Raw genomic sequence first — 112908 nt, 5'->3', positions numbered from 1 at the left:
TCGGGCTCGCGGATCTTGTGCGCGAACCGCGCCGCCGTGACGGCCAGGATTCGCGTGGCGGCGAAGCGCGCGCACCGCTCGGTGGCGCGGGCAAGGCGGGCACGGCAGTGGCCAAACCCGCGGCTAAACCTGTGGCCAAACCCGCGGTGCCGCACGTGAGCGGCGGCGTCGGCACGAGCAAGCCGGGGCAGGCGCCTGGCGCAGGACTCAAGCGTCCGGTGAGCAGCAAGCCAGCTGCGCTGGCACGCCCAAGCGATGTGCGCGGCAGCGATGCCGCGCCGCGCGCCGTACCAACGCGTTCCAATGCCGTGCAGCGCACCCATGGCACACACGGCGCACCCGGCACCCCCGCCACGCCGGCATCCGGCGCGCCAGGTGTGCCGCTCAACGGTGCGGTTGCCTTGACGTCGGAACGGGTTCGCGAGCGCATGGTCGAAAGGCTGCGTGCGAACGGCATCGTCGATGCGCGCGTGCTTCAGGCGCTTGCGGGCGTGCCGCGCCACATGTTCGTCGATCCTGGTCTTGCGACCCAGGCCTACGAAGATGCGGCGTTGCCGATCGGTCATCAGCAGACGATCTCGAAGCCCTCGGTCGTCGCGCGCATGCTCGAACTCGCGGGCGCGGGGCGTGCGCTCGATCGTGTGCTCGAGATCGGCACGGGCTGTGGTTATCAAGCGGCGGTGCTGAGCTGCATCGCACGCGATGTTTATTCGATTGAACGCATCAAGCCGTTGTACGAGCGCGCGAAGACGAATCTTCGTCCGCTGCGCATCCCCAACATTCGCCTGCACTACGGCGACGGACGGCTCGGCATGCCGTCGGCGGCGCCGTTCGACGCGATCGTGATCGCGGCCGCCGGCTTCGAGGTGCCGCAGGCGCTGCTCGAGCAGCTCGCCATCGGCGGGCGGCTCGTGGCGCCTGTCGCATCGCCCGCAGGAGCCGGTGGCGAGGCGACCCAGGTGCTGACGCTCGTCGAGCGTACGGGCCCGGCGCAGTGGCGGGAATCGCGGCTTGATCGCGTTTTCTTTGTCCCTTTAAAATCCGGAGTGATCTGAAACCGATGAGTATGTTGCGCGCGATGCAAAGAAACCGTCTGAAGATCGATCTGACCGTAGCCCAGCGCGGCGCAGCAGCCGTCGCGCTCTGCGTGTTGACAGCCTGTGCGACGCGGTTCGATCAGGCACCTGTGGTCGACCGCACTGCGCCGCTCGGCGCAGCCGCCGCCCAGCCCGCCGTGCCGCTTGGGCCGCCGCCTCCTGGCTACTATCGGGTGAAGCCGGGCGATACCCTCTACAGGATCGCGCTCGAAAACGGCCAGAATTACCGCGACATCGCCGCGTGGAACAATCTCACTAACCCGAACCAGATCGAAGTCGACCAGTTGTTGCGCGTCGTGCCGCCGGGTGCGAATGCCGCCGCAATGACGCCGGGTGTCATCACGGCGCCTGTGCCGGGCGGCAGCGCGCAGAACGTGCCGCCGGTCTACGGTGCGGGCGCGAACGCCGCGCCGGCTCCCGCTGCGCCGATGGGCAGCGCGAACGACGCCGCCATGCCGTCAGCCAGCATCGCGCTGGGCTGGCCGGTGCGCGGGCCGCTGCTCAATGGCTTCGATGACGCGAAGAACAAAGGCATCAATATCGGCGGCGCATCGGGCGATGCGGTCAAGGCCGCCGCCGACGGAAGGGTGGTATATGCCGGAAATGGGCTGCGCGGTTACGGCAATCTCATTATCATCAAGCATGACGCCACCTTTTTGACGGCGTATGCACACAACCGCGCTTTGATGGTAAAAGAGGGAGATGCAGTCACCAAAGGTCAGAAGATCGCCGAAATGGGAAATAGTGATTCGGACCGCGTGATGCTGCATTTCGAAGTCCGCCGTCAGGGCAAACCCGTCGACCCACTGAAGTACTTGCCGCCGCAATAAAGCGAGCCGACCATGCCGAAACCGAAGCGCCGTCTGCAGCAAACCGAGTCTGACAGCCAAGCCGCCCCGGTTTCGGTTGAGGACAGCGCTGCGCCTGGCGACGACGAGGCGCAGTCCGAACTCGAACAGTCGCACGATTTCGACGAGCGCGAAGGTTCCTCCGATGAGGAGGGCAACAACCGCGAGACCGCCGAGCCCGCGGCCGACGCCGACGACTTTCGCGCGCTCCTGCAGGCCGAACTCACGGCCGACACCATCCAGCATTATCTGAACCGGATCAGCGTGAAGCCGCTGCTCACCGTCGAGGAGGAGCAGCGCTACTCGCGTCTTGCGAAGGCCGGCGAGTTCGAGGCGCGCCAGGTCATGATCGAGCGGAATCTGCGGCTCGTGGTCAGCATTGCAAAAGGTTATCTGAATCGCGGCGTGCCGCTGCTCGATCTGATCGAGGAGGGCAACCTGGGCCTCATGCACGCGATAGAAAAATTCGATCCGGCGCGCGGCTTTCGCTTCTCGACGTATGCAACGTGGTGGATCCGCCAGAGCATCGAGCGCGCGATCATGAATCAGGCGCGTACGGTCCGCTTGCCGGTGCATGTGATCCGCGAACTGAACCAGGTGCTGCGCGCGAAGCGCCATCTGGAGAAGAATTCGCTGAATGCCAATACCGCGTCCGAGCGGCGCGACGCGAGCATCGACGACATCGCGTACCTCACAGGCAAGACCACCGAGGAAGTCACCGATATCCTCGCGCTCAACGAACACACGGCGTCGCTCGACGCGCCCCTCGATCTCGATCCTGCGAGCAGCCTGCTCGATCTGCTCTCCGACGATCAGAGCCAGTCGCCCGATGCGGAAGTGCAGCATCGCGAACTGGAAACGCTGACGCGCGCGTGGCTCGGGCGGCTCTCGGACAAGCATCGGCACGTGATCGAGCGCCGCTTCGGACTGAACCATATCGAGCCCGCGACGCTCGAAGAACTCGCCGACGAAATGGGCCTGACCCGTGAGCGCGTGCGGCAGATCCAGCAGGAAGCGCTGGTGCGCCTCAAGCGCTTTTTTGCCTCCAACGGCGTGCGTAAGGACGCCGTCCTGTAAATTCCGCCGTTCAACCCGCCGTTTGACTGAATGACACCTGTTCTTGTATTCGACATCGAGACGATTCCCGATGTCGACGGCATTCGCCGTCTCGACGATCTTCCCGCAACGCTCACCGACGCCGAAGTGGCCGAGCATGCGTTCGCCGCGCGCCGCGAGAAAACCGGCAGCGATTTTCTCCCGCACCATCTGCAACGCATCGCGGCGATTTCCTGCGTGTTCCGTGATGGCCAGGGTTTTCGCGTACGCTCGCTCGGCACGCCCGAGGACGGCGAAGCCGCGCTGATCCAGTCGTTCTACCGGACTATCGAGAAGTACACGCCGCAGCTCGTCTCGTGGAACGGCGGCGGGTTCGATCTGCCCGTGCTGCACTATCGCGCGCTCGTGCACGGCATTCGCGCGTCGCGCTACTGGGACCTCGGCGAAGACGACCGCGACTTCAAGTGGAACAACTACATCAGCCGCTATCACTCGCGTCACACCGATCTGATGGACGTGCTCGCGATGTATCAGGCGCGCGCGAACGCGCCGCTCGACGCGCTCGCGAAGCTCTGCGGCTTTCCGGGCAAGCTCGGGATGGACGGCAGCCAGGTGTGGACGGCGTTCCGCGACGGGCGCATCGAGGAAATCCGCAACTACTGCGAAACGGACGTGGTCAACACGTATCTGCTCTTTTGCCGTTTCCAGTTGATGCGCGGCGGCTTTAGCGAGCGCGAATACGAAGACGAAATCACGCACGTCAAGAATGCGCTCGCCATGGAGCCCGCGCCGCACTGGGCGGAGTATCTCGCGGCGTTCGGCGCCTGAGCGGCGCTCAGGCGTGTTTCAGTTTCAGTCGAATTCCAGCACGATCGGCTGATGGTCCGACGCTTGCGTCGCGCTGTCGATCTCGCAGTGCCGCAGCCGCCCGAGCAGGTTCTCCGTCACGAAAACGAAATCGCACGCAAGCGGACCGGACGACCATTGCACGGTGTCGTAGACACCCGCGGTCGGCGGCGGTGCCGCGCCCGGATGCAGCGCAATCCACGCATCGACGAAGGCAGGGCTGTCGGCGATCGGCTCCAGCATGCGTGCGTACGCTTCGCTGGACCACGCGCTGTTGAAATCGCCGCAGAGGATGGCGCTCGCGGGCCGCGCCGTCGGCGCGAACGGGCCGGTGTCGTTTTCGGCGGGCGCAGGGTGCGCTGCGTGTTGGGCAGCTTCCTGCTGCAGGCGGCGCAATTCGTCCACCTGGGCGAGCCGCTGGCGCAGCGAGTAGTACTCCAGATGCGTGACCAGCACGCGTAGCGCGCCGCCCGGCGTGTCGAGCACCGCTTCGAGCGCAACGCGCTGCATCGAAGGTGCAGCCGGATCGGCGGGCCAGGGCAGCAAGTGGCGAAACACTTGTGCGACAGGCAAGCGCGTTGCGATGGCGTTGCCGAACTGGCGGCGCGGCGCGCGCGGCGTGTCGTGCGGGGCAGGAAGATCGGCGCCGATTCCCTCGATGATCGTAAACCCGGGCAGCAACGCCCCGAGTTCGGCGAATTGATCGCTTCCCGGGTTGCCCGGCAGTGCGCCAAAACCGCGTGTGATTTCCTGCAGGCACAGCACGTCGAAATCGGCGAGCCGCCGCGCTTCGCGCACGGTGCGCGCGAGGTCGACGACGCCCGCTGCGTCACGGCCCCACTGTACGTTCCAGCTGAGCAGTTTCATCGGCTATCCAGTGGTGGACCGATACTGCTTCACTGTAGCCGAACGGCAGGCTTCATCAAGCCCGCCACATCGACTGTTATCCGCGGTTAGCAACTGTTAGCGCAGGCGTCCCCGGCAATTGGCGCGTTCGGTTCTGGCGACGCGTTGCTGGTCGTCGAAATAGACCGCGAGCGGTACGTTATTGTCCTCGCCGATCGCATACTGGAAGCAGGCATGGCCGTTGTCGTCGTATTGGCTGTCGGGCGGCCCGATGCGAGTCATGAGCTCGGTCTGCGTGAGGCCCGGCTTGACAGTGGCGATAACTTTCTCGGGTTTGACGCCCGTGCACGCGGCGAGGGCGAGAAGCGCGGCCATCGCGGCGGCACTGGAAAAATGCTTGCTCAATTCGACTCCAGTAAAAAGAGTGGGGCCTCAAGGATTTGATTCGCTCGCGCCATCGTCCATTGGATTACGCTAAAACGCAGTGCCGCACGATCGCCTGGCCGGTGAGCGCGAGCGACGCCGGCTCAATTGAAATTCAGGGAAAACCAGGTGCGCGGCGATTCGCGGTGCGCTCAAGCACGAAGGACGCCATTGCAGGCGCGAAATAGCGGTCGCTATGGTAATTGATCTTCGGTGCGATTCGGTGTTGTTGTATCGCAAGATCGTGCGAAATGTTCGCCTTCGCCACCGTCGATGAAACGTCTTTCAACCGCGCACGCGGCGTGACAGCACAGCGCGCGGGTTTCGGAGCGGCCTGTCGAAGGCGTCGGCCTGGACTTCGTCTACAATTTCGCCTTCGCCCCTATCTTACCCACTGTCAGTCAGGAATCCGCTGGTGTCTCAAGCTGCCCCCGATCCTCAAACCGAATCCCTCCACGCCGCAGCCGCACCGGAAACCGTTGCTGCCCCCACGACCCCCGCAAAGCGCTCGAAGCGCGAGCGCCGGGCCGAACGGCGTGCCGCCACGGAAGCCTCGGTGCTTCATGCCCCGATTCTGGAGATCGTGTCGCTCGACATGGAGGCGCGCGGTGTGGGCCGCACTGTCACCGAGACCGGCGAACCGGGCAAGGTGATTTTCGTCGAGGGCGCGCTGCCCGGCGAGCGTGTGACCTATTCGAGCTACCGCAAAAAGCCGAGCTTCGAGCAGGCGACGGTGGTGGACGTGCTTCGCGAGAGCGCGATCCGCACGAAGCCGCAATGCCAGTTCTTCGGCACCTGCGGCGGCTGCTCGATGCAGCATCTCGACGTGCGCGCGCAGATCGCGGTCAAGCAGCGCGTGCTCGAAGACAACCTCGCGCACCTCTCGAAGGTGCGCGCCGAATCGATGTTCCGGCCGATTCACGGCCCGTCGTGGGGCTACCGCTACCGCGCGCGTCTCACCGTGCGCAACGTGCCGAAGAAGGGTGGCGTGCTGGTCGGTTTCCACGAGAAGAAGAGCAGCTACGTCGCCGACATGACGAGCTGCGAGGTGCTGCCGCCGAACGTCTCGGCCATGCTGGTGCCGCTGCGCGCGCTGGTCGAAGGGCTGTCGATCCGCGATCGTTTGCCGCAGATCGAACTGGCGGTCGGTCAGAGCGTGACGGCGCTCGTGCTGCGCATCCTGGAGCCGCTCACGGCCGCCGACGAAGCGCTGCTGCGCACCTTCGCCGACGCGCACAACGTGCAGTTCTGGCTGCAGCCGAAGGGCCCCGACACGGTCTTCCCGTTCTATCCCCTCGACGCCCAGCTCGACTACACGCTGCCCGAATTCGATATCCGGATGCCGTTCAAGCCGACGGACTTCACGCAGGTCAATCACCAGATCAACCGCGTGCTGGTCGGCCGTGCGTTGCGTCTGCTCGCGCCGGAGCCGGGCGATCGCGTGCTCGATCTGTTCTGCGGCATCGGCAACTTCACGCTGCCGCTCGCGCGGCTCGCGCGCGAAGTCGTGGGGATCGAAGGCAGCGAAACGCTGACCGCACGCGCGCTCGATAACGCACGCGCGAACGGCGTGGACGGTCACACGTCGTTTGCATGCCGCAATCTGTTCGAAGTGACCGCCGACGACATGCGCGCGCTTGGCGCGTTCGACAAATTCCTCGTCGATCCGCCGCGCGAGGGCGCGCTGGCCGTGTCGAGGGCGCTTGCGGACATGGCGCAGAGCGGCGAAGGCGTGCTGCCGAAGCGCATCGTCTACGTGTCGTGCAACCCGGCGACGCTCGCGCGCGACGCGGGCCTGCTCGTGCACGAAGCCGGTTACCGGCTCAAGGGCGCGGGCGTGGTGAACATGTTCCCGCACACGTCGCACGTCGAGTCGATTGCGTTGTTCGAGCGGGACTGAGTACAGGAACTTGCGCTGCTGCGGCCCTGCCCAGCGGCGTAAGGCGAAAAAAATCCCGCACATGTGCGGGATTTTTTTGACCGGATCGCTTACCAGATCTGCCACCAGGACTTGGTTTCCGTACCGGGCCGGGCGTGACCGGTGATGTACGGGCTGTCCGGGAAGGTCGCGGCGAGCACGCGGCGCGTGTCGTCGGCGAGTTGCTGCTGACCGAGCTTCTGGTACGAGAGGATCATGATGTGCAGCGCGTCCTCGATGGCCGGCGCACTCTTGTAATCCTTGATCGCGAGCTGCGCGCGGTTGATCGCAGCCACATAGGCGCCGCGGCGATAGTAGTAGTCGGCGGCGTGGACTTCGTGCGACGCAAGCGAATTCACGATGTAGCGCATGCGCTGCGCGGCGTCCGGGGCGTACTTGCTCTGCGGGTATTTGTCGACGACGACCTTGAACGCGTCATAGGACTCGCGCAGCGACTTCGGATCGCGCTCGCTCATGTCCTGACCCGAGAACCGGCCGAACAGGCCCAGGTCGTCGTTGAAGTGGATCATGCCCTTGAGGTAGTACGCGTAGGCGACGTCCGGGTGCTGCGGGTGCAGCTTGATGAAGCGATCGATCGCCTGGTCGGCGGCGTCGTTCTCGTTATCCTTCCAGTTGCAGTAGGCCACGTTGATCTGAGCCTGCTGGGCGAAATGTCCGAACGGGTCGCGACCCTGCAGCGACTCGAAGTACTTTGCGCACTTGCCCCAGTCGCCGCTATTAAGCGAGTCCTGGGCCTCCGTATATAATTTGTTGTTGTTCCACCTTGCCGTTTCGTCGGTCTTTTCCGGCAGGCCGTGGCAGGCTGCCACCACGGCGAGCGCGGCGCCACAGGCGGCGATGCGAAGGATGTTGCCGATCTTGCGGATCGTCGTCATCGTCGTTTCGTCCGATTCCTGTGCCGCCGCGTTACGGATGTTACGGGCGTTACGGGCCATCGCATGTTGGGCCAGTTTCGTAATCGTGTTCAAGGCTCGCATTTTCCAGTTCAGCTTCAGGTCCCAGGTGACCCAGACTCAATGACCCGTTCAGTTCTTCCGGGAGGCGGCGCCCCCGGCGCCCCAAACAGCATCGACCATTATAGCCTGGGCGAAGTGCCCAATGACGCAGCGCCGGGCGACGCTTTCGACGACGATTTCGGCGCGGACGAATCCGCGTCCGGCGTCGCAGATCCGTCCGCCCGCACGAGCGCCAAAGCACGCGCCGAGGAGCCGCCGCGCCGCGCGCAGGTGCCCGACGAGCTCGCGGGCGAGCGGCTCGACAAGGTGCTCGCCAAGGTTTTCCCCGAGTTTTCGCGCAGCCGCCTGCAGGGCTGGATCGAGGCGCAGCGCGTGCGCGTGGATGGCGCGCCCGCGAAGGTGCGCCAGCCGGTCCCGCTCGGCGCGACGATCGAGCTCGTGCCCGACCTGCTGCCCGAGCAGCTTGCATTCACTCCTGAGCCCGTGCCGCTCGACGTCGTCTACGAGGACGACGCGCTTGTCGTCATCAACAAACCGGCCGGGATCGTCGTGCATCCGGCGGCGGGCAACTGGAGCGGGACGATCCTCAACGGCCTGCTGTATCGCTACGGCGACCGGGCTGCCGGCCTGCCGCGCGCGGGCATCGTGCACCGGCTCGACAAGGAGACCTCGGGGCTCATGGTGGTCGCGCGCACGCTCGAAGCGCAAACCGATCTCGTGCGCCAGCTCCAGGCGCGCACGGTCAAGCGCCGCTATCTGGCGCTCGTGTGGGGCAACGTGCCGGACAAGGGCACGATCGATGCCCCGATCGGCCGCGATCCTCGCGAGCGCACGCGCATGGCGGTAGTCGCGGGCTCTAATGGCAAGCCGGCCCGCACGCATTTCCGGCGCGTCGACGCAACGCTTTGGCACGGCCAGCCGGTCAGCGCGATCCACTGCGATCTGGAGACGGGCCGCACGCACCAGATTCGCGTGCATTGCGCGGCTATCGGCCACCCGCTGCTCGGCGACCCGGTCTATGGGCGTGCGCGCGGCCGCCGCTCCGTGGCCGCGCTACCCGACGGCTTTGCGCGCCAGGCGCTGCATGCGTGGCGCCTGGGGCTCATTCATCCGGTCACGGGCCGCGCGATGCAGTGGCGCGCGGACGTGCCCGACGACATGGATGCGCTGATCGCCGCGTTGGGCTTCGGTGAGGAGAGCGAGGAACACGGCTTCGACGACGAAGTCTTCGACAGCGCGTACACCGACGAAGGCTACGTCATCGGCAGCGACGAGGATGACTACGAAGACGATGGCGACGAGGGTGACGATGAAGATCACGACGACGGCGAGGACGCACACGCATGACGATCGCGCCTGAACTGAGTCAAGCGGATCTGGTGCATCCCGGTTGGGCTGCACCGTCGAACGTGCGCGCGTTCGTGACGACGCGCGACGGCGGCGTGAGCGAGCCGCCTTTCGGCCGCTGGATGGCCGGTGGCGCAAGCGGCGAAGGACGCGAGCTGCCGGGCGGGCTGAATCTGGGCCGGCTCTCGGGCGACGAGCCCGATCGCGTCGAGGCGAACCGTTCTCGTCTACTGGCGTATGCGGGCGTCCCTGTGGCGTGGCTGAAGCAGGTGCATGGCGCGGGGGTGGTCGACGCCGTCGACGCGCTGGCCGCCGCGCGCGCAGGCGAACCGTTGAGTGCCGACGCCTGCGTGACGGATCGCCCGGGCATCGCCTGCACGGTGATGGTCGCCGACTGCATGCCGGTGCTGCTGTGTGACGGCGCGGGTCGCGCGGTCGGTGCGGCGCACGCGGGCTGGCGCGGGCTCGCTGCGGGCGTCATCGAAAAGACCGCGGAGCGTGTCGCAGCGCTCGCGGGCTGCGCGACGTACGATCTGCACGCGTATCTCGGGCCGGCGATTGGGCCGGCTGCCTTCGAGGTGGGGGCAGACGTGCGTGACGCGTTCATGAATCACCCGGTCGCCGTTGGCGCCCAGCAACGCGACGCGACTGCCGCCGCGTTCGTTGCACGGCCCGAGGCGCCGGGCAAATTCTTCGCCAATCTCAACGCACTCGCGCGCCTGCGGCTCGCCACGCTGGGCGTCGAGCGGATTAGCGGCGGCGATCTGTGCACATACACACAGCGCGAGCGTTTTTATTCGTATCGCCGCGAGCGTGTCACGGGCCGCATGGCCGCGCTCGTGTGGCTGACGCCCTGAGGTGTCTTTCGCGGTTACATCGAGTAACGTTTTTGCTGCGCTGCATCGAATATGAAGCGATGCAGCGCAGCAGTTGTAACGGATGATGCAGCAGCGGGGCCGATTACACTGCAAGCGCTTGGGCGCACTGGGCTTTTTTTTGCACGCGCATCGGCGTGCGCTGGATCGAATCAATTAAGCGTCTGGCTACATCGGGAAAACGATAATTAAAAAAATATCGCGGTGCGGCAAAATCGGGCTCAAGCATTGACATGCTTTGCCGTGGGGAGCAAGAATGTCCCACACCTACGGGACAGGACGTGACGTGGTGCGACGCGATCGCGCCCGTGTGCGGACCGCCTGCCTCTCAACCAGTCCTCCGGGACACATCGGTCAAAAGCAGGTATGACGGCATCTCAACGTTCCACGAATTCCCCCGGCGCCAGCGCCTCTACGAGCGGTGCACAGCAATTCACTCCGGATGCCGCCGGAATGCAGCAGATACTCGACGCGTGGACTTCAGCCTGGCGCAACGCCATGAATGCCGCGCAGCAAGCGCAGGGCAAGGTCGCGGGCGCGCCGCTGCAAAACGGCTGGTGGCCGCAGGCGGGCAATGGCGCCGCTGCGCCCGCTGGACCTTTCGAGCCGCCCAGATTCCCCAGTGCATCCATCGAACCCGTGCGCCTGCAACAGCTGCAGGCCGACTACTCGCGCGACGCGCTCGAACTGTTGCGCCAGGCCGCGGATACCGAACCGAAAGCGCCGGAACTCAAGGACCGCCGCTTTAGCTCCGATGCCTGGAAAGCGACGCCCGCCTATGCATTCACGGCAGCCTGGTATCTGTTGAATGCGCGCTATCTGCACGAACTCGTCGACGCCATCGACACCGATCCGAAAACGCGCGAGCGCATTCGTTTCGCGGTCCAGCAGTGGACGGCGGCGACCTCGCCGAGCAATTTCTTCGCACTCAATCCGGACGCGCAGAGCGCCTTGCTCGAATCGCACGGAGAAAGCCTGCGCCAGGGCGTAATGAACCTGCTTGGCGACCTCACGCGCGGCAAAATATCGCAGACCGACGAGTCGCGATTCGTCGTGGGCCGCAATCTCGCGACGACCGAAGGCGCGGTCGTGTTCGAAAACGAACTGTTCCAGTTGATCCAGTACAAACCGCGCACGGCGAGCGTGCGCGAGCGGCCGCTCCTGATCGTGCCGCCGTGTATCAACAAGTTCTACATCCTCGATCTGCAGCCCGAGAATTCATTGGTTGCGTACGCACTCGAACAGGGCCAGCAGGTGTTCCTGATCTCCTGGCACAACGGCGACGCATCGATTGCCCACAAGACGTGGGACGACTACATCGAAGACGGCGTGCTCAAGGCGATCGATACGGTGCGCAGCATCAGCGGCCGCGAGCAGATCAACACGCTCGGCTTTTGCGTCGGCGGCACGATGCTGGCCACCGCGCTCGCCGTCGAGGCCGCGCGCGGAGAGCACCCGGCCGCGTCGATGACGCTGCTCACCGCGATGCTGGATTTCGCCGATACGGGCGTGCTCGACGTGTTCGTCGACGAATCGCACGTGCAGATGCGCGAGCAGACCATCGGCGGCAAGAACGGCGGGACGCCCGGTGTGATGCGCGGCGTCGACTTCGCCAACACGTTCTCGTTCCTACGCCCGAACGATCTGGTCTGGAACTACGTCGTCGACAACTATCTCAAGGGCCGCACGCCCGCGCCGTTCGATCTGCTGTACTGGAACAGCGACTCGACGAGCCTGCCCGGCCCGATGTACGCGTGGTATCTGCGCAATACGTATCTCGAGAACAAATTGCGCGAGCCCGGCGCGCTCACGGTGTGCGGCGAACAGGTGGACCTCTCGCGCATCGACGTGCCGACGTTCATCTACGGTTCGCGCGAAGATCACATCGTGCCGTGGCGCACGGCTTACGCATCGGTGCCGCTGCTTTCGGGACCGCTGCGCTTCGTGCTGGGTGCGTCGGGGCATATTGCAGGCGTGATCAATCCGGCTTCGAAAAACAAGCGCAGCTTCTGGAGTGTCGAGACCGATGCGAAGCATCTGCCGACCGACGCTGACGCATGGTTGGGCGAAGCCGAGGAGAAACCCGGTAGCTGGTGGCCGACGTGGGCGCAATGGCTCGATCAGTACGGCGGCAAGAAGGTGAAGCCGCGCGCCCAGGCCGGATCGGCGGAATTTCCGGAAATCGAACCGGCTCCGGGCCGTTACGTGCAGCAGCGCGACTGACGCGTCTTGCTGCGGAATGGGTTTTTAACTTGACTAACTTGACGGGGTGGCGCTTCCTGTGACGTCGCGCCGCCCGAAGGAACTCAAAATGACCGACATCGTGATCGTATCGGCCGCGCGTACCGCGGTGGGCAAATTCGGCGGCACGCTTGCGAAAATCGCGGCCCCCGATCTGGGCGCCGTGGTAATCAAGGCGGCGCTGGAGCGTGCGGGCATCAAGCCCGAGCAGGTGAGCGAAGTGATCATGGGCCAGGTGCTGACGGCCGCTTCGGGCCAGAACGTCGCGCGCCAGGCTTCGATCAAGGCGGGCTTGCCCTCGGCTATTCCCGCCATGACGATCAACAAGGTCTGCGGCTCGGGCCTGAAGGCCGTGATGCTGGCCGCCAACGCGATCATCGCGGGCGAGGCGGAAATCATCGTCGCAGGCGGCCAGGAAAACATGAGCGCCGCGCCGCACGTGCTGCCGGGTTCGCGCGACGGCTTCCGCATGGGCGATGCGAAGCTGATCGACAGCATGATCGTCGACGGCCTGTGGGACGTGTACAACCAGTACCACATGGGCGTGACGGCGGAAAACGTCGCACGCGAATACGGCATCACGCGCGAAGAGCAGGACGCGTTCGCGGCGCTGTCGCAGAACAAGGCCGAGGCCGCGCAAAAAGCGGGTCGCTTCGACGCCGAAATCGTGCCGGTCGAGATCCCCCAACGCAAGGGCGAGCCGCTTCTCTTCAAGACCGACGAATTCGTGCGCCATGGCGTCACGGCCGAAGCGCTCGCGGGCCTGAAGCCGGCGTTCCAGAAGGAAGGCACGGTAACGGCTGCGAATGCGTCGGGCCTCAACGACGGCGCGGCGGCAGTGATCGTGATGTCGGCGAAGAAGGCCGAGGCGCTGGGTCTGAAACCGCTCGCGCGCATCAAGGCGTACTCGAACGCGGGCGTCGATCCGAAGGTCATGGGCATGGGCCCGGTGCCCGCCTCGAAGCGCTGCCTCGAGCGTGCAGGCTGGACGCCGCAGGACCTCGATCTCATGGAGATCAACGAAGCGTTCGCCGCGCAGGCGCTGGCCGTGAACAAGCAGATGGGCTGGGACACGTCGAAGATCAACGTGAACGGCGGCGCCATCGCGATCGGTCACCCGATCGGCGCTTCGGGCTGCCGTATCCTCGTCACGCTGCTGCATGAAATGCAGCGCCGCGATGCGAAGCGCGGCCTGGCTTCGCTGTGTATCGGCGGCGGCATGGGTGTGGCGCTCGCGGTCGAGCGTCCGTAACGTCTGGTCTGTAATGGAGTTGCGCGGCGGGCCGGTGTCGGCTCGCTCGCGCGCCGCGATTGCGCAGTGAAGCGTGAGCAATGAAGCGAGCAATCGCGGCGGTAGTGAAAGCAATGTCGTGCGGATTGGTGCAGATGTAGTGTGCTGAGGGCGGTGTGCCGTACAACCAGGTACAACCAGGTATAACCAGGTGGAAACTGGTAAATACGCGGTAACCGAAGCTGCAGCACGGGCGGGACGAAGTAAGGAGCGAGACCTGAGCGGTCGTGTAACGCTCTGGAAAACGATAATGGAGTTTGGCTTATGTCACAGCGAATTGCGTATGTAACCGGCGGAATGGGCGGTATTGGCACGGGTATCTGCCAGCGCCTCGCCAAGCAGGGCTTCACGGTGGTCGCCGGGTGTGGTCCGAACTCACCTCGTCGCGTGAAATGGATCGAGGACCAGAAGGCCGCGGGTTACGAATTCATCGCTTCGGAAGGCAATGTCGGCGACTGGGATTCCACGCGCCAGGCGTTCGACAAAGTCAAGGCCGAAGTCGGCGAGATCGACGTGCTGGTCAACAACGCGGGCATCACGCGCGACGTCGTGTTCCGCAAGATGACGCGCGAAGACTGGACTGCCGTCATCGATACGAACCTCACGAGCCTCTTCAACGTCACCAAGCAGGTCATCGACGGCATGGTCGAGCGCGGCTGGGGCCGCATCATCAATATTTCGTCGGTGAACGGGCAAAAAGGCCAGTTCGGCCAAACCAACTATTCGACGGCGAAGGCCGGCATTCACGGTTTCACGATGGCCCTCGCGCAGGAAGTGGCGACGAAGGGCGTGACCGTCAACACGGTTTCGCCGGGTTATATCGGCACGGACATGGTGAAGTCGATCCGTCCCGACGTGCTGGAGAAGATTGTTGCGACGATTCCCGTGCGCCGCCTCGGCGCGCCGGAGGAAATCGCATCGATCGTCGCGTGGCTCGCCTCCGACGAGTCGGGCTTCGCAACCGGTGCAGACTTCTCGCTGAACGGCGGGTTGCACATGGGCTGATCCGGCGTGCCGCATCAGCCTTTCGGGGCGCGGGGCAGCGCATGGATCCACAACGGCAGCGTGTCTGTTGTCACACCGGGACAGACGCCGCTGCCGAACAAGGCTCGCACGCGAGGGGCGTGCCGGGCGAACAAGGGCGACATATGACGACTACAAAGAAGACCGCCGAACGACTCATCAAGAAATATCCGAACCGTCGGCTCTACGACACGGAAACGAGCACCTACATCACGTTGAGCGACGTGAAGCAACTCGTGCTCGATCAGGAGGAGTTCAAGGTCATCGATGCGAAGACCAACGAGGATCTCACGCGCAGCATCCTGCTGCAGATCATCCTCGAAGAGGAGAGCGGCGGCCTGCCGATGTTCTCGTCGTCGATGCTGTCGCAGATCATCCGCTTCTATGGTCATGCCATGCAGGGCATGATGGGCACATACCTGGAAAAGAATATTCAGGCGTTCATCGATATTCAGAACAAGCTCGCGGATCAGTCGAAGAGCCTCTACGAAGGCAACGCGATGAACCCCGAAGTGTGGTCGCAGTTCATGAACATGCAGGCGCCCATGATGCAGGGCATGATGACGAGCTATATCGAGCAATCGAAGAACATGTTCGTGCAGATGCAGGAGCAGATGCAGAACCAGGCGAAGAACATGTTCAGCAGCTTCCCGTTCAAGCCCGCGGCGCCTGGGCAGACTGCGCCGGAGCGCAGCGAGGACGAGAAGAAGTAACGTTTCGGGGGCATCGTCGCGTTCGCGCCATGCTTAGGCAAGCGCGCGGATTCGACGCGGTTTCGAACGTAGCGCGGTTGGCGCATCGGCTGGCCGCGCAGCAGCGTCTGCGCGGGGCTGGCATTGCCCGCCTTGCAGCGTGCGCGTGCGCCTCTGCCGTGAGCTTCGCGCGTGCGACGGGCGCCATGCGTAGCCCTTTCATCTTTCATCTGTCCCACCGGCTCGGGCAGGTCCGTTTTTCCATCCCACCGCTTTCCGGCCAAAACCAACATTCCTCCAGCGCACCTTGCCCGGCCGGCCGATGTTGTAAAAGCGCGTCCGTAATCCGGCCCGACTTTCCATGCAGTTACCCGGCGAAGCAGCGGCGCTCGCTATGACATACAGGTAAAATACGCGATTCGCCTGATCTCGCACCGCGCTTTCCCGCCGTGCGCCCCACATCCGGATGTACACGTGAAAAATCCAGTTGAATCAACGACCTCCAGTAATCCTGCGCCGCGAGTCGGGATGGTTTCCCTCGGCTGCCCGAAGGCGCTCGTGGACTCCGAGCAGATCATCACCCAGTTGCGCGCAGAGGGTTATGAAATCTCGGGCACCTACGACGGCGCCGACCTGGTCGTGGTCAACACCTGCGGCTTCATCGACGAAGCCGTGCAGGAAAGCCTCGACGCCATTGGCGAAGCGCTCCACGAAAACGGCAAGGTGATCGTCACGGGGTGTCTCGGCGCGAAGCAGAGCGCGAGCGGCACCAACCTCATCGAGGACGTGCATCCGAAGGTGCTCGCCGTCACCGGGCCGCAGGCCGCCAGCGAAGTCATGCAGGCCGTGCACATCCATCTGCCCAAGCCCCACGACCCGTTCGTCGATCTCGTGCCGCCCGCGGGCGTGAAGCTCACGCCGCGCCATTATGCGTACCTGAAGATCTCCGAAGGCTGCAACCATCGCTGCTCGTTCTGCATCATTCCGTCGATGCGCGGCGATCTCGTGTCGCGCCCGGTCGCCGACGTGATGCTCGAAGCCGAGAACCTCTTCAAGTCGGGTGTGAAAGAGTTGCTCGTCATCTCGCAGGACACGAGCGCCTACGGCGCCGACGTCAAGTTCCGCACCGGCTTCTGGGACGGCCGTCCGCTCAAGACGCGCATGACCGAACTCGTCGGCGCGCTCGGCGAGCTGGCCGCGCGCCACGGCGCATGGGTGCGTCTGCATTACGTGTATCCGTATCCGAGCGTCGACGAAATCATTCCGATGATGGCCGAAGGCCCGTACAAGGGCCACGTTCTGCCGTATCTCGACGTGCCGTTCCAGCACGCGCATCCCGAAGTGCTCAAGCGCATGAAGCGTCCCGCGAATGCGGAGAAGGTGCTCGAGCGCGTGAAGGGCTGGCGTGCGATCTGCCCGGATCTGACGATCCGCAGCACGTTTATCGCGGGCTTTCCGGGCGAAACGGAAGAACAGTTCGAGACGCTGCTCGATTTCATCCGCGAGGCTGAACTCGATCGCGTGGGGTGCTTCGCCTACTCGCCCGTCGAAGGTGCGACCGCCAACGAACTCGACGGCGCATTGCCCGACGAAGTGCGCGAGGAACGCCGCGCGCGCTTCATGGAAGTGGCGGAACAGGTCTCGGCCAAGCGCATGCAGCGCAAGGTCGGCAAGACACTGAAGGTGCTGATCGACGAGATCAACCCTGATGGCGGCATCGGCCGTACGTCTGCCGACGCACCCGAGATCGATGGCGTCGTCTACGTCGCGCCTTCAGTGAAGGCATCGAAGCGCTACAAGGTCGGCGACTTCGTGTCGGTGAAGATCACCGGCGCGGACGGCCACGATCTGTGGGGCGAGGTCTGACGCGCATGGATGCAGGCGCCGCGCAGGTGCTCGCGTTTGGCGAGGCGATGGTGGAGTTCAACCAGGCGTCGGAGGGCAAGCCGGACTATCTGCAAGGCTTCGGCGGCGATACCTCCAACTTCTGCGTTGCCGCTGCGCGCCAGGGCGTGCGCACGGGCTTCGTCTCCGCGCTCGGGGACGACCGGTTCGGGCGGCTGCTGCGCGATCTGTGGTTGAGTGAAGGTGTCGATACGGCCAACGTCCGTGTCGATGCGGATGCGCCCACAGGCGTCTATTTCGTCTCGCACGGGCCGTCCGGCCATGCGTTCGACTATCTGCGCGCGGGGTCGGCGGCGAGCCGCTATGCGCCGCGCGATCTGCCGCTCGACGCGCTTGCCGCCGCGCGCGTACTGCATCTCTCGGGCATCAGCCTCGCGATCGGCACGAGTGCGTGCGACGCCGCGTTCGCAGCCATCGACCACGTCCACGCACATGGCGGCGAGATCAGCTTCGACACGAACCTGCGCCTGAAACTCTGGCCGCTCGCGCGGGCGCGCGCAGTGATGACGGAAGCGCTGCGCGTCACCGATATCTGCCTGCCGAGCTGGGATGACGTCACGCTGCTCACAGGTCTCGCGGATCGTGATGCGATCGTCGACTGGCTGCTGGCGCGCGGGCCGCGCGTCGTCGCGCTGAAGCTCGGCAAGGACGGCGCCTATGTGGCGACGGCCAGCGAGCGCCGCGTGGTGCCTGGCTGCGCCGTCGCCGCGGTCGATGCGACGGGGGCCGGCGATTGCTTCGGCGGCGCGTTTATCGCGCGTATCGTGTCGGGCGACGATCCGTTTGCGGCGGCCCGTTACGCGAATGCGGCGGCCGCGCTGTCGACGCAAGGCTATGGCGCCATCGCGCCGATTCCGCACCGCGAGGCGGTCGAAAGGCTGCTGTCCACCTGAGCGCCAACTGAGGGCGAGCCGAGTGCCCGGTGCCGCACTGCATACAGAACATCAACTTTCCACGCAGACAGACGAGGAGCAAGCGATGCAACGAGAAGTGGTGGTGGTGAGCGGTGTGCGCACCGCAATCGGCGACTTCGGCGGCGGCCTGAAGGACTTCGCCCCGACGGATCTCGGCGCGCGCGTCGTGCGCGAGGTGCTCTCGCGCGCGAACGTGGCGGGTGACGACGTCGGTCATGTGGTGTTCGGCAATGTCGTGCATACCGAACCGAAGGACATGTATCTCGCGCGCGTCGCCGCGCTCAACGGCGGCGTCGCGCAGCATGCGCCCGCGCTGACCGTGAACCGTCTGTGCGGCTCGGGTCTGCAGGCGATCGTCTCGGCGGCGCAGAGCATTCTGCTCGGCGATGCGGACATCGCCATCGGCGGCGGCGCCGAAAGCATGAGCCGTGCGCCCTATACCGTTCCGGCCGCGCGTTTTGGCCAGCGCATGGGCGATGCACCGCTCATCGACATGATGCTCGGCGCGCTCCACGATCCGTTCCAGTCGATTCACATGGGCGTGACAGCGGAAAACGTCGCGCAGAAATTCGGCATCACGCGCGAGGCGCAGGACGCGCTCGCGCTCGAATCGCATCGCCGTGCAGCGAGGGCGATTGCAGAGGGCCGTTTCAAGGATCAGATCCTGCCGATTGCGATCAAGTCGAAGAAGGGCGAGGTCGTCTTCGACACCGATGAACACGTTCGCACCGACGCCGTGCTGGAAGATTTCTCGAAGCTCAGGCCGGTATTCGTGAAGGAAAACGGCACGGTGACCGCGGGCAACGCGTCGGGCATCAACGATGCCGCCGCTGCCGTCCTGCTGATGAGCAGCGAAGCGGCCCGCGCGCGCGGCGCGAAGCCGCTGGCGCGCCTCGTCTCGTACGCGCACGCGGGCGTCGATCCGGCGTACATGGGCATCGGCCCGGTGCCGGCCACGCAGCGGGCACTCGAACGCGCGGGCATCACGGCCGCCGACCTCGACGTGATCGAGGCGAACGAGGCGTTCGCCGCACAGGCCTGCGCCGTGTCGCAGGAACTCGGGCTTGACCCGGCGAAAGTGAATCCGAACGGCTCGGGCATTTCGCTTGGCCACCCCATCGGCGCGACCGGCGCGCTGATCACCGTGAAGGCGCTTTACGAACTGCATCGGATCGGCGGGCGCTATGCGCTCGTGACGATGTGTATCGGCGGCGGGCAGGGCATTGCCGCCGTGTTCGAGCGCATCTGACGCGTTCGCACGGCTGACTGCTGCGCGGCGCACTCGAAGGAAGGAGCCAGATGGAAGTATCGACCTCAACACAACGGGTCGCCGCGACGCGCGGCGTGATGCGGGCGGCGTGCGCGCTGACAGCACTCGCGCTCGCGTTGCCGCTCGGCGCACACGCGCAGCAAGCCGCTGATGCGGCAAAGGCAACTGCCACGCCGTCCGCGGCCTCTCAGCCACTTAAGCCGCTCAAGCCGCTCAAGCCGCTCAAGCCGAACCCCGACTTCGCGCACTTCCCGCGCTACGCCGGCATGCTCGGCAAGCGCCAGATCGTGATGCGGCTCGGTCCGCAAACCGACGACCCGACCGGCGTCCACGGCGAATACCAGTTCACCGATACGGGTGCAGTGATCCTGATCGCGGGCGACCACGAAGGCACGACGCTCGAAGCCGAGGAGTCGAACGACGGCACGCAAATCACGGGCAACTGGGTTGGCACGTTTGCCGCCGACGGCTCGCTTTCGGGCGCGCGCATGGAAGTGGACGATTCGAACCCGGTGGCTTTCGAACTGAAGCCGCTGACGGCCGGGCAACCCGTGCCGCCTCCGTCCGCCGAGCCTGCAGCGGAGTTACATGACGAACCCGCAGAGCCCGCATTCTCAAGCGGCCAGGCCGTGAACGGCGTCAGCAATCTCAAGACCGGCGAGTAATCCCATGAAGAAAAACGACACCAACCGCGCGTTGCAGACGCGCATCGTCCATCCCGAAGACCAAATCACGCCGGGATTCGAATCGTTCGCCGCGCCGGTTACGCGCGCTTCGACCGTGGTGTTTCCCGATCTCGCGACGCTACGCGCGCTCGACTGGCGCAACGACTCGCAGTGGCGCTACGGCCTGCATGCAACACCGACCTCGGCCATGCTGACCCAGCGCCTCGCGCAAATCGAAGGCGGCGACTACGCGCTCTTGCAGCCGTCTGGGTTGTCGGCGATCTCGAACGTCTACTTCGGGCTCGTGAAAGCAGGCGACGACGTGCTGATTCCCGATAACGTCTACTCGCCGAACCGCGAGCATGGCGACTGGCTCGCGCGCGACTTCGGCATCACGGTGCGCTACTACGATCCGCTGATCGGCGCGGGCATCGCCGAACTGATCCTGCCCGCCACGAAGCTGATCTGGCTGGAGGCGCCGGGCTCGGTGACGATGGAAGTGCCGGACGTGCGCGCGATCACGGCCGCGGCCCGCGCGCGCAACGTGGTGACGGCAATCGACAACACGTATTCGGCCGGGCTCGCGTTCAAGCCGTTCGAACACGGCATCGACATTTCCGTGCAGGCGCTCACGAAGTATCAGTCGGGCGGCAGCGACGTGCTGATGGGCGCGACGATCACGAAGGACCACGCGCTGCATCTGAAGCTCAAGCAGGCGCGCATGCGGCTTGGCATCGGCGTGTCGTCGGACGACTGTGCGCTCGTGCTGCGCGCGCTGCCCAGCATGAAGGCGCGCTTCGAAGCGCACGAAAAGAGCGCGTTCGCGCTCGCAAGCTGGCTCAAGACGCGCGGCGAGATTGCGGCGATGCTGCATCCGGCGTTTGAGGACTGTCCGGGCCACGCATCGTTCGTGCGCGATTTCACCGGCGCGGGCGGGCTCTTTTCAGTGGTGTTCGACGAACGCTATACGCCCGCGCAGATCGACACGTTCTGTGAGGCGCTCGAACTGTTTGCGATCGGATGGAGTTGGGGCGGGTCGCACAGCCTCGTGATGCCGTATCACGTCACGTCGATGCGAACGGCCGCGAACTGGCCGCATCGCGGTACGCTGGTGCGTTTTTACGTGGGTCTCGAAGACGAAGCCGATTTGCGTGCCGATATCGAGCAGGCGCTGGCTACGCTCGCCTGAGCGCAGCCACGCGGCAGCACCATGAAAACAGCCGCTGTGCCTTGCGGGCGCAGCGGCCGTTTTATTGGCGGCGCGGCAATCAGAACAGCCGCAACAACCCGTCGAGCCCGACGAAATTGAACGCGACGCTCGCCGCTTCGCGCACCACGGGTTTCGCGCGGAATGCCACCGAAAGGCCCGCTTCGGCCATCATCTTCAGATCGTTCGAGCCGTCGCCCATCGCGATGGCGCGGCGCGGTTCGATCCCGAGTCGCGCGCAGGTTTCGACGAGCGTGCGCGCCTTCACATCGGCGTTGACGATCTCTCCGGTCACGCGGCCCGTCAGCTTTCCGTCGACGATCTCCAGCGTGTTCGCGCGCGTGTAGTCGAGTCCGAGCCGCTCCTTGAGCCGCTCCGTGAAGAACGTGAAGCCGCCGGAAACGAGCAGCGTTTTCAGCCCCGCTGCCTTCGCCCCGGCGAGCATCTGCGTCGCGCCCGGCGACAGTTGCAGCCGCTCCTCGTAGACGCGTTCCAGCGCGCTCGCGTCGAGCCCCTTCAGCAGCGCCACGCGCCGGGTCAGGCTCTCGTTGAAGTCCTTGATCTCGCCGCGCATCGACGCTTCGGTGATCGCCGCGACCTCGGCCTTCAGCCCGCAGAAGTCGGCGATTTCGTCGATGCACTCGATGGTGATCAACGTCGAGTCCATGTCCATGGCGACGAGACCGAAGTCGGCGAGCCCGCGTCCCGCTTCGATGAATGCGTAATCCAGTTGGTGCGTGCCGCAATAGACGTCGAGATCGCCGCGTTGCGCGGGGACGGCGCCTTCGATGCGGATCGCGAATTCGTCGATTGGCGCGAGGCGGCTGCCGCGCGCGAGCGCCAGAAGCGGCTTGTGGTGAACGGCGGGCAGCGAGGCAGGACTCTGGATGACGAGATTCATGACGTGGATGGATAGCGGGCTGTAAAGCGGGCTGTGAACCAGGACGGGCGCGGCAAATCGCAATATTGTAACTGCTCGCCGATCCGGCCCGGCGCGCCCGGCAATCCATCCGCGCGGAGCCGCCTGCGCCCGCTGACATGCAGCGCACGCCAGCGGCCATCTCACGTCAACAACGAGACAGAACCCGCCGGGTCATGTCCCGTTGTACGCTTGCTGCGAAACCTGTTTCAGAATCTGGTTCGCCGCCCCGTAACTCTTGTTCATGTAGATCTTCGAGAACGAATGCCCCATCACATCGGACAGCGGATGCCATCCCATCGAGAAGTTCTCCGGCAGCACCGTCTGTACCAATCTCAGGGCGCCGATTACGCCATCGGAACTTGACGTCAGATAGCTTGATCCAGGCAACTGGTAGCCCGTCGCGCTGCCGACGTTCACCGCACTGATTGCGCCCTGCGCCTTGTCGGGTCCTGTCACGAGCAAGTTGATTTCGAAGTTCGCGTACAGCGAGCCCTGCGAATGGCCAATCAGGACGACCTTGCGCTTGTCTTTCAGATACCCGCGATACTTGCGCAGATGATCAGGCAATTCCGGAACGTCGCTCTTGGCCAGGATGGCGATGTACTTCTTCTGCAGTTCCGCATTCATGCCGCTGGCTGGCACGGAACCCCCGTCGATGGCACGCCAGAAATCGGCCGGACTCGATCCCTCCCTGGCCTTTTGCTTGAATACCGACTTGACGTCGGTGAAGAATCCCTGGGTTGCGTTGTATGCATTGCCGTATACGTAGGCATTGTTCTTGTCGCGCGCATTGAGCTGCTTCTTCACGATCTGCAGATTGGCCACTGCATCGTCGAATGTGTTGTTGATGCCGTTGACGAACACGATTGCCGAACCGGGCGGTGTCGCGGATATCGCACTCAACGGGGTGAGCAATGCGCTCGCGAGCAGGACTGTGACGGGTGACTTCATGCGGAAATCTCCTTGGGTTTGCACTCAGTTGAGAAGAACGGATGGATCGAAGCGGCACGGCCTGGCTTGAGGATCGTCGAAGAACTGACCACCGGCCAACGACTGGAAACGCAGATAGGCAACCGTGTCGCTTTCGTCATCGAGCATGACCGCACGCGCGGCCTTGATTCGGTCGAGCATCTCCTGTTGATCGAGATTGACCTTGGCGAGTACATCCTCGCCTAGCGCGCAAGCGATGCCTTGCGCGATTTCATCGCCGGCACGTTTGGCATCCTGCGGATCTCGCACGTTATTGACCGCCTGGCTCCAGCCCTGGGCGATTTGCGTGAGCACCTGACGTGTCACGGCGGAGTTGGCGTATTCCTGCGCAAGATAGTCGTTGAACCGCTGCGGCAGCGGGCGCGCGGGTGGTGAAGACTGCGTCATGCGATCCGTCGGCCCGGGATCGATGCCGCTGCGTTTGATCGCTGGCAGGACCGGCACAGGTGTCGCGGAAGGCCCGGGTTTGTGCGCGATATCGGTGTCGGTATCGGCAGAAACGACCCATCGTGCTCCGAGAACAATCAACACTGCGATCGTCGCGCCGACGCCAGCTTTGAACTGCCACATATCAACTCCCGCGCAATGAGATTGCGTGTGACCGGCATTAGGGCATCGTCTACGACACTGCCAATCGCGCTCGCAATAAATGTTGGCACTGCTATATGACAAGTGCGGCCGGGGCTACTGTAAATGTTTGTCATATCTTTGGAGTAGCGGCCCTGTATTCACCTTTTTGCAGTGGATCGGTACGTGTAGTGCATAGCACTGCAAATTTGTTTGCTGGAAGGCGAATGCGTGGTGGTTCTCAGGCGGTGCGATGGACCGGGACGGTTTCTATCGCATTTAGCGGGGGCGAAGAAAAGGTATGTCGCCCCGGTCCGTGGGCTTGCGGCCACTGCGGTCTCGCTCGAACCATTTGTGGCCCGCCTTGCCGCCCCTTTCGTCGAGTGCACCCATGCCGGTCTGACCCTTCGCGCGCCTTGCTGGATTGAAAGCTCGCTTTAGTTGCACAATGAATATTCGCGCGGCGGCCCGACCGGGGCGGCCGTCGCGTGCCGTCAACCGTTCGCTGCGCGGCCCGTATCTTGCGATGCCGGATGCGTGATCCGCGCGCCAATGCGCGCAAGGGGAACCGGTATGCAGGACGCTCACAAGAACCAACACACCACGCCCGCCCGAACGCCGCGCGGCGCGCGTTCCGAGGCTTCTGGCACGGCTGCGCCGGTTTCGCGCGCCGTGTCCGGACGCCGCGCACCGCGCGTCGCCCACCGCGTTCCCGACACGCCGGCCGACGCCGACATCGCGGGTATTCCGATCACGAGCGCAAGACGCGTCATCGACGCTTCGAGCGGCCTGCGCAAGATCGATGTCATTCGCTATTACGCGCGCGCGTCGCGCTGGCTGCTGCCGCATCTGCGCGAACGCCCGGTTTCGCTCGTACGCGCGCCGCGCGGTCTCGAAGGCGAGCTGTTCTTCCAGCGCCACAGCGCGCGCGCGCCGATCCCCGAGCTCACGCAGCACGAGGGGCTCGACCCCGGCCATCCACCGCTCTTGACGATCGAATCGCTGGAGGCGCTCATCGGCGCCGCGCAGATGGACGCGATCGAACTGCACACGTGGAATGCGCGCGTAACGGACATCGAGCGGCCCGACCGCGTGGTGTTCGACCTCGATCCGGATCCGGCGCTCGGCTGGGATTGCATGATCGAAGCCGCCGACATGACCCGTGCGCTGTTGCAGGCGCTCGGTCTCGAATCGTTCTGCAAGACGAGCGGCGGCAAAGGGCTGCATATCGTCGTGCCGCTCGCGCCCGAGACGGGTTGGGAAGACGTGAAGGCGTTCGCGCGCGCGGTCGCGCAGCATCTGGCCGCGGACGCGCCGACGCGGATCACCGCGACGATGGGCCCCGAGCATCGCAGGAAGAAGATTTTCGTCGACTACCTGCGCAACGCGCGCGGTGCGAGCACGGCGGTCGCGTATGGCGTGCGGGCGCGGCCCGGGATGGGCGTGTCGGTGCCGATTGCGTGGGACGAGCTTGCGCAGACGAGCGGCGGCGCGCAGTGGACGCTGCACAACATCGACGAGCGCCTGGCCACGCTCGACCGCGCCGATCCGTGGGCCGCGTATGCGGGCGTGAAGCAGCAGGTCACCGCGGAGCTGACGATCGGGCTCGAAGAGAGCGGCAGATAGCGCGCGCGGCGGTGCACGTCATGCGGCTGCCGCGTTATTCGACCGCCGCATCCCAGTACGGCGGGTCGCCGAAATGCGCGGCGAGAAAGTCGATGAAAGAGGACGTTTTCGGCGGCACGAACGCGCGGCTCGGATACACGGCCCAGATGGCGGACGGTTGCGCGAGCGGGTAGCGCTCAAGCACGCTGACGAGCGCACCGCTTTGCAGATACGGCGCGACGTCCCAGGTCGATTTCAGCGCGATGCCGAAGCCTGCCAGCACGGCGTCGCGGATCGCTTCACCGTTGTCGGTCACGAGCCGCCCGTCCACGCGCACGGTGAGCGGGCCGGCTGGCGTGACGAATGCCCAGTCGCGCTGACCGCCGAGGATCACGCATTCGTGGTGCGCAAGATCGGCCGGATGATGCGGCGTGCCGTGCGCCGCGAGGTAGGCGGGCGCACAGCAGATGACGCGCCGGTTGACGGCGAGCCGCCGCGCGACGAGCGAAGAATCCTTGAGCGCGCCGATCCGGATGGCGACATCGACGCCCGCGTCGACGAGATCGACCACGTGATCGGTCAGTTGCAACTCGAGGCTCACGCCCGGATAGCGGCGCAGGAAGGCGGCGATGACGGGCGAGACGTGCTGCCGCCCGAACGACGACGGCATCGAGACGCGCAGCCGCCCCTGCGGCCCGTCCTGCGCACGGCCGACCGAGGCGCGCGCCGCTTCGGCTGCGTCGAGCAGCACGTCGGCGCGCGTCATGAAAATTTCCCCGTCCTGGGTCAGATTGATGCGGCGTGTGGTCCGATGCAGCAGGCGCGTGCCCAGCCTGCGTTCGAGGTTCGCGAGCCGGGCGCTCGCCACGGCGGCCGAAAGACCGAATTCGCGCCCTGCGGCGGAGACGTTCGCGAGCTGCGCGGCACGCACGAAGAGTGCGACGTCGAGTAGATCGAGTCGCTCGCGAGGCGTGGGCTTGACGGGGAGATCGTCGGGATCGGCGAAACTGACGGGATCGGCCATTATCAATTTTTTCAGCAAAATGTTTTAGCCATTATGCGGCTTTTCACGGCATGCGGAGTCGGACAAAATCGGCTTCCTGCGGCGCTGCTCGATCCGCTGTCCGGTCCGCAGTTCGAACCGCAGTTCGTCTGCTCCGCGGCCATCTTGAAGCCGCCGTCCCGAACCTATCCGAACAGGAGTCTGAAATGAAAGCCGTCGGCCTTTACCGTTATCTCCCCATCAACGATCCGGCTTCGCTGCAAGACGTCGAGCTGCCGCAACCGGTCGCAACGGGCCGCGATCTGCTCGTGAAGGTTGAAGCGGTATCGGTGAACCCCGTCGATACGAAAGTGCGCGCGCCGAAGGACGCCGTAGAGAGCGCGCCGCGCGTGCTTGGCTGGGACGCCGCAGGAACGGTGGCGGCAGTCGGCTCCGACGTGACGCTGTTCAAGGTCGGCGATCCCGTCTTCTACGCGGGCAGCATCACGCGCCCCGGCTCGAACAGCGAATACCAGCTCGTCGACGAACGCATCGTCGGGCGCAAACCGGCATCGCTCGATTTCGCGCATGCGGCTGCGCTGCCGCTCACGGCGATCACCGCCTGGGAGGCGCTCTTCGACCGCCTGCGCGTGTCGCCGCAGGGCGCGGACGCCGGCAAGTCGGTGTTGATCCTCGGCGGGGCGGGCGGCGTCGGCTCGATCGGCATCCAGCTCGCGAAGCAGCTCGGCAAGCTCACCGTGATCGCCACCGCGTCGCGGCCCGAATCGGCGCAGTGGGCGCAATCGCTCGGTGCGGACCACATCGTCAACCACTTCGGCGATATCCCGGCGCAACTGTCGGCGCTCGGCATCCCCGCAGTCGACTACGTGCTGATCTTCAACGACACCGACGCCAACTTCCCGGCCGCCGCCGAAGTGATCAAGCCGCAGGGCGGCATCGCGACGATCGTCGAAAACAGGGAGCCGGTGCCGGTCGAACTGCTCAAGGCGAAGAGCGCCGCGCTGCACTGGGAGTTCATGTTCACGCGCTCGATGTTCGGCACGCCCGACATGATCGAGCAGCACAAGCTCCTCACGGAGATCGCTCGCCTCGTCGATGCGGGGACGCTGCGCACAACGGTCGGCGAAGTGCTCGGACCGATCAACGCTGCAAACCTGCGGCGCGCGCACGCGATGCTGGAAGCGGGCCGTGCGATTGGCAAGCTCGTGCTGAGCGGGTTCTGAGGCGGGCGGTCCGGGCGGCGCCGCGCAGGGCAGGTCCGCCTGCCCGGCTTGCTCCACTCGCTCCGCTTGCTCCGCTCGTTGCGCGCGCTTCGATTGGTCTGATAATTGCGCTCCTAAAATCTGGAGCGTGGCAAGCGGGATAACACCTGGTCTGTAAAGTGCTTGCACTCGAAGCACGCGCCTGCGCGGCGCGCTAGACTAAAGGAACGGATCATCCGCTCACTAATTATTCGCTTCATACTGGCGCGCTTCCTTGAACGGCGGCGCGCGGCAGCACCCGTCAGGAGATTACGCATGCTACGCCGTCGCTCAAGCCGCGCTCACGCGGCACTCGCCTGTTTTGCCTTCGCCGCGTCGTGCACATTCGCGTTGCCGGCGTTCGCGACCACACCCATCACGGTCACGTCCAAAGCGGCCACGGACGGGCCGATTCGCTACACGGTGAAGGTCACGTCGAAGCAATTCGGCAACTCATCGGAAACGCGCACGCTGCGCTCGGGCGACACCGACGACTTCACCTGGCGCACGACGCCGCCCGGCGGCGCAGTGGCCGCGCCGAAAGGCTGCCCCGATCTCGCGATGCTCCCGCTCGACGCGAACGGCGCCGTGGTGCGGCAGACGCAGCTGCGCCTCTCGCCGATCGTCGACGCGCACGGCACCGCGAACGTCCAGGTGAGCTTCCGCGCGCAGGCGCCGCACGGCACGCGCAGCGTGTCGAGCGGCGGGGCGACGCTCGCGTGCCCCGACGTCAAATCGTTTAGCCAGATCGTTCACTTCACGATGTCGACCAACGGCACGCCGAAGACGATCACGCTGACTGACGGCACCCAGGTCACGATTTCCGCCCAGCGCTGAACGCGCCGCTGTCGGCGCGCGTTCATTGCGTTTTTGTTGCTATGCAGCCCGCTTTTTCGCGCTCGCAGGACGCTCGACGAGCCGCGATGCGAGAAAGCGGTGCTCGGGCGAGAAGACGCGCCGGTACGCGAGCAGCACGGCGCCAACGGTGCCGAGCGCCGATGCCGCGGCGATCAGAAACATGATCACGATCTGGTAGCGCACGGCCTGCAGCGGCGACTGCCCCGCGAGCACCTGGCCCGTCATCATGCCGGGCAGGCTGACCACGCCGACGACGGCCATCTGGTTGAGCGTCGGGATCATGCCCGCGCGCACCGCCTCGCGCGCGGGAGCCTGTGCGGCTTCCCAGCGCGTTGCGCCGAGCGCGAGCGCGCTGTCCACGCGGTCGCGCCGCGCCGTGAGTTCCTGCGTCATGCGCTCGACGCCGAGCGACACACCCGTGAGCGTATTGCCGAGAATCATGCCGAGGATCGGGATCGCATACTGCGGCTCGTACCAGGGGCGGATACGGATCACGGCGAACAGGCCCACCGCTGCGACGAGCCACGCACTGACCCAGATCGACGCGACGCTATCGGCGCGCTGGCCCGCATAGGTGCGCGCGCCGCGCTGCGAGCCGGCGATGCCGGCGATCAGCGTCATCAGCGCCATGAGCGGCAGCACGACGTACCAGCGGGCGTACGAGAAAACCCAGCCCAGCACGTAGCCGATCGCGAGCAACTGGACCACCGTGCGCACCGCTGCCCATGCGAGCTTGCGTTCGAGGTCGAGCTTGAGCAGGACCGACACCGCGCCGTTGACGAGCACGAGCAGCGCCGCGATGGCGACGTCGCCGAGGCCGAGGTTCTGGAGGACGGAATTCATCGCGAGGCTCCGGTGGCGGGAGCGGTCTGGACGCCGGGATGCGCGGCATCGGCCGATGTGCGGAGGACGCCGGCGTGCATGCCGAGCCTGCGGTTTGCAACGCGCGCGGCCTGGGCGAGATCGTGCGACACCCACACGGTTGCGCGTTGATGCGGATTACGCTCGAACCAGCCGCCGACGAGCGCTTCGACCGCGCGTGCCGAATCGGGATCGAGCGAGGCGGTGGGCTCATCGAGCAGGAGGACATCGGGATCGAGTTGCAGCACGCGTACGAGCGCGACGATCTGCGACTCGCCACCCGACAGTTCCGATGCGGGCCGCGCGAGAAAATCCGCGCCGCGTCCGGCCGCCGCAAAGAGTTTTTCTACACGCGCCGCGTCGAACTGGACGTCGCGATAGACCGCGAGCGAATACGGATAACGCAGGTTGTCCTCGACCGTGCCGTCGAGCAGTGCGGGCCGCTGCCGCAGATAGGCGATATGCCGGCGAAAACGCGGAATGCTCGTGCGCGCGACCGGCTCGCCGTTCCAGAGCACCGCGCCCGCGTCGAGCGGATCGAGCAGCGCGAGCGCGCGCAGGAACACGCTCTTGCCCGAGCCCGACGGGCCGGTCAGCGCGGCGCGCTCGCCCGCGCACAGTGCGAAATCCGTCGGCTGTAGCAGCGTCAAACCGCGCTGTGGGTCATGTCGTGTAATCTGGCGGGCCTCGACGAGCGGTGTGCGACGGGCGCCGCCGCTTAGGTCCGGCAGGTGGGAACAAATCGGGCTTGTCATCGAATGATTGCAGACAAAACGTATAACGTGACGCAGCACGATGGCGAACGCCGGCGCAGGTGGGCAGGCACGTTCGCTGCTTCAGGAACGGTTGAAGAAAACAGCGGGAAAATCAGGGAGTGTGCATGATGTCACCGCAATCCGGGGCTCGCGGCTTCGGCCGCACGCTCGCCCGGATCTTCGCATGGCTGGTGTTGATTGTCGCGATCCTCGGCGCGGGGCTCGCAGTATTCATCCTCAATTTCGACTGGAATCATGCGAAGCCGTGGGTCAACGAGAAGGTCAGCGAGGCCATCGGGCGGCCGTTCGCGATCCAGGGCGATCTGAAGGTCGGCTGGCGCGCGCCGGTGGGCGAAACGGGCTGGCACGCCTGGGTGCCGTGGCCGCGCTTCTCGGCCACGCAAATCGCGGTCGCCAACCCCGGCTGGGCCCGCGCGCCGCACTTCGCGACGCTCGACGAAATCGATTTTGAGGTCATGGTCCTGCCGCTGCTCGTGCACGACATCGTGATCCCGGCCATCAATCTCGTGAATCCGTCCATCGACGCCGAGCGGCTCGCCGATGGCCGCAACAACTGGACGTTCAATCCGCCACCGTCGAGCGGCCCGTCGACCTGGAAGCTCAATCTGCACAACATCGCGTTCGCGAAGGGCACCGTTGCGCTCGACGATCAGCAGACGAAGACCGATGTGCAGGTCACCATCGATCTGCTCGGGCGCGGGATTCCGCTCGGCGAAGTCATGCAGCAGCAGGAAGCGGCGGCGCGCAGCGAATCGGCGAAGACGATCGGACAGGCGGGGGCGCGGCGGCTTGCGCAGCAGGCGCAAAAGCAGCAGGCGTCCGAAGCTGCGGCGGCGAGTGCGGCTGCGGCCAGTGCAGCCAGCGCTGCCAGTGTGGCCATTGTGGCCAGTACTGCCAGCGGCGCGAGCGTACCAGGCGCTTCGAATGCGGGCAACGCGGGCAAAGCAGGCAACGCGGCTGCGAGTGGCCCCGCTGCGTCCACCGCCGCTGCAGTTTCCGCGGTTTCAGCTGTCCCCGCCGTCCCCGCGAAAGTTGCGGCCGAACCGTTCTACGCCATCGGCTGGACACTCAAGGGCACGTACAAAAATACGCCGATTTCGGGCACCGGCAAGCTCGGCGGCGTGCTCGCGCTGCAGGATGCGAAGCGCCCGTTCCCGTTGCAGGCGGACGTGCGCGCGGGCGACATGCATATCGCGCTCGTCGGCGCGCTCACGGATCCCACGCATCTGGCCGCCGTCGATTTGCGCCTGTGGCTGCGCGGCGAAAGCATGGCGCATCTCTACAACCTCACCGGCGTGACGCTGCCCGAAACGCCGCCTTACGCCACCGAAGGCCGCTTCGTCGGGCAATTCCATCCTGGTGCGAGCGAGTTTCGCTACGAGAACTTCACAGGCCGGGTCGGCGGCAGCGACCTGAACGGCACGCTCACCTACGTGCAGCGCGAGCCGCGTCCGCTGCTGAAGGGCGAGCTGACGTCGAACCTGCTGCAGTTCTCCGATCTCGCACCGATCATCGGTGCGGACAGCAAAGCGAGCAAGGCGAAGCGCGGCGACGTGGTGAAGCAGCCCGCCGATCGCGTGCTGCCGGTCGAACCGTTCCGCACGGACCGCTGGCGCGCCATCGATGCCGACGTTGCGTTCACGGGCAAACGCATCGTCAAACAGGGCAGCCTGCCGATCTCGGAGCTCTACACGCACGTCGTGATGACCGATGGCGTGCTTTCGCTCGACCCGCTGCGCTTCGGCGTGGCGGGCGGCACGCTCGCGACGCGTCTCACGCTCGACGGCAGCGGTACGCCGCTCAAGGCGCGCGGCACGGCGCAGGCGCGGCATCTGAAGCTCAAGCAGCTATTCCCGAACTTCAAGACGATGCAGTCCGCGCTCGGCGAGGTGAACGGCGACGCATCGCTGTCGGCCACGGGCAACTCGCCCGCATCGCTCGCGGCGACTTCGAACGGCGAAGTGAACGGGCTCGTCACGCAGGGCACGATCAGCCGTCTGCTGATGGAAGCGGCGGGCCTGAATGTGGCGAATGTCGTCTACGAGAAGATGTTCGGCAACCGCGACGTGAAGATCAACTGTGCTGCCGCCGATTTCGTCGCGACCAACGGCGTGCTCAACCCGCGCGTATTCGCACTCGACACCGACGATGCCGTGATCGACATCGACGGCCCGATCGACCTGCGCGACGAATCGCTGGATCTGCGCATCCATCCGCATACGAAGGGTTTTCGCGTGTTCTCGCTGCGCTCGCCGCTGTACGTGAAGGGGACGTTCAAGAATCCTCACGTCGGGGTGGATGCCGCGGCGCTCGCGCTACGCGGCGGTGCGATGATCGGGCTTGGCATCCTCAATCCGCTCGCCGCGCTTATTCCGCTCATCGCGCCGAGCAACAATCAGCCGTTGCCGTGCGACGAACTTTTCGCGCAGCTGCGCAAGCGTCCGGTCGCGCCGCCGCCAGGGCAGAAGATGCGCGCGGATGCGGGCAACGCACTGCCGGCGGCGAGCCGCGCAGGTTCAGCCGGGACTGGTGGAAACGGCGGCAAGCGTGGTAACCGCGGCAATGGCGGCAACGCGCAGGGAAATGCCGCGCCGCAGACGGGCTGGTCGAGTCTCTACAAAGGAAGCTGACGCGCCCGTGGCGCGTCAGCGGATTTAGCGCAGCGAGCGCGGCGTGGCGTCGCCGGCCGCGTCCTGGCGGCGTGTCACGCGCCGCGAGACAACGGCCGGGCGTCCTGCGCCGAACTCGGGGAGGATCCGGCTGCGCGCGCGGCTCGCGAACACGAGAAAGCCGAAGCCGTCGGCCTCGTACCAGTAGCCGCCGTTCTCCAGCCCTTCGATGGGCTGTTCGAGTGCATGCGCAATGAACTCGATGCAGCGGCGCCGCAATTCGCTCGTACCGGGATAAGGCGGCTGTGCGCCGCGCACGCTGCAGAGCAGGACATCGAGCCCCGGCAGGACATGCGCATAGAGCACCGGCTCGTCTTGCGCGCGTGCGCGTGCGATTTTGGTGTCGAGTTGACCGAACGGTTTGAAGTGGCTGAGCACGGCGAGAAACGATTCGTCGCCGTCCGCCTTGATGCGTTTACGCCTTTTCGGGAAGGACATAAAAACTCGCCTGAAAAAGGATTGCAAATAGCGCAGCTGTCCCATGCGACCACTCCCGGATTTGCGCGCCGCACGTCGATCCTTTATAGCATAGGGTTCTGCAGGATTCACGAGGATTCGAACTCAGCCGAAACCCTCATTGGTTCCGCAAAAGCCATGCCGGACCGCTTGCCGCGCTCATGTAAGTATCCCGGCGCTCTTTGTTTCGCAGTTTTATTGCCATCTCCGTCTCAATAATAGACCTGCATGCGCGCGCAGTGTGTCGAAATCGCCTTTAAAAAGCGTGCGGTTCCAGACGCTCCCGAAGCTGTGCGGTGTCCGTTGTCATCCAATAATTTCACGCCGATAATGTCCCGGTTCTGGCGCCTGCGGCCATCCCGCGTCGCGGGGCCCGATGCGGGGTCCAATACGGTAAGTGCTGCGCGGTAAGTGCTGCGCGGTAAGTGCCGCGCGGCAATTGCTGCGGCGCGCTGCGCCGTCTGGATCCGGTCATTAGCCAGCCAGAAGCGCGCCACCCACGCCATGAAACTCTTCACGAAAGGGCTGCTGTTGATCGCGATTCCGAGCGTCATCGAACTGGCGCTGCTCGCGGTCGTGTTCAATACGCAGGAGGCCGCATCACTCGCGGCGCGCAGCGCGCAAAGCAGCAAGCAGATTCTCTGGCAGGCATCGAGTCTCGTCGATCCGCTCCTGCGCGAATCGGCGCGCGTGCGAACGGGCATCGTGCTCGGCGATCCGTCTTTCATCGACCGCCATGCGGTCTGGACCGAATTTGCCGACCGCATCGCGTTGCTCTCGCGGATGGTGGCCGACAACCCGGCGCAACTCACGCGCGTCGATCACATGCGTGCGGCTGCCTACGCGTGGCGCGCGCAGGCAGCCGACGTGGCCGATGCGCTGCGTGCGGGCCGCAGCATCGCGTGGGCGCGCTCGGCGGGCGCGGCGATGCCGCCCGAGATCGAGACCGTGCGCAACGAACTGATGGAATTCATCGACGAGGAGACGCGGCTCGATGCGTTGCGCAGCGCCTCGTCGAGCATGACGCGCGCGCGTCAGCAGGCCGCGCTGATTGTCGCGGTGGTGGGCTCGATGCTGATCTGGGCCGTGACGGCCATCGTGTTCGCACGCAACGTGGGCGTGCGGCTCGCTGCGCTTCGCGACAACGCGGAGCGGCTCGGCAACGGCGTGCGGCTCGCACCGGCGCTCTCGGGCAACGACGAAATCGCCGCGCTCGATGCCGTGCTGCATCATACGAGCGCGCGCCTGCGTCTGGCCGATCGCGAGCAGGCCGCGCTCAAACTGCAACTCGAGGCACGCGCCGCCGATCTCGCAGGCGCGAACGAACATCTGCGCCAGGAGACCCAGGACAACGAGATGTTCATCTACAGCGTGTCGCACGATCTGCGCTCGCCGCTCGTGAACCTTCAGGGGTTTTCGAAGGAGCTGCAGGTTTCGTGCGACGAGCTGCGCACGCAGATCGAATCGGCGGGGCTGCCGGAAAAGGAGCAGCGCCCGATGACCGAACTGCTCGACGGCGAGGTCAACGAATCGCTGCAATTCCTGCGCCAGGCGGTGGCGCGTGCGGCGGCGATCATCGACGCGCTGTTGCGCATCTCGCGCGCGGGCCGGCTCGAATACCGCTGGCAGCGCGTGAACATGGGCAGGCTCGTCGAGCGCGCCCGCGCAGCGGCCGGGGCGCTGCCCGACACCGCGCGCATCGACGCGCGGGAGCTGCCGCCCGCCTGGGGCGATCCGGGGGCGCTCGAACAGATCTTCAGCAATCTGATTGGCAACGCGGTGCGCCACCTCGATCCGGCGCGGCCTGGCCGCATCGAGATCGGCGCGCTCGATGCCGCAGTGCAAGCCGATAATGCGCCGCAGGGCGCGCGAGCGCACACACGAACCTACTATGTGCGCGACAATGGCGTGGGCATCCCGTCAGCCTACGTGCCGAAACTCTTTCACGCATTTCAGCGCCTGCACGGCGACGACTCCGGCGGGCAGGGCATCGGCCTCGCGCTCGCGCGCCGCATTGCCGAGCGCCATGGCGGACGGATCTGGGTGGAATCGACGGAAGGCACGGGCTCGACATTTTTCGTCGATTTGCCTGTTCAGCCGCTGCGCGCTGGGTGATAGCGAAGAAGCGGAGCGCACCCGATGTGCGCGATCGAATGCCGGTATCCGCTGGAGGCATGACATGACAGAGGGGGAACGGGTCAGCATCGTGTTGATCGAGGACGACGACGGCCATGCGACGCTCGTCGAGCGCAATCTGCGGCGCTCCGGCGTCGCCAACGGCTTCGTGCGCTTTTCGGACGGTCAGCAGGCGCTCGATTACTTCTTCGGGGCGCCCGGCAGCGAAGCGGGCCAGGCGCCCGGCGCGCCAGGCGTGCCGTCCCGCGACGATCTCGCGAACTTCGTCGTGTTGCTGGACCTGCGCATGCCGCGCGTCGACGGTTTCGAAGTGCTGCGCCGCCTGAAGGCCGATCCGGCCACGGCTTCCGTGCCGGTGATCGTGCTGACCACGACCGACGATCCGCGGGAAATCGAGCGTTGCTACGAACTGGGCTGTAACGTGTACATCACGAAACCGGTCGAATACGACGCCTTTATCGAAGCGGTGCGGCGGCTCGGGTTTTTCCTGCAGGTCGTGAAGCTGCCGGCCGCGCACCGGTCTGCGCGCCCGTGATGTGCGCGCGTGATGTGCATCCGTAAAGCGCGCTAATGAAGCGCATCGCACTCACGCTCCGATCATCCCGCAATGCACACCGTGGCCAGGAGGCACACTTCGCGCATGAATGACGACGGAACCCTGTTGGCAGGCGCGCATGTGCTGGTTGTCGACGACGACGACGGCATCTTGCGGCTTGCCCGCAAATCGCTCGCACGCGCCGGAGCGCGCGTCGACACCTGCACGAGCGTGGGCGAGGCGAGCGCGCTGCTCACCTCGCGCACGCCCGACGTGCTCGTGCTCGATTATCAGCTCGACGGCGCGGAGACCGGACTCGATTTTTTCCGCCGTCTGCGCGCGCAGAACGTGCGTGTGCCGGCGATCCTCGTGACCGGATTCACCGACGAGTCGCGCGTCATCGCAGCACTGCGCGCGGGCGTCTCGGACGTCGTGCCGAAATCCGGCGACTATCTCGACTATCTGCCCGAGGCGGTCGCCCGTGTGCTGGCGCAGGTCGCGCTGCAACGCGCCTCGGACGAATCGCTGCTGCTGCGCGACCGCGAGGAGCACTACCGCACGCTCTCGGAAGCGCTGCCGCACCTCGTGCTGACCTGCCGCGCCGACGGCACCTGCGACTTCCTCTCGAAACAGTGGCTCGAATACACCGGGTTCGATACGCGTCAGTCGCCCGGGCTCGAATGGCTCGACGCCGTCCATCCCGAGGACCGCGAAGAGATCCGCCTCACGTGGCAGAAGGCCGTGGGCAGCGGCGCGACCGACTACCGGCACGAGCTGCGCATTCGCCGTCACGACGGCGCGTATCGCTGGTTCGACGTGCGCATCGTGGCGATGCGCGATCCGCGCGGCGGCGTGAACAAATGGTTCGGCAGTTGCACCGATGTGCACGCGCAGCGCGAATCGGCGGAAGATCGCGAGCGTTTGCTCGCCTCCGAGCAGGCGGCGCGCCAGAACGCGGAGGAGGCGAACCGCGCGAAGGACCGCTTCCTCGCGATGCTCTCGCACGAGCTGCGCACGCCGCTTACGCCGGTGCTGGCCGGCACGCGGCTGCTCGAACAGATCGACGAGTTGCCGGAGACCGCGCGCGCCGGCGTGCTGATGATCCGCCGCAACATCGAACTCGAAGCGCGCCTGATCGACGATCTGCTCGACCTCACCCGCGTGGCGAATGGCAAGCTGAGTCTCGCGCTCGACACGGTCAACGTGCACGAAGTGATCGACGCCGTGCTGGAACTCTTTCACAGCGAAATCCAGGTGAAGCAGCAGGACGTGCACGTCGATCTGCGCGCGCAGCATCACTACGTGCGCGGCGACCGCGCCCGGCTGCAGCAGATGTTCTGGAATCTCGTGCGCAACGCCGCGAAGTTCACGCCGGACGGCGGCCACATCTACGTGCGCACGCGCGACGAGCGCACGCACGTCCAGATCGAAGTGGAGGACACGGGCATCGGCATTGCGGCCGAGCAGATCGGCAAGCTCTTTCATGCGTTCGAGCAGGGCAGCCACAATATGACGCGGCAGTTCGGCGGCCTCGGGCTCGGGCTGGCCGTGACGAAGGCGCTGACCGAGGCGCACGGCGGCACCGTGGCCGCGAGGAGTCCAGGCGCGCATTGCGGGGCGACGTTTACGATCGTGCTGCCGAGCGCGATGCCGGGGCCCGAAGTGGCGACCCCGGCGCGTCAGACGGGGCCGCAACAGGCGGGCGTGCTCAACGTGCTGCTGATCGAAGACCACGAGGACACGGCCGAAGTGATGTCGCAACTGATCCGCGGACTCGGGCACGCGGTGGCCGTGGCGGGGAGCGTGGCCGACGCGCTGGCGTTCGCGGGCCGCACGCGCTTCGATCTCGTGGTGAGCGACATCGGCCTGCCGGACGGCACGGGCGTCGACTTCATTCACGCGTACCGCAAGATTTCAGACGCACCCGCGATTGCGCTCACGGGCTTCGGCACCGACGACGATGTGCGGCGCTGTCTCGATGCGGGTTTTACGGCCCATCTCACGAAGCCGGTCAACTTCGACCAGCTCGAACGCCTGATCGAGCAGACGAATGCGACGCGCTCGATGGCGCCGCCCGAATCCTGAATGCGCCGGTGGTGCGTCGCTTGTGTGCCGCTTTCATGCCGCACCTTGTGGCGAGCGCAACAAAAAACCCGTGCGGCGCGACGCCTGCACGGGTTCTTTTTTGCGGCCGTCGCCGGACGGCTTCAGCGCGGATTGTCCTTGAGGGAATCGCGAATCTCGCGCAGCAGCAGCACGTCCTCGGGCGTGGGCGGCGGCTCGGCGGGCGCGGCTTCTTCCGGCCTGCGCAGCTTGTTGATGAACTTCACCATCAGAAAGATGATGAACGCGAGGATGATGAAGTTGATCAGCACGGTGATGAACGAGCCGAAACCGAAGACGGCCACGCCTGCCGTCTGCAGATCCTTGTACGAATCCGGATTGCCCTTGTAGCTCGCGGGAATGTCGCCGAGCCGGATGAACTTGTTCGAGAAGTCGAGGCCGCCGGTGACCACGCCGATGACCGGCATGATGAGATCCTTCACGACCGAATTGACGATATTCGAGAAGGCGCCGCCGATGATCACGCCGACGGCGAGATCCATGACATTGCCTTTGACGGCAAACTCCTTGAATTCTTTGATGATGCTCATGGGCAGGCTCTCCGGGGAAGGGACGGAACACGGCGATTCAATGCGCAATGATAGCGAACGCTTCCCTGATGCGATAGATATTTGACAATGCCTGACCTTTCGCTGCTTGTGCATCGGACTTATATGCGTTATGCGCGCTTTTTCGTCCGGAGCGCGCCTATGCGTCCCGATTGCACCCGTTCATCACAAGCGTCCTCGATTCGCCTCAATGTGCCCGCGCCAGATGGCCGCTGAGGGTCGCCGGGTCGGTGTTGGTCCCGCACAGCAGGATGCCGACGCGCTTGCCTCGCACGGCGTCGCGCAACGGGCCGAGCAGGCCTGCCGTGGCCGTCGCGCATGCGGGCTCGACCGCGAGCTTCAGCTCGTCGAACAGCACGCGCATCGAGGCGCGCAGATCGTCGTCGGAGACCGTGACGATGCGGTCGACGTGACGGCGGCACAGCTCGTAGCTGTACTGCTCGGTGTGCGGCGCCATCAGCGAGTCCGCGATCGAATGCATGTGGCTGATGTGCACCGTGTGGTTCGCGGCGAAGCTGCGGCTCATCGCGTCGGCGGTTTCGGGCTCGACGCCGTAGATGTGCACGCGCGGATTGGCGAGCCGCAGCGCGAGCGAGACGCCCGCGGCGAGACCGCCGCCGCCGATCGGCAAGATCACGGCGTCGAGATCGGGCGCCTGGGTCGCCCATTCGTAGCCGAGCGTCGCGGTGCCGAGCACCGTGCGGTAGCCGTTGAACGGATGCACGAAATAGCGGCCTTCCTCGGCTTCCACGCGCCGCACGATGTCGAAGGCTTCAGCGCTGCTGTTCGCCACCAGGATTTCGGCGCCGAAGCGCCGGCATTGCGCGATGCGCGCGGCGCTCGCGGTGCGAAAGAGCACGACTTTCGCGCTGATGCCGAGCCGCATCGCCGCATACGACACGGCAATCGCGTGATTGCCGCCCGAGACGCAGGTGACGCCCGCGCTGCGCTGGGTGGCGTCGAGCGCGAGCAGATGCGTGAATGCGCCGCGCACCTTGAAGCTGCCGCTTGCCTGCAGCAGCTCGAACTTGAAGTTGATCAGCGTGCCTTCGAGCAAAAAAAAGTCGTGGCGGTCGAACACCGGCGTGCGCAGCACCCACGGCGTAAGCGTGAAGTGCTGCGAGGCGATGTCGTCGAGTGAGGGGATTGCTTCGCCGTCGATCGTGCGATCGGTGGGTAACGGTATGCCTGTGGACATGGCGCGTGAGGAGTGGTGGGCGCCGCGTTACTGCGGCTGCGTTTCGCAGGACAGGCCGGGCAAGCGCTTGCGCAGGCAGCGTTCGCGTCGGGCGAGTGGGGCGGGCGAGATGGATGAAACAGCGGACAAAGCTGCGGAAGGAGGGGGGTGCTGCGGGGCTTGCGCCGAATCGGCGGCGACAGACATGACGTGACTCCAGCGGGCTGGTGATGTCAATCTTACCTAAAAAGGATCGTTCGGGCCAAAGTTGCGAACGCGCACGGCTCTGTGCTGTGGCAAACAACCGATCGATCCGCGCGAGCGCGTTTGCGCGGCGCACACAAAGTCACCCCCGAGCCACCCGCGAGCCACCCGTGCGCCGCCCGCGCACGCTGCACGGTCAGCGGCGCGCTGCGCCTGCGTCCTGGCGCGCCGCCCGGGCGGGCGCGCCGAGCGCGCGCAGCGTTTCCTTGACCGTTGCCACGCGCACCGCGAGATCCGGGCTGCGCGTTTCGATGCGCAGCTTGTCTTGCCCCGCAAGCTTGATGTGCTTGTGCTTCTGCACCATCTCGATGATCCGCATCGCGTCGATGGGCGGATTCGGCACGAACTGCAGGCCGATCACCGCCTCGCCCGCGTCGATCTTCGTGATGCCGAGCGGCTTCGCGGCGAGCCGCAGCCGGTGCGTTTCGATGAGCGCGTGCGCCTGCGGCGGCATTTTGCCGAAGCGGTCGATCAGTTCTTCCTGGATGCCGTCGATGGAGTCGTCGTGTTCGCAGTTCGCGAGCCGCTTGTAGAGCGACAGGCGCTCCTGCACGTCGCCGCAATAGTCGGCGGGCAGGATGGCGGGCGCGTGCAGGTTGATCTCGGTCGTCGCGGCGAGCGGCGCGGTCAGATCCGGTTCGCGGCCTTCCTTGAGCGCCTTCACCGCGTCGTTGAGCATGTCGGTGTAAAGCTGGAAGCCGATTTCCTGAATCTCGCCCGACTGTTTGTCGCCGAGCACTTCCCCCGTGCCGCGAATTTCGAGGTCGTGCATCGCGAGATAGAAACCCGAGCCGAGTTCCTCCATCTGCTGGATCGCTTCGAGACGTCGCTGCGCCTGCTTCGTGAGGCCCTGCGGATCGTGCACGAGCAGGTACGCATACGCCTGGTGATGCGAGCGGCCCACGCGTCCGCGCAGCTGGTGCAATTGCGCGAGGCCGAACTTGTCGGAGCGGTGGATCAGGATGGTGTTCGAGGTCGGCACGTCGATGCCGGTTTCGATGATCGTCGTGCACAGCAGCACGTTCGCGCGCTGGGCAACGAAGTCGCGCATGACCGCTTCGAGTTCGCGCTCGTGCATCTGGCCGTGCGCGACCGTGATGCGCGCCTCGGGCACGAGTGCTTCGAGCATCGCGCGGCGGTTCTCGATCGTCTCGACTTCGTTGTGCAGGAAGTACACCTGGCCGCCGCGCTTGAGTTCGCGCAGCATGGCTTCGCGAATCACGCTGTCTTCCTCGCGGCGCACGAAGGTCTTGATTGCGAGCCGCTTCTGCGGCGCCGTGGCGATCACCGAAAAATCGCGCAGCCCTTCGAGCGCCATGCCGAGCGTGCGCGGGATCGGCGTCGCGGTCAGCGTGAGCACGTCGACTTCCGCGCGCAGCGCCTTCAGCGCTTCCTTCTGGCGCACGCCGAAGCGGTGTTCCTCGTCGATGATCACGAGCCCGAGGCGCTTGAACTGCACGTCCGACGAAAGCAGCTTGTGCGTGCCGATCACGATGTCGACGCTGCCGTCGTTGATCTGCTGGATCGCCGTGTTCACTTCCTTGCCGGTCTTGAAGCGCGAAAGCTCGGCGATGCGTACGGGCCAGTCGGCGAAGCGGTCGGTGAAGGTTTGCGTGTGCTGCTCGGCGAGCAGCGTGGTCGGTGAGAGGATCGCCACCTGCTTGCCGCCCATCACGGCGATGAAGGCCGCGCGCAGCGCCACCTCGGTCTTGCCGAAGCCCACGTCGCCGCACACGAGGCGGTCCATGGGCTTGCCGCTCGTCATGTCGCCGATCACGGCCGCGATGGCCGCCGCCTGGTCGGGCGTTTCCTCGAAGCCGAAGCTCTCGGCGAACTTCACGTAGTCGCGCGGTTCGAGCTTGAACGCGTGGCCCTCGCGCGCGGCGCGCCGCGCGTAGAGGTTCAGCAGTTCGGCGGCGGTGTCGCGGATCTGCTGCGCAGCCTTGCGGCGTGCCTTTTCCCACTGGCCCGAGCCGAGTGCGTGCAGCGGCGCGGTGTCCGGATCGGCGCCGCTGTAGCGCGAAATCACGTGCAGTTGCGACACGGGCACGTAGAGCTTGCTGCCGCTCGCATATTCGAGGTGCAGGAATTCCGTATCGCCTTCGCCGAGATCCATCGTCACGAGACCGTGATAGCGGCCGATGCCGTGCTGCGCGTGCACGACCGGATCGCCCACCTTCAGCTCGGAGAGGTCGCGCACCATCGAATCGACGTTGCTCGCCTGTTCCTGGCGCCGACGTCCGGCGCGGCGCGCGAGCGGCCCGTACAACTCGGTTTCGGTGACGATGGCGAGCCCTTCGTTCGCCAGCGCGAAGCCGGTCGAAAGCGGCGCGACGCCAAGCACGAAGCGCTCCTCGGAGGTGAGCCAATCCTCGTAGCTGTCCGCCGAGGCGGGCCGAAGATGGTTCTCGGCGAGCAGTTGCGCAATCGTCTCGCGGCGGCCCGCGGATTCCACCGCGAACAGCACGCGGTTTTTCGTCGTGTCGAGATAGCCGCGCAGCGCCGCGAGCGGATCGTTTGTGTGGCGGTCGATCGCGAGGTTCGGCAGCGCGTTCGCCCAGCCGCCGGCACTGGCCGCCGGCAGCGCGAGGCGCGCGAACGGCTTGGCGAGCGTGAAGAAATCGTCCTCGGTGAGGAAGAGGCGCTGCGGCTCCAGAATCGGCCGTTCGCGGTCGTGCGACAGGAAGTTGTAGCGCTGCTTCGTGTCGGCGCAGAAGCGGCGGATCGAAGCGTCCAGATCGCCCGAAAACACGAGTTGCGCGTTGGCGGGCAAGTAGTGGAACAGCGTCGCGGTCTCTTCGAAGAAGAGCGGCAGGTAATACTCGATGCCCGCCGACGGCACGCCGTTGCCCATGTCCTTGTAGATCGTCGCGCGGCTCGGATCGCCTTCGAATACCTCGCGCCAGCGGCTGCGAAATGCGGTGCGCGAGGCCTCGTCGAACGGGAACTCGCGGCCCGGCAACATCCGCACGTCCTTGACCGGATAGAGGCTGCGCTGGTTGTCCGGATCGAATGCGCGGATCGAATCGACCTGGTCGTCGAACAGGTCGAGACGGTACGGCAGCGGCGAGCCCATCGGGAAGAGGTCGATCAGCGAGCCGCGCACGCAGTATTCGCCGGGGCGCACGACCTGGCTCACGTGCTCGTAGCCGGCCAGCGTCAATTGCGATTTGAGCCTGGCCTCGTCGAGCCGCTCGCCCTGCGCGAACGAGAACGTATAGCCCGCGAGGAACGACGCGGGCGGCATGCGGTAGAGCGCGGTCGTGGCCGGGACGAGCAGGATGTCGCAGCGGCCTTCGCCCAGATCGTGCAGCGTTGCAAGCCGTTCGGAGACGAGATCCTGGTGCGGCGAAAACGTGTCGTAAGGCAGCGTTTCCCAGTCGGGCAGGAGGCGTACGCGCGCCTCGGGCGCGAAGAACGGGATTTCCTGGGCGAGCCGCTGCGCGTCGACTGCGCTTGCGCAGATCACGGCGACGAGCGGGGCGCTCGCGCGCGACGCTTCGCGGTACCGGGCGATCAGGAGCGCATCGGACGAACCGTGCGTGCCGTCGAAGGCATAGCGCTGCCCCGGCTTGACGAGTGCGACGGGGGACGGAGACTGCGACGAAGCGGCGATATCGGACATAGGCAACAGGGTAACGTCTACGGCGGCCCGGACGTGAGTGCCGGTGACAGCCTCGGGGCGCGCAACCAGCGACTCCGCCCGGCGGGCGTGAACGTGCGCCAGGCGAGGCATCGAGGACCGCACGGCAGGCCCGGATGGGTGCCTGAACCGTCCTGCGCCATGCCGTTGCAAATGGCTAAGGGGCTGGAACGGCGCGAGGCCGCGCTACTGCGTGCTTGCGCGTGACTTCTCGGGCTTTTGCGGGCTTTTGCGGGCGTTGGCCGTGCGGGCAAAGGACCTATTATAAAATCCGTCCTTTAATTTGACCCACGCCGATTGCACCCACCGTGACCCCACGCCTGTTTGCCCTGATCCCATGCGCCGGTACCGGCAGCCGCTCCGGCTCGGCCATGCCGAAGCAGTATCGAATGGTTGCCGGCCGCGACCTCCTGCACTATACGCTTGCCGCGTTCGACGCCTGTGGCGAATTCGCGCAGACGCTCGTCGTCATCGCGCCCGACGACGGCTACTTCGACGCACGCCGCTTCGGCGGCCTGCGCTTCGCCGTGCGCCGCTGCGGCGGCGCCTCCCGCCAGGCATCGGTCTTCAACGGTCTTGCCGCGCTGACCGAGTTCGGCGCGCGCGACGACGACTGGGTGCTCGTGCACGATGCGGCGCGCCCCGGCATCACGCCCGCGCTGATCCGCTCGCTCGTCGATGCGTTGAAGGACGACGACGTGGGCGGCATCATGGCGCTGCCGGTCGCCGACACGCTCAAGCGCGTGACACCTGGCGGCCCCGCGCCGCGCATCGCCCGCACCGAAGCGCGCGACGGACTCTGGCAGGCGCAAACGCCGCAGATGTTCCGCATCGGCATGCTGCGCTCGGCCATCGAGCGCGCGCAGCAGGACGGCCACGACCTCACCGACGAGGCGAGCGCAATCGAATGGCTCGGCCATTCGCCGCGTCTCGTGCAGGGCAGCCTGCGCAACTTCAAGGTGACGTACCCCGAAGACTTCGCGCTAGCCGAAGCGATTCTCAGCCAGCCGCCGGCGGCCTGAGCGTTGCATCGCGCGCCCGACAACCCAACCCGGAAATTACCCATGGACATCAGAATCGGACAAGGCTACGACGTGCACGCGCTCGTGCCCGGACGCCCGCTCGTTATCGGCGGCGTGACGGTGCCGTACGAGCGCGGGCTGCTCGGCCACTCGGATGCCGACGTGCTCCTGCATGCGATCACCGACGCGCTGTTCGGCGCGGCCGCACTCGGCGACATCGGCCGCCACTTTCCCGACACCGACAAAAACTTTTACGGGGCCAATAGCCGCGTGTTGCTGCGCGAGTGCCTGCGCCGCGTCGAGGAAGCCGGTTTTGCGCTCGTCAATGTCGACAGCACGGTCATTGCGCAGGCGCCGAAGCTCGCGCCGCACATCGAAGCCATGCGCGCGAATATCGCGCAAGACCTGAAGCTGTCGCTCGATCGCGTGAACGTGAAGGCCAAGACCAACGAAAAACTCGGCTATCTGGGCCGGGGCGAGGGCATCGAAGCGCAAGCTGCCGTGCTGCTCACGCGCGCTTGAGGTAGATCAAGCGGTACGTAAAGCAGTTCGTAAAGTAAATTGCGGCCGGTACGGCGCAAGCCGCGTACCTGCAACGATCAACGGGCGATGATTGCATCTGCAATCATCGCCCTTGTTTTTCTTGCCGATAAATTCCCGTTTATTTTTGCCGATACTGGTTTCTTGTCGAGACTCGGGAAGGGCGATGGCGGCGAACGAAAAGCATGTGAAAGGCCTTGACGGCCTGCGGGCGCTTGCAGTGGTGCTCGTGTTTCTCGCGCACAAGGCTCACGTCGAGGCAGTCGACGTGGGCAAGCTCGGCGTGTGGCTGTTCTTTCTGATCAGCGGTTATCTGATCGTCGGCGAACTGCATCGCAACCGTCTGCGCATCGAGCAGCACACGGCGCGCAGAGATGCCGTGCTCTACGTGTTCTTCATCAAGCGCGCGCTGCGTATCGTGCCGGTCTACTATCTGCTGCTGATCGCGCTGACCATTGCACATGCACTGTTTTATCAGCGCGAGGTCGAGCTGGGGCTCGCATGGCATTACGCATTCCTTTCCAATTACTGGATCGGTGTGGTTCACGATAGATGGCCGGGCACCGTTTCGCATTTCTGGAGCCTCGCGGTCGAGCAGCAGTTTTATCTCGCGGCGCCGTTCGCGCTGCTGTTCTCGCGTGCGTCCCGCCATCTCGCGATATGCGCGGCGGCGATTGGCTGCGCCGCGCTGATCCACCTCGCGCTGTATCTGCATGGGGCGAGCGCGCCGCTCGTTTATGCATTCTCACCGTGGAATTTCGCGCTGATTGCGCTCGGCGGCGCGGTGGCGATCGTCGGGGCGCGCGTGCCCTTGGGGAACGGCAGCGTAAGCGCATGGTGGCTTGCGGCCGGTTTTGCGAGTCTCGCCGCATTCGCGGTGGGCCGCGCGGATTGCGCAGCGTGCGTCGCACAGCAGCGTGCCGTGCTGCCGGGGTTGCTCGATATCGGCCTCGCGCTTTCGTTGTGCGCCGTGTTCGTGTGGATCGTGCGCAGCCAGGGCAATGCGCTTGTCGCCGCGCTCGACGCGCGCCCGCTGGCTTATCTCGGCACCATTAGCTACGGCTTCTATCTCTTTCACAATCTTGTGCCGTCGAAACTGGGCGAAGATCCCGCGCTCTACACGAGGCTCGGCTTGCCGCCTGCCGCCGATGCCGTCGTGCCGCTCGTGCTGCAGTTCGCACTGGCGTTCGTGCTTGCGCTGCTGTCGTGGCAACTGCTCGAAAAGCGGGTGCTGGAGAGAAAGCGCGCGCTCGAAGCCGCGATCGACCAGTGGCTGCCGGTGCACGCCGAGGCAGAGTCCGCGCGCTTGCGCGCATAGGGCCTAAAGCGTTGCGCCGCCGATGGGGCGGCCGCTCGGGCATAGCTCGCCGGTTTGCAGGGCGTCGAGCACGCGCAGGATTTCGTCGGGATTGCGTCCGATGTTCAGATGGTCGACGGAGACGTGCTGGATCACGTTGTCGGGATCGACGATGAAGGTGGCGCGCAGCGCCACACCTTGCTCCTGATCGCGCACGCCGAGCTGGTCGATCAACTCACCCTTCACGTCGCCGAACGAATAATGGTTCAGGCGGTCGAGCTCCGCGTTTTCGCGGCGCCACGCGAGCTTCACGTACTCGTTGTCGCAGCTGCCGCCCATCAGTACGGCTTCACGGTCCTCGAACGCTTTTTGCAGCCGCGCGAAGCCGACGATCTCGGTCGGGCAGACGAGCGTGAAGTCCTTCGGATAGAAGTAGATGATTTTCCATTTCGACGAGAAGGTCCGCTCGGTAATGTCGAGGAACGCCGACTCGCCGTTTTCTTCCGGCTGGTTGAATCCGGGCTTCGCCGCAGTGACGGAGAAGGCTTCGAGTTTGTCGCCCACGGTCTTCATGCTGCCGCTCCAGGTGAGAGAGTGATCGGCTTGATCAAGACGATTGTGACAGCCGCAGCGCTCGCGCGGCACGACGATGTGCCGCAGGCGTTGCGCGGGCGAGGGGAAAGCTGCTGATATGACCGGGTGCGGCGAAATGATCTGCGCCGCTCGCTGTACCGCTTGTTGTGCTGCTCGCCGTGCGGCTTATACGCCCTTGGCGAGCGGAAACTCGATCGTCACCTCGAGCCCGGGGCCGGGCAGGCGGTTGCGCAGGCGCAGCGCGCCGCGATAGCGGCCTACGAGCCGCTGCACGATCGCCATGCCGAGGCCGGTGCCGTTGGCCTGCGTGCGGGCGCTGTTGACGCGATAGAACGGGCGCGTCACGAGTGCGATCTGGTCTTCGGGAATGCCAGGCCCTTCATCGACGACCGAGAGTTCCACGCGCGAATGCGAGACGCGCGTTTCGAGCATGATGTGCGGAATGCCATCCGAGTCGCTTGCGCCGTATTTGCGGGCGTTTTCGATCAGGTTGCCGAGGACGCGGCGCATGTCGGTGTCGTCGGCTTCGATCATGGCGGACGGCGCGAGGCGCGTGATGAGACGCACGCCGTCTTCGCTCGCCATGCGCGCGGCCATTTCGCCCGCGATCACCGAGAGGTCGACGCGTTCGGTCATGCGCTGCACCGGACGGGCGTAGTCGAGGAAGCGGCCGATGATCAGGTCCATCTGCTCGATGTCGTCGATCATCGCATCCTTGGTCGCCTGGTCGGACGGACTCATCTCCGTCTCCAGCCGCAGCCGCGCGAGCGGCGTGCGCAGATCGTGCGAGATGCCCGCCAGCATCAGTGCGCGATCCGCTTCCAGCTGTTCGAGATCGCGCACCATCTGGTTGAAGCTTCGGTTGGTTTCAGCGGCCACGCCCATGCCGCTCTCGGGCAGTGGCGCGGGCGACTGACCGGAGCCCACCATGCGTGCCGACATCGCGAGCCGTGCGAACGGGCGGTTCACGAGACTCGTGATGAATGCCGCGCCGAAGAGCGAAAGCGCAAGCGCGGACACGCCCCATCCGACCCATTGCAGGCCGGTGACGTTATCGAGCTGATCGCGGTCGAGCGCGACCCAGTAATCGTCGTCGTCGATCTTGAAGCTGATCCACACGCCCGGAATGTCGTTGACCGACTGGGCGATGACGGTGTCGTCGCCAAGGCGCCCGCGGATGTCGTGCTCGATCAGCCGGTTCAGCGATTCGTCTGGCTGGAGCTTGTATTTGTCCGTCGCTTCACGCGGATAGACGCGCACGCCTTCGTTGCTCTCCAGGTCCTGGAGCAACGCGCGGCGCAGGTCGGGATCGGAATAGAGCAGCGCGGTGCGCGTGAGCTTCACGACCGCGACGAGCTGCAGCGCCACGCGCTGCGCGCGCGGTTCGCGCTCGATCACGCGAAAGCTCTGGAACCACGCTGCAAGACTGACCGCGATCAGGAGTGCGATCAGCAGGAAGGTGCGCCAGAACAGGTCGCCGAACGCAAGCGTCAGCAGACGCCGGTCAATCCGCATGGGACCTTCCTGTCAGACAGAGGAATTGCAGACGCCCAGCCGGTTCAGGCTGCACCGTCCGGAATGAATACGTAGCCAAGGCCCCAGACCGTCTGGATGAAGCGCGGACTGCCCGGATCAGGCTCGATCAGCTTGCGCAGACGCGAAATCTGCACATCGAGACTGCGGTCGAACACTTCGTATTCGCGACCGCGCGCCAGCTCCATGAGCTTTTCGCGCGAGAGCGGTTGACGCGGATGGCGCGCGAAAACCTTCAGCACCGAAAACTCGCCCGTGGTGAGCGGAATTTCCTGGCCGGCTTTGGTCAACGTGCGTGTGGCGAGGTTCAGCGCGAATTCGCCGAATTCGAAGACCTCGGTGGTTTCGGACGGTGCGCCCGGCAATTCCGACGGTGCCTGGCGGCGCAGCACCGCGTGAATGCGCGCGACCAGTTCGCGCGGATTGAACGGCTTCGGCAGATAATCGTCAGCGCCCATTTCCAGGCCGACGATGCGATCGACATCCTCGCCCTTTGCCGTAAGCATGATGATGGGCGTGCGATCGTTGCTGCCGCGCAGACGACGGCAGATCGACAGGCCGTCTTCACCCGGCAGCATGAGGTCGAGCACGAGCAGATCGAAACGCTCGCGCACCCACAGCTTGTTCATGGCGGGTGCGTTTTCAGCAACGTAGACATTGAAACCCTGCTCGCCGAGATAACGCCGCAGCAAATCACGCAGGCGCGGGTCGTCGTCGACAACCAGGATTTTCGAGGGGTTCTTGGTTTCCATGGCAGGCATCTTATCGCGATTGGACTGTAGTGCGAGTTTGCACCAATTAACGGGTTACAGTCAGTTACAAAATTTACCCGTGGTGTGCCACGGCATCAAGGGCTGACAGATAGACTGCTTTACGGAATGCGGCGGTTCGGTAGATACTTCATCCGACTTTAAATTGCCGCTCGCACCGACGCGGGTTTGCACGGATTCAAGGTAGCTGTTTGCCGCGTGACGAAGGGAACAGAATGAAGGGAGGGGTCAGGCCGACAATGCGCCATACCATGATTGCACTGGCGCTAGCCGGTGGCATCGTGGCCGCATTGGATCCGGCCACGGCCGGCGCCGAGCCCTCCATCAACCGGCATGACGGCCCCCACATGTCCTCTCATCCCGTGGGCTACAAGCCGCCTGCGCACCGCTTCCGCAGCGATCCGCCCGATCATCCCGCCTCCGATCTGAACTCGCACACGCCCGGTGTTCCGCCCGACCTCGACCAGCGGCGCCGCGACGGCCACATGACACCTGAAGAGCGCCGCCTCCTGCGCCAGCACATCGAAGACGCGGTGCGCGAGCTTTACAAACGCTGAGTGTATTGCCGCGCGAGACAGCGTCGTTCCCGGTGCACGCTCGATCGATTGCGTAATCGACATCCGTTGCGGATCATTTGCAGGGCCGCGATATTCAAAGCACATGGGTTTTCTCATCGCTTCGTTTGCAACGCGATAAAGCGAATCACGTTTGACGCTGCTCAGGTGCAATCGTTTGCCGGTCAGTCTATTTGTACGATCGAATGTACGCACGCGTGCGCGACGATTGTTTCGATTTCAAGCGGACGGCTTGCACCGTTGGACGCGAACACCGATGATGTGCGCGCACTGGCGCCGCGGGCGCAGACGAAGCGCATCGCGCTGCCGATCGAACCCGCCAATGCGTTCGCGCCCGCGACCCGGGCGAGCGGATCTCGAAGCACTGCTGATGGACCTGAAGCACCAATTGAAATGAACAGTCGAATGAGGGAGCGGGACAGTTCGCGCGGCCGCCACGAGAGGCGGGGCGCCCCATGAAGCGACGCGAGTTTCTGGCGGCGAGCGCTGCGGCGGGAATGTCGCTGTGGCTGCCGGGCGCGGCGCACGCACGAAGCGGCGCGACAGGTCCGTTTGCGGCGGGCTACGACAATCTGTTGATCCTCGTCGAACTCAAGGGCGGTAACGACGGCCTCAACACCGTCGTGCCGTTCGCCGATCCGCTTTACCACCGCTATCGCGCGAACATCGGTGTGCGCCGCGATCAGGCGATCCAGCTTGACGAACGCACGGCGCTGCATCCGGCGCTTGCACCGCTCATGCCGATGTGGCGTGCGAGGCGGCTGGCGATCGTGCAGGGCGTGGGCTACGCGCAGCCGAATCTGTCGCACTTCCGTTCGACCGAAATATGGGACACCGCGTCGCGTCCGGACCAGTATCTGCGCGACGGCTGGCTCGCACGTGCATTCGCGAACGCGCCGGTGCCGACGAGCTTCGCGACGGATGGACTCGTGCTCGGCAGTGCGGAGACAGGCCCGCTCGCGAACGGCGAGCGCGTGATTACACTCGTGAATCCGGCGCGCCTTGCGCTCGCGTCGCGCCTCATTACGCCGACGTCACTGGATGAGCCCGATCCGACACTTGCTCACCTTCTCGACGTCGAGCGCGACATCCGCAAGGTTGCCGACCGGTTGCGTCCGAGGCACTCGCAGCAGTACGCGCTGAAGACCGTGTTTCGGCCGGGGCCGTTCGGCACGTCGATCAAGACGGCCATGCAGGCGCTCGCGTTGAGCGACACGGCACAGGGTGTACCTGTGCCGGGCGACGGCATCGCGGCGATCCGGCTCACGCTGAACGGCTTCGATACGCACGAGAACCAGCCGGGCCGGCATGCAGCCCTGCTGCATCAGTTCGCTACGGGCATGGCGGCGATGCGCGATGCGCTCGTCGAACTTGGGCGCTGGGACCGTACGATGATCGTCACGTACGGGGAGTTTGGCCGCAGCGCGCGTGAAAACGCGAGCCGCGGAACCGACCACGGCACGGCATGCGCGCACTTCGTGGCCGGCGGCCGCGTTGCGGGCGGCCTGTACGGCCAGGCGCCGCAACTGGCGCGGCTCGATGGCGACGGAAATCTGCCGGCGGGCGTCGATTTCCGGCGACTCTATGCGACTGTGCTGGGGCCGTGGTGGGGGCTCGATGCACAGGCCGTGCTGCAGGACCGCTTTCAGGCGCTGCCGATGCTGCGCGTGTGATCGAGCGATAGGTGTTTCAGGCGCGCCGCGCCGCGCGCCACGCGATCCAGAGCTTGCGGATCGGCGTGAGTACGATCTGCTGATGCAGCACCTGAAAGCGCTCGCGCTCCACTTCCTCCAGCAGTGCAAGCGACAGCGCCGCGAGCGAGCGCAGCGTACGCTGACCGCGCCGTTCGGCGGCGGGAATGCCGTCGAGTGCGGCGGCGATCGCTTCGCGTGCACGCGCCGTCTGGAACTTCATGAGTTCGGTGAATTCGTCGCTGTAGCGGCGATTGATCAGATCGGCGGCGGTGACGTTGTAGCGCTGCAGTTCGTCGATCGGAATGTAGACGCGGCCATGGCGCGCATCGTTGCCGATCTCCGGCACGAACTGCGCGAGCATCAGCGCGTTGCCGAGCGGCGCGGCCCATTGCGCGGCGGCGCCCGCATCGCGCGCGCTCACGCGTGCGACGAGCGTGGCGAACGTGCCGCCCACGGCGTCCATGTAGCGCCGAAGGTTGGGGAAGTCGAGATAGCGCGCCTGATCGAAGTCCATCGCGTAACCGGCGAGCAACGCCTGCAGCGCGGGGTACGTCGCCTTGACATCGTCGAGATGGTGCGCAAGCGCCTGCGTCACGGGATGTGCCTGCGCGGTGTTGCCCGCGTCGCTTCCTGCGCCGTTACCCGCGCCGTTGCCGGCAGCAGCCAGCCCGGCCAGTTCCTTTTGCCACCACGCGAGCTTCGTGCGTCCGACAGTGGGATCGCTCGTTTCCTTTGCGGTTTCTTCCAGCTCGCGGCGCAGCGCGAAGAGGGCGGCGAGAAGCGGTTGGCGCGCGGCGCTTGCCTGGCGCAGCGCGTAGTAGGTGCCCGATCCGGGCGGAGCCGCCTTTTGCTGGCAGTAGTCGTCGAAGTTCACGGTGTCTGCGGGGTGGGGATGTGCGCCGCGGCGGCAAACAACGGGCAACGGCCCGGGCTGCGGCGGCAAACTGGCGATTCTAGCATCGTGCACATGCAGACAAGCGCCAGGCAATCGGTTAGAATTTCGCGCCTGCGCATTGGAGGTGTGTGCACGTGGATATCGTGCCCGTCCCGCCCGGCAGTGTCTGCAACGCGAGGTTCACGCGGTTGAATGGCTCACGAGAGCGCGCGAGATCGCAGCGTGCCCTCTCGGCGGCCCTGCGAGCAGACGAAAAGATTCGCGTGAGTGGCGAAATTGGTAGACGCACCAGGTTTAGGTCCTGACGCCCGCAAGGGTGTGCCGGTTCGAGTCCGGCCTCACGCACCAACTCTCTTTTCCCGGTATCGGATACGCGCGCGGCGTGCATCCGGCCTGTATCCAGACAGCAATCATTCAAGGCCGGTTCTGCACCGGCCTTTTTCTTTTCTACTGTCTTCCGTGCGCCGTGTGGCGATGAAACCGGCTAAATCTCGTAGGCCTCGATGATCTTGTTGAGCGCGCGCCCAAGCGTTTCGCGTTCCTTGTCGTCGAGGCAGGAGAACAAGTCCTGATTCCATTTGCGTGCGATCGGCATCACCTTGCGGTAGAGCGCACGTCCTTCTGGTGTGAGCGATACGAGTACGAGGCGGCCATCTTCCTTGCTCGCGTCGCGGCGCATGAGACCGCGGCGCATCAGCGCTTCGGCCGCGCGGCTTGCCTGGCTCTTGTCGAGATTCGCGTGGCGTGCGAGCTCCATCACCGAGAACGGGCCGAATGCGCCTACTGCGCCAATGAGCCGCGCCTCGGGCAGCGTGATGCCGAGCTTCGCCTGGTAGCGTTCGGTGCTGCCCCGTTCGGAGAGCTTGTTCAGGACATGGAGCCGATAAGTCAAATATTGCTCGAGTCCGGCTTTGCTTGCCTTCATGATCGTCCTGGTTGCGTGGGGGAATGCGCAATGCGTGAGGGGTGCGCAAGAGTACTGCGCGTGATGTGATTGTTGCCGCAACCGGCCCGCGGGTCAATGTCGCGTAGTGCGAAATACACGCCACGCAAAAACGTGGCGCGCGCATCTTTTAACCGCTTAACGAGGAAGACAGTTGCGCATCAGCGCATACTAAAACGCAAGCGTGCAAGCTGTTCGGTAACGTTCGTGAGCAGCGTCGCCGCATCGCGGATCGCCGCGTCCAGCGTAATCGGTCCGGGTGCTGGCGAAAAGCAGCCGCTGAAGTGTTCTGACAGGCGAGGTAGCGCGGCGGGATCGACCGCGCCAGAGAGCAGCGTGGCGGGCACGCCCGCGGCCTGCGCATGACGGCAAGCAATGAAAGGTGCCTTGCCATGCAGCGTTTGCACGTCCGAACGGCCTTCGCCCGTGATGAGCCAGTTCGCGCCGTGCAATGCAGTATCGAGGCCGATCTGACGGGCGACGACTTCCGCGCCCGGTTCGATGCTCGCGCCGAGCATGCGCAGCGCGAAGCCGAGTCCGCCCGCCGCGCCCGAACCTGCTTCATTGCGCACACGACGGTTGAGCGCCGCTTCGACGAGATCGGCAAAGTGCGCGAGTGCCGCGTCGATGGGCGCGACCTGTTCCGGCGTCACGCCCTTTTGCGGACCGAACACGGCCGTTGCGCCATGCTCGCCCGTAAGCGGATTGTCGACATCGGACATGGCGACGAACGACGCGTCCGCGAGCCGCGCATCGAGGCCCGATACGTCGACACGCGCCACGCGCACGAGCGCCTCGGGCGTGGGGTCGACGGGCTGGCCCGCTGCGTCGAAGAGCTGTAGCCCGAGACCGACGAGCAGACCCGCACCGGCATCGTTTGTACTGCTGCCGCCGAGCGCGACGTAGAAGCGCCGCACGCCTTCGTCGAGCAGGATGCGAATCGCCTGCCCCATGCCGGTCGTGCTGCGCGCTGCGACCGGAACACCCATGCCCACGGGATCGGTGATGCCGACGATTTCGGCGGTTTCGACAATCGCGCTGCCGTCCTGCAGCAAGCCGACCGCGGCGTCGCGCATCGGCCCGGCTGCGCCGCGCACGCTGATTACATGGCGCTTACCGCCCGCGATCAGCATCGCGTCGAGCGTGCCTTCGCCGCCATCGGCCATCGGGCACAGGCGGATATCCGCGTCCGGTCGCGCGCGGCGGATGCCTTCGGCGATTGCGGCGGCCACGCCGTCCGCACTGAGCGAGCCTTTGAACGAATCCGGAGCAATGACGACGACGGGAGTTTCAGGCGACGGGTTGGGCATGGTGTCTCGATGCTGGCAAGGGTTGGTATAGGTAGGCGTCGGCTGAGGCCGGCGGGGCGGTCGGCCAGAGCGTTAGCTTAACAGCGCTGTCGCGCGGGCTGGATATGCCACATTCGCCAACGTGGATAGGCGGGGCTCAGCGTGAATCGGCGTGAATCGGCGTGGACTAGGGTGGATTGGCAGCCGGCGCGGCGGCCCGGGTTTGCATCGGCGGCGAGCTTGCCCGGTCCGATTTGCGCTTCGACGCTGTGCGGGGAAGTGCCCGGCATGCGGTTTATGGCGGGTTTGCGGCCGATTTGTGCCGGTTGCGTACGCACGAATGCCGTGTTCCGGCGCCATCCCGGGAGGAACCGAGCGGCAAATCCATTTGACGGCGGAAATAGTTTGCTAAAATACTTGGCTCTTTTGACGGAACCGCGTCGCAAATCGCTCATTGCGGTGCAGCAGAGCGCACGCGTGGGCGGGTTCCGGAGCGCGCAGGCGACCTTGGTCGCGCGTGCGTGTGAAAGGCGGCGCGGGGTTGCCAGCGGGGGTTGCCAGCATTAGGCGCACAAGCACCTGCAAGCGGCGCAACGAGGCGCAGGTGCTGTGGGTCGCCTCACCGCGTGCCCGATTGGGCAGGCGGACCGCGGCACAGCAAAGATTACTGATTCGCTCGAATAAATTTTAGGACGATTGAAGCCATGGCTAACGTTGTTGAAAACCTCGGCAAGCTCGAACGCCGCGTGACGATTTCCCTGCCGAAGGATGCCGTGCAGAAAGAAGTGGATTCGCGCATCCGCCAACTCGCAAAGAACGTGCGCATGCCGGGTTTCCGCCCGGGCAAGGTGCCGCTCAAGATGGTCACGCAGCAGTACTCGGGCCAGGTCGAAGCCGAAGTCCTGAGCGACAAGATCGGCAAGGAGTTCTTCGACATCAGCCGCGCCGAGAACCTGCGCGTTGCCGGCCAGCCGAGCTTCGCCCCGAAGACCGAGGCCGCTGAAGGCGCCTACGCGTTCGACGCGACCTTCGAGGTCTACCCCGAAGTCAAGATCGGTGACGTCGCGACCGCCGAAATCGAGCGCACGACCACGTCGATCGCCGATACCGAAATCGATCGCACGCTCGACATCCTGCGCAAGCAGCGCGTGCATTTCCACGCGCGCGGCGACGCGGGCGAGCACGGTGACGGCGGCGCCGACACCGCAGCGAAGAGCGGCGACCGCGTGACGGTCGACTTCGTCGGCAAGATCGACGACGTCGCATTCCCGGGCGGCACCGCAGAAGGCTTCACGTTCGTGCTGGGCGAAGGCCGCATGCTGCCGGAATTCGAAACGGCTGCGCTCGGCCTGAAGCAAGGCGAGTCGCGCGAATTCGACCTGAGCTTCCCGGCGGACTATCACGGCAAGGACGTCGCGGGCAAGACCGCGAAGTTCACGATCACGATGCACAAGATCGAGTGGCCGCATCTGCCGGAAATCGACGCGGAATTCGCGAAGTCGCTCGGCATCGCCGACGGCGACCTCGTCAAGATGCGCGGCGAGATCAAGGACAATCTGGAGCGTGAAGCGAAGCGCCGCACCCAGGCCATCGTCAAGAACCAGGTGATGGACGCGCTCCTGAAGATCTCCGAACTCGACGTGCCGAACGCGCTCGTCGAACAGGACCAGCAGCGCCTCGTCGAAATGGCGCGCGCGGACCTCGTGCAGCGCGGCGTTCCGAACGCCAAGGATGCGCCGATTCCGGCCGAGATGTTCAAGGACCAGGCCGAGCGCCGCGTCAAGCTGGGCCTCGTGCTGGCCGAACTCGTGAAGGCCAACAGCCTTGAGGCGAAGCCGGAGCAGATCCGCGCCGAAGTCGACGAATTCGCGAAAAGTTACGAAGACCCGAAGGAAGTCGTGCGCTGGTATTATTCGAACCAGCAGCGTCTCGCCGAAATGGAAGCCTTCGTCGTCGAATCGAACGTTGTGGATTTCGTGCTCGACAAGGCCAAGGTGACGGACAAGCTCGTGAGCTTCGAAGAACTGGCAAGCGCAACGGCGCAGGCTTAAGGCGACCGCGCAGCGGCGTGCCGGCTGTCGGGGCTTCCGATGGCGAGCACGCCGTTTTTGCGTCCGCGTAATTTTTCCATTCGGCAAGTGTGGTTGAATTACGCGGGGTCCGCCTCCACTCGGGGTAATCAGAAGAGATCTTCCAGACAAGGATGCACCGCATGACCATTCGCGCTCAATCGCTGGATACGTTGACCTCCCACGCATCGCGGGATCTCGAACCGCAGGCGCTCGGGCTCGTGCCGATCGTCGTGGAGACGAGCGGCCGCGGCGAGCGTTCGTACGACATCTACTCGCGCCTGCTCAAGGAGCGTGTGGTGTTCATGGTCGGCGAAGTGAACGACCAGACTGCGAACCTCGTTGTCGCGCAACTGCTGTTTCTCGAAAGCGAGAACCCGGACAAGGACATCAGCCTGTACATCAACAGCCCGGGCGGCTCCGTCTCGGCCGGCATGGCGATCTACGACACGATGCAGTTCATCAAGCCGGACGTTTCGACCCTTTGCATGGGCCTCGCAGCCAGCATGGGCGCGTTCCTGCTCGCGTCGGGTGCGAAGGGCAAGCGCTTCGCGCTGCCGAATTCGCGCGTGATGATCCACCAGCCGCTCGGCGGCGCGCGCGGCCAGGCGTCGGATATCGAAATCCAGGCGCGCGAAATCCTGTATCTGAAGGAACGCCTCAACCAGCTGCTCGCGCACCATACCGGCCAGCCGGTCGAGCGCATCGCACGCGACACCGACCGCGACAACTTCATGTCCGGTGAGGACGCGCAAGCGTACGGGCTCGTCGACCAGGTGCTCCACAAGCGTCCCTGATCCGGCCCGTTCTGGCGCGCCGCCCGCAATCGACGGAGGCTTCGGCCTCCGTGGAAAAAGGGATTGGCGCTGCCGCGCGAACCGTGTGAAATAATCGGAAAACGCGCTCGCAGCCTGCGGCCCACACGCCGTCACAGCAAGCGGTTCATCCGCCTCCCGGTGTGGCCGGGGGAAACGGCGTATCATGTAAAAGAGTGTCCGGAGGCTCATCTATCCATGGCGGACAAGAAAGGTTCCAGCAGCGAGAAGCTGTTGTATTGCTCGTTCTGCGGCAAAAGCCAGCATGAAGTAAAGAAACTGATTGCAGGGCCGTCGGTGTTCATCTGCGATGAATGCATCGACCTGTGCAACGAGATCATTCGCGACGAAGCCGCAGGCGCCGGCGTCGACGCAGCGCTGTCGCGCTCGGACCTGCCGGGTCCGCAGGAAATCCGCGACATCCTCGACCAGTACGTGATCGGCCAGGAACGGGCGAAGAAGATTCTCGCCGTGGCCGTGTACAACCACTACAAGCGTCTGAAGCATCTCGACAAGAAAGACGACGTCGAACTTTCCAAGAGCAACATCCTGCTGATCGGGCCCACGGGCTCCGGCAAGACATTGCTCGCGCAGACGCTCGCGCGCCTTCTGAACGTGCCGTTCGTGATCGCCGACGCCACCACGCTGACCGAAGCCGGCTACGTGGGCGAGGACGTCGAGAACATCATTCAGAAGCTGCTGCAGAACTGCAACTACGAGGTCGACAAGGCGCAGCGCGGCATCGTCTATATCGACGAAATCGACAAGATCAGCCGCAAGTCGGATAACCCGTCGATCACCCGCGACGTGTCGGGCGAGGGCGTGCAGCAGGCGCTCCTCAAGCTAATCGAGGGCACGATGGCCTCGGTTCCGCCGCAGGGCGGCCGCAAGCATCCGAACCAGGACTTCATCCAGGTCGATACGACCAACATCCTGTTCATCTGCGGCGGCGCGTTCGACGGTCTGGAAAAGGTCATCACCGATCGCACCGAAAAGACCGGCATCGGTTTTGGCGCGAGCGTGAAGAGCAAGCAGGAGCGCGACGCGGGCGAGGTGCTGCGCGAAGTTGAGCCGGAAGACCTGATCAAGTTCGGTCTGATTCCCGAGCTGATCGGCCGTCTGCCGGTGGTCGCGACGCTCGGCAAGCTCGACGAAGCCGCGCTGATGAAGATCCTGGTCGAGCCGAAGAACGCGCTCGTCAAGCAGTATCACAAGCTCTTCAACATGGAGCGCGTGGAACTGGAGATTCGCCCGGCCGCGCTGCAATCGGTCGCGCGCAAGGCGATCCGCCGCAAGACCGGCGCACGGGGCCTGCGCTCGATCCTCGAGCAGGCGCTGCTCGACGTGATGTACGATCTACCGGCCATGAAGGGCGTGAGCAAGGTCATCATCGACGACAACGTGATCGACGGCGACGGCAAACCGCTGCTGATCTACGAAGACGCGCCGAAGGTGGCAGGATCGAACTAATGGCGGTGATCGGCTAAAGAGTTCCGGAAAAAAGCCGTTCATACAATGAGATGAACGGCTTTTTCGTTTGTCTGGTTTTGTCTGGTGGTCGATGGCGCACTATTTCTGGAGTCACTGAACTTTTCCCACACGCTCGAGGCTTGCAATCGCTGTCGCAGGCCTTACTTATCGAATGAATTGATTCCACTCATGGGGAAATGAAATGTCAGGAACCCAACTCCTCCCGCCGGAACGCACCACGCTCCCGCTGCTGCCGCTGCGAGACGTCGTAGTTTTCCCGCATATGGTGATTCCCCTCTTCGTGGGCAGGCCGAAATCGATCAAGGCCCTCGAAGCGGCGATGGAAGGCGGCAAGCACATCATGCTTGTCGCGCAAAAAACCGCCGCGAAGGATGAGCCGACCGAAAAAGACATGTACGAAGTGGGATGCGTTGCAAACATCCTGCAGATGCTCAAGCTGCCCGACGGCACGGTAAAAGTGCTCGTCGAGGGGCTGCAGCGCGCGAAGACGCTCTCGATTGAAGAGCAGGAAGCGCAGTTTTCGTGCGAGGTGATGCCGCTCGAACCCGATCATGCCGACGGCGCCGAAACCGAAGCGCTGCGCCGCGCGATCGTGTCGCAATTCGACCAGTACGTAAAGCTGAACAAGAAGATCCCGCCGGAAATCCTGACGTCGCTGTCGGGTATCGACGAAGCGGGTCGTCTCGCCGACACCATCGCGGCACATCTGCCGCTCAAGCTCGACCAGAAGCAGCACATCCTCCAGATGTTCCCGGTCGTGGAGCGTCTCGAGCATCTGCTCGCGCAACTCGAAGCCGAGATCGACATTCTCCAGGTGGAGAAGCGTATCCGCGGCCGCGTGAAGCGCCAGATGGAGAAGAGCCAGCGCGAGTACTACCTGAACGAGCAGGTCAAGGCGATCCAGAAGGAACTGGGCGAAGGCGAAGAGGGCGCGGATCTCGAAGAGCTCGAGAAGCGCATCACCGCTGCGCGCATGCCCAAGGAAGCCAAGAAGAAGGCCGACGCCGAGCTGAAGAAGCTCAAGCTGATGTCGCCGATGTCGGCGGAAGCGACGGTCGTGCGCAACTACATCGACACGCTGATCGGCCTGCCGTGGCGCAAGAAGAGCAAGGTCAACAACGATCTCACGAACGCCGAGACCGTGCTCGACGAAGACCACTTCGGCCTCGAGAAGGTGAAGGAACGCATTCTCGAATATCTCGCGGTGCAGCAACGCGTGGACAAGGTCAAGGCGCCGATCCTGTGCCTCGTCGGGCCTCCGGGCGTCGGCAAGACCTCGCTTGGCCAGTCGATTGCGCGCGCAACGAATCGCAAGTTCGTGCGCATGGCGCTCGGCGGCGTGCGCGACGAGGCCGAGATTCGCGGTCACCGCCGCACGTATATCGGTTCGATGCCCGGCAAGATCCTGCAGAGCCTCACGAAGGTCGGCGTGCGCAATCCGCTCTTCCTGCTCGACGAAGTCGACAAGATGGGCATGGATTTCCGCGGCGATCCGTCGTCGGCGCTGCTCGAAGTGCTCGATCCGGAACAGAACCACACGTTCGCCGATCACTACATCGAAGTCGATTTCGACCTCTCCGATGTGATGTTCGTCGCCACGTCGAATTCGCTGAACATCCCGCCGCCGCTGCTCGACCGGATGGAAGTCATCCGCCTGTCGGGTTACACGGAAGACGAGAAGGTCAGCATCGCGCAGCGTTACCTGCTGCCGAAGCAGAAGAAGAACAACGGCCTGAAGGCCGGCGAGGTCGAGGTCACGGAAGGTGCAATCCGCGACATCATTCGCTATTACACGCGTGAAGCGGGCGTGCGTTCGCTCGAGCGCGAAATATCGAAGATCTGCCGCAAGGTCGTGAAGATGCTTCTGCTGAAGAAGGCGCAGGGCGCGGTGACGGTCGACGGCACGAATCTCGATACGTTCCTCGGCGTGCGCAAGTACGACTTCGGCCTGGCTGCGAAGGAAAACCAGATCGGCCAGGTCACGGGCCTTGCCTGGACCGAAGTCGGCGGCGATCTGCTGACGATCGAAGCGGCGGTCATGCCCGGCAAGGGCAACGTGATCCGCACGGGTTCGCTCGGCGACGTCATGAAGGAGTCGGTCGAAGCGGCACGCTCGGTGGTGCGCTCGCGCTCGCGGCGTCTCGGCATCAAGGACGAGGCGTTCGAGAAGCAGGACATCCACATTCACGTGCCGGAAGGTGCGACGCCGAAGGACGGTCCGTCCGCCGGTATCGCGATGACGACCGCGCTGGTGTCCGTGCTCACGGGCATCCCGGTGCGCGCCAACGTCGCGATGACGGGCGAGATCACGCTTCGCGGCGAAGTGCTGCCGATCGGCGGGTTGAAGGAGAAGCTGCTCGCGGCGCATCGCGGCGGCATCAAGCTCGTGCTGATCCCGGAAGAGAATGTGAAGGATCTTTCGGAGATTCCGGACAACGTGAAGAACGCGATCGAAATCGTGCCGGTCCGCTGGATCGACAAGGTGCTCGAACTGGCGCTCGAACGTGTGCCGCAGGCTCTGCCGGAAGAAGAGGTGAAGGCGGACGATGCAAAGGCGGCAACGCCCGTCGCCGAACCGGCGGACGCCAGCGCGACCGAAGTGGTCAAGCACTGATCGCTAACGCAATGAGGCGGCCGGCGCATCCTGCGCACGGTTCGCGATGTACCGGAAACCCGCGGCTTGGCCCGCGGGTTTTTTATTGCGCGAACGACGTGTAAACCCCGCGCAAACCCTGCGCAAACGCCGCCCGGACGATTGGTCGCGGGCATCTGCGGGCGGCGCTTCGCCGTGCCCTGGAGGAATTCCTCGAACGTCCCGTTAAATCAGGCTGAACCCGGCTTGACACCGTCGATTCCGACCCGTTAAATGAGCGAGCCCGGCATAGAGCCTGGCCCGTCTTTTCCTAAATCCCGGCGCGCAAAGCGTCGCAATGATTACCCAAACACATTCTCGGGGGCTGGAATGAACAAAACGGATTTGATCGATCACATCGCTCAGCAAGCCGACATCTCGAAAGCGGCTGCGGGACGCGCACTCGACGCCGTGATCGGTGGCGTCAAGGGCACGCTCAAGAAAGGCGGGTCGGTCACGCTGGTCGGCTTCGGCACGTTTGCCGTGGGCAAGCGCACGGCGCGCACGGGGCGCAATCCCCGCACCGGCGATGCGATCAAGATCAAGGCCGCAAAGGTCCCGAAATTCCGGCCTGGTAAAGCGCTCAAAGATGCGCTAAACTAGCGGGCTCGCTGGCCGTCGTTGTGCAATTTGCACCGTGCAGGCTGGCATAGTGCGCAGAAGGTGCTGAAAAAGCACATAAAAAAGCGCACTGAAAGAAGCACGTAGATGTTGTGCAAAAAGCAGCACAAAGAGCAGTTCAGGAATCGCTAAGCTGGGTGCTTAGCTCAGTTGGTAGAGCGGCGCCCTTACAAGGCGTAGGTCGGGAGTTCGAGCCTCTCAGCACCCACCAGTTTTCGGTTCCTCAGGCATCTGCATCAGTACTTGAAAAAAGTAGTTGCAGGATGCAACCGCACGGAGCGGTAGTTCAGTTGGTCAGAATACCGGCCTGTCACGCCGGGGGTCGCGGGTTCGAGCCCCGTCCGCTCCGCCAGATCTTTCTAAAGAAGGCGAACCGAAGGCAAACTGCGGTTCGCCTTTTTTATTGTCCTCTGAGGTAATATCGGGCGTTCTGTTTTTGGGCCCTCCCTTCGCTCTGTCACGCATGCTCGACTTTTTCCGCAATCACAAACGGCTGATGATGTTCCTGCTGCTCCTGGTGGTCCTGCCAGGGCTTGGCTTCGTCGGCATTCAAGGTTTCCGCGGCTTCTTCGACGAAAGCGCAAATGTCGCAAGCGTCGATGGACACGACATTACGCGTGTCGAGTACGACAACGCCGCGCGTCAGCAACTCGATCAGGCTCGCCAGGTCATGGGCGCGAGCTTCGACCAGGCCCTGTTCGACACGCCGCAGCATCGCAAGGACATTCTCGACGGCCTGATCCAGCAGCGCGTGCTCGCTGCTGAGACGCAGCGCCTGCACCTCAGCGCTTCGGACGATGCCGTGCGCCGCGCGCTGCTGTCCGATCCGATCATCGCGTCGCTCAAGAAGCCCGACGGCTCGATGGACCTCGACCGCTACAAGGAAATGCTCGCCATGCAGGGCATGACGCCCGAGCAGTACGACGAGCGCGTGCGCTACAGCCTCGCGATGGAGCAGTTGCCCGCCGCGGTCATCAACAGCGCGTTCACGCCGAAGTCGCTCGCACAGCAGCTCACGGCGCTCTCGGAACAGCAGCGCGAAGTCCAGGCGCTTGCATTCCATGCAACCGACTACGCGGCCAGGGTGCAGCCGACTGACGCGGAACTGCAGGCCTACTACGACGCCCACAAGAGCGATTTCGCCACGCCGGCAACGGCCCAGATCCAGTATCTGGTGCTGTCGGCAGCGGCGGTGGCGGCCACGGTTCATCCGTCCGACGCCGACCTCAAGCAGTTCTACAACGACAACATCGCCCACTACCGCACCGACGAACAGGTGCGCGCGAGCCACATCCTGATCGCCGTGCCGAAGGATGCGAGCGCGGCCGATCGCAGCACTGCGAAGCAGAAGGCGGAAGCGATCCTTGCGGAAGTGCGGGCCCATCCCGACCAGTTCGCGCAGATCGCGCAGAAGGATTCACAGGATCCGGGTTCGGCAGCGAAGGGCGGCGACCTCGGCTTCTTCGGCCGCGGCATGATCGCGGGCGGCGAAGCGTTCGACGATGCCGTCTTCAAGCTCAAAAAGGACGAGATCAGCGACGTGATCCAGTCGGACTTCGGCTATCACATCGTCAAGGTCACGGACATCAAGCCTTCGGCGACGAAGCCGTTCGAAGAGGTGAAGGCCTCGATCCTGAGCGACGTCAAGGCGCAACAGGCCACGAAGCTGCTCGGCGACGCGACCGAAGGCTTCACCTCGCTGGTCTATGAGCAGTCGAAGAGCCTGCAACCGGCCGCCGACAAGTTCAAGCTGACCATCCAGACCGCAACGGTTACGTCGAAGCCGAATCCGGCGCTGCCGCCGGACAACCCGTTGAACAATCAGAAGTTCCTCGACGCTGTGTTCGCCAACGACTCGGTGAACCAGCACAACAACACGCAGGCGATCGACGTCGGCAACAGCACGTTGATCTCAGCGCGCGTCACGAACTTCAAGCCGGCCGCGACGCCCGAATTCGCCGCGATCAAGGATGCGGTGCGTCAGCGCGTCATCGCGCAGCAGGCCGCCGATCTCGCACGCAAGGACGGTCAGGCCAGGCTCGCCGATCTGCAGAAGTCGAAGGCGGCCGCCGGATTCTCGGCGGCGGTGAAGGTTTCGCGCAATGAAGCGCAGGGTTTGTCCCCTGCGGCGCTGTCGGCAGTCTTCAAGGCCGATGCGCAGAGTCTGCCGGCCTATGTCGGCGTCGATCTCGGCAGCGACGGTTTTGCGATCTATCGCATCAATGCCGTCACGAACGGCCCGGCCGCAGAAGGTCCGCGTCTCGCCGGTGCGCAGCAGCAGCTCGCGCAGGTGAGCGGGCAATCGCAGACGCAGGCGTATCTCGATGCGCTGCGCGATCGCTCGAAGGTGAAGTACTACGGCTCGCTCGGTCCGGCCGGCCAGTCCGGCGACGGACAGTAAGACAGACGGCACGGTCCGCCGTGCCAGCAGCAAAAAAGCCCCGCAACGGGCTGCGCCGCCAGGCTGGATGTCGATCCAGCTTTGCGGTGCGGTCCGGGATTGCGGGGCTTTTGACTTTTCAGGGCTCGCGGCACACGCAGCCGGTGCGATCAGAGGCAGGCGGTGATGGCGCTGGTGGCATCGCTACCGTTTGCGGCATTGACGCCGCGACCGGCGCGGTAGCCTACCCAGGTCTTGTTATTGGGCGACCAGGACGGGCGCACTGTCGCGGCAGCGCCATCGGGCGGCCGCTGGCCCGGCATGTAGACATCGATAGACTGGTTGTTGGCCATCATCGTCTGCGAGACGACCTGCTGTTGCGAGCGATCGGCCCACTTCTGCGCGATGCACTGCGCAACGGCAGCAGACGGATGCAGGCTCGTGCCGACCGATTCCGCACCCATCGGCAGCGGCTGGCTGGCGCAGGCGCCAAGCGTTGTCGCGACGAAAATAACGGACACGTAGTTCACGCTTCTCTCTCCCGCCAGGGACGGACGGGTTCCGGCAAAAGCCGCCGATCTGCCCAGGCTTCGTGGCCGACGGCCCGGGGCGCGCATGGCGCAAACGGCGCTGCGTCACACACAGCGCAGCGACGTCAGTGCGTCAGTGCGTTAGCGAGCAGCCATCAGCGCGTCAGTCATCAGCGAGCCGTACCGGCTAGTGCTGTGCGCCGCCAGCGAGGAGCGGCTTGAGCGTCGGCCACACGTTGTCGAGCAGCAAAGGCTGTGCCTGCTGCGTTGGATGAATCTGGTCCGACTGGAACAACTCGGGTTTGTCTGTGAGACCGGCAAGCAGGAACGGAACGAGCGGCACGTGCAATTCCTTGGACAAACGGCCATAGAGGCCATGGAATTGCTGCGTATAGTCGAGTCCATAGTTGGGCGGCACGTACATGCCGACGAGCATCGGCTTCGCGTTGCCCTTGCGGATCTGGGCAATGATGGCGCGCAGATTGCTCTCGGTCGTGGCGAGCGGGACACCGCGCAGCGCATCGTTGGCGCCGAGTTCGACGATGACGATCGAGGGCTTGAGGCGCTGCATCACGAGCGGCAGGCGTGCGAGCCCGCCGCTCGTTGTGTCCCCGCTGATGCTCGCATTCGCAACGGTATAATCGATTCGCTTGTTCGCGAGCCGCTCGCGCATCAGTGCGACCCAGCCCGTGTCGCGCGGCAGGCCGTATTCGGCGGAGAGACTGTCGCCGAGCACCACGATCACGGGCTTTGCCGTGTCGGCAGTCGCAGCGGCGGGCGGTGTGGCCGCGATTGCGGGCTGCGCGCCGGTGATCGCAAATAGCGCAAAAAGCGTGGCGATCACGGCGAACGCGGTGACGAATTTGACGCAGGCAATTGCGCAAGCAGTCGCCCAGGCATTGTTGAAACCAGCGGCAAACGGCGCGCCGAGCGGCGCCTTGATGGCTAACCTGTGCTTGATCATATGCGAATGAATAGTGATCCAGTCATCGAAGTGCGCGGATTGTGCAAGCGGGTCACCGATGCCACCGGGGAATTGACGATACTCGACGGTATCGATCTCACCGTCCACGCCGGCAGCAGCGTGGCGATCGTCGGCGCTTCGGGTTCGGGCAAGTCTACGCTGCTCGGACTGCTAGCGGGGCTGGATAGCGCGAGCGCGGGCTCCGTCCGCTTGCTTGGCGAGGAGTTGACCGGCATGGCCGAGGATCAACGCGCGGCGCTGCGCAACGGTTCCGTCGGCTTCGTGTTCCAGTCGTTCCAGCTGATGCCGCATCTCACCGCGCTTGAAAATGTCGCGCTGCCGCTTGAACTGCAGGGCGGCATGTCCACCCGCGAGGCATTCGCGCGCTCGCGCGCGCTGCTCGAACGCGTTGGCCTCGGCCAGCGAACGGGGCACTATCCGAAACTCCTCTCGGGTGGCGAACAGCAACGCGTGGCGCTTGCGCGCGCATTCGTGACGCACCCCGCCATCCTCTTTGCCGACGAACCCACCGGCAGTCTCGACGCCGCCACGGGCCACGCGGTCATCGATCTGATGTTCGAGATGAATCGTGCGAACGGCGCGACGCTCGTGCTGGTCACGCACGACATCGATCTTGCGCGCCGCTGCGATACGACGGTGACGATCGAAGCGGGGCGGCGCGTGATGCATGGCGAAGTGCTCGATTCCGGCAGGATCGAAGAAGCCGGACGCTGAATGACGTGCTGCTTCATTGACGAAGGGCGTGCGCCGCGGCGCACGCCCTTTGCATCGTCAGAAACCTGCTACCGCTTTTATTCCGCGCGCTTGAGTGCGGCGCGCGCTCGCGCGATCAGCGTTGCCGTCGACGAATCGTGCTGCTTCACATCGCCGGTAGCGGCGGTGAGATCGGCCTCGACCACCTTGCCGAGAATCTTGCCGAGCTCCACGCCCCACTGGTCGAACGGATTGATATTCCACACGGACGCCTGCACGAGCACCTTGTGCTCGTAGAGCGCGATCAGCGCGCCGAGCGTGCGCGCGTTGAGCGCTTCGACAAGCAGCGTCGTGGTCGGCCGGTTGCCGGGGAACACCAGATGCGGCACGAGTTCGGGCTTGTCGGGGCCCGCCACCTTGCGCGCTTCTTCTTCGGTGCGGCCGAGCATCAGCGCTTCGCTTTGCGCGAAGCAGTTGGCGAGCAGCTTCGGATGATGGTCGCCAAGCGGATGTTCCGGCGTGAGCACCGCGATGAAGTCGATCGGCACGATCGTCGGCCCCTGGTGCAGCATCTGGAAGAACGCGTGCTGTCCGTTGGTGCCGGGCTCGCCCCAGGTGACGGCGGCGGTGGGGTAATCGACGAACCGTCCGTCGAGCCGCGCCGACTTGCCGTTGCTCTCCATTTCGAGTTGCTGGAGATAGGCGGGCAGGTAGTGCAGCGCCTCCGAGTACGGCGCGACCAGATAGCTCTGCGAGCCGAAGAAGTTGCGATACCAGACGCCGATCATCGCGAGGAGCACCGGCAGGTTGCGTTCGAGCGGCGCCTCGCGGAAATGCTGGTCCATGTCGTGCGCGCCCGCGAGCAGTTCGTCGAATTGCGCGGATCCGATCGCGATCATGATCGAGAGGCCCACCGCCGACCACAGCGAATAGCGGCCGCCCACCCAGTCCCACATCTCGAAGACGTTCGTGGCGGCGATGCCGAACTTCACGACCTCGGCCGGATTTGCCGACACGCCCACGAAGTGCTTCGCGAGTGCGCTTTCCGGGCAGCCGTTCTGCACGAACCAGTCGCGCATCGAGCGCGCGTTGGTCATCGTTTCGAGCGTGGTGAACGTCTTCGAGACGATGATGGCCAGCGTCTCTTCGGGATCGATGTGCTCGATCACGCGCCACAGATCGGCGCCGTCGACGTTCGAAACGAAGTGCGAGCTGATTTCAGGCGCCGCCAGGTGTTGCAGGGCGTGCACGACCATCTTCGGCCCGAGATCCGAGCCGCCGATGCCGATATTCACGACATGACGGATGCGCTTGCCCGTGTAGCCGGTCCAGGCGCCGCTGCGCACGGCGTCGGCGAACTTCGCCATCTTCGCGCGCTCGGCGACGACCTGGGCATGGAACGGCGCGTCGAGCCCGGTCGCGCGCAACGCGGTGTGCAGCGCCGCGCGGCCTTCGGTCGGATTGACGATCTCGCCCGCGAACATCGCGTCGCGGCGGGCTTCGACGCCCGCTTCGCGCGCGAGCTGCACGAGCAGATTCAGCGTGGCGTCGGTGATGCGGTTTTTCGAGAAATCGGCCGCAAGACCGCCGCCGGTGAACGTGAAGCGTTCGGCGCGGGTGGGGGCCGTGTCGTTGGCGGGCGCGAACCAGTCGCGCAGGCGCTCATCGCGGATTTGTTCGTAGTGCGTCTGAAGCGCGGACCATGCAGGAAGCGGATTCGTCATGTTCGTCTGGCAAGGAAGCACGGTGGGAAGGCGGCGGATACCGTCCGCCGGTCGGGCGGAGGCATTTCGCGCGCGGCGCAGTTGCACGCCCGCGCTCGATGAATGCCGGTGGCGTGGTGAGTCAGTATAGCGGGCTCACGTGAACCTGCGCAGTCATGATGGGGCGCGAAGGCGGCGTCTCCATAGACGCACGATCGTCCGTTTGCGAGCCATCGCGCATAACGCGTGTCCAGCAAGCGGCGTGCCGCCTCGCGTCGTTACGCGTTGCGCTCGTCCCGTGACGGATAAAACAGCCGGTTCATGAGCCGCCGCACCCTCGGTGCGAGTTCGCCTGCCGCGAGACCGGCCGGTCCGCCGCCTTCCGCGCAGAGCGCCTCGGCGGCGAGGCCGTGCAGCCAGACGCCTGCGAGGGCCGCTTCGAACGGCGGCAGCCGCTGCGCGAGCAGCGCGCCGATCAGGCCGCCGAGCACGTCGCCCGTGCCGCCTGTCGCGAGTGCCGCGTTGCCGGTTGGATTGATGGCGATGCGGCCATCGGGTGCCGCGATGATCGTGCCGCTGCCCTTGAGCACGGCTACCGCGGAGAAGCGCGCCGCCAGCGCGCGCGCAGCCGCGACGCGGTCTCGTTGCACGAAAGCCGTATCCGCAGCAAGCAGGCGGGCGGCTTCCAGAGGATGCGGCGTGATCACGCACGGCGTGCCGCGCGTGGCGATACGTGCGCCGAGCGCGTCGTCGCCCGCGACGAGATTGAGCGCGTCGGCATCGAGCAGCACGGGGACGTTCAACTGCAGGATCGATTCGACGAGATTGCGCGCCGCAACGCTGCCGCCCATGCCGCAGCCTGCCGCGATTGCATCCATGGCATCGGTGTCGAGCGTGTCTGCCGCGTGCAGCATCAGTTCGGGATGCGGCGGATCGTAGGGCGGCGCATCGCTGCCGATGAATCCCACATGGACCTTGCCCGCACCTGAGAGGAGCGCGGCGCGGGCTGCGAGAATGGGCGCGCCGCACATGCCGGTGTCGCCGCCGATGACGGCCAGCGTGCCGAATGTGCCCTTGTGCGTCGCGTAATCGCGCGCGGGCAGCCAGGAGGCGAAGAGGGCGGGCGCATTGAGGCGGGCGGCCGATGGTTGAGCTTCCGTGTCGATGCCGATCGGTGCGACGCTCACGGCGCCCGCATGGTCGCGGCCCGCGCCGGTGTAGAGGCCGGGCTTGGCCGCGATGAACGTGACCGTGTGGGTTGCGCGCACGGCAGGCCCGCTGCCGACGACGTTGCCCGTGTCGCTGTCGAGGCCGCTCGGCACGTCGAGCGCAAGTACGTGGCCATGGCTTCTCGCGCGTGCCGAGAGCCGTGCTGCGAGATCCGCGAAAACGCCGTCGAGCCCGCGCGCGAGTCCGATGCCGAACATCCCGTCGACGAGCCAGCCATATGCGTCGAACGAGGCGGGCGGCGCAGCCGTGATGGGAATGCCTGCAGCGCGCGCAACGCTCAGCGCCCAGCGCGCGTCGTCGGGTTTGACCTCGACCGGCATGCAGACTTCGACAGCTACGCCCGCCCGATGCAGTTCCGTCGCAACGACGAGCGCATCGCCGCCGTTATTGCCCGGCCCGGCCGCGAACCAGACGGGTTTGTCAGCGGCGGGCGAGGGCGCGTGTGCGATCTGCTCGTTCAGGAAGCGTGCGGTGGCGGCTCCGGCGCGGGCCATGAGCGTGTGTTCGGGCAGACCGGCCTGCGCAGCGGTTTCGCAGACGCGCAGTTCCTCGACGGTCAGGAGCGGCACGGGCCGGTCGTGGGGCGTGAAGAGCGTCGGTGCGGTGGAGGCGGGCAGCGGCGTGGCGGACATGGCGAGGGTGGATCGTGATATCGACAGTGCAACGATACCCGAGCCATCGCGTCGTGGGGCTCCGCGTTCTTGTCGAAACCGGGGCTTGCCGCGCGCCCGGACTGCATCCAGGCAGCTTCGCCGGGCGCGGTGCAGAGGTAGAGCGGCTTACCCGCGATCCGGCCGCAGGGCGGCGACGGTGTCGTCCGGAAGATCGGACTTGATGCCCGTGATCTGCTGCGCGACGAGCTGCGCCGAGCCGAGCGCGAGCGCCCAGCCTGCCGGGCCGTGCCCGGCGTTGACGAAGAGCCGCGGATGACCGGCGTTACCCACCGCGGGCAGGCCGTCCGCCGACAGCAGCTTCATGCCTTCCCACGCCAGTGCGGCGGAAATTCGCGCCGCGCCCGGCGCCCAGTCGCGCGAAGCTTCGCCGAGCAGCGCCAGCGCCTGCTCGGTGAGTGCTTCGGCGAGTGGTTCTTCGGCCTGGCGCGTGCGCAGCAGCACGCCGCCACCCGAAATCCGCAGACGGTGATTCATACGCGTGACGGCGACGCGCCTGGCGGTGTCGACGATCGTCGCGTGCGGCACGCATTCCTCATGCGCGACCGGCGCGCTCAATGTGTGCACGCGCAACGGATAAAGCGGCAGCTTGACGCCGAATGGCGCCACGAGGCGCGGCGTCTGCGCGCCCGCCGCCACGACCACGGCGTCGCCGGAGATGACTTCGACGTCGCGCGTGCGGGCGTCCTCGGGCAGGCGCGGCGCGAGCTCGACGGCGGCGCGGCCGCTCTCGAGCCGGATCGCGCTGACTTCGCGGCCGGTCTGGAATTGCACGCCGCCGTTGTTGTCGAGCAGCTGCTTGAGCTGCTTCACGAAGAGCGGGCAGTTCGCCACGCGCCCCGAATCGAAGTGCACGCCGCCCGCAAACGGCGGATCGGCGGGAATGTTGTGCTCGAACGCGACGCATTCGGCTGCGCTCAGTGCGTGATGCGGCACCTCGAAGCGGCGCAGCAGTTCGAGCGCGGGTTGCGTGAGCGCCCATTCGCCGGTGCTGCGCACGAGGTAGAGCAGGCCCTTGCGCTGTTCGTATTCGAGCTGGAAGCGGTTTTCGGCGTCGCCGAGCGCGCTTTCGGCGGCCTCGATCAGCGGGCGCAGTTGCGCGTAGCGGGCCGCGAAGGCTTCGGAGCCGTGCAGCGTGCGCAGCCGCTTGACGAATGCGCGTGCCTGGCCCCCGAATCCCGTTCTGCAGATCACGCCGCCCGCGCTGTGCCGTCCACCGCGCAAAAAGGTGGGGCCGAACCAGACGTCGAGCGGAGTGGGCAGCACGACGCCGCTGTGGCCATAGGTGGCGCCTTGCGCAACCGTCGCATGGCGTTCGACCACGCAGACGCGGTGACCCGCCGCGCGCAACTGGTAGGCTGTGGCGACGCCGGCGATTCCGCCGCCAATGACGATGACATCCATGACAATACGATCTGCAGGCGGACGGCGCGCCGACGGGAATGGGGCGCCGTGCCAGGGGTGGGGCGTGCGGCGCGCGTTTTTTTGCGAGCCGATCGGGTGAAACGCGCAATCATAGCAGCCAAACGGGGCGGCTCGCCATGCGCGCAAAGGGTAAGCGCTGCGTCTGCCGGGCCGGGGCGGGCCTTCCGCGCTATAATTGCGGACTCCCTTTCGCCTGCCGTCGCCGCCTTGCGCGACTCATCGCCGCCGTGCGAGGCGAATTCCGCGACGCAATTTCGACGCAACCTCGACGCAACGTCCCAGTCCATGGCCCACTTCTCGTGTTTCCCCGGTGCTTCGGCCCTCTCCGACTTCCGTCAAACCCGCCTGCTTGAAACGCTCCAGCGTATCGGTGCAAGCTTCGACGCCAACATCGTCGGCGTGTACGGCCAGTATCTGCATTTCGTCAATTCGGCTGCGCCGCTCACCCCTGAGGACAGCGCGAAGATCGAGGCGCTGATGCACTACGGCGCGCCGTTCGCGGCGCCGCAGGAGCGCGGCAGTACGGTAACGTTCCTCGTCGTGCCGCGCTTTGGCACGGTTTCGCCGTGGGCGAGCAAGGCCACCGACATCGCGCACCACTGCGGCCTCGAACAGGTGCGCCGCATCGAGCGCGGCGTCGAGTACACGGTGGTGCTGAAATCGGGCATCCTCGGCGGCAAGAAAACGCTTTCCGACGAAGCGCGCGAAGCGGTTGCGGCGGCGCTGCACGATCGCATGACCGAAAGCGTGGCTGGCTCGCGCGACACGGCCTTGCACCTCTTCGACGAACTGCCCGCGAAGCCGATGCAGACCGTGGATGTGCTCGGCCACGGCCGCAAGGCGCTCGAGACCGCGAACGGCGAACTGGGCCTCGCGCTCGCCGACGACGAGATCGACTATCTCGTCGATGCGTTCACAAAGCTCGAACGCAATCCCACCGATGTCGAACTGATGATGTTCGCGCAGGCCAACAGCGAGCACTGCCGCCACAAGATCTTCAACGCGAGCTGGACCATCGACGGTCAGGAGCAGGATCTGTCGCTCTTCGCGATGATCCGCAACACCGAAAAGGTGAGTCCGCAGGGCACGATCGTCGCATATTCGGACAATTCCTCGATCATGGAAGGCGCGGTCGCGGAGCGCTGGTTCCCGCGCAAGGCGGGTAGCGCGGGCGCACCCGCCGAGCAGTACGGCCGCCACACCGAACTCACGCACACGCTGATGAAGGTGGAGACGCACAACCACCCGACCGCGATCTCGCCGTTCCCGGGCGCCGCAACCGGCGCGGGCGGCGAAATCCGCGACGAGGGCGCGACGGGTCGCGGCGCGCGTCCGAAGGCCGGTCTCACGGGCTTCACGGTCTCGAACCTCGAACTGCCCGATGCGCGCGAATCCTGGGAGAACGCGCGCGACGCCGCCACGCCGCTCGCGCACCGCAATCCCGCCGACGAAGCCACCGCTTATGGTCGTCCGGACCGCATCGCGTCGCCGCTGCAGATCATGATCGACGGCCCGGTCGGCGGCGCTGCGTTCAACAACGAATTCGGCCGCCCGAATCTCGGCGGCTACTTCCGCGTCTACGAGCAGAACGTTGCAGGCACCGTGCGCGGCTATCACAAGCCGATCATGATCGCGGGCGGCATCGGCAACATCAGCGCGCAGCACACGCACAAGCACGACTTGCCCGAAGGCTCGCTGCTGATCCAGATCGGCGGCCCGGGCATGCGCATCGGCATGGGCGGCGGCGCGGCCAGTTCGATGGCCACCGGCACGAACACGGCACAGCTCGACTTCGATTCGGTCCAGCGCGGCAACCCGGAAATCGAGCGTCGCGCGCAGGAAGTCATCAACTCGTGCTGGCAACTTGGCGAGCAGAATCCGATCCTGAGCATTCATGACGTCGGCGCGGGCGGCCTTTCGAACGCGTTCCCGGAACTCGTCGACGGCGCGGACAAGGGCGCGCGCTTCGAACTGCGCAAGGTCCAGCTCGAAGAGTCGGGGCTGTCGCCGCGCGAAATCTGGTCGAACGAAGCGCAGGAGCGCTACGTCCTCGCGATTTCGCCCGCCGACCTGCCCATGTTCGAAGCGATCTGCACGCGCGAGCGCTGCCCGTTCGCGGTGGTCGGCGTGGCAAGCGCCGAGCGCGAACTGAAGCTCATCGACACCGACGAAAAGGCGCTGGCCGCGAACGGCAACCACCAGCCGGTGGACATGCCGATGGACATTCTGCTCGGCAAGCCGCCGCGCATGCACCGCGACGTCGAGCACGCGAGCACGCCGCTCGTGCCGGTCGACGTGACCGGCGTGGCGTTCGACGAAGTCGCGAAGAGCGTGCTGCGTCATCCGACTGTCGGCAGCAAGTCCTTCCTCATCACGATCGGCGACCGCTCGGTGGGTGGCACGAGCGTGCGCGACCAGATGGTCGGCCCGTGGCAGGTGCCGGTCGCCGACTGCGCGATCACGACGCTTGATTACGCGGGCTACAAGGGCGAAGCGATGACGATGGCCGAGCGCACGCCGCTCGCCGTGATCGACGCGCCTGCGTCGGGCCGCATGGCCATCGGCGAGGCCGTCACGAACATTGCGTGCGCACCCATCGCCTCGCTCGACAAGCTCAAGCTCTCGGCGAACTGGATGGCCGCGTGCGGCGCGCCCGGCGAAGATGCCGCGCTCTACGACACCGTGAAGGCGATCGGCATGGAGCTGTGCCCGGCGCTCGGCATTGGCATTCCGGTGGGCAAGGATTCGTTGTCGATGCGCACCAAGTGGAACGAACAGGGCGTCGCGAAGGAAGTGGTCGCGCCGGTGTCGCTGATCATCTCGGCGTTCGCGCAAGTCGACGACGTGCGCCGCCATCTCACGCCGCAACTGCGCCGCGTTGACGAGGCCGGCGAATCGGTGCTGATCGTGATCGACCTTGGCCGCGGCAAGAACCGGCTCGGCGGCAGCATCTTCGCGCAGGTCACGCAGCAGGTGGGCCACGCGGTGCCCGACGTCGACAGCGCAGAAGACCTCAAGCACTTCTTCACGGCGATCCAGCAACTCAACGCCAACGAGCAGCTGCTTGCCTACCATGACCGCTCGGACGGCGGCCTGTGGGCGACGGTGTGCGAAATGGCGTTCGCGGGTCACGTGGGCGTGTCGCTGAACGTCGACATGCTTACGCTGGACACCGAACACGAATCCGATTACGGCGACGCGAAAGACTGGACGCAACAAACAAGCGGCCGTCGTGAAGACCGCACGCTGCGCGCGCTGTTCGCGGAAGAACTCGGCGCCGTGATCCAGGTGCCCGCCCAGCAGCGCGACGCCGTGTTCGCAGTGCTGCGCCAGCACGGCCTGTCGGCCTGTTCGCACGTGATCGGCCATCTGAACGACCGTGACGCCATCGAGATCTATCGCGACGCGAAGCGCATCTATCAGGCGCCGCGCGCCGAACTGCAGCGCGCGTGGAGCGAAGTGAGCTGGCGCATTGCGCGCCTGCGCGACAATCCGGCCTGCGCCGACGCCGAATACGACGCGCTCCTCGACGCCGCCGATCCGGGCATGACGCCGCATCTGACGTTCGATCCGTCCGACGACATCGCCGCACCGTTCGTCGCCACGGGCGCGCGTCCGCGGGTGGCGATCCTGCGCGAGCAGGGCGTGAACTCGCACCTCGAAACCGCGTACGCATTCGACCGTGCAGGCTTCGATGCGCACGACGTCCATATGAGCGACCTGCTCGAAGGCCGCGCGACGCTCGCCGATTTCGCGGGCGCCGTGGCCTGCGGCGGTTTTTCGTACGGCGACGTGCTCGGTGCGGGCGAGGGCTGGGCGAAGACGATCCGCTTCAACGCGCAACTTGCGGACATGTTCGCGGCCTTCTTCGCACGCGAGGACACGTTCGCACTCGGCATCTGCAACGGCTGCCAGATGATGTCGAGCCTCGCCTCGATGATTCCGGGCGCCGACGCGTGGCCGAAGTTCACGCGCAACAAGTCGGAGCAGTTCGAAGCGCGCTTCTCGCTCGTCGAAGTGCAAGGTTCGCCGTCAATCTTCTTCGCCGGCATGGAAGGCTCGCGCATTCCGGTGGCGGTCGCGCACGGCGAAGGGTTCGCGGACTTCTCGCAGCAAGGCGATCTGACGAAGGTTGCCGTGGCGATGCGTTATGTCGATCACCAGGGGCAGGCGACCGAGCGCTATCCGTTCAATCCGAACGGCTCGCCGCAGGGCATCACGTCGGTGACGACGCCCGATGGCCGCTTTACCGTCCTGATGCCGCACACCGAGCGCGTGCAGCGCACCGTGACGATGAGCTGGCATCCGCAGGCATGGGGCGAGGCGAGCCCGTGGATGCGTGCATTCCGCAACGCGCGTAAGTGGGTCGGTTAAGCCGCACGCCGCGCGCTTGATTCGCCAATGCACAAGCCGGCCTTCGGGTCGGCTTTTTTACGCGCTTTAATATGCGTTTGCACGCATGCCCCGATGTGGTATGCGCAGTATGCAAAATACTTCCCACATCTTTTCGGACTGCATCTCAAAATCAGATGTGGGAGGGTGTAAATTTAATATGCGATTTTGTTAAATATAGGATTTTTACGAAAATCGCACCGCACCAACTGACATGTAAATTTACTCCGGTAAAAGTGTTAACGCCGAATTCAGTCTCGTGGATCATTCTGTTGATCATGAAGAGATTTTATTTTGGTTAACTTTTCCCAAGGAGTGATTTTAATATGCCAATTCCAGCGTATATGTGGCTTAAAGACGATGGCGGTGCGCGCATAAACGGTTCATCAACCATTCAGGAGCGCGAAGGCAGCATCGAAATCATCAGTTTTAGCCACGGCGTGAGATTGCCGGTAGACGCTGCTAACGGCAAAATTACTGGCACGCGAACCCACTCACCGATTGCGTTCGAAAAGGAGTTTGACTCTGCGACACCTTACCTTTATAAGGCTGTGGCGACAGGGCAAACGCTGCAATCAGCTGAAATCAAGTGGTACCGCATCAATGATGCGGGAAAAGAGCAAGTATATTTCGTGATGCTGTTCGAAGGCGTAAAGGTCTGCGGTATTAATCCTGGAATGGCAAATAGCAGGCTGACGCGGACATCCGCTCTCAATCACGTCGAATCGATCTCCATGATGTATGACCGTATCACATGGCATTATCTCGATGGAAATATAAAATTTACCGATTCATGGAATGAGCGCGGATAAACAGGGGTGGAAATGGCTTATACAGGTAGATTCCTGGTGGATAATGAATTTCTGTCACCCCTGACCATTGATGGTTTGGGTACGTTCGATGCGTATTCGGGAGATGAAATATATCGCAATCGAGGCGGATGCACGGCAATAGTTAGTAAAGGGCCGATTCCAGCTGGTAAATACTGGATCGTTGACAGGCCTGCAGGCGGTGCACGCTCCAGGGCTTATGCGTGGATAAAAGATGAGTTAAATGCCTATCAGGGACGGCGGACCGATCACGGTGAATGGTTTGCCTTATATCGGGATGATGGGCGAATCGACGATTTCACCTGGGTCAATGGTGTCAGGCGCGGTCAATTCCGATTGCATCCAGCTGGTGGGCACGGTGTGTCACTTGGTTGCATCACCCTGCCGAGTCGTACGGATTTCCAGAGAATCCGCACGTCACTATTGAACACCAAGACAATCCCCGCGGGCAATTCTGGGCTTAACGCATATGGAACAATTGAGGTCATCACGTATGGCAACGCTTGCCCGTAGGCTATTCAAGGCAGCGCTGTTTTTGGGGCTGCTCGCTCTATCACTTCGTTATGTCCAGCCGTACCCCTACGAGTGGACCGATGGCGAGGCGCGTGCATGGTGGCGTGCTTCGGATTGGCTCGGCGTCAGCGATCCCGACGATCTGTATTTCGTGGTGTGGACGAGTATCGAATTGCTCGTGGCCATATTGGCCTATATAGCGATCATGAAGCTATGGCGGCACTACCAGTCGAAGAAATTGAGGTGATCACGTATGGCAACACTTGCCCGCAGTTTCTTCAAGGTCGCGCTGTTTATCGGGTTGTTTCTCCTTTCATTTCGTTATGTTCGACCATCCCATAAGTGGGCGGCAGGCGAGGCGCGTGCATGGTGGCGTGCTTCGGATTGGCTCGGTGTCCGCAATCCCGAGGATTTGTATATCGGAGTGTGGGTGACGATCGAACTGATCGTGGCCGCGCTGGCCTATGTGGCGATCATGAAGCTATGGCGGCACTACCAGTCGAAGAAATTGAGGTGATCACGTATGGCAACACTTGCCCGCAGGCTATTCAAGGTGGCGCTGTTTGTTGGCTTGTTCCGCCTCTCCGTAGCCTACGTTCACACATACCCTATACCAATGCCAGAAAGCCACGCGGTGACATGGTGGCGCGCTTCACGCTGGCTTGGTATCCGCGATCCGGAGGATCTGTATTTCATAGTATGGGTGACTATTGACCTGCTCGTGGCCGTGCTGGCCTATATGGCGATCATCAAACTATGGCGGCACTACCGAACGAAACCATAAACAGACGGTACGTTCGATCTGCTCGCTGTACTTCACCATGAAAAACACCCCAAAGGCTGGATTCGTGTCCAGCTTTTGGGGTGTAGCCAACTTCCGCAATACGCTTTACTGAATCTTTGCCTGCTTGGTCAGCTTCTCTTCGAACGCCTGCAGCTTTTCCTCTTGCAGTTGCTGCTTGATCTGGTCGCGCACTTGTTCCAGCGGCGGCGGCGCGATCGGGCGCGTGTCGTCGAGGCGGATGATGTGCCAGCCGAACTGCGTGTGAACCGGCGTATCGGTCATCTGGCCTTTTTGCAGATGCGCGGCCGCTTCGGCGAATTCAGGCACATAGGCCTTCGGGTCCGACCAGTCCAGATCGCCGCCGTTCTTCGCCGAGCCCGGGTCCTTCGAGTACTGCTTTGCCAGGTCTTCGAAGCTTGCGCCACCCTTGATCTTCGCGATCAGGTCCTTTGCCTGCTGCTCGTTGTCCACGAGGATGTGGTGCAGGTGAAATTCGCTGCCGCCCGCCTGCTGCGTCAACTGATCGTAGCGCGCCTTGATATCGGCGTCGCTCGGCTGATTGTTCTTCGCGAAGTTTTCGATCAGCGCGCGCAGCACGACGGTCTGCTGGACCATGGCGATCTGGGCCTTCACGTCCGGCCGGTTCGGGATGCCCTGGCGCAACGCTTCCTGCATCAGGATTTCGCGTCGCACGAGTTCTTCGCGCACCTGCATTTGCAGCTGCGGCGTATCCTGCTGGCCTTGTTGCACGAGCTGGTTGATCAGCGCATCGGCGCGCGACTTGGGAACCGGCGTGCCGTTGACGACGGCGATGTTCTGCGCGAAGACGGGCGCAGCGGCGCACGCAGCCAGCAACACCCAGAAGCGGGTTTTTTTCAAGGTCATCGAAAAGTCCTAACAGGGCGAACGAACCAAAAGAACGAACTAAAAGATAGGCTACCGGGGCAGCGCTGCAGCTTCTTCGGGCGTGAGCGCCGTGATTACAAGTGCGTGAATGCCGCGCTGCATCGCATCGGCCAGCGCATCATACACCATGCGATGCCTTGCCAGGCGGGCTTTCCCGGCGAATGCGGCCGCAACGATCGTGACGCTGTAGTGCCCGCCCGCGGCTGCGCCGACGTGGCCGGCATGTTGCGCGCTATCGTCGCGCACCTCGATCGATACGACCGGCGCGAGTGCCGCCGAGAGGCGCGACTCGATCAGCGCCACACGCTCAGCCGGGCTTGCGTTGATGAAAACCGCGCTCATTCTTCCTCCTCCTTGATGTAACGCGAGAGCCACAGACTCTGTCCGACGATAAACACGACGAGAATGCCCGTGGCGCCGAACAGCTTGAAATCGACCCATGCGTCCGTCGAGAAGTGAAACGCCACGAAGAGGTTCAAGAGGCCGAGCAGCACGAAGAAGACGGCCCAGATGAAGTTGAGCTGCGTCCAGATCCGGTGCGGCAGCGTGATCTGCTTGCCCATCATCGCTTCGATCAGGTTCTTGCCGAAGCCGATCTGCGAGACGAGCAGCGCCACTGCGAACGCCCAGTAGAGGACGGTGGGTTTCCACTTGATGAAGGTTTCGTCGTGCAGCACGAGTGTTGCGCCGCCGAACACGGTGACGATCCCGAGGGACAGCCAGAGCATTGGATCGACCTTGCGGTGACGGAATGCGACCCATGCAATCTGCACGAGTGTCGCGACGATCGCCACGGCGGTCGCCGTAAAGATGCCCCACACCTTGAAGGCAACGAAGAACAGGATGATCGGAAACAGATCAAACAGGAATTTCATTATCGGCCCGGAAGTCCGTAAAAACAGGGCACAACGCCATGCGTGGCGTCGTGTTTTACTTGAGCGTCGTGACGGCCGCTGCGGCGCGCATGCCGCATCCGGCGCACTCGCCGCTCACGCCACGCTCGGCGCTCACTTGGGCTCGAATTGTAGCGCAGCCGAATTGATGCAATACCGAAGGCCAGTCGGCGCGGGGCCATCTTCGAATACGTGCCCCAGATGCGCGCCGCAGTGCTTGCAGCGCACTTCGATGCGCAGCATGCCGTGCGAGCGGTCGGTGCGCTCCTCGATCACCTCGCCGTTGATCGGGCGGAAATAGCTCGGCCAGCCGCATCCGGCGTCGAATTTCGTATCGGATTCGAAGAGGGGCGTGCCGCAACACACACAGTCGTAGACGCCGCGGTCCCAGTGATCCCAGTAGCGGCCCGTGAATGGCCGCTCCGTCGCCGCATGGCGAGCGACCTGGTATTCCATGTCCGAAAGCTGCTCGCGCCAGTCGGCATCGTCCTTGTGGCCGGGATAGGCGTCGGAATTGTGATCGTCGTGGCTCATGTGTGGGTTCCTGTCTGTCGATTTGGGCAGCGCCAGTGCGAAGAAAAACGCGAGGGTGCGGCTAAAACGCACGGCTAATACGGACGGTTAATGCGGATGATTAATGTGCGCGACTCAGGAGGAGCAGCTGAGTTCGAGCGATTGCGCCCACTCGGGTGGCTCCGCCGCATAAGCGGCGTGCTCCGGCTGCTCGTCGAACGGACGCGAGAGCACGCGCAAGAGCCGCTCCACTTCGCTGAAGTCCTTTTGCGCGGCGCGTTCGATCGCCGTCTGCGCGAGGTGATTGCGAAGCACGAACTTCGGGTTCACACGATTCATCGCCGTGGCCCGCGCGGCATCGTCGCGCGGTTCGAGCGCGAGACGCGCGCGATAGTCGCTCGCCCATGCGTCGAAGGCCGCACGGTCGAGAAAGAGGTCGCGCACCGGCGCGTCGTTGTCCGCGCAATGCTTCGACACGCGCGCGAGACGACGAAACGTCAGCGTGAAGTCGGCCCGGTTCGCGTGCATGATCTCGAAGAGACGGTTGGCCAGCGCGTCGTCGCTGTCGTGTTCCGTTTCGAGGCCGAGCTTCGCGCGCATGCGCGCTTCGAGCGCGGGCCCGAAATAACCCTTGAAGCGTTCGAGCACGCCTTGAGCGTCGGCTACCGCGCGCTCGCCGCGCGCCTTGTCGTTAGCTGCGACGTCAGCTGCGTCGCCGCCTTCATTGCGCTTCTGGCCGAAAAGCGGCAGCAGCGCCTGCGCGAGGCAGAAGAGATTCCAGTAGCCGACCTGCGGCTGCATGCTGTACGCGTAGCGGCCCTGCGAATCCGAGTGATTGCAGATGTGGTTCGCGTTGAAGCCGTCCATGAAACCGAACGGACCGTAGTCGATCGTGAGGCCGAGAATCGACATGTTGTCCGTGTTCATGACGCCATGGCAGAACCCCACCGCCTGCCATTCGACCATCAGCGCCGCCGTGCTGCGCACGGCTTCGTCGAGCAGCGAGAGATATGGATCGTCGGCTTCGCGCAGATGCGGGTAAAAGCGTGCGATCACGTGATCCGCGAGCGTTTGCAGCGCGGCGAAATTATCGTTCGCGTAGAAGTGCTCGAAGTGGCCAAAGCGCACGAAGCTCGGCGAGACGCGCGTGACGACCGCCGACGTTTCGATCGTCTCGCGCCGCACCGGCTGATCGGAGCCGACTACCGCGAGCGCGCGCGTGGTCGGAATGCCGAGGTGGTGCATCGCCTCCGAGCACAGAAACTCGCGGATCGACGAGCGCAGCACGGCGCGGCCATCGCCCATGCGGGAGTACGGTGTGCGGCCCGTGCCCTTGAGCTGTAGCTCGTAGCGCTGGCCGGCGTGCTCGATCTCGCCGAGGCCCAGCGCGCGCCCGTCGCCGAGTTGACCGGCCCACACGCCGAACTGGTGCCCAGAATAGACCGACGCATACGACATCGACTGCGGCGTGCGTTCGCGCGTGCCACTGCCTGCGAAGTACGGCGCGAATGCGGGATCGTCGGCGATAGCGGCGTCGAGACCGAGCCGCGACGCCATGTCCGCCGAGAAGCCGACGAGATACGGCGCGGGCAGCGGATCTGCCGGCAATCGGGTGAAAAAGGTGGTGCCGAGTGCGCCAAACGCGTCGTCGCGCGCTGCGGTGAGCGCGCGTTCGACTTGGGCGAGCGGACCGTCGCGGACTTCGCGCATCGCGGCGCAGTCCGCCAGGGGAGTAATGGGGCCTGGTGAAAACGACATATTGAGCGCCTGATGAATAGCCGATATTGTAAATCCGCGCTAGCGGACGTGCTGGCCGCCCGCTTGAACCTACCCGAGCCCGCCAGGCGGACCGCGACGGCTCGACCATCCGATCGGACACAAGCAGATATCAGACATTCAAGGCGAGGAGACCGCAACGATGACTGCGCCGCTGTTGGGACAGATGATGGATGTACCGCTGACCGTATCGTCGCTGATCGCGCACGCGGCGCGGCATCACGGCGGCACGCAGATCGTATCGCGCCGCATCGAAGGCGACGTGCATCGCTACACGTATCGCGACTGCGAGAAGCGCTCGAAGCAGCTCGCCCAGGCGCTGATCGCGCTCGGCGTCGCGCCCGGCGAGCGTATCGGCACGCTCGCATGGAACGGTTACCGGCATCTTGAGGCGTACTTCGGCGTGCCGGGCTTCGGCGCCGTGTGCCACACGATCAACCCGCGGCTCTTTCCCGAGCAGATCGCGTACATCATCAACCACGCGCAGGATCAGTACGTCCTCTTCGATATCACGTTCGCGCCGCTCGTCGACAAGCTTGCCCCGCAATGCCCGGACGTCCGCGGCTGGATCGCGCTCACCGACGAAGCGCATCTTCCCGAGATGCGCACGCCGATACTGAGCTACGAGACGCTGATCGAAGCCGAGGACGGCGAATACGAATGGCCATTGCTCGACGAGCGCAGCGCCTCGAACCTTTGCTACACGTCCGGGACGACCGGCAATCCGAAAGGCGCGCTCTATGCGCACCGGTCGTCGGTGCTGCATGCCTATGGCGCATCGCTGCCCGACGCCATGTCGCTGTCCTCGCGCGAGGCGATACTGCCCGTCGTGCCGATGTTCCATGTGAACGCCTGGGGCGTTCCCTATGCCGCGACGCTCAACGGCGCGAAGCTCGTACTGCCGGGCAAGGATCTCGACGGAAAGTCGCTCTACGAACTCATGGAGGCCGAGGGCGTGACGTGTTCGGCGGGCGTGCCGACCGTGTGGCTTGGCCTGCTCGCCTATATGCGCGAGGCGGGCGTGCGCTTCACCACGCTCAAGCGCACCGTGATCGGCGGGTCGGCGTGCCCGCCCGCGATGTTGCGCGCGTTCGAGGATGAATACGGCGTGCAGGTGATCCACGCGTGGGGCATGACCGAGATGTCGCCGCTCGGGACGCTCGCAAAGCTCAACTGGGAACAGTCGCAGCGGCCGCTCGAAGCGCGGCGCGCGCTGCTCGAAAAGCAGGGGCGCGTGATCTTCGGCGTCGACATGAAAATCGTCGGATCAAAGGGTGAGGAACTGCCGTGGGACGGCGTCGCGTTCGGCGACCTGCACGTGCGCGGGCCATGGGTGATCGACCGGTATTTTCGTCAGGAAAACGGCTCGCCGCTCGTCGATGGATGGTTCCCGACCGGCGACGTCGCCACCATCGACCCCGACGGTTTCATGCAGATCACCGACCGCAGCAAGGATGTCATCAAATCGGGCGGGGAGTGGATCAGTTCGATCGACCTCGAGAACATCGCCGTGGCGCACCCGGCTGTCGCGGAAGCGGCGTGCATCGCGTGCGCGCATCCACGCTGGACCGAGCGGCCCTTGATCGTCGCGGTGCTGAAGCCCGGTGCGACGGTCACGCGCGAAGCATTGCTCGCCTTCTATGAGGGCAAGGTGGCGAAGTGGTGGCTGCCCGACGACGTCGTGTTCGTCAAAGAGTTGCCGCACACGGCGACCGGCAAGCTGCAAAAGCTCAAACTGCGCGAGCAGTTCCGCGATCACGTGCTGCCCACGGCGCTCGCCACCGAAAATTGTCCGCTCGGCGAGCCTGGCACGAATCGCTGATAGCGCGCGGTTTCATCCATCATCAAGGGTCCAAAGGCGCACCGCTCGGGTTGCGCCTTTTTCTTTGTGCGTGCCGTGTTTAGCCCGACGACCTTCGGTAAAACCCTGATATGCGCGCAGCAATAAAAAATTGAACGAACGTTCTTTTTTGGGTATTCTGCCTTCTGACCGGGAATGTCGGACAATCAAACCGACGTCGCACAACGCGGCCCGCACGCATGGAGGCAGCCCAATGGCAGTGGATTACACGACTCGCGACGGCGTCGCCGTCATCACGCTCAACAACCCGCCCGTCAATGGCCTCGGGCTGTCGACCCGGACCGGCATCGTCGAAGGCATCGCGCGCGCGGCGCAGGATCCGGCCGTCACGGCTGTCGTGATCACCGGCGCCGGCAAGGCGTTCTCGGGCGGCGCGGACATCACGGAATTCAACACGCCCGCGGCGCTGCAGGAGCCCACGCTCCACACCGTCATCGCGGAAGTCGAGAAGAGCGCCAAGCCTGTCGTGGTGGCGATCCACAGCGTCGCCATGGGCGGCGGTCTCGAACTCGCGCTTGGCGCGCACTACCGCATCGCCGCGCCCGGCGCACAGATCGCGCTGCCCGAAGTGAAGCTCGGCCTGCTGCCGGGTGCGGGCGGCACACAGCGTCTGCCGCGTGCAATCGGCCTTGAGGCCGCGCTCAACATGATCGTGAGCGGCGCGCCGGTCCTGTCCGAAAAGCTCGCGAATTCGGGCCTTTTCGATGCGATGGCGCAAGGCGATCTGCTCGAAGAAGCAATCGCGTTCGCGCGCAAGGTCGGCGACAAGGCCGGTCCGCATCCGCTCGTACGCAACCGCAAGATCGCGCATCCGAATGCCGAAGGCTTCCTGCAGTTCTCGCGCAATACCGTCGCGGCGATGTCGAAGAACTATCCCGCGCCGGTGAAGTGCGTCGATGCCGTTGCGGCGGGCGTGAAGCAGGGCTTCGAGCGCGGCCTCGCATTCGAGCGCGCGTGCTTCGTCGAACTTGTGCAGACGCCGGAAAGCCATGCGCTGCGTCATGCGTTCTTCGGCGAGCGCGCCGCGAGCAAGATTCCCGACGTGCCGTCGAGCACGCCGGTGCGCGAGATCGCCCAGGTCGCCGTGATCGGCGCGGGCACGATGGGCGGCGGCATCACGATGAACTTCCTGAACGCGGGCATTGCCGTCACGCTGCTCGAAATGAAGCAGGAAGCGCTCGACCGCGGCATCGCGACGATCCGCAAGAATTACGAAGTGCAGGTCAAGAAGGGCAAGCTCACGATCGAGAAGCTCGAAGCGCGCATGGCGCTGATCCGCCCGACGCTCTCCTATGACGACCTCAAGTCGGCCGATCTCATCATCGAGGCCGTGTTCGAAGAGTTGGGCGTGAAGGAGCAGGTCTTCAAGCGTCTCGACGAAGTCGCGAAGGCCGGTGCGATCCTCGCATCGAACACCTCGACGCTCGATCTCGACAAGATCGCCGCATTCACGAAGCGCCCGCAGGACGTGGTCGGCATGCACTTCTTCAGCCCGGCCAACGTCATGAAGCTGCTCGAAGTCGTGCGCGGCAAGGACACGGCCAAGGACGTGCTCGCCACCGTCATGCAGATCGCGAAGAAGATCCGCAAGACCGCCGTGGTGTCGGGTGTGTGCGACGGCTTCATCGGCAATCGCATGATCGAGCAGTACATCCGCCAGGCGCTTTACATGCTCGAAGAAGGCGCGCTGCCCGCGCAGATCGATCGCGCAATCGAGAAATTCGGCTTCGCGATGGGGCCGTTCCGCATGAGCGATCTCGCCGGTAACGACATCGGCTGGGCGATCCGCAAGCGCCGCTATCAGGAAAAGCCGGACCTCAAATACTCGAAGATCGCCGACCACCTCTGCGAACTCGGCCGCTTCGGCCAGAAGACCGGCGCGGGCTGGTACGACTACAAGGCGGGCGAGCGCAACGCGCTGCCTTCCGCGCTCGTCGACGAGATGGTGATCGGCTATTCGAAGGAAGCCGGCATCGTGCGCCGCAAGATCGCCGACGAGGAGATCGTCGAGCGTCTCGTGTTCGCGCTCGTGAACGAAGGCGCAAAGATTCTCGAAGAGGGCATCGCCTCGAAGGCGTCGGACATCGACATGGTCTACCTCACGGGCTACGGCTTCCCGCTGTGGCGCGGCGGCCCGATGCTCTACGCGGACAAGGTCGGGCTCTACAACGTGGCCCGCGCCATTCGCGGCTATGCGCAGCAGACCAATGGCGACGCCTGGCAGATCGCGTCGTTGGTGAGCGCGCTGGCCGGGAAGGGCGGCACGTTCAACTGAGCCGACAGGCTAACGGACGAACAAGCGGACGGACATCATGAGAAGTGCGGACGACGTGCTGCTGCTGGTCGACCTGCAGTACGACTTCATGCCGGGCGGGGCGCTGGCCGTCGCGCACGGCGATGAAGTCGTGCCGGTGGCGAACCGGCTCGCGAAGGGCTTCGGCCATGTCGTGCTCACGCAGGACTGGCACCCCGCACAGCACGTATCGTTTGCAGCCAGGCACGCGGGTCGTCAGCCGTTCGAGACGATCGCGCTGCCGTACGGCGAGCAGGTGCTGTGGCCGACGCATTGCGTGCAGGGCACCGAGGGCGCCGCGCTGCATCGCGGGCTCGATGTGCCGCATGCACGCGCGATTATCCGCAAGGGTCATCACGCGGACGTCGACAGCTACTCGGCGTTTCTCGAAGCCGACCGCACGACGCCCACGGGCCTCGCAGGCTATCTGCGCGACACCGGCGCGAAGCGCGTGTATTGCTGCGGCCTCGCGACCGACTACTGCGTCGCGTGGTCCGCGCTCGATGCGCGCGCCGCGGGATTCGAGGTCGTGCTGATCGAGGACGCTTCGCGCGCAATCGATCTGCAAGGCTCGCTTGCCGCCGCGTGGACGCAACTGGCCGCCGCGGGCGTGACGCGCGCGCAGTCGGCCGACGTCGAGCGCGGCGCGGTGTGATCTGCACACTCGCGGCACACTGAGTCGCACGCACGAGCCGTCCGTTTTGTTCGGGAAATTTTTGCAGGATCAACGCATTCGCTTGGGATCGCAGCCAGCGCTGAAGCACCGGCCGCGATCGACACTCAGGAGACACGCATGACCGACGCCGTAATCGTTTCGACCGCCCGCACGGGCCTCGCCAAATCGTGGAAAGGCTCATTCAACATGACCCATGGCGCCACGCTCGGCGGCCATGTGACGAAAGCCGCCGTCGAGCGCGCCAACATCGATCCGGCGCGCGTCGAGGACGTGATCATGGGCTGCGCCAACCCCGAAGGTGCGACGGGCGGCAACATCGCGCGCCAGATCGCTCTGCGCGCCGGGCTGCCCGTTTCGGTGCCGGGCATGACCGTAAACCGCTTCTGTTCCTCCGGACTGCAGACCATCGCGCTCGCCTCGCAACGCGTGATTGCCGGTGAGGGCGATGTGTTCGTCGCGGGCGGCGTGGAGTCCATCTCGTGCGTGCAAAACGAGATGAACCGCCACATGATGATGGAAAGCTGGCTCTCGCAGAACAAGCCCGAGATTTACTGGAGCATGCTGCAAACCGCCGAGAACGTGGCGAAGCGCTACGAAATTGCGAAGGACCGTCAGGACGAATACGGCGTGCAGTCGCAGCAACGCGCGGCGGCGGCGCAAGCGGCAGGTCTCTTCAACGCGGAAATCGTGCCGATCACGGTGCTCGCGGGCGTCGCCGACAAGGCGAGCGGCCAGCTCGTCACGCGCGAAGTCACGATCGCCGCCGACGAAGGCATTCGCGCCGACACGACGCTCGAAGGCGTGTCGAAGATCCGCACCGCGATGCCGGGCGGCGTCGTCACGGCAGGCAATGCGAGCCAGTTTTCGGATGGCGCGAGCGCCTGCGTCGTCATGAACGCGAAGGTCGCGGAACGCGAAGGGCTCGCGCCGCTCGGCATTTTCCGCGGCTTTGCCGTGGCAGGGTGCGAGCCGGATGAGATGGGCATCGGCCCGGTGTTCGCCGTGCCGAAGCTGCTGAAGCAGGCCGGCCTGAAGGTCGAGGATATCGGCCTGTGGGAGCTGAACGAAGCGTTCGCGGTGCAGGTGCTGTACTGCCGCGACAAGCTCGGCATTCCCAACGACCGTCTGAACGTGAACGGCGGCGCCATTGCCGTCGGCCACCCGTATGGCGTATCGGGTGCGCGCCTGACCGGCCACGCGCTCATCGAAGGCAAGCGCCGCGGCGCGAAGTTCGTCGTGGTGACGATGTGCATCGGCGGCGGACAGGGCGCAGCGGGTCTGTTCGAAGTCGTCTGACCCTTGCGAGGTGGCGCGATGGTGCGGCGAGCGCGCCATCGCCGCGCTTCACGCATCGCCAGAACGTTGCCTTCGCGCCACCGCCATCGCCACCGAGATTCGCCCGATGGCGGTGACGTGTCGAGAGAAGCGCCGCTCGCGCCGGATGCAGGACAGGTATCATGACGCCTGTCGGTGCGCACCCGGTGCCGCACCCGTTCAATGCAGACTGAAAAGGTGAATACGGTGATTCGTCATATCGTGATGTGGAAGCTCCGAGAGTCGGCCGAGGGCGCGACGCGCGAAGAAAACCTCGTGAAATTCAAGGCTTTGCTCGAAGGCTGCCGCAATCTCGCACCGGGCACGCTGCATCTCGAAGTGGGTCTTGCACAGCCGGGCCTCGCTTCGACGTTCGACATCGCGCTCGTCTCCGATTTCACCGATAAAGCCGCACTCGATGCCTACCAGGATCACCCCGATCACGTCGTCGTGAAGAAGTTCGCCGGGGCGGTGTCGGAAGGCCGCCAGTGCGTCGATTACGTACTGTGAGTTCGTCCATGACCGATCAGGCGCAGACGCCGCCACCCATCCTCGAAAGTCCGTTTGTCGATCACCTGGGCGTCCAGCTCGTGAGTGCGACCGACGGTGCGAGTGAAGTGGCGCTGCCGCTGGCAGAGTGGCATCTCAACACCTGGGATATTGCACACGGCGGCGTGACGATGACGCTGGCCGACATCGCACTCGCGATGGCCGCGCGCAGCGTCGCGGGGGACGGTGTCGGCGTCGTCACCGTCGAGATGAAAGTGAATTTCATGCAGCCCGGGCGCGGCGAATTGCGCGCGTACGGCCGCGTACTGCACCGTTCGACGACGATGGCCTATTGCGAAGGCGAGATCCGCGACAGTGCGGGCCACTTCGTCGCGAAAGCGCTCGGTACCTTCAAATACATGCGCAGGCTTGCCGTGGGGCGTGACGTGACACGCCAGCGGCTGCGCAGCGATCCCACTGCGAAACCGGGACCGAGCGACGGCTGACGCCGCGCGCATTGTCCTCCATCGCATCCACCCTACGCGGCCCCGCGCCGCAAAGCGAACGCCATGACCCAGACCAATCGCCAGATTCTGCTCGCGTCGCGCCCGCAAGGCGCGGCGGGCGTCGATAACTTCCGTCTCGTCGAGACGCCGCTCGCACCGCTTGCGCAAGGCCAGGTGCGCGTGCGCAATCATTACCTGTCGCTCGATCCGTACATGCGCGGCCGCATGAACGACGCGAAATCGTATGCCACGCCGCAGCCGCTCGATGAAGTGATGATCGGCGGCACGGTCGGCGAGGTCGTCGAATCGCTCAATCCGAAGTTCAAGGCGGGCGACAAGGTCGTCGGCATGTTCGGCTGGCAGGAATTCGGCACGTCGGACGGCTCGGGCCTGAATATCGTCGATACGGCCCACGTTCCGCTTTCTGCCTATCTCGGTCCCGTCGGCATGCCGGGCGTCACCGCCTGGTACGGGCTGAACCGCATCATCGCGCCGAAGGCCGGTGAAACGGTCGTCGTGAGCGCGGCGAGCGGCGCGGTCGGCAGCGTGGTCGGCCAGCTCGCGAAGCGCGCGGGGTGCCGCGCAGTCGGCATCGCGGGCGGCGAGCAGAAGTGCCGCTACGTGGTCGAAACGCTGGGCTTCGATGCGTGCGTCGACTACAAGGCCGGCAACCTCTATGAAGCCCTCAAGGCGGCGACGCCCAATGGCGTCGACGGCTATTTCGAGAATGTCGGCGGCGAGGTGCTCGACGCGACGCTCGCGCGCATGAATGCATTCGGCCGCATCGCGCTGTGCGGTTTCATCTCGGGCTACGACGGCCAGCCGCAACCCCTGAAGTATCCGGCGCTGTTGCTCACGCAACGGTTGCTCGTGCAGGGTTTCATCGTCAGCGAGCACATGGAGCTGTGGCCGGAAGCGCTCAAGGAACTCGGCACGCTCGTCGCGCAGAAGCAGCTTGTGTATCGCGAGACGGTGGCGGACGGACTCGAAAACGCGCCCGCCGCGTTCCTCGGCATGCTCAAGGGCCAGAATTTCGGCAAGCAGCTCGTCAAGCTGATTTAATGCGCTGATTTGTAGCCTGATTCATCGCCTGGTCTGACCTGGCCGGGCTGGCGCAAGGCGCGTTGGCCCGTTTCATTGACGCTCCCTACCGCAGGATACGCAATGCCTGATCCGTTCCAGTTCGACGGCCGCGTGGCCGTCATCACCGGCGCGGCGAGCGGCTTTGGCCGCGCGTTCGCCCAAGAGGCCGCCACGCTCGGCATGAAGCTCGTGCTCGCCGATGTCGACAAGACAGCGCTCGATGAAACCGTCGCTGCCATGCGTGCGGCAGGCACCGAAGCGATTGGTGTGCCGACCGACGTGCGCGACCCGGCAGCAGTCGATGCGCTCGCGAAGGCCGCGCTCGACGCTTTTGGCAAGGTGCATCTGCTCTTCAACAATGCGGGCGTCGGCACCGGCGGCTTCGTGTGGGAGAGCAGCGCGAAGGACTGGGACTGGGTGTTCGGCGTCAACGTGATGGGCGTCGCCAACGGCGTGCGCGCCTTCACGCCGATCATGCTCGCGCAGGGCGAACCGGCGCATATCGTCAATACGGCGTCGGTGGCGGGACTCCTGTCGCCGCCAGCGATGGGCGTTTATAACGCGTCGAAGCACGCCGTCGTCTCGCTCACCGAGACGCTTTATCACGACCTGAAGAGCGTTGGCGCGACGGTAAGCTGCTCGCTCTTGTGCCCGGCGTTCGTGCCCACCGGCATCGCCAATGCCGAGCGCTCCCGTCCCGACGATCTGCGCAACGACGCGCCGCTCACGCGCTCTCAGCAGGCTGCCGATCTGCAACTGCAGCGCGCGGTGCGCTCGGGCCGCCTGACGCCCGCGGACGTCGCGGCGCAGACGTTCGAGGCCGTGCGCGAAGGGCGCTTCTATATCCTCACGCATCCGGGGATTCTCCCATCGGTGAAAATGCGCCATGAGGATATCGAAACATTGCGCAATCCCATTGATCCGCTTTCGCTGAAACCGGAAGTGAAGCACGCTTCCTGATTTGAATAGCCATGACGTTGAACGCGAAGATTGCGTTGGTACTTGAAATGGTGGCCCGCGCACGACGGGCGCCGTATCACACGCTCGCGCCGCACGAGGCACGTGCGTCGTATGAGAAGAGTGCCTCCGTGCTGGAGATTCCTTCCGCCCCGATGCATTCGGTGGAAGACCTCGATGTACCGGTGCGCGACGGCGCAACGATCCGGGCACGTCTGTATTATCCGGTCGAGCCGCACTGGGCCGAACCGCTGCCCGCGCTCGTGTATTTTCACGGCGGCGGTTTTACGGTGGGCAGTGTCGATACGCACGACGCGCTGTGCCGCATGTTCGCGCGCGACGCGCACTGCGCGGTCTTGTCGGTCGATTACCGGCTTGCGCCGGAGCATCTGTTTCCGACCGCGGTCCACGACAGTTTCGACGCCTATAGCTGGCTGCACGCGCACGCAGCCGAATACGCGATCGATCCGGCGCGCCTCGCGGTGGGCGGCGACAGCGCAGGCGGCACGCTCGCAGCGGTATGCACGGTGCTCGCGCGCGACGCGGGCAGGGCGCCGGTGCTGCAACTGCTGATCTATCCAGGCACGAGCGGGTATCAAGACACGGATTCGCACGCGCGTCTGGCCGATGGCCATCTGCTCACGGCCGAAACGATCCAGTGGTTCTTCAATCACTATGTGCGCGATGCAAACGATCGCGACGACTGGCGTTTCGCGCCGCTCGACGGCACGCGTGAAGCGCCCAGTTTCGCGGGGCTTGCACCCGCCTGGATTGCGGTCGCGCAATACGATCCGCTAGTCGATGAAGGTGAAGCCTACGCGCAGAAGCTACGTGATGCGGGCAACGCCGTGACGCTCGCGCACTACCCGGGCATGATCCACGAGTTCTTCAAGATGGGTGGTTTCGTGGAGGACGCGCGGCGCGCACATGCCGAGGCGGCACAGGCGCTGCGCGAGGCATTCGGGGCCGGCGACTGAGCGCGCCTGGCGGCGAGCGGAGCGTAGTAATGCGGTGGACGACGGGCCAGCGATAAGGCCGTCAGGGCAGGACGATCGCGAACGCTTCGTGGCGCTCGAAGTGGCCAGGCCGCTCGATGCGGTGCGAGCCGTTGTCGTCGCTGCGTTCGAGTGCTTCGACCTCGATGCGCTCGCCCTCTACGCTCACGCGTAGCGCGGTCGTGCCGCGCGTGCCGTAATCGGGCGTGTCGATGAACGCCGCCGAGAGCGCGCGTTCGCGTGCGAGCGGGATGCCCGTGGCGGGCAGTTCGTCGTCGCGGGCGACTTGCGGATCGCGCATCATCTCGACGAGCCGTTCGAGCGGCGCGGGCTTTGCGGCGCTAGATTCCGTTACATCCATCGCGCCATTGATGATCTGCGCGAGTTCGGCGCGCTTCTTCACAAGCTTGGGCCACGGCGTATCGAGCACGGCGTTCGAAATGCCGTGCGTACCCTCGGGCAGCAGCGCGGGCGCGAGATCGCCGCGATTGCAGTACCAGGCCAGTTCGCGCCGCGTCCAGTCGCCTACCACCAGATTGAAGCCGTTATACAGGCTGCCATTGCGCGCAACGTCGGCGAGATAGCCGAGCGGCGTGTCCGGCTGCCCCTCGGCACCCGTGAGCCACGCCGAAACGAGCGTGCCGCGCGTGGGCGCATCGGGGCGCATCTCATGCGGCGCGCGGTAATTCGTGAGCGCGGCGAAGCGGCCGCCGCGCGTCATCCCGAGCCACGTTCCTCCGCCCACCAGATCGCGCCCCGCGAGCACGCCGGGCGCTGCTTGCCACCAGTGCAGCGGATCGGCGGTACGGCGCAGGAATTCGTCGCGATTCGCGGCGAGCGTGAAGAGCGCGCCGTCGCGGGCGTGAGGACGCCAGTCGAAGACGATCAGGCACACGGCATCAGACCCCGCGCGTGCGCCGGCTCATTTGACAGAAGCGCTGGCAAAAGCGTTGGCACAAGCGTTGGCACAAGCGCCGGCGCACCCGTCACGCCACGCGCGAGCTGACGGAGCAGCGCCAACGCGTCAGACCTCGGCGGGCAGGGCGTACGGCAGCGGCAGGAAGCGCAGCGCGGGACCGTCCGCCGCGCCCAGATGCACGCTGCCCGATTCGAGCGCGGCGAGCTTGATCTCGACGAGCACGTCGACGCCGCCATCGGGCGCCGCAGCCGCGTTGACGATCATCCCGCACGGCTGGCCCGGATCGTCCGAGTGAAAGAGCTCGACGCCGGCACGCGCAACATCGAGGCCCGCCGCGACGCTGGCAAGCGACGTGCGGCGTTTGATCGTGCCGCGATACTGGCTGCGCGCGACGATCTCCTGGCCCGGATAGCAGCCCTTCTTGAAGTTCACGCCGCCGATCACGTCGTAGTTGACCATCTGCGGAACGAACTGCTCGGAGATCGGCTGCGTGATGCGGGGCTCGCCCGCGTGGATATCGAGCCAGTCCCAGACCTCGGGGGTGACGCGCTTCAACTGGCCGTCGAGCGCGGCGAGCCGTGCCTCGACTGCTTCTTTCGGGCCGATCCACAGATAGCGAAGGCGACCGGCTGCATCGGGCACGCGGATCAGCGTACCGGCCGGATCGTCCACCTTGACATGGACGCCATCGGGCAGCGCGTTGAACTGTGCGGCGAGCGCGTCGCGTACGTCGCCCGCGAGGCCGACCACGAGCAGCGTGCCGCTGCCATCGGTGAGCTTCGCTTTCGCGCGCAGCACGAACATCGAAAGACGTTTCTGCACGCTCGCCTGCAGATCCTTCGACAGCAGCAGGCGAATCGTGTCGCCGGTCTTCCAGGTGAGGAACGACGCGAGCAGGCGGCCCTTCGGCGAGCAGTAGCCCGCGAGGCGCGCGCCGGTCACGTCGAGATGCTGGACGTCGTTGGTGAGCTGGTTGTGCAGGAAGCTTGCGGCATCGTCGCCGTGAGCGTCGATCACGCCGAACTGCGGCAGGATCGCGTACGCCCCGCGCTTGAGCACGGCGTCAAAATCGTCGGCAGCGGGTCGTTCGGTGGCGGTGGGCGGGAGCGTTGCAGCAGAGTCGAGCGGGGAGTTCATGGATTCGGTGAACAGTCAATCCTGACGTTGGCGAGGGCAAGCAGTTATTATATGAGGTCCACTTGAGCCGTGTTTCGCATGTCCCTCTTGAGAAAATGCCTTATCGCCGGTGCTGCGCTCGCGGTGCTCGGCGCCGGCGCGGTGGCGGGTGTCTGGTATTGGGCCACTACGCCTGTCCAGCTCGCCTCCGCGCAACTCGACGTCACCATCAAGCCGCGCAGCACCGTGCGCAGCGTCACGGCGCAGTTGCAAAGCGGCGGCGTGCCCATCCAGACCGAACTGTTCGTGCTGATGACGCGCGCGCTCGGCCTGCAGAGCAAGCTGAAATCCGGCAACTACGAATTCAAGCTCGGCGTGACGCCGTACGAAGTGTTGCAGAAAATGGCGCTCGGCGACGTCAACGAATACGTTGCGACGATCATCGAAGGCTGGACCTTCAAGCGCATGCGCGCCGAACTCGATGCGAACCCCGCGCTGCGCCATGACACCGCAGGCATGACCGACGCGCAGATCCTGGCCGCGATCGGCGCGCCGCCTGCGCCGACGGGCAACGCCGAAGGCCTGTTTTTTCCCGATACGTACCTGTTCGACAAAGACACGAGCGACCTCGACGTGTACCGCCGCGCCTACCGGCTCATGAACACGCGCCTCACCGATGCGTGGGCCGCGCGCGCGCCGGGGCTGCCGTTCAAGTCGCCGTATGAGGCGCTTACGCTCGCATCGCTCATCGAGAAAGAGACGGGCCGGGCAGACGACCGGCCGCTCGTGGCCGCCGTGTTCGCGAACCGGTTGCGTACAGGCATGCCGCTGCAGACCGATCCGGCCGTGATCTACGGTCTTGGCGAGAGCTATGGCGGCCGCCTGCACAAACGCGATCTGCAGACCGACAGTCTTTACAATACGTACCTGCGCCCCGGCCTGCCGCCGACGCCGATCTCACTGCCGGGCGCCGCATCGTTGCAGGCGGCGATGAATCCGGCATCGACCACTGCGCTGTATTTCGTGGCGCGGGGCGATGGCAGCAGCGTTTTTTCTGACAATCTTGTCGACCACAACAAGGCCGTCGACAAATACATTCGAGGGCAGTAAATGGCGCGGGGCCGATTCATCACGTTCGAGGGCATCGACGGTGCGGGCAAGACCACGCATCTGGCCTGGTTTCGCGACAGGCTCGCCGAAAAGCTCGCCCCGAGCGGGCGCACGGTGGTCATGACGCGCGAACCGGGCGGCACGCCCCTTGGCGAAACGCTGCGCGAAATCCTGCTGCACCAGCCGATGGACCTCGAAACCGAGGCGCTGCTGATGTTCGCCGCGCGCCGCGAGCATCTCGCGCAGGTCATCGAGCCGGCGCTCGCGCGGGGCGACTGGGTGCTCTCCGACCGCTTCACCGACGCCACCTTCGCCTATCAGGGCGGCGGCCGCGGGTTGCCGCGCGACAAGCTGGAGGCGCTGGAGCGGTGGGTGCAGGGCGGTTTCCAGCCCGACCGGACGGTGCTGTTCGACGTGCCGACCGATACGGCGAGCGAACGGCGCGGCGCGGCGCGCGAGCCGGACCGCTTCGAGAGCGAAACCGAAGCGTTCTTCACCCGCACGCGCGACGAATATCTGCGCCGGGCCGAAGAGGCGCCGTGCCGGTTCTCGATCATCGATTCGACACAAAGCATCGAAGCGATTCGCAAACAACTCGAAGAAATCATTGCAGAACTTTGATTTAACAACGTTATTTGCAAAATTCATGTCTTGGTGTTGAGTTCGCCTCAAATCCAGACTTTCTCCGCTAATCGATTGATTTAAAAATGATCTATCCGTGGCAGACCGGCGACTGGGAGCGTCTCCAGCAATTGCGTAGCCACTGGCCGCACGCGCTGCTGCTGCATGGCCAGGCCGGGATCGGCAAGCTCCGCTTTGCGCAGCACCTGGCTCAGGGTCTGCTCTGCGAAGCGCCGAAGCCCAATGGCGAGCCGTGCGACACCTGCCCCGCGTGCAAGTGGCTCATGCAGGGCAACCATCCCGACTATCGGATCGTCGTACCCGAGGCGCTGGCAGGCGAAGCAGGCATGCCGGGCGCCGAGGACGGCGAGAAGGCAGCCGAGAAAGGAGACAAGGGCGACAAGAGCGACGATGACGGCAAGAAGAGCCGTACGCCGAGCAAAGAGATCCGCATCGAGCAGGTGCGCGCGCTGCTCGACTTCGCGGGCGTCGGCTCGCATCGCGGCGGCATGCGCGTGGTCGTGCTGTACCCGGCCGAAGCGCTCAACGTGGCTGCCGCGAATGCCCTGCTGAAGACGCTGGAAGAGCCGCCCGCGGGTGTCGTCTTCCTGCTGGTGTCGGCGCGCGTCGACCGGCTCTTGCCGACCATCATCAGCCGCTGCCGCCAGTGGCCGATGACGACGCCAGCGCCCGAGGCCGCGCAAGCGTGGCTCGCGGCGCAGGGCGTCGCCGGAGCGGCAGGCTTGCTCGCCGAGGCGGGCGGTGCGCCGCTCGCGGCACTCGCGCTCGCGCACGACGAGAACCGCACCTTGCGCGACTGGACGATCGCGCAGCTTTCGGCGGGCGCCGCGTGCGATGCCTTTGCGTGCGGTGAAACGCTCCAGAAGCTGCCGGTGCCGCTCGTGCTCGGATGGCTGCAGCGCTGGGTCTACGATCTGCTTGCCGAGCGCACGGCGGGCCGTCCGCGTTACTTCCCGCAAGCAAACACCGCGCTCGCGCGCTGCGCCGCGAAGCTCGACGCCAGCGCGCTCGCACGTTATCTGAAGACCGTCACGCGCCAACGTGCCGTGGAGAACCATCCGTTAAATGCTCGCCTCGTGTTCGAGGAGCTGTTTCTCGGCTATCGTGAATTGTTCGCCTGAGCCCCGGGCCGGGATGGACCGGCCTGCGCGCCATCGGCAGCACGGCCAGCCGCTATCCGAATCGTGATCACCATGAGTCTTGTCTACCGGGATGCCACCCTCGACGATCTGCACGACATCGTCGCGATCTATAACTCGACCGTGCCGTCACGGCTCGTCACCGCCGATCTGGAGCCGGTCAGCGTGGAAAGCCGCCTGCCGTGGTTCCACGCGCACGGCCCCGCGAAGCGGCCGCTGTGGGTGGTCGAAGAAGGCGGCCGCGTCGTCGGGTGGCTGAGTTTTTCCGATTTTTACGGACGCCCGGCGTACCGTCACACGTCCGAGGTCAGCATCTACCTGGACGAAACCGCGCGCGGCAAGGGGCTCGGCCGCCAGTTGCTCGCCGCCGCCATCGAAGCCGCGCCGGGGCTCGACATCCACACGGTGCTGGGTTTCGTGTTCGGCCACAATGAGCCGAGCATGCGGCTTTTCAGCCGCTTCGGCTTTGCCGTGTGGGGATCGCTGCCGCGCGTCGCCGTGCTCGACGGCGTCGAGCGCGATCTCATCATCCTCGGCAAGCGGCTCGATACCGCGCCCGCCGCCGCCTGAACCTGCGCAGGACTGTCCATGTTTGTCGATTCGCATTGCCACATCAACTTCGAAGGTCTCGGCGAGCGCCTGCCACAGGTGCTCGAGAACATGCTCACCCACGACGTCACGCACGCACTGTGCGTTTCAGTCGATCTCGAGACGCTGCCGTCGGTGCTCGATATCGCCGAGCGGTTCGAGAACGTCTACGCCTCGGTCGGCGTCCACCCCGACCATGAGGACGCGAAGGAGCCCACCGTCGCTGAACTGGCCGAGCTGGCCGCCCATCCGAAGGTGGTGGCGATCGGCGAAACGGGGCTCGATTACTACCGCCTCGGCGAGCGCACTGTCGCCGACATGGAATGGCAGCGCGAGCGCTTCCGCACCCATATCCGCGCGGCACACGCGACGAACAAGCCGCTGATCGTCCACACGCGCGCGTCCGCCGACGACACCCTGCGGCTCATGGAAGAGGAGCGCGCGGGCGTGCCGGGCGGCGTGATGCACTGTTTCACCGAGCCCTGGCCGGTCGCCGAGCGCGCGCTCGCGCAGAACTTCCATATCTCGTTGTCAGGTATCGTGACATTCAAGAGCGCGACCGATGTCCAGGAGGTCGCGCGCCGGGTGCCGATCGAGCGTCTTCTGATCGAAACCGACTCGCCGTACCTTGCGCCGGTACCCTATCGCGGCAAACCCAATGAACCTGCGTACGTAAGTTATGTCGGAAGATTCATTGCACAGCAGCGTGGGTTGTCCGACGCCGAACTCGGTGCGGCTACCACGCAGAACTTCTTCCGGCTCTTCAAGATTCCCCAAGCCGTCGAATAAGGCACTTTCAAGCTGTCAATACCGTTTATTATCATAACGATAGCGAATAATTTTAAGGCTTGACATGAACTCCAAACCGCTACTTCCCATCGTCTTTACCGTGCGTGCTGCACGCACCACCGCGGCGCGGCGCATGGCCGCGGCGCTCGTCTTCGGCATGAGCGCGGCAGTGCTGGCGAGCGCGCCCGTTCAGGCCGCATCGATCACCTCGCTCGTGAAATCCGTCAAGTTCGACGATGACAAGGGCGTCGCCAGCGATCTCGGCACGGGGCTCGATCCAAACGCCGTCGACGAGCAGGGCAACCCGCTTCTCGTTTTGGCCGCGCGCGAGAAATCCGACAAGGTCGCCGCGCTGCTGCTCGACAATCCGAAGACGAAGATCGACGCGGAAGACCGCGCGGGCGAAAACGCGCTGATGCTCGCGGCCCTCAACGGCGACCTCGACCTCGTGAAGCTGCTGATCACGAAGGGCGCGCAAGTGAACAAGAAGGGCTGGACCCCGCTGCACTATGCCGCGGCGAACGGCAACGACGACATCGCGAAACTGCTGCTCGGCTATTCGGCCCAGGTCGACGCGCTTTCGCCCAACGGCACGACGCCGCTCATGATGGCCGCGCGCGGCGATCACATGTCGACGGTCAAGCTGCTGCTCGACAGCGGCGCGAACCTCAACGCGAAGAACCAGATCGGCATGAACGCGCTCGATTTCGCGAAACAGTACAAGGCGCCGGACGCGATCAAGGGGTTGAGCGCGCGCATGGCGCAGTCGGGCGGCCAGTCCGGCACTGCGGCAGCCCCGCAAAACGGTGCAAAATAACCGGGTTGCCGGCCGCCCGGAACGGCCGGCAGCCTGCGGCGACTCGACGGGGCGCCGCACGATACGTCACTAATAAGGAGAATCATGCTGCGGGCTCTGATTTGCGCCAGCGCGCTCGTCCTGCCGCTTTCGGCGTTTGCCTTCACGGCGGGCGATCTCAACCGGCTCTGCATGAAAACGGATGTCGCCTCGCGCAGCGCGTGCGCGGCCTACATCGAAGGCGCCGCGGATGGCGTGTTCAACACGATCGACGCGATCGGCGGTACGACCGGCCCGCGCGTCGGCCAGTATTTCTGCCTGCCGCCGGACGCACGCACGGCGCAGTTGACCGACGCGGTGCGCAGGTACATCGCCGACAACCCGAACATCATTGGCTACAACGCAAGCACGGCTGTTTCGCTCGGTCTCGGTAAAGCCTTTCCCTGCAAGCCCGGCAGCTGAGCCCCTCATGGCAGGCTCGACGAGCTGGTTGGATGGGTAGAGGCGGGTTGAGCCTGTAGGCAGCTGACGCTGCGCCGTTTTCGTCCGCGGCCGTGGCGTTCGTGTCGCTTGTGCTGTTTCCACGCGTAGCCGCCAGGCTCAGGAGGAACAGACCGCAGATGCCGAGCATCGACGATCTCTCGCGTATCGCCAACGCGCCGCTGCAAACCTGGCTCGGCACGCTTATCGTCAGTGCCGTCGCGCTCGTGTTTGCCGCGGCCGTTCACTGGCTTGGCTCGCGCGTGCTGCGCCGCATCGCCGGGCCGTATCCGCGCGTGAGCGTGATCGTGCGCTACGTCCGCCAGCCCGCGCTCGCGGTCATCCTCATTCTCGCGGCCGAATTCGTGTGGTGGCAGGCGCCCGACACGTTGCGCTTCATCTCCAGCCTGCGCGAACTCGTCGCCGTCGCGCTCATTGCAGCGATCACATGGCTTTCCGTGCGCTGCGCAGCGGCCATCGGCGAGGCGATCATCGCGGCCCATCCGATCGACATCGTCGACAACCTCCAGGCCCGCCGCATCCATACCCAGGCACGTGTGCTCGCACGCACGGTCATGATCCTGATCATGATCGTCGGCGTCGGCGCGGCGCTCATGACCTTCCCGAATGTCCGGCAGTTCGGCGCGAGCCTGCTCGCTTCGGCGGGTGTGGCCGGTCTCGTCGCCGGTATCGCGGCACGCCCCGTGCTCGGCAATCTGATCGCCGGGCTTCAGATCGCGCTCACGCAGCCCATCCGGCTCGACGACGTGGTCGTGATCCAGGGCGAGTGGGGGCGCATCGAGGAGATCACCGGCACCTACGTGTCCGTGCGTATCTGGGATCAGCGCCGCTTGATCGTGCCGCTGCAATGGTTCATCGAAAACCCGTTTACGAACTGGACGCGCAACAGCTCGCAGATCATCGGCTCCGTCTTCCTGTGGCTCGATTTCCGCATGCCGCTTGCGCCGCTGCGCGAGGAACTGTCACGTATCGTCGCGCCCGCGCCCGAATGGGATGGCCGGGTACAGGTCCTGCAGGTCACCGATGCCAACGAGCGGGCGATGCAGTTGCGCGTGCTGGTCAGCTCGCCCAACTCAGGGCTGAACTGGGATCTGCGCTGCCGCGTGCGCGAAGGGCTGTTCGCCTTTATGAACGCGCACTATCCGCAATTCCTGCCGCGTACGCGCGCGGAGGTGTCGGCGGAACCGGAAAGCAGCGCAGCCGACATGCCGGTATGGGAGCCGCAGCCCGCGCAGCCTGCGGCATCGAGCACGGCAGCGAACACGGAAGCCGATCCGGTGACCGGCAGCGTGGTGCGCACCAACGTCGCGGGCGATATGCAGCACGCCTCAGCGGCGGTCCCGGCCAGCCATGCGGCGAGCGGCGCAGGGCGGCGCACCCGGTGACGGCTGCTTTCGGCTGCTCGCTGCCGTTGGAGATGCTGTGCGCGTCATGCGTGGCACGCCCCATGCTGATAAGCGCAAATCCATGCGCGAGCCTCACCGCATCGATCAGCATCGGCTGCTGCCGCAGGCATGAACTACGCACATGAACGCACGAGTGGAGGACGGGATAGATGGGCAGATTGATCGTCGTATCGAACCGCGTGGCAACGCCATCGGAGGCGAAAGGCGCTGCGGGCGGCCTCGCCGTCGCCGTGTTCGGCGCGCTGAAGGACGGAGGCGGCGTCTGGTTCGGCTGGAGCGGCGATGTCGTGAGCGAATCGGTGGCGAATGCGGGGCCGATGCTCGTCAAGGAGGGCGCCGTGACGTTCGCGACGGTCGGCCTTTCGCGCAAGGACTACGACCAGTACTACCGCGGTTTTTCGAACGCCACGTTATGGCCGATTTTCCACTACCGCAACGATCTTGCGCGCTACGAACGCGACGAGTACACGGGCTACCGGCGCGTCAATGCGTGGCTCGCCCACAAGCTCGTGAAGCTCATTCATCCCGACGACAACATCTGGGTCCACGACTACCATTTGATCCCGTTCGCCGAGGCGTTGCGCTCTGAGGACATCGAGAACCGCATCGGCTTTTTCCTGCATATTCCGTTTCCCTCGCCGCAGGTGCTGCAGACGATCCCGTCGCACGACGAACTCGTCCGTTCGCTGTGTTGCTACGATCTGCTCGGATTCCAGACACAGAACGACCAGCAGGCCTTCCTCGACTACATCGCGCGCACTGCGCGCGGCACGGTGCGTGCGCAAGGCGAAGGGGCTTCGGTGGAAGCGTTCGGGCGCAAGCTGCGCACGGGCGTCTACCGCATCGGCGTGTTTCCCGACGAAATCGCCGCACAGGCCGAGCGTGACGAAGGCCGCGACGAGGTGCTCGACCTCAAGCAGAGCCTCGAAGGACGCAAGCTCGTCATGAGCGTGGACCGGCTCGATTACTCTAAAGGACTCGTCGAGCGTTTTCATGCGTTCGAGCAGTTGCTCGAACAAGTACCGGCGTGGCGCGGCAAGGTCACGCTCGTGCAGATCGCACCGCCCACGCGTTCCGATGTCGCGAGCTACAAGCTGATCCGCGAAGAGCTGGAGCGCGAAGCCGGGCGCATCAACGGCCGCTACTCGGGTCTCGATTACACGCCGATCCGCTATCTGAGCCAGCAATACGACCACGCGAAGCTGATGTCGCTCTTTCGGGAATCGCAGGTGGGCTATGTCACGCCGCTGCACGACGGGATGAATCTCGTCGCCAAGGAATACGTGGCCGCCCAGAATCCCAACGATCCGGGCGTACTCGTGCTGTCGATCTTCGCGGGCGCAGCCGCCGAACTCACCGGCGCGCTGCTCGTGAATCCTCACGATGCGGAGGGCATGTCGGAGGCGCTGCAGCACGCGCTGTCGATGCCGCTCGCGGAGCGCCAGGCGCGCTACGAGATCAACATGGCCGCCTTGCGGCGCAACAACCTCGGCGTCTGGCGGGACAGCTTCCTGCGCGATCTCGGCAACGTCCCGAAGTCACATTGAGCGCACTGCGCACAGATGATGCGCGCGGCATTGACAGATTCGGACCCCACAATGTCACCCGGCACGACCGGCACGACGAAGCCGTGATGTATCCGCATGTAAGTCCCGACAGGAATTGAAAAAACGAGGGCGCTCGCACGTGGTGTGCAGAATAATGACCAAACCACGTGATATATGCGAGCCGCCGCCGATTCCGCCCCGATGGCCCGCCTGTGCCGCGCAGGGGTTGCCTTACAATGAGGCGCCTCGAAGTGGCGAGGCCCGATGCGGAAGCACACACCCGAACGCCCCCGATCGCCGGAGACACCTGATGAGAATTGCGCAGATCGCCCCGCTGACCGAATCGGTTCCGCCCAAGCTCTACGGCGGCACCGAGCGCGCGGTGTCGTACATCACCGAAGCGCTGGTTGATCTCGGCCACGATGTCACGCTGTTCGCGAGCGGCGATTCCGTGACGAGCGCGAAGCTCGAACCTGTCTGGCCCCGCGCGCTGAGACTCGATCCGGGCATCCGCGACAGGATCGCGCCGCACATGCTGCTGATGGAAATGGTGCGCCGCCAGGCCGACCAGTTCGACGTGCTGCACTTCCATATGGATTACTACTCGTTTTCGGTGTTCAAACGCCAGGAAACGCCATTCGTGACGACGCTGCACGGCCGCCTCGATCTGCCCGAGCAGCAGCCGGTTTTCGATACCTTCGACACGGCGCCGGTCATTTCCATTTCGAATGCGCAGCGTCAGCCGATGCCGCAGGCCAAATGGCTCACGACCGTCTATCACGGGTTGCCCGAAAACCTCTACACGCCGCAGCCCGTCGAGCAGCGCTACCTTGCATTTCTGGGCCGTATCTCGCCGGAAAAGCGCGTGGATACGGCGATTCGCATCGCGCAGCGCTGCGGGTTGCCTATCCGTATCGCCGCGAAGGTCGACGAGGCCGACCGCGAGTACTTCGAGCACGAGATCAAGCCGCTTTTCGCCATGCCGAACGTCGAGTTCGTCGGCGAGATCTCCGATGCCGAGAAGGCCAATTTCCTCTCGGGCGCGCATGCGCTGCTCTTTCCGATTGACTGGCCGGAGCCGTTCGGCCTCGTGATGATCGAGGCGATGGCGTGCGGCACGCCGGTGATCGCGTTCAATCGAGGCGCCGTGCCGGAAGTGGTGGACGAGGGCGTGACGGGCTTCATCGTCGAGGACGAAATCGGCGCCGTGGCCGCGGTGAACCGCATTGCGCGCGTGCCGCGCACGGGGGTGCGCCGGCAGTTCGAGGCGCGCTTCACGTCCCGCCGCATGGCGCAGCAGTATGTGGAGGCGTATCAGACCGTGATCCGCGTGAACAAGCGCTCGCGCTTCAAGGTGATCGACACATCAGCGAGCTGAAGATATGCCCGCACGACGTGTATGACAAACGGTGTCACAGCGCGTGTCAAAGCGCGAGCCGCGTGATCTTCGTGCCCTCGAGCGACAAATTGCCGATGAGGCCACTGTTCGTGAGCACGAACACTTCGACCGGCCTGGTGGCCGTGGCGGTATTAACGGTACCGTTCGCGCCCACATTCACGATGGCGACCGAAGCGTCGCCGCCAACCGACCAGCCTTCCGACTGGCGGAATTTGTCGAGGGCGTTCTGGGTCATGAAGAGATAGACGACGGACTTCGACTGCACGCCGAGCGTCGCGCCCACGGACACCGACGTCGTGCTGAAGTACCCGGTCGTGCTTCCGCCGACGCGCAACGCGCCGTCGCCGTGCTCGCCGCCAATGGCGACGCCTGCCTGAACCACCGATGGAAACACCAGAATGCCGCGCGCCTGGCCGACGAATTCGCGCGAGCCGGGCACGGTCTGATAGAGCCGCGAGAGCGTGCCGTCGACGGCGGCGTCGATCGACTGGCGGCGGGCGTCGGCGGACATTTCGGCAGGCGGGTGAATGCTGGTGGTCGTGCAGCCGGTGATGGCGGCGCTCGCGACAGCGATGGCGACGGAAGCTTTCAGAAGGAATTTGCTTGTTTGCATCCTGTCCTCCGTTGAGGTGACCGGAAGCCGCCTGGAAACCGCTTCGCGGCGGCGCTGCTCCGGGTGCGCGGTGCGTGCGTCAGTATCGGCGCTCCGTCACGGCGTTCGGCGACGTTTTCGCAGAGGGACGCCGCAGCGCGCGCCGAATCGCGCCGATTACGATGCCCACGGCGAGCAGCGTTGCCGCCGGCACGATCCAGTAACCGACGAACACGCTCCAGAGATAGACGGCCAGGGTCGAGCGGCGCTGCGTGTACTCATCGAGCGCTGCCTGCTGGCGTGGGGCATTTGCAGCGAGCACGGCGGCAGGGCAGCCCAGTGATCGAGCCGCATCCGGCGTGCCGCGACAGCGCAGTGGCGCACCGTCGTTGCGTTCGGCGTCGGTGAAGGTCCACGTGGTCAGGGCCAGTTGCAGGTCCGCGCGGTTGTAGGCCATCTCGTCGCGCATCTCGCGCCCGGCGACGATCATCACCGGCACGAGCCAGAACACGATCGCCATCAGCCAGCGGCGAAACCAGCGGTTCTTGTGTCTCCAGGCCATCTGCGCCTCCGTTCGATGCTGCTGGCATCAACGTCAAACGGCGGACCGATGGCGTGTGTGTCATGTCGTCCGGTATGGGGTCGCCGCTGGAGGCATCATAGGAGAAAAATCGCGGGTCCGATCCCGGCCGGGAGGCAAGGCAAGGGCGCTGCGCGGTGCATTCGCGACAGCCTGTGCGCATTGAAATACGCGCACACATAAAAAAGCGCGCCTCGGCCGGAGCCGATGCGCGCCTTGTTTCAATTACCGCTTAGCTCTTCGTCGAGAGGCACTGCTTCATGAACGCCTTGCGCTCGTCGCCTTTCTTGTCGCCAGCCTGCGCGTTGCACGCCTTCATCCGTTCCTGCTGGGTCATGGCCGGTGCCGCCGCGCCGCCCGCCGAAAGGCATTGCTTCATGAACGCCTTGCGTTCATCGCCTTTCTTGGCGCCGGCCTGCGTATTGCATGTCTTCATCTTCTGCTGCTGGGCGGTTTGAGCAGGCGTCTGTGCGAACGCCGGTGCGGCCAGAACGCCGCCGAGTACGATTGCAGCAATAGCGGATTGAATCTTCATCGATCACTCCCTTGGGGTTTCGACGTTGTCGATAGTCGGGCGAGAAGGCATCCAGCATGATTGCAGCCCATCGCCGCAACAATTATGGCAAAGCCTTCCTGAAAACGGGGCGGTAATGTCAGCGGTTGACACGCGTGCTGCACAATGCGGCCTGTCGGCCTTGTGAGGAATGTGAAGAGGCCCCGATTTATCGGAGATACACGATGCACTGGCTCCTGATGTACGAACTCGTCGACGATTACCTGGAGCGGCGTGCCGCGCACCGCGACGCGCACCTCGCGCTCGCATGGGCCGCCGTGGCACGCGGCGAACTGCTGCTCGCGGGCGCGGTGGCGGAGCCGCTCGACAGCGCGCTGCTGTTGTTCGAGGGCGATTCGCCTGCGGCCGCCGAAGCCTTCGCGCGCGCCGATCCCTATGTCATGGCCGGGCTCGTCAAGCATTGGCGCGTGCGTCCGTGGCAAACGGTTGTCGGCGAGAAGGCCGCAAACCCCGTGCGCTGAAGCGGCGGGGCGCGCGGCTTCTCAGGCGTTGCTCAGGTGTTGCTCGCGCCGCCTGCGGCCTGATCGAGCAGATAACGCACCGTGTCGTCGTCGACCTGGTCGAAGTCCAGGTAGAACTGACCGACGCTGAAGAATTGAAGCGGGGTGTGGACGCACACCAGATCGTCGATGGCGCCGCCGAGCCGCAGGCGCGCTCCAGCGGGCGCGACCGGCATCGCAGCGATGATGCGCGCGGGACCGAGGCTCGCCAGGGCGCGCGCGGCGGCCTTCAGGGATGCGCCTGTTGCGATGCCGTCGTCGACGATAAGCGTCACGCGGCCCGCAACCGGTTCGAGCGGACGTTCGCCGCGATAGCGCGCCTCGCGGCGGCCCAGTTCGATGCGCGCGAGGGCCATGGCGCTCTGCAACTGCGCCGCACTCACGCCGGCTTCGCGCACCAGCTCTTCGTCGACGAACTGCGCACCGTTCGAGGACAGCGCGCCCATCGCGAGTTCAGCCTGCCACGGCATGCCGAGCTTGCAGACCGGTAGTACGTCGAGCGGTGCGCCAAGCGCGGCGGCCACCTCGTATGCAACCGGCACGCCGCCGCGCGGCAGGGCGAGCACGACGACGTCACGCCGCCCGGCGAATGCGCCAAGACGCTGCGCGAGCATCCGGCCGGCTTCACGGCGATCGGTGAACGGACGTTCCATGACGAACTCCGAAGTGGAACGATTTGACCAGTTTGCCACGCGGCGCACGAGCCGGCGCGGGAAAAATAGCGGCGCCGGTGCTAGTGCGGGACGCGGCCGTCATTTGCAAACGCGCATTCGTCATTTGGTGCAGCGCCCGCCCGCCACTACGATGGCATGGCGCATTTTCCACGATGAGGTCCACGCCATGTCCGAATCCGCCTGTTTCAAACCGTGCGTCGTCGAACCTGTCGCCGTCGATCAACCCGAGGGGCGCGCGCTTGCCGTGGAATTATGGCTCGCGCGGCCCGTGGACGGCATTGCCGGGCACGCGGTGCGAATCGAACTGCGATCCGGGGCAGGCATGGAACAGGCCGAGGCACTACGCGATCTCCTGCATGCCATCGGAACCGGCGTCGTCGTTACTTGAAGGTCGTGCTCAGTCGAACTCAATCGAGTTCAGTTGCAAAGAGGGCGTCGAGCAGATTCGATGACTGGTCCGCGAGCCGCGTCAGCGACTCGACCATGCGCACCTGGCAGTCCGCGAGCGCCATCATGCGGATCTGCGGCGATTGCCCGAATTCCGCGTGCGCGATCACGCCGACGCCGACGCCTTGCGCGATGGCCGTCTGCAGCGCCTCGCGGCCGTCGACGTAGAGCACCGGCTGCACCTGCAGCCCCTTGCGTACGAGTTCGGTTTCGAGCAGCTGCTGTGTGACCGACTGTGCCTCGCGAAACACCATCGGCTCGCGCACCAGTTCCTCGTAGGTCATGCGGCGCTTCCTGGCCGCCGGGCTGTCGGCGGGCACGACCGCCACAAGCGGTTCCTCGCGCAGCACGCGCGTCTGCAGGCGGCTGTGGACCTGGCGCGCAGCCGTGATGGCCGCATCCGCTTCACTTGCGAGCACGCGGCGCATGCATTCGGCCGCGTTGGCGATCGACAGCCTGATCACCACGCCCGGATAGCGCCGGCGGAATCCGCCGATCAGCTTGATGGCGAGGTCGGGCGCATCGGCAATCAGCGACAGTTCGCCCGATTCGAGCGCGCCCGCGGCTTCCAGCAGGCGCCGGGCGTCGCGCTCGCAATTCACCATCTGGCGCGTGATGGCAAAGAGGCGCTTGCCGAGGTCCGTCAATTCGACGCCGCGCGGCGCACGCTCGAAGAGTTTGACGCCGAAGTCGTGCTCGAGCCGCCGCACGTGGTCCGACACGGCGGGTTGCGTGAGCGATAGCGCCTGCGCGGCGCGCGAAAAACCACCGTGCGCGGCAACCGCGTGAAAGGCGCGTAACTGTGCGTATTGCATGGCGATCCGGTTGAGATAAGTTCCACTTATAGGTGCATCGATTATATCGATTTTACCGATGCGCACGGTTCGGCTAGGCTATCGGGCTTTGATGTCGAACGCCAAACCGGAGCCCACCGCATGACCGCCCCCGCCGAACCGTATCTGCTGACTCCCGGCCCGCTCACGACAGCCGCCTCGACGAAAGAGGCGATGCTGCGCGACTGGGGATCGTGGGACGGCGACTTCCGCGCGATGACGGCTCAACTGCGCCGCAGCCTGCTGGACATTGCGGGCGATGTGGACGATGTGGACGGTGAATACGACTGCGTGCCGCTGCAGGGCAGTGGCAGCTATTGCGTCGAGGCGATGCTCGGCAGCTTCGTGCCGCGCGACGGCCACGCGCTCGTGCTTGCGAACGGCGCGTACGGCAAGCGCATCGCAACGACACTGCGCTATCTGGGCCGCCGTCACACCGTGCATGACACCGGCGATTATTTGCCGCCGCGCGCAGCCGACGTCGAACTCATCCTCGCCGCGAACGCGGAGATCACCCATGTCGTCGTGGTCCACTGCGAGACCAGTTCCGGCATCCTGAACCCGATCGAGGAAATTGCCGCCGTCACGGCGCGTGCAGGCCGCCGTCTTCTGATCGATTCGATGAGCGCGTTCGGCGCGGTGGCGCTCGACGTGCGCACGCTGCCGTGCGATGCGTTCGTTTCGTCTGCGAACAAGTGCATCGAGGGCGTGCCGGGATTCGGCTTCGTGATCGCGAAAAAAGATGTGTTGCGCGACGCAAAGGGCAACAGCCATTCGCTCGCGCTCGATATCCACGACCAGTGGGAGGTGATGAACCGCACCGGCCAGTGGCGCTTCACGCCGCCCACGCATGCCGTCGCGGCGTTCATCGAGGCGCTGCGCCTCCACGCGCTCGAAGGCGGCCAGCCGGGGCGCCTCGCACGCTACACGCGCAATCGCGACGTGCTCGTGGCAGGCATGGGTTCGCTCGGCTTCGAGCCGCTGCTGACCGGCCAATGGCGCTCGCCGATCATCGTCACGTTCTTTTCGCCCGCCGATCCAGCCTTCAACTTCGAGCGCTTCTATGAGTTGATGAAGACGCAAGGGTTCATCATCTATCCGGGGAAGCTGACGACGGTGGAGAGTTTCCGCATCGGCTGCATCGGCGCACTCGACGAAACCGTCATGCGGCAAGTGATCGAAGCGTGCCGCAATGCGCTGGGCACACTCGGCGTGACGAGCGGGGCGCCCGCACCCGCAGCGCTTGGCAAGCGCGAAGCGCTCGCGGCGTGAACGGCGGTCGCCGGTCGCCGGTCGCCGGTCGTTGATCGCCGGCCGTTGATCGTTGATCGAGCAACCAGAAACCTCTCCACGCAGATATTTCGCAAGACATAGGGCAATGAAACACGTTAAAGCGGTGATTTTCGACTGGGCGGGCACGGTGGTCGATTACGGTTCGCGCGCGCCGATGGGCGCGTTCGTCGAGACCTTCGAAGCGTTTGGCGTACCGATCTCGATCGACGAGGCGCGCGGCCCGATGGGCATGGCCAAGCGGCCGCACATTGCGGCACTGATGGCGCTGCCGCGCGTCGCGAAGGCGTGGGAAGCGCGCCACGGTCATGCGCCGGGCGAAGCCGACATCGACGCGGTCTACGACATGTTCGTGCCGAAAAATATCGCGGTCGCGGCACAGTACAGCGACGTGATCCCCGGCGTGGCCGCCGTCACCGCTGCGCTGCGCGCCGAAGGCGTGCGCATCGGCACGACGACGGGCTATACGCGCGAAATCATCGACCAGATCGTGCCAGGCGCTGCGGCGCAGGGTTTCGAGCCGGACAGCATCGTCTGCACCGGCGACACGCCCGAAGGGCGGCCGTCGCCGTACATGATCTACCGCACGCTGCCGCAACTGGGCGTGTGGCTCGCACGCGAGACGATCAAGGTGGACGATACCGAAGTCGGCATCGAGGAGGGCATCAACGGCGGAACGTGGACTGTGGGCGTCGCCGTGAGCGGCAACGCATTCGGACTCACCGAAGCGGAAGTCCGCGCGCTGCCGCCCGAAGAATTCAGGCGCCGTCGCGAGGCGGCCGTCGAACGACTGCGCGGCGCTGGTGCGCACTACGTGATCGACAGCGTGGCGGATCTGCTGCCGGTCGTGAACGACATCGACAACCGGCTCGCGCGCGGCGAGCGTCCCTGAACGGCGCTCGACGAACCGCGTGCGCCAAGCAGCAGGGCGCGTCAGCCGATCATGTTGACGGTGGGAAATTTGTCGCTGAACGCGCGCGGCATCGGCACGACCTTCTTTTCCTCGTAGTCGAAGAACACGAAGCCCGATTTCGCCATGGCGATCAGCGCGCCGTCCGCGGGACGGGTGATGCGGAAAATGATGTCGCCGCCGTACTTGTTGAAATCCATGATGCCGACTTCGAAGCACAACTGGTCGCGCGCATAGGCTTCTGCGCGGTAGGTCGTGGCGAGATCCGTGACGATGATGCTCGTGTGGGCGCCTTTAGTGGCTTCCAGGCCCGCGTCGAACAGGAAGCGCGCACGCGCCTCCGAAATCATCGAGATCATCGAATCGTTGCCGAGGTGATTGGCTCCGTTAATGTCGGTGACGCGAACGGTGAGCTGGGTCGAGTAAAAGTACTGGTCTTCCGGAAACTGCAGCTGAATGCGGGCCATGACTGACGCTGTGGATGGGGAATCGGAGGCGGCGTCCGAAATCGGTCAGGCAGGACGCATAGCCCGCTATTTTAGCGATTTGGCCAGATCGCGATGCGCTGCATCGTGCGTCGACTAATTGTCGCAGTGCTGGAATCGCGGCTCGGGCTATGAGCCGAGAGCTTACGGTTGGGTTGAAAAACGGACATTCCTATTTAGCGGAAACCCGACATTTCAAAAAGCCGTAACATGAAAATTGGCGATAATTTGTATTATGTTAACTATTGAATAAACGCCGGGCTAAAGGATTGCAGCGCTTCGCCCACATTCACGGACACGAACAACACATACCCTTCATTGCACAGCGTCATCGTGTAACGTGATTCACGCGCCTCACTGCGCAGTCGGCCGAATCACCCAAGCCAACATACACGATGAAAAGCGGTCGGGCCGACAGAACGACAGCGCCAACCGCCCAGCTTCCAGACACGACCCGCAGCGCGCGTCACGCCTTCCTGACGAATTCCGATTTCAGGCTCATTGCGCCAAAGCCATCCACTTTGCAGTCGATGTCGTGGTCGCTATCGACCAGGCGGATGTTCTTTACCTTCGTACCCATCTTGATCACACCGCCCGAGCCTTTAAGCTTGAGATCCTTGATGACCGTTACCGTATCGCCATCCTGCAGGACATTGCCCGCTGAATCGCGATAAACCTTGGCGCTGGGTTCGGTCGAAGCAGCTGCTTCAGTCACGGGCCATTCGTGGGCACACTCCGGGCAAATATAGACGGCGCCATCTTCATACACGAATTCGGAATGGCATTTCGGACACGGCGGCAATACGTTCATAAGTCGACCCTCGCACCTGCAACGGCGTTGGTTTTTGATGTGTAAAAAAAGCCTGCGACAACGCGCAGGCGGATATGAGCGCGGGGCGCTCTGCCTTTTCGGGCAGACTGGACGCGTACCGGATTTACCGGCGCACCCGCGTCCCGACGGTGCTTTTCGTCTTGTACGTCACGCCGTGCTGCGCGAGATATTCGCGGATCAATTGACGGACGACTTGTGAAGGAGTCAGATCCTGCGCCGCGCACAGTTCTTCGAATGCGGCCTTC

105 protein-coding genes, 3 tRNA genes and 1 pseudogene (2 of these 109 cut by a window edge) are annotated in these 112908 nt (G+C 64.8%); 68 read left to right on the top strand and 41 right to left on the bottom strand.

The window, feature by feature from the left end; all coding sequences use genetic code 11:
* The 4 genes in view from Q0L30_RS10635 to Q0L30_RS10620 are tightly spaced (at most 30 nt apart) and all read left to right on the top strand, a layout consistent with a single transcriptional unit that may run on beyond the window.
* Positions 1 to 1055, top strand: the 3' portion of a protein-coding gene (locus Q0L30_RS10635) for a protein-L-isoaspartate(D-aspartate) O-methyltransferase (RefSeq protein ID WP_296654687.1). 31 nt of this gene lie to the left of the window's left edge; 1055 of the gene's 1086 nt are visible here — the last part of the coding sequence; the start codon falls outside the window, past its left edge; its stop codon occupies positions 1053 to 1055.
* A gap of 5 nt (positions 1056 to 1060) precedes the next feature.
* Entirely contained in the window at positions 1061 to 1927 is an 867-nt protein-coding gene (locus tag Q0L30_RS10630; protein WP_296654686.1) for a peptidoglycan DD-metalloendopeptidase family protein, read from the top strand.
* 12 nt (positions 1928 to 1939) lie between these two features.
* Positions 1940 to 3022 carry an RNA polymerase sigma factor RpoS gene (rpoS, locus tag Q0L30_RS10625; RefSeq protein ID WP_296654684.1) on the top strand — a complete coding sequence of 361 codons (1083 nt, stop codon included), beginning with the start codon at positions 1940 to 1942 and terminating at the stop codon, positions 3020 to 3022.
* A 30-nt stretch (positions 3023 to 3052) separates the two neighbouring features.
* A complete protein-coding gene (locus Q0L30_RS10620) occupies positions 3053 to 3829 on the top strand; it encodes a 3'-5' exonuclease (protein WP_296654683.1) in 777 nt (258 codons plus the stop codon).
* Between the two features lie 24 nt (positions 3830 to 3853).
* Here Q0L30_RS10620 and Q0L30_RS10615 read toward each other — a convergent pair whose 3' ends face one another.
* Entirely contained in the window at positions 3854 to 4714 is an 861-nt protein-coding gene (locus Q0L30_RS10615) for an endonuclease/exonuclease/phosphatase family protein (RefSeq protein WP_296654681.1), read from the bottom strand.
* A gap of 96 nt (positions 4715 to 4810) precedes the next feature.
* Positions 4811 to 5098: a hypothetical protein gene (locus Q0L30_RS10610; RefSeq protein ID WP_296654679.1), complete on the bottom strand. Its 288-nt coding sequence runs from the start codon at positions 5096 to 5098 to the stop codon at positions 4811 to 4813.
* Positions 5099 to 5672: 574 nt separating this feature from the next.
* Here Q0L30_RS10610 and rlmD point away from each other — a divergent pair.
* Positions 5673 to 7016 carry a 23S rRNA (uracil(1939)-C(5))-methyltransferase RlmD gene (rlmD, locus tag Q0L30_RS10605; protein WP_296654757.1) on the top strand — a complete coding sequence of 448 codons (1344 nt, stop codon included), beginning with the start codon at positions 5673 to 5675 and terminating at the stop codon, positions 7014 to 7016.
* Between the two features lie 89 nt (positions 7017 to 7105).
* Here rlmD and Q0L30_RS10600 read toward each other — a convergent pair whose 3' ends face one another.
* Positions 7106 to 7930 (bottom strand): outer membrane protein assembly factor BamD, encoded by an 825-nt coding sequence (locus Q0L30_RS10600; RefSeq protein WP_296654755.1) that lies wholly within the window; start codon positions 7928 to 7930, stop codon positions 7106 to 7108.
* 141 nt (positions 7931 to 8071) lie between these two features.
* On the opposite strand from Q0L30_RS10600, the gene Q0L30_RS10595 reads away from it, so the two are divergent.
* Both Q0L30_RS10595 and pgeF read left to right on the top strand, forming a co-directional pair.
* The gene (locus Q0L30_RS10595) at positions 8072 to 9358 is read left to right on the top strand and encodes an RluA family pseudouridine synthase (protein WP_296654678.1); all 1287 of its coding nucleotides are present in this window, start codon (positions 8072 to 8074) and stop codon (positions 9356 to 9358) included.
* Complete coding sequence (pgeF, locus tag Q0L30_RS10590) at positions 9355 to 10215, top strand: peptidoglycan editing factor PgeF (RefSeq protein ID WP_296654676.1); 861 nt, start codon at positions 9355 to 9357, stop codon at positions 10213 to 10215. Before Q0L30_RS10595 ends, pgeF begins: the two co-directional genes overlap by 4 nt.
* A gap of 103 nt (positions 10216 to 10318) precedes the next feature.
* Here pgeF and Q0L30_RS10585 read toward each other — a convergent pair whose 3' ends face one another.
* Positions 10319 to 10462 (bottom strand): hypothetical protein, encoded by a 144-nt coding sequence (locus tag Q0L30_RS10585; RefSeq protein ID WP_296654674.1) that lies wholly within the window; start codon positions 10460 to 10462, stop codon positions 10319 to 10321.
* Between the two features lie 137 nt (positions 10463 to 10599).
* Between Q0L30_RS10585 and phaC the strand changes: the two genes are divergently transcribed.
* From phaC to Q0L30_RS10540, 9 genes are all read left to right on the top strand, one after another.
* Positions 10600 to 12456: a class I poly(R)-hydroxyalkanoic acid synthase gene (phaC, locus tag Q0L30_RS10580; RefSeq protein WP_296654672.1), complete on the top strand. Its 1857-nt coding sequence runs from the start codon at positions 10600 to 10602 to the stop codon at positions 12454 to 12456.
* Positions 12457 to 12544: 88 nt separating this feature from the next.
* A complete protein-coding gene (locus tag Q0L30_RS10575; protein ID WP_296654670.1) occupies positions 12545 to 13726 on the top strand; it encodes an acetyl-CoA C-acetyltransferase in 1182 nt (393 codons plus the stop codon).
* Between the two features lie 303 nt (positions 13727 to 14029).
* The gene (locus tag Q0L30_RS10570) at positions 14030 to 14770 is read left to right on the top strand and encodes a 3-ketoacyl-ACP reductase (protein WP_293037229.1); all 741 of its coding nucleotides are present in this window, start codon (positions 14030 to 14032) and stop codon (positions 14768 to 14770) included.
* A gap of 143 nt (positions 14771 to 14913) precedes the next feature.
* The gene (gene phaR / locus Q0L30_RS10565) at positions 14914 to 15501 is read left to right on the top strand and encodes a polyhydroxyalkanoate synthesis repressor PhaR (protein WP_296654668.1); all 588 of its coding nucleotides are present in this window, start codon (positions 14914 to 14916) and stop codon (positions 15499 to 15501) included.
* Positions 15502 to 16008: 507 nt separating this feature from the next.
* Complete coding sequence (rimO, locus tag Q0L30_RS10560) at positions 16009 to 17346, top strand: 30S ribosomal protein S12 methylthiotransferase RimO (protein WP_296654667.1); 1338 nt, start codon at positions 16009 to 16011, stop codon at positions 17344 to 17346.
* Between the two features lie 5 nt (positions 17347 to 17351).
* Entirely contained in the window at positions 17352 to 18278 is a 927-nt protein-coding gene (locus Q0L30_RS10555; RefSeq protein ID WP_296654665.1) for a sugar kinase, read from the top strand.
* Between the two features lie 85 nt (positions 18279 to 18363).
* On the top strand, positions 18364 to 19548 hold the full coding sequence (gene bktB, locus Q0L30_RS10550; RefSeq protein WP_296654663.1) for a beta-ketothiolase BktB: 1185 nt from the start codon (positions 18364 to 18366) through the stop codon (positions 19546 to 19548).
* Positions 19549 to 19598: 50 nt separating this feature from the next.
* On the top strand, positions 19599 to 20234 hold the full coding sequence (locus Q0L30_RS10545) for a hypothetical protein (protein ID WP_296654661.1): 636 nt from the start codon (positions 19599 to 19601) through the stop codon (positions 20232 to 20234).
* A 4-nt stretch (positions 20235 to 20238) separates the two neighbouring features.
* A complete protein-coding gene (locus tag Q0L30_RS10540; RefSeq protein ID WP_296654659.1) occupies positions 20239 to 21423 on the top strand; it encodes a cystathionine beta-lyase in 1185 nt (394 codons plus the stop codon).
* A 79-nt stretch (positions 21424 to 21502) separates the two neighbouring features.
* Here Q0L30_RS10540 and serB read toward each other — a convergent pair whose 3' ends face one another.
* The 3 genes from serB to Q0L30_RS10525 form a co-directional block, all read right to left on the bottom strand.
* Positions 21503 to 22342, bottom strand: coding sequence for a phosphoserine phosphatase SerB (gene serB / locus Q0L30_RS10535; protein ID WP_296654656.1), 840 nt, complete (start codon positions 22340 to 22342; stop codon positions 21503 to 21505).
* Between the two features lie 192 nt (positions 22343 to 22534).
* The gene (locus Q0L30_RS10530; RefSeq protein ID WP_296654655.1) at positions 22535 to 23314 is read right to left on the bottom strand and encodes a hypothetical protein; all 780 of its coding nucleotides are present in this window, start codon (positions 23312 to 23314) and stop codon (positions 22535 to 22537) included.
* Between the two features lie 24 nt (positions 23315 to 23338).
* Positions 23339 to 23923: a hypothetical protein gene (locus Q0L30_RS10525; RefSeq protein ID WP_367277799.1), complete on the bottom strand. Its 585-nt coding sequence runs from the start codon at positions 23921 to 23923 to the stop codon at positions 23339 to 23341.
* 732 nt (positions 23924 to 24655) lie between these two features.
* Here Q0L30_RS10525 and ligD point away from each other — a divergent pair.
* Positions 24656 to 25546: pseudogene (ligD, locus tag Q0L30_RS10520) on the top strand (non-homologous end-joining DNA ligase); the annotation flags it as partial.
* A 34-nt stretch (positions 25547 to 25580) separates the two neighbouring features.
* Here ligD and Q0L30_RS10515 read toward each other — a convergent pair.
* A complete protein-coding gene (locus Q0L30_RS10515; protein ID WP_296654653.1) occupies positions 25581 to 26549 on the bottom strand; it encodes a LysR family transcriptional regulator in 969 nt (322 codons plus the stop codon).
* Between the two features lie 185 nt (positions 26550 to 26734).
* Here Q0L30_RS10515 and Q0L30_RS10510 point away from each other — a divergent pair, with 185 nt between their 5' ends.
* Together Q0L30_RS10510 and Q0L30_RS10505 are read left to right on the top strand one after the other, a co-directional pair.
* Positions 26735 to 27751: a zinc-binding alcohol dehydrogenase family protein gene (locus Q0L30_RS10510; RefSeq protein ID WP_296654651.1), complete on the top strand. Its 1017-nt coding sequence runs from the start codon at positions 26735 to 26737 to the stop codon at positions 27749 to 27751.
* A gap of 294 nt (positions 27752 to 28045) precedes the next feature.
* Entirely contained in the window at positions 28046 to 28606 is a 561-nt protein-coding gene (locus Q0L30_RS10505; protein ID WP_296654648.1) for a DUF6013 family protein, read from the top strand.
* Positions 28607 to 28645: 39 nt separating this feature from the next.
* On the opposite strand, the gene fetB is transcribed toward Q0L30_RS10505, so the two are convergent.
* Together fetB and Q0L30_RS10495 are read right to left on the bottom strand one after the other, a co-directional pair.
* Positions 28646 to 29470 (bottom strand): iron export ABC transporter permease subunit FetB, encoded by an 825-nt coding sequence (gene fetB, locus Q0L30_RS10500; protein WP_296654646.1) that lies wholly within the window; start codon positions 29468 to 29470, stop codon positions 28646 to 28648.
* Positions 29467 to 30243 (bottom strand): ATP-binding cassette domain-containing protein, encoded by a 777-nt coding sequence (locus tag Q0L30_RS10495; protein WP_296654644.1) that lies wholly within the window; start codon positions 30241 to 30243, stop codon positions 29467 to 29469. The genes fetB and Q0L30_RS10495 overlap by 4 nt, the downstream gene beginning before the upstream one ends.
* A 125-nt stretch (positions 30244 to 30368) precedes the next feature.
* On the opposite strand from Q0L30_RS10495, the gene Q0L30_RS10490 reads away from it, so the two are divergent.
* The gene (locus Q0L30_RS10490) at positions 30369 to 32894 is read left to right on the top strand and encodes an AsmA family protein (protein WP_296654643.1); all 2526 of its coding nucleotides are present in this window, start codon (positions 30369 to 30371) and stop codon (positions 32892 to 32894) included.
* 24 nt (positions 32895 to 32918) lie between these two features.
* Here Q0L30_RS10490 and Q0L30_RS10485 read toward each other — a convergent pair whose 3' ends face one another.
* A complete protein-coding gene (locus tag Q0L30_RS10485; RefSeq protein ID WP_296654642.1) occupies positions 32919 to 33416 on the bottom strand; it encodes a hypothetical protein in 498 nt (165 codons plus the stop codon).
* A 185-nt stretch (positions 33417 to 33601) separates the two neighbouring features.
* On the bottom strand, positions 33602 to 33907 hold the full coding sequence (locus Q0L30_RS10480) for a hypothetical protein (RefSeq protein WP_296654640.1): 306 nt from the start codon (positions 33905 to 33907) through the stop codon (positions 33602 to 33604).
* Between Q0L30_RS10480 and Q0L30_RS10475 the strand changes: the two genes are divergently transcribed.
* The 3 genes from Q0L30_RS10475 to Q0L30_RS10465 all read left to right on the top strand — a co-directional run bounded on the left by Q0L30_RS10475 (position 33894) and on the right by Q0L30_RS10465 (position 38145).
* A complete protein-coding gene (locus tag Q0L30_RS10475) occupies positions 33894 to 35504 on the top strand; it encodes an ATP-binding protein (RefSeq protein WP_296654638.1) in 1611 nt (536 codons plus the stop codon). The genes Q0L30_RS10480 and Q0L30_RS10475 overlap by 14 nt on opposite strands.
* 64 nt (positions 35505 to 35568) lie before the next feature.
* A complete protein-coding gene (locus Q0L30_RS10470) occupies positions 35569 to 36060 on the top strand; it encodes a response regulator (RefSeq protein WP_296654637.1) in 492 nt (163 codons plus the stop codon).
* Between the two features lie 105 nt (positions 36061 to 36165).
* Positions 36166 to 38145: a response regulator gene (locus Q0L30_RS10465; protein WP_296654635.1), complete on the top strand. Its 1980-nt coding sequence runs from the start codon at positions 36166 to 36168 to the stop codon at positions 38143 to 38145.
* 122 nt (positions 38146 to 38267) lie between these two features.
* Here the strand turns inward: Q0L30_RS10465 and mscL are convergent, their stop codons facing one another.
* From mscL to mfd, 3 genes are all read right to left on the bottom strand, one after another.
* Positions 38268 to 38714 carry a large conductance mechanosensitive channel protein MscL gene (mscL, locus tag Q0L30_RS10460; RefSeq protein ID WP_296654633.1) on the bottom strand — a complete coding sequence of 149 codons (447 nt, stop codon included), beginning with the start codon at positions 38712 to 38714 and terminating at the stop codon, positions 38268 to 38270.
* Positions 38715 to 38919: 205 nt separating this feature from the next.
* Positions 38920 to 39930: a threonine/serine dehydratase gene (locus Q0L30_RS10455; RefSeq protein ID WP_296654631.1), complete on the bottom strand. Its 1011-nt coding sequence runs from the start codon at positions 39928 to 39930 to the stop codon at positions 38920 to 38922.
* A 379-nt stretch (positions 39931 to 40309) separates the two neighbouring features.
* The gene (gene mfd, locus Q0L30_RS10450; RefSeq protein ID WP_296654629.1) at positions 40310 to 43798 is read right to left on the bottom strand and encodes a transcription-repair coupling factor; all 3489 of its coding nucleotides are present in this window, start codon (positions 43796 to 43798) and stop codon (positions 40310 to 40312) included.
* Between the two features lie 326 nt (positions 43799 to 44124).
* On the opposite strand from mfd, the gene ispD reads away from it, so the two are divergent.
* The 4 genes from ispD (at position 44125) to Q0L30_RS10430 (ending at position 46696) form a co-directional block, all read left to right on the top strand.
* Positions 44125 to 44838, top strand: coding sequence for a 2-C-methyl-D-erythritol 4-phosphate cytidylyltransferase (gene ispD / locus Q0L30_RS10445; RefSeq protein ID WP_296654627.1), 714 nt, complete (start codon positions 44125 to 44127; stop codon positions 44836 to 44838).
* Positions 44839 to 44880: 42 nt separating this feature from the next.
* On the top strand, positions 44881 to 45360 hold the full coding sequence (gene ispF, locus Q0L30_RS10440; protein WP_296654626.1) for a 2-C-methyl-D-erythritol 2,4-cyclodiphosphate synthase: 480 nt from the start codon (positions 44881 to 44883) through the stop codon (positions 45358 to 45360).
* 87 nt (positions 45361 to 45447) lie between these two features.
* Positions 45448 to 45579: a hypothetical protein gene (locus Q0L30_RS10435; protein ID WP_296654766.1), complete on the top strand. Its 132-nt coding sequence runs from the start codon at positions 45448 to 45450 to the stop codon at positions 45577 to 45579.
* Complete coding sequence (locus Q0L30_RS10430) at positions 45545 to 46696, top strand: acyltransferase (protein ID WP_296654624.1); 1152 nt, start codon at positions 45545 to 45547, stop codon at positions 46694 to 46696. The genes Q0L30_RS10435 and Q0L30_RS10430 overlap by 35 nt, the downstream gene beginning before the upstream one ends.
* 3 nt (positions 46697 to 46699) lie before the next feature.
* On the opposite strand, the gene Q0L30_RS10425 is transcribed toward Q0L30_RS10430, so the two are convergent.
* The 3 genes from Q0L30_RS10425 to ompR form a co-directional block, all read right to left on the bottom strand.
* Positions 46700 to 47248, bottom strand: coding sequence for a peroxiredoxin (locus Q0L30_RS10425; protein WP_293045679.1), 549 nt, complete (start codon positions 47246 to 47248; stop codon positions 46700 to 46702).
* A 186-nt stretch (positions 47249 to 47434) separates the two neighbouring features.
* Positions 47435 to 48784: an ATP-binding protein gene (locus Q0L30_RS10420; RefSeq protein ID WP_293045676.1), complete on the bottom strand. Its 1350-nt coding sequence runs from the start codon at positions 48782 to 48784 to the stop codon at positions 47435 to 47437.
* 44 nt (positions 48785 to 48828) lie between these two features.
* Entirely contained in the window at positions 48829 to 49554 is a 726-nt protein-coding gene (ompR, locus tag Q0L30_RS10415) for a two-component system response regulator OmpR (protein WP_035514479.1), read from the bottom strand.
* Between the two features lie 233 nt (positions 49555 to 49787).
* On the opposite strand from ompR, the gene Q0L30_RS10410 reads away from it, so the two are divergent.
* Both Q0L30_RS10410 and Q0L30_RS10405 read left to right on the top strand, forming a co-directional pair.
* Positions 49788 to 50129 (top strand): hypothetical protein, encoded by a 342-nt coding sequence (locus Q0L30_RS10410; RefSeq protein ID WP_296654618.1) that lies wholly within the window; start codon positions 49788 to 49790, stop codon positions 50127 to 50129.
* Between the two features lie 473 nt (positions 50130 to 50602).
* The gene (locus Q0L30_RS10405; RefSeq protein WP_296654617.1) at positions 50603 to 51820 is read left to right on the top strand and encodes a DUF1501 domain-containing protein; all 1218 of its coding nucleotides are present in this window, start codon (positions 50603 to 50605) and stop codon (positions 51818 to 51820) included.
* A 16-nt stretch (positions 51821 to 51836) separates the two neighbouring features.
* On the opposite strand, the gene Q0L30_RS10400 is transcribed toward Q0L30_RS10405, so the two are convergent.
* Positions 51837 to 52715: a squalene/phytoene synthase family protein gene (locus Q0L30_RS10400; RefSeq protein WP_296654615.1), complete on the bottom strand. Its 879-nt coding sequence runs from the start codon at positions 52713 to 52715 to the stop codon at positions 51837 to 51839.
* A gap of 282 nt (positions 52716 to 52997) precedes the next feature.
* Here Q0L30_RS10400 and Q0L30_RS10395 point away from each other — a divergent pair.
* Positions 52998 to 53084, top strand: a tRNA-Leu gene (locus tag Q0L30_RS10395).
* A 136-nt stretch (positions 53085 to 53220) separates the two neighbouring features.
* Here the strand turns inward: Q0L30_RS10395 and Q0L30_RS10390 are convergent.
* Both Q0L30_RS10390 and Q0L30_RS10385 read right to left on the bottom strand, forming a co-directional pair.
* Positions 53221 to 53661 (bottom strand): MarR family transcriptional regulator, encoded by a 441-nt coding sequence (locus tag Q0L30_RS10390; protein WP_296654613.1) that lies wholly within the window; start codon positions 53659 to 53661, stop codon positions 53221 to 53223.
* 179 nt (positions 53662 to 53840) lie between these two features.
* A complete protein-coding gene (locus Q0L30_RS10385; RefSeq protein ID WP_296654612.1) occupies positions 53841 to 54989 on the bottom strand; it encodes a glycerate kinase in 1149 nt (382 codons plus the stop codon).
* Positions 54990 to 55672: 683 nt separating this feature from the next.
* Between Q0L30_RS10385 and tig the strand changes: the two genes are divergently transcribed.
* The 8 genes from tig (at position 55673) to Q0L30_RS10345 (ending at position 64997) form a co-directional block, all read left to right on the top strand.
* Positions 55673 to 57019 carry a trigger factor gene (gene tig / locus Q0L30_RS10380; RefSeq protein WP_296654611.1) on the top strand — a complete coding sequence of 449 codons (1347 nt, stop codon included), beginning with the start codon at positions 55673 to 55675 and terminating at the stop codon, positions 57017 to 57019.
* Positions 57020 to 57180: 161 nt separating this feature from the next.
* Entirely contained in the window at positions 57181 to 57834 is a 654-nt protein-coding gene (clpP, locus tag Q0L30_RS10375; protein WP_293041820.1) for an ATP-dependent Clp endopeptidase proteolytic subunit ClpP, read from the top strand.
* 216 nt (positions 57835 to 58050) lie between these two features.
* Positions 58051 to 59322: an ATP-dependent Clp protease ATP-binding subunit ClpX gene (gene clpX, locus Q0L30_RS10370; RefSeq protein WP_296654607.1), complete on the top strand. Its 1272-nt coding sequence runs from the start codon at positions 58051 to 58053 to the stop codon at positions 59320 to 59322.
* 202 nt (positions 59323 to 59524) lie between these two features.
* Positions 59525 to 61957, top strand: a complete 2433-nt coding sequence (lon, locus tag Q0L30_RS10365) for an endopeptidase La (RefSeq protein WP_296654606.1) — start codon at positions 59525 to 59527, stop codon at positions 61955 to 61957.
* 252 nt (positions 61958 to 62209) lie between these two features.
* Positions 62210 to 62578 carry an HU family DNA-binding protein gene (locus Q0L30_RS10360; RefSeq protein ID WP_296654604.1) on the top strand — a complete coding sequence of 123 codons (369 nt, stop codon included), beginning with the start codon at positions 62210 to 62212 and terminating at the stop codon, positions 62576 to 62578.
* Positions 62579 to 62731: 153 nt separating this feature from the next.
* Positions 62732 to 62807, top strand: a tRNA-Val gene (locus Q0L30_RS10355).
* Positions 62808 to 62871: 64 nt separating this feature from the next.
* A tRNA-Asp gene (locus Q0L30_RS10350) sits at positions 62872 to 62948 on the top strand.
* Between the two features lie 111 nt (positions 62949 to 63059).
* Complete coding sequence (locus Q0L30_RS10345; protein WP_296654601.1) at positions 63060 to 64997, top strand: SurA N-terminal domain-containing protein; 1938 nt, start codon at positions 63060 to 63062, stop codon at positions 64995 to 64997.
* 149 nt (positions 64998 to 65146) lie between these two features.
* On the opposite strand, the gene Q0L30_RS10340 is transcribed toward Q0L30_RS10345, so the two are convergent.
* Positions 65147 to 65506, bottom strand: coding sequence for a hypothetical protein (locus tag Q0L30_RS10340; RefSeq protein WP_296654600.1), 360 nt, complete (start codon positions 65504 to 65506; stop codon positions 65147 to 65149).
* 187 nt (positions 65507 to 65693) lie between these two features.
* A complete protein-coding gene (locus tag Q0L30_RS10335; RefSeq protein WP_296654598.1) occupies positions 65694 to 66470 on the bottom strand; it encodes an arylesterase in 777 nt (258 codons plus the stop codon).
* On the opposite strand from Q0L30_RS10335, the gene Q0L30_RS10330 reads away from it, so the two are divergent.
* Positions 66471 to 67205, top strand: a complete 735-nt coding sequence (locus tag Q0L30_RS10330) for an ABC transporter ATP-binding protein (protein WP_296654596.1) — start codon at positions 66471 to 66473, stop codon at positions 67203 to 67205.
* A 77-nt stretch (positions 67206 to 67282) separates the two neighbouring features.
* Here Q0L30_RS10330 and pgi read toward each other — a convergent pair whose 3' ends face one another.
* From pgi to Q0L30_RS10315, 3 genes are all read right to left on the bottom strand, one after another.
* Positions 67283 to 68908 (bottom strand): glucose-6-phosphate isomerase, encoded by a 1626-nt coding sequence (gene pgi / locus Q0L30_RS10325; RefSeq protein ID WP_296654594.1) that lies wholly within the window; start codon positions 68906 to 68908, stop codon positions 67283 to 67285.
* 257 nt (positions 68909 to 69165) lie between these two features.
* Positions 69166 to 70749: an NAD(P)H-hydrate dehydratase gene (locus Q0L30_RS10320; protein WP_296654592.1), complete on the bottom strand. Its 1584-nt coding sequence runs from the start codon at positions 70747 to 70749 to the stop codon at positions 69166 to 69168.
* Positions 70750 to 70896: 147 nt separating this feature from the next.
* Positions 70897 to 72192 (bottom strand): FAD-dependent oxidoreductase, encoded by a 1296-nt coding sequence (locus Q0L30_RS10315; protein WP_296654590.1) that lies wholly within the window; start codon positions 72190 to 72192, stop codon positions 70897 to 70899.
* Between the two features lie 306 nt (positions 72193 to 72498).
* On the opposite strand from Q0L30_RS10315, the gene purL reads away from it, so the two are divergent.
* The 6 genes from purL (at position 72499) to Q0L30_RS10285 (ending at position 78732) form a co-directional block, all read left to right on the top strand.
* A complete protein-coding gene (purL, locus tag Q0L30_RS10310; RefSeq protein ID WP_296654587.1) occupies positions 72499 to 76587 on the top strand; it encodes a phosphoribosylformylglycinamidine synthase in 4089 nt (1362 codons plus the stop codon).
* Positions 76588 to 76931: 344 nt separating this feature from the next.
* Positions 76932 to 77417: a type VI secretion system tube protein TssD gene (locus tag Q0L30_RS10305; RefSeq protein ID WP_296654585.1), complete on the top strand. Its 486-nt coding sequence runs from the start codon at positions 76932 to 76934 to the stop codon at positions 77415 to 77417.
* A gap of 12 nt (positions 77418 to 77429) precedes the next feature.
* Positions 77430 to 77948, top strand: coding sequence for a DUF2778 domain-containing protein (locus Q0L30_RS10300; RefSeq protein ID WP_296654584.1), 519 nt, complete (start codon positions 77430 to 77432; stop codon positions 77946 to 77948).
* Positions 77929 to 78195 carry a hypothetical protein gene (locus Q0L30_RS10295; protein WP_296654582.1) on the top strand — a complete coding sequence of 89 codons (267 nt, stop codon included), beginning with the start codon at positions 77929 to 77931 and terminating at the stop codon, positions 78193 to 78195. The genes Q0L30_RS10300 and Q0L30_RS10295 overlap by 20 nt, the downstream gene beginning before the upstream one ends.
* A gap of 6 nt (positions 78196 to 78201) precedes the next feature.
* A complete protein-coding gene (locus Q0L30_RS10290) occupies positions 78202 to 78465 on the top strand; it encodes a hypothetical protein (protein WP_296654581.1) in 264 nt (87 codons plus the stop codon).
* A gap of 6 nt (positions 78466 to 78471) precedes the next feature.
* Positions 78472 to 78732 carry a hypothetical protein gene (locus Q0L30_RS10285; protein ID WP_296654579.1) on the top strand — a complete coding sequence of 87 codons (261 nt, stop codon included), beginning with the start codon at positions 78472 to 78474 and terminating at the stop codon, positions 78730 to 78732.
* A 105-nt stretch (positions 78733 to 78837) separates the two neighbouring features.
* Here Q0L30_RS10285 and Q0L30_RS10280 read toward each other — a convergent pair whose 3' ends face one another.
* The 5 genes from Q0L30_RS10280 to Q0L30_RS10260 form a co-directional block, all read right to left on the bottom strand.
* Positions 78838 to 79617, bottom strand: coding sequence for a peptidylprolyl isomerase (locus Q0L30_RS10280; RefSeq protein WP_296654577.1), 780 nt, complete (start codon positions 79615 to 79617; stop codon positions 78838 to 78840).
* A 51-nt stretch (positions 79618 to 79668) separates the two neighbouring features.
* Positions 79669 to 79980, bottom strand: a complete 312-nt coding sequence (locus tag Q0L30_RS10275; protein WP_293040937.1) for a BolA family transcriptional regulator — start codon at positions 79978 to 79980, stop codon at positions 79669 to 79671.
* Positions 79977 to 80513: a septation protein A gene (locus Q0L30_RS10270; protein ID WP_296654576.1), complete on the bottom strand. Its 537-nt coding sequence runs from the start codon at positions 80511 to 80513 to the stop codon at positions 79977 to 79979. The genes Q0L30_RS10275 and Q0L30_RS10270 overlap by 4 nt, the downstream gene beginning before the upstream one ends.
* A gap of 132 nt (positions 80514 to 80645) precedes the next feature.
* Complete coding sequence (msrB, locus tag Q0L30_RS10265) at positions 80646 to 81065, bottom strand: peptide-methionine (R)-S-oxide reductase MsrB (RefSeq protein ID WP_296654574.1); 420 nt, start codon at positions 81063 to 81065, stop codon at positions 80646 to 80648.
* Between the two features lie 114 nt (positions 81066 to 81179).
* Entirely contained in the window at positions 81180 to 82754 is a 1575-nt protein-coding gene (locus Q0L30_RS10260) for a YdiU family protein (RefSeq protein ID WP_296654572.1), read from the bottom strand.
* A 208-nt stretch (positions 82755 to 82962) separates the two neighbouring features.
* Here Q0L30_RS10260 and Q0L30_RS10255 point away from each other — a divergent pair, with 208 nt between their 5' ends.
* The 9 genes from Q0L30_RS10255 (at position 82963) to Q0L30_RS10215 (ending at position 92976) form a co-directional block, all read left to right on the top strand.
* Entirely contained in the window at positions 82963 to 84642 is a 1680-nt protein-coding gene (locus tag Q0L30_RS10255; protein ID WP_296654571.1) for a 3-(methylthio)propionyl-CoA ligase, read from the top strand.
* A 232-nt stretch (positions 84643 to 84874) separates the two neighbouring features.
* Positions 84875 to 86956 carry a 3-hydroxyacyl-CoA dehydrogenase NAD-binding domain-containing protein gene (locus tag Q0L30_RS10250; protein ID WP_296654569.1) on the top strand — a complete coding sequence of 694 codons (2082 nt, stop codon included), beginning with the start codon at positions 84875 to 84877 and terminating at the stop codon, positions 86954 to 86956.
* A 37-nt stretch (positions 86957 to 86993) separates the two neighbouring features.
* Positions 86994 to 87629 carry a bifunctional nicotinamidase/pyrazinamidase gene (gene pncA / locus Q0L30_RS10245; RefSeq protein WP_296654568.1) on the top strand — a complete coding sequence of 212 codons (636 nt, stop codon included), beginning with the start codon at positions 86994 to 86996 and terminating at the stop codon, positions 87627 to 87629.
* A gap of 138 nt (positions 87630 to 87767) precedes the next feature.
* Entirely contained in the window at positions 87768 to 88946 is a 1179-nt protein-coding gene (locus Q0L30_RS10240; RefSeq protein WP_296654566.1) for an acetyl-CoA C-acyltransferase, read from the top strand.
* A gap of 225 nt (positions 88947 to 89171) precedes the next feature.
* Positions 89172 to 89474: a Dabb family protein gene (locus Q0L30_RS10235; protein ID WP_367277802.1), complete on the top strand. Its 303-nt coding sequence runs from the start codon at positions 89172 to 89174 to the stop codon at positions 89472 to 89474.
* 8 nt (positions 89475 to 89482) lie between these two features.
* Positions 89483 to 89959 carry a PaaI family thioesterase gene (locus tag Q0L30_RS10230; RefSeq protein ID WP_296654562.1) on the top strand — a complete coding sequence of 159 codons (477 nt, stop codon included), beginning with the start codon at positions 89483 to 89485 and terminating at the stop codon, positions 89957 to 89959.
* Between the two features lie 63 nt (positions 89960 to 90022).
* Positions 90023 to 91021, top strand: a complete 999-nt coding sequence (locus tag Q0L30_RS10225; protein ID WP_296654560.1) for an NADP-dependent oxidoreductase — start codon at positions 90023 to 90025, stop codon at positions 91019 to 91021.
* 102 nt (positions 91022 to 91123) lie between these two features.
* On the top strand, positions 91124 to 92002 hold the full coding sequence (locus Q0L30_RS10220) for an SDR family oxidoreductase (protein WP_296654559.1): 879 nt from the start codon (positions 91124 to 91126) through the stop codon (positions 92000 to 92002).
* 11 nt (positions 92003 to 92013) lie between these two features.
* Positions 92014 to 92976, top strand: a complete 963-nt coding sequence (locus Q0L30_RS10215) for an alpha/beta hydrolase (RefSeq protein ID WP_296654557.1) — start codon at positions 92014 to 92016, stop codon at positions 92974 to 92976.
* Positions 92977 to 93037: 61 nt separating this feature from the next.
* On the opposite strand, the gene Q0L30_RS10210 is transcribed toward Q0L30_RS10215, so the two are convergent.
* A complete protein-coding gene (locus Q0L30_RS10210; protein ID WP_296654555.1) occupies positions 93038 to 93889 on the bottom strand; it encodes an NRDE family protein in 852 nt (283 codons plus the stop codon).
* Between the two features lie 129 nt (positions 93890 to 94018).
* The gene (locus tag Q0L30_RS10205) at positions 94019 to 95050 is read right to left on the bottom strand and encodes a folate-binding protein (protein WP_296654554.1); all 1032 of its coding nucleotides are present in this window, start codon (positions 95048 to 95050) and stop codon (positions 94019 to 94021) included.
* 78 nt (positions 95051 to 95128) lie between these two features.
* Between Q0L30_RS10205 and mltG the strand changes: the two genes are divergently transcribed.
* From mltG to Q0L30_RS10155, 10 genes are all read left to right on the top strand, one after another.
* On the top strand, positions 95129 to 96139 hold the full coding sequence (mltG, locus tag Q0L30_RS10200; RefSeq protein ID WP_296654552.1) for an endolytic transglycosylase MltG: 1011 nt from the start codon (positions 95129 to 95131) through the stop codon (positions 96137 to 96139).
* On the top strand, positions 96140 to 96760 hold the full coding sequence (gene tmk, locus Q0L30_RS10195; protein ID WP_296654551.1) for a dTMP kinase: 621 nt from the start codon (positions 96140 to 96142) through the stop codon (positions 96758 to 96760). It begins immediately after the preceding gene.
* A gap of 86 nt (positions 96761 to 96846) precedes the next feature.
* A complete protein-coding gene (locus Q0L30_RS10190; RefSeq protein WP_296654549.1) occupies positions 96847 to 97902 on the top strand; it encodes a DNA polymerase III subunit delta' in 1056 nt (351 codons plus the stop codon).
* A gap of 72 nt (positions 97903 to 97974) precedes the next feature.
* Entirely contained in the window at positions 97975 to 98490 is a 516-nt protein-coding gene (locus tag Q0L30_RS10185; RefSeq protein WP_296654547.1) for a GNAT family N-acetyltransferase, read from the top strand.
* 18 nt (positions 98491 to 98508) lie between these two features.
* Positions 98509 to 99297: a TatD family hydrolase gene (locus Q0L30_RS10180; RefSeq protein WP_296654545.1), complete on the top strand. Its 789-nt coding sequence runs from the start codon at positions 98509 to 98511 to the stop codon at positions 99295 to 99297.
* A gap of 133 nt (positions 99298 to 99430) precedes the next feature.
* The gene (locus tag Q0L30_RS10175; protein ID WP_296654754.1) at positions 99431 to 100114 is read left to right on the top strand and encodes an ankyrin repeat domain-containing protein; all 684 of its coding nucleotides are present in this window, start codon (positions 99431 to 99433) and stop codon (positions 100112 to 100114) included.
* Between the two features lie 84 nt (positions 100115 to 100198).
* The gene (locus Q0L30_RS10170; RefSeq protein WP_293037303.1) at positions 100199 to 100555 is read left to right on the top strand and encodes a Rap1a/Tai family immunity protein; all 357 of its coding nucleotides are present in this window, start codon (positions 100199 to 100201) and stop codon (positions 100553 to 100555) included.
* A 158-nt stretch (positions 100556 to 100713) separates the two neighbouring features.
* A complete protein-coding gene (locus Q0L30_RS10165) occupies positions 100714 to 101979 on the top strand; it encodes a mechanosensitive ion channel domain-containing protein (protein ID WP_296654542.1) in 1266 nt (421 codons plus the stop codon).
* A gap of 170 nt (positions 101980 to 102149) precedes the next feature.
* Positions 102150 to 103547, top strand: a complete 1398-nt coding sequence (gene otsA, locus Q0L30_RS10160) for an alpha,alpha-trehalose-phosphate synthase (UDP-forming) (RefSeq protein WP_296654539.1) — start codon at positions 102150 to 102152, stop codon at positions 103545 to 103547.
* A gap of 310 nt (positions 103548 to 103857) precedes the next feature.
* The gene (locus Q0L30_RS10155; RefSeq protein WP_296654537.1) at positions 103858 to 104925 is read left to right on the top strand and encodes a glycosyltransferase family 4 protein; all 1068 of its coding nucleotides are present in this window, start codon (positions 103858 to 103860) and stop codon (positions 104923 to 104925) included.
* 46 nt (positions 104926 to 104971) lie between these two features.
* Here Q0L30_RS10155 and Q0L30_RS10150 read toward each other — a convergent pair whose 3' ends face one another.
* From Q0L30_RS10150 to Q0L30_RS10140, 3 genes are all read right to left on the bottom strand, one after another.
* A complete protein-coding gene (locus tag Q0L30_RS10150) occupies positions 104972 to 105559 on the bottom strand; it encodes a YSC84-related protein (protein WP_296654535.1) in 588 nt (195 codons plus the stop codon).
* Positions 105560 to 105638: 79 nt separating this feature from the next.
* Positions 105639 to 106100, bottom strand: a complete 462-nt coding sequence (locus tag Q0L30_RS10145) for a hypothetical protein (protein ID WP_296654533.1) — start codon at positions 106098 to 106100, stop codon at positions 105639 to 105641.
* A 250-nt stretch (positions 106101 to 106350) separates the two neighbouring features.
* Complete coding sequence (locus tag Q0L30_RS10140; protein WP_296654532.1) at positions 106351 to 106653, bottom strand: PsiF family protein; 303 nt, start codon at positions 106651 to 106653, stop codon at positions 106351 to 106353.
* A gap of 203 nt (positions 106654 to 106856) precedes the next feature.
* Here Q0L30_RS10140 and Q0L30_RS10135 point away from each other — a divergent pair, with 203 nt between their 5' ends.
* Complete coding sequence (locus Q0L30_RS10135; RefSeq protein WP_296654530.1) at positions 106857 to 107153, top strand: YciI-like protein; 297 nt, start codon at positions 106857 to 106859, stop codon at positions 107151 to 107153.
* A 32-nt stretch (positions 107154 to 107185) separates the two neighbouring features.
* Here Q0L30_RS10135 and Q0L30_RS10130 read toward each other — a convergent pair whose 3' ends face one another.
* Positions 107186 to 107845: a phosphoribosyltransferase gene (locus tag Q0L30_RS10130; RefSeq protein WP_296654529.1), complete on the bottom strand. Its 660-nt coding sequence runs from the start codon at positions 107843 to 107845 to the stop codon at positions 107186 to 107188.
* Between the two features lie 187 nt (positions 107846 to 108032).
* On the opposite strand from Q0L30_RS10130, the gene Q0L30_RS10125 reads away from it, so the two are divergent.
* Positions 108033 to 108254 carry a hypothetical protein gene (locus Q0L30_RS10125; protein ID WP_296654527.1) on the top strand — a complete coding sequence of 74 codons (222 nt, stop codon included), beginning with the start codon at positions 108033 to 108035 and terminating at the stop codon, positions 108252 to 108254.
* Between the two features lie 19 nt (positions 108255 to 108273).
* Here the strand turns inward: Q0L30_RS10125 and Q0L30_RS10120 are convergent, their stop codons facing one another.
* Positions 108274 to 109128: a LysR substrate-binding domain-containing protein gene (locus tag Q0L30_RS10120; protein WP_296654525.1), complete on the bottom strand. Its 855-nt coding sequence runs from the start codon at positions 109126 to 109128 to the stop codon at positions 108274 to 108276.
* Between the two features lie 120 nt (positions 109129 to 109248).
* On the opposite strand from Q0L30_RS10120, the gene Q0L30_RS10115 reads away from it, so the two are divergent.
* Positions 109249 to 110418 (top strand): 2-aminoethylphosphonate--pyruvate transaminase, encoded by a 1170-nt coding sequence (locus tag Q0L30_RS10115; protein ID WP_296654523.1) that lies wholly within the window; start codon positions 109249 to 109251, stop codon positions 110416 to 110418.
* 106 nt (positions 110419 to 110524) lie between these two features.
* Complete coding sequence (phnX, locus tag Q0L30_RS10110) at positions 110525 to 111328, top strand: phosphonoacetaldehyde hydrolase (RefSeq protein WP_296654521.1); 804 nt, start codon at positions 110525 to 110527, stop codon at positions 111326 to 111328.
* Between the two features lie 41 nt (positions 111329 to 111369).
* Here phnX and Q0L30_RS10105 read toward each other — a convergent pair whose 3' ends face one another.
* From Q0L30_RS10105 to Q0L30_RS10095, 3 genes are all read right to left on the bottom strand, one after another.
* Positions 111370 to 111813 carry a thioesterase family protein gene (locus Q0L30_RS10105; RefSeq protein WP_296654519.1) on the bottom strand — a complete coding sequence of 148 codons (444 nt, stop codon included), beginning with the start codon at positions 111811 to 111813 and terminating at the stop codon, positions 111370 to 111372.
* A gap of 484 nt (positions 111814 to 112297) precedes the next feature.
* Positions 112298 to 112642: a zinc ribbon domain-containing protein YjdM gene (locus tag Q0L30_RS10100; protein ID WP_296654514.1), complete on the bottom strand. Its 345-nt coding sequence runs from the start codon at positions 112640 to 112642 to the stop codon at positions 112298 to 112300.
* Positions 112643 to 112766: 124 nt separating this feature from the next.
* On the bottom strand, positions 112767 to 112908 hold the 3' portion of the coding sequence (locus Q0L30_RS10095; protein WP_293042551.1) for a ribbon-helix-helix protein, CopG family. The gene runs 47 nt beyond the window's last position; only the last 142 of its 189 coding nucleotides appear in the window; the start codon falls outside the window, past its right edge; the stop codon is at positions 112767 to 112769.

Origin of the sequence: Paraburkholderia sp. (assembly GCF_024281035.1) — a bacterium.
Taxonomy (GTDB): Bacteria; Pseudomonadota; Gammaproteobacteria; order Burkholderiales; family Burkholderiaceae; genus Paraburkholderia.
The sequence above is the reverse complement of the archived record's forward strand: the minus strand, read 5'-3'. Positions and strand labels throughout refer to the sequence as shown.

Excerpts from the sequence above, each read along its gene's own strand:
- msrB (WP_296654574.1), bottom strand. The coding sequence starts at position 81,065 with ATGAGCCACGACGATCACAATTCCGACGCCTATCCCGGCCACAAGGAC.
- rpoS (WP_296654684.1), top strand. The coding sequence starts at position 1,940 with ATGCCGAAACCGAAGCGCCGTCTGCAGCAAACCGAGTCTGACAGCCAA.
- Q0L30_RS10295 (WP_296654582.1), top strand. The coding sequence starts at position 77,929 with ATGGCAACGCTTGCCCGTAGGCTATTCAAGGCAGCGCTGTTTTTGGGG.
- Q0L30_RS10270 (WP_296654576.1), bottom strand. The coding sequence starts at position 80,513 with ATGAAATTCCTGTTTGATCTGTTTCCGATCATCCTGTTCTTCGTTGCC.
- Q0L30_RS10475 (WP_296654638.1), top strand. The coding sequence starts at position 33,894 with ATGAAACTCTTCACGAAAGGGCTGCTGTTGATCGCGATTCCGAGCGTC.
- phaR (WP_296654668.1), top strand. The coding sequence starts at position 14,914 with ATGACGACTACAAAGAAGACCGCCGAACGACTCATCAAGAAATATCCG.
- Q0L30_RS10515 (WP_296654653.1), bottom strand. The coding sequence starts at position 26,549 with ATGGCCGATCCCGTCAGTTTCGCCGATCCCGACGATCTCCCCGTCAAG.
- rimO (WP_296654667.1), top strand. The coding sequence starts at position 16,009 with ATGGTTTCCCTCGGCTGCCCGAAGGCGCTCGTGGACTCCGAGCAGATC.
- Q0L30_RS10430 (WP_296654624.1), top strand. The coding sequence starts at position 45,545 with ATGGCGGCGAACGAAAAGCATGTGAAAGGCCTTGACGGCCTGCGGGCG.
- bktB (WP_296654663.1), top strand. The coding sequence starts at position 18,364 with ATGCAACGAGAAGTGGTGGTGGTGAGCGGTGTGCGCACCGCAATCGGC.
- Q0L30_RS10315 (WP_296654590.1), bottom strand. The coding sequence starts at position 72,192 with ATGGATGTCATCGTCATTGGCGGCGGAATCGCCGGCGTCGCCACAGCC.
- pgeF (WP_296654676.1), top strand. The coding sequence starts at position 9,355 with ATGACGATCGCGCCTGAACTGAGTCAAGCGGATCTGGTGCATCCCGGT.
- Q0L30_RS10165 (WP_296654542.1), top strand. The coding sequence starts at position 100,714 with ATGCCGAGCATCGACGATCTCTCGCGTATCGCCAACGCGCCGCTGCAA.
- otsA (WP_296654539.1), top strand. The coding sequence starts at position 102,150 with ATGGGCAGATTGATCGTCGTATCGAACCGCGTGGCAACGCCATCGGAG.
- Q0L30_RS10170 (WP_293037303.1), top strand. The coding sequence starts at position 100,199 with ATGCTGCGGGCTCTGATTTGCGCCAGCGCGCTCGTCCTGCCGCTTTCG.
- Q0L30_RS10575 (WP_296654670.1), top strand. The coding sequence starts at position 12,545 with ATGACCGACATCGTGATCGTATCGGCCGCGCGTACCGCGGTGGGCAAA.
- Q0L30_RS10260 (WP_296654572.1), bottom strand. The coding sequence starts at position 82,754 with ATGCGCGAAGTCCGCGACGGTCCGCTCGCCCAAGTCGAACGCGCGCTC.
- Q0L30_RS10465 (WP_296654635.1), top strand. The coding sequence starts at position 36,166 with ATGAATGACGACGGAACCCTGTTGGCAGGCGCGCATGTGCTGGTTGTC.
- purL (WP_296654587.1), top strand. The coding sequence starts at position 72,499 with ATGGCCCACTTCTCGTGTTTCCCCGGTGCTTCGGCCCTCTCCGACTTC.
- Q0L30_RS10225 (WP_296654560.1), top strand. The coding sequence starts at position 90,023 with ATGACCCAGACCAATCGCCAGATTCTGCTCGCGTCGCGCCCGCAAGGC.
- Q0L30_RS10435 (WP_296654766.1), top strand. The coding sequence starts at position 45,448 with ATGATTGCATCTGCAATCATCGCCCTTGTTTTTCTTGCCGATAAATTC.
- Q0L30_RS10505 (WP_296654648.1), top strand. The coding sequence starts at position 28,046 with ATGCTACGCCGTCGCTCAAGCCGCGCTCACGCGGCACTCGCCTGTTTT.
- Q0L30_RS10540 (WP_296654659.1), top strand. The coding sequence starts at position 20,239 with ATGAAGAAAAACGACACCAACCGCGCGTTGCAGACGCGCATCGTCCAT.
- Q0L30_RS10620 (WP_296654683.1), top strand. The coding sequence starts at position 3,053 with ATGACACCTGTTCTTGTATTCGACATCGAGACGATTCCCGATGTCGAC.
- Q0L30_RS10135 (WP_296654530.1), top strand. The coding sequence starts at position 106,857 with ATGCACTGGCTCCTGATGTACGAACTCGTCGACGATTACCTGGAGCGG.
- Q0L30_RS10280 (WP_296654577.1), bottom strand. The coding sequence starts at position 79,617 with ATGACCTTGAAAAAAACCCGCTTCTGGGTGTTGCTGGCTGCGTGCGCC.
- Q0L30_RS10275 (WP_293040937.1), bottom strand. The coding sequence starts at position 79,980 with ATGAGCGCGGTTTTCATCAACGCAAGCCCGGCTGAGCGTGTGGCGCTG.
- Q0L30_RS10330 (WP_296654596.1), top strand. The coding sequence starts at position 66,471 with ATGCGAATGAATAGTGATCCAGTCATCGAAGTGCGCGGATTGTGCAAG.
- Q0L30_RS10510 (WP_296654651.1), top strand. The coding sequence starts at position 26,735 with ATGAAAGCCGTCGGCCTTTACCGTTATCTCCCCATCAACGATCCGGCT.
- Q0L30_RS10230 (WP_296654562.1), top strand. The coding sequence starts at position 89,483 with ATGACCGATCAGGCGCAGACGCCGCCACCCATCCTCGAAAGTCCGTTT.
- Q0L30_RS10495 (WP_296654644.1), bottom strand. The coding sequence starts at position 30,243 with ATGACAAGCCCGATTTGTTCCCACCTGCCGGACCTAAGCGGCGGCGCC.
- Q0L30_RS10115 (WP_296654523.1), top strand. The coding sequence starts at position 109,249 with ATGACCGCCCCCGCCGAACCGTATCTGCTGACTCCCGGCCCGCTCACG.
- Q0L30_RS10425 (WP_293045679.1), bottom strand. The coding sequence starts at position 47,248 with ATGAAGACCGTGGGCGACAAACTCGAAGCCTTCTCCGTCACTGCGGCG.
- Q0L30_RS10615 (WP_296654681.1), bottom strand. The coding sequence starts at position 4,714 with ATGAAACTGCTCAGCTGGAACGTACAGTGGGGCCGTGACGCAGCGGGC.
- Q0L30_RS10120 (WP_296654525.1), bottom strand. The coding sequence starts at position 109,128 with ATGCAATACGCACAGTTACGCGCCTTTCACGCGGTTGCCGCGCACGGT.
- Q0L30_RS10240 (WP_296654566.1), top strand. The coding sequence starts at position 87,768 with ATGACCGACGCCGTAATCGTTTCGACCGCCCGCACGGGCCTCGCCAAA.
- Q0L30_RS10555 (WP_296654665.1), top strand. The coding sequence starts at position 17,352 with ATGGATGCAGGCGCCGCGCAGGTGCTCGCGTTTGGCGAGGCGATGGTG.
- Q0L30_RS10530 (WP_296654655.1), bottom strand. The coding sequence starts at position 23,314 with ATGAAGTCACCCGTCACAGTCCTGCTCGCGAGCGCATTGCTCACCCCG.
- Q0L30_RS10205 (WP_296654554.1), bottom strand. The coding sequence starts at position 95,050 with ATGAACTCCCCGCTCGACTCTGCTGCAACGCTCCCGCCCACCGCCACC.
- Q0L30_RS10385 (WP_296654612.1), bottom strand. The coding sequence starts at position 54,989 with ATGCCCAACCCGTCGCCTGAAACTCCCGTCGTCGTCATTGCTCCGGAT.
- Q0L30_RS10320 (WP_296654592.1), bottom strand. The coding sequence starts at position 70,749 with ATGTCCGCCACGCCGCTGCCCGCCTCCACCGCACCGACGCTCTTCACG.
- Q0L30_RS10175 (WP_296654754.1), top strand. The coding sequence starts at position 99,431 with ATGGCCGCGGCGCTCGTCTTCGGCATGAGCGCGGCAGTGCTGGCGAGC.
- Q0L30_RS10545 (WP_296654661.1), top strand. The coding sequence starts at position 19,599 with ATGGAAGTATCGACCTCAACACAACGGGTCGCCGCGACGCGCGGCGTG.
- Q0L30_RS10570 (WP_293037229.1), top strand. The coding sequence starts at position 14,030 with ATGTCACAGCGAATTGCGTATGTAACCGGCGGAATGGGCGGTATTGGC.
- pncA (WP_296654568.1), top strand. The coding sequence starts at position 86,994 with ATGAGAAGTGCGGACGACGTGCTGCTGCTGGTCGACCTGCAGTACGAC.
- ompR (WP_035514479.1), bottom strand. The coding sequence starts at position 49,554 with ATGGAAACCAAGAACCCCTCGAAAATCCTGGTTGTCGACGACGACCCG.
- Q0L30_RS10345 (WP_296654601.1), top strand. The coding sequence starts at position 63,060 with ATGCTCGACTTTTTCCGCAATCACAAACGGCTGATGATGTTCCTGCTG.
- lon (WP_296654606.1), top strand. The coding sequence starts at position 59,525 with ATGTCAGGAACCCAACTCCTCCCGCCGGAACGCACCACGCTCCCGCTG.
- Q0L30_RS10255 (WP_296654571.1), top strand. The coding sequence starts at position 82,963 with ATGACTGCGCCGCTGTTGGGACAGATGATGGATGTACCGCTGACCGTA.
- Q0L30_RS10140 (WP_296654532.1), bottom strand. The coding sequence starts at position 106,653 with ATGAAGATTCAATCCGCTATTGCTGCAATCGTACTCGGCGGCGTTCTG.
- Q0L30_RS10630 (WP_296654686.1), top strand. The coding sequence starts at position 1,061 with ATGAGTATGTTGCGCGCGATGCAAAGAAACCGTCTGAAGATCGATCTG.
- serB (WP_296654656.1), bottom strand. The coding sequence starts at position 22,342 with ATGAATCTCGTCATCCAGAGTCCTGCCTCGCTGCCCGCCGTTCACCAC.
- Q0L30_RS10190 (WP_296654549.1), top strand. The coding sequence starts at position 96,847 with ATGATCTATCCGTGGCAGACCGGCGACTGGGAGCGTCTCCAGCAATTG.
- Q0L30_RS10250 (WP_296654569.1), top strand. The coding sequence starts at position 84,875 with ATGGCAGTGGATTACACGACTCGCGACGGCGTCGCCGTCATCACGCTC.
- Q0L30_RS10455 (WP_296654631.1), bottom strand. The coding sequence starts at position 39,930 with ATGTCCACAGGCATACCGTTACCCACCGATCGCACGATCGACGGCGAA.
- clpX (WP_296654607.1), top strand. The coding sequence starts at position 58,051 with ATGGCGGACAAGAAAGGTTCCAGCAGCGAGAAGCTGTTGTATTGCTCG.
- Q0L30_RS10410 (WP_296654618.1), top strand. The coding sequence starts at position 49,788 with ATGAAGGGAGGGGTCAGGCCGACAATGCGCCATACCATGATTGCACTG.
- Q0L30_RS10180 (WP_296654545.1), top strand. The coding sequence starts at position 98,509 with ATGTTTGTCGATTCGCATTGCCACATCAACTTCGAAGGTCTCGGCGAG.
- phnX (WP_296654521.1), top strand. The coding sequence starts at position 110,525 with ATGAAACACGTTAAAGCGGTGATTTTCGACTGGGCGGGCACGGTGGTC.
- Q0L30_RS10220 (WP_296654559.1), top strand. The coding sequence starts at position 91,124 with ATGCCTGATCCGTTCCAGTTCGACGGCCGCGTGGCCGTCATCACCGGC.
- ispF (WP_296654626.1), top strand. The coding sequence starts at position 44,881 with ATGGACATCAGAATCGGACAAGGCTACGACGTGCACGCGCTCGTGCCC.
- Q0L30_RS10105 (WP_296654519.1), bottom strand. The coding sequence starts at position 111,813 with ATGGCCCGCATTCAGCTGCAGTTTCCGGAAGACCAGTACTTTTACTCG.
- Q0L30_RS10600 (WP_296654755.1), bottom strand. The coding sequence starts at position 7,930 with ATGACGACGATCCGCAAGATCGGCAACATCCTTCGCATCGCCGCCTGT.
- Q0L30_RS10150 (WP_296654535.1), bottom strand. The coding sequence starts at position 105,559 with ATGCAAACAAGCAAATTCCTTCTGAAAGCTTCCGTCGCCATCGCTGTC.
- Q0L30_RS10525 (WP_367277799.1), bottom strand. The coding sequence starts at position 23,923 with ATGTGGCAGTTCAAAGCTGGCGTCGGCGCGACGATCGCAGTGTTGATT.
- Q0L30_RS10215 (WP_296654557.1), top strand. The coding sequence starts at position 92,014 with ATGACGTTGAACGCGAAGATTGCGTTGGTACTTGAAATGGTGGCCCGC.
- Q0L30_RS10420 (WP_293045676.1), bottom strand. The coding sequence starts at position 48,784 with ATGCGGATTGACCGGCGTCTGCTGACGCTTGCGTTCGGCGACCTGTTC.
- Q0L30_RS10305 (WP_296654585.1), top strand. The coding sequence starts at position 76,932 with ATGCCAATTCCAGCGTATATGTGGCTTAAAGACGATGGCGGTGCGCGC.
- tig (WP_296654611.1), top strand. The coding sequence starts at position 55,673 with ATGGCTAACGTTGTTGAAAACCTCGGCAAGCTCGAACGCCGCGTGACG.
- Q0L30_RS10300 (WP_296654584.1), top strand. The coding sequence starts at position 77,430 with ATGGCTTATACAGGTAGATTCCTGGTGGATAATGAATTTCTGTCACCC.
- Q0L30_RS10155 (WP_296654537.1), top strand. The coding sequence starts at position 103,858 with ATGAGAATTGCGCAGATCGCCCCGCTGACCGAATCGGTTCCGCCCAAG.
- pgi (WP_296654594.1), bottom strand. The coding sequence starts at position 68,908 with ATGACGAATCCGCTTCCTGCATGGTCCGCGCTTCAGACGCACTACGAA.
- Q0L30_RS10145 (WP_296654533.1), bottom strand. The coding sequence starts at position 106,100 with ATGGCCTGGAGACACAAGAACCGCTGGTTTCGCCGCTGGCTGATGGCG.
- clpP (WP_293041820.1), top strand. The coding sequence starts at position 57,181 with ATGACCATTCGCGCTCAATCGCTGGATACGTTGACCTCCCACGCATCG.
- fetB (WP_296654646.1), bottom strand. The coding sequence starts at position 29,470 with ATGAATTCCGTCCTCCAGAACCTCGGCCTCGGCGACGTCGCCATCGCG.
- Q0L30_RS10470 (WP_296654637.1), top strand. The coding sequence starts at position 35,569 with ATGACAGAGGGGGAACGGGTCAGCATCGTGTTGATCGAGGACGACGAC.
- mscL (WP_296654633.1), bottom strand. The coding sequence starts at position 38,714 with ATGAGCATCATCAAAGAATTCAAGGAGTTTGCCGTCAAAGGCAATGTC.
- Q0L30_RS10360 (WP_296654604.1), top strand. The coding sequence starts at position 62,210 with ATGAGCGAGCCCGGCATAGAGCCTGGCCCGTCTTTTCCTAAATCCCGG.
- tmk (WP_296654551.1), top strand. The coding sequence starts at position 96,140 with ATGGCGCGGGGCCGATTCATCACGTTCGAGGGCATCGACGGTGCGGGC.
- Q0L30_RS10285 (WP_296654579.1), top strand. The coding sequence starts at position 78,472 with ATGGCAACACTTGCCCGCAGGCTATTCAAGGTGGCGCTGTTTGTTGGC.
- Q0L30_RS10585 (WP_296654674.1), bottom strand. The coding sequence starts at position 10,462 with ATGCTTGAGCCCGATTTTGCCGCACCGCGATATTTTTTTAATTATCGT.
- Q0L30_RS10595 (WP_296654678.1), top strand. The coding sequence starts at position 8,072 with ATGACCCGTTCAGTTCTTCCGGGAGGCGGCGCCCCCGGCGCCCCAAAC.
- phaC (WP_296654672.1), top strand. The coding sequence starts at position 10,600 with ATGACGGCATCTCAACGTTCCACGAATTCCCCCGGCGCCAGCGCCTCT.
- Q0L30_RS10390 (WP_296654613.1), bottom strand. The coding sequence starts at position 53,661 with ATGAAGGCAAGCAAAGCCGGACTCGAGCAATATTTGACTTATCGGCTC.
- mltG (WP_296654552.1), top strand. The coding sequence starts at position 95,129 with ATGTCCCTCTTGAGAAAATGCCTTATCGCCGGTGCTGCGCTCGCGGTG.
- Q0L30_RS10130 (WP_296654529.1), bottom strand. The coding sequence starts at position 107,845 with ATGGAACGTCCGTTCACCGATCGCCGTGAAGCCGGCCGGATGCTCGCG.
- Q0L30_RS10485 (WP_296654642.1), bottom strand. The coding sequence starts at position 33,416 with ATGGGACAGCTGCGCTATTTGCAATCCTTTTTCAGGCGAGTTTTTATG.
- Q0L30_RS10185 (WP_296654547.1), top strand. The coding sequence starts at position 97,975 with ATGAGTCTTGTCTACCGGGATGCCACCCTCGACGATCTGCACGACATC.
- Q0L30_RS10290 (WP_296654581.1), top strand. The coding sequence starts at position 78,202 with ATGGCAACACTTGCCCGCAGTTTCTTCAAGGTCGCGCTGTTTATCGGG.
- Q0L30_RS10490 (WP_296654643.1), top strand. The coding sequence starts at position 30,369 with ATGATGTCACCGCAATCCGGGGCTCGCGGCTTCGGCCGCACGCTCGCC.
- Q0L30_RS10335 (WP_296654598.1), bottom strand. The coding sequence starts at position 66,470 with ATGATCAAGCACAGGTTAGCCATCAAGGCGCCGCTCGGCGCGCCGTTT.
- Q0L30_RS10405 (WP_296654617.1), top strand. The coding sequence starts at position 50,603 with ATGAAGCGACGCGAGTTTCTGGCGGCGAGCGCTGCGGCGGGAATGTCG.
- mfd (WP_296654629.1), bottom strand. The coding sequence starts at position 43,798 with ATGTCCGATATCGCCGCTTCGTCGCAGTCTCCGTCCCCCGTCGCACTC.
- Q0L30_RS10100 (WP_296654514.1), bottom strand. The coding sequence starts at position 112,642 with ATGAACGTATTGCCGCCGTGTCCGAAATGCCATTCCGAATTCGTGTAT.
- Q0L30_RS10125 (WP_296654527.1), top strand. The coding sequence starts at position 108,033 with ATGTCCGAATCCGCCTGTTTCAAACCGTGCGTCGTCGAACCTGTCGCC.